The organism is Paenibacillus agricola (genome assembly GCF_011440305.1).
GTDB classification, from domain to species: Bacteria; Bacillota; Bacilli; order Paenibacillales; family NBRC-103111; genus Paenibacillus_S; species Paenibacillus_S agricola.
This window is the reverse complement of the sequence record NZ_JAAOIW010000010.1, coordinates 57118-172460: the sequence shown is the minus strand read 5'-3', so window position 1 is coordinate 172460 and position 115343 is coordinate 57118. Positions and strand designations below refer to the sequence as shown.

91 protein-coding genes, 1 pseudogene and 1 other annotated feature (2 of these 93 only partly in view) are annotated in these 115343 nt (G+C 46.9%); of the genes and pseudogenes, 33 read left to right on the top strand and 59 right to left on the bottom strand.

Annotated elements, in window-relative coordinates:
* The 3 genes from G9U52_RS24695 to G9U52_RS24685 form a co-directional block, all read right to left on the bottom strand.
* On the bottom strand, positions 1 to 208 hold the beginning of the coding sequence (locus tag G9U52_RS24695; RefSeq protein WP_311764923.1) for an NAD-dependent epimerase/dehydratase family protein. It extends 443 nt beyond the left edge of the window; the window shows 208 of its 651 coding nt (coding positions 1-208); it begins with the start codon at positions 206 to 208; the stop codon falls past the left edge of the window.
* Between the two features lie 64 nt (positions 209 to 272).
* A complete protein-coding gene (locus tag G9U52_RS24690) occupies positions 273 to 2906 on the bottom strand; it encodes a PAS domain-containing hybrid sensor histidine kinase/response regulator (RefSeq protein WP_166153316.1) in 2634 nt (877 codons plus the stop codon).
* 236 nt (positions 2907 to 3142) lie between these two features.
* Positions 3143 to 3577, bottom strand: a complete 435-nt coding sequence (locus tag G9U52_RS24685; RefSeq protein ID WP_243767532.1) for a VOC family protein — start codon at positions 3575 to 3577, stop codon at positions 3143 to 3145.
* A gap of 135 nt (positions 3578 to 3712) precedes the next feature.
* On the opposite strand from G9U52_RS24685, the gene G9U52_RS24680 reads away from it, so the two are divergent.
* Positions 3713 to 4483: a sulfite exporter TauE/SafE family protein gene (locus G9U52_RS24680; RefSeq protein ID WP_166153314.1), complete on the top strand. Its 771-nt coding sequence runs from the start codon at positions 3713 to 3715 to the stop codon at positions 4481 to 4483.
* Between the two features lie 91 nt (positions 4484 to 4574).
* Here G9U52_RS24680 and G9U52_RS24675 read toward each other — a convergent pair whose 3' ends face one another.
* From G9U52_RS24675 to G9U52_RS24635, 9 genes are all read right to left on the bottom strand, one after another.
* Entirely contained in the window at positions 4575 to 4871 is a 297-nt protein-coding gene (locus tag G9U52_RS24675) for a hypothetical protein (RefSeq protein ID WP_166153313.1), read from the bottom strand.
* A gap of 250 nt (positions 4872 to 5121) precedes the next feature.
* Positions 5122 to 8019 carry a GAP1-N2 domain-containing protein gene (locus G9U52_RS24670; RefSeq protein WP_166153312.1) on the bottom strand — a complete coding sequence of 966 codons (2898 nt, stop codon included), beginning with the start codon at positions 8017 to 8019 and terminating at the stop codon, positions 5122 to 5124.
* Positions 8016 to 9281: a TRAFAC clade GTPase domain-containing protein gene (locus G9U52_RS24665; protein WP_166153311.1), complete on the bottom strand. Its 1266-nt coding sequence runs from the start codon at positions 9279 to 9281 to the stop codon at positions 8016 to 8018. Before G9U52_RS24665 ends, G9U52_RS24670 begins: the two co-directional genes overlap by 4 nt.
* A 52-nt stretch (positions 9282 to 9333) precedes the next feature.
* The gene (locus G9U52_RS24660) at positions 9334 to 9969 is read right to left on the bottom strand and encodes a hypothetical protein (RefSeq protein ID WP_166153310.1); all 636 of its coding nucleotides are present in this window, start codon (positions 9967 to 9969) and stop codon (positions 9334 to 9336) included.
* A 23-nt stretch (positions 9970 to 9992) separates the two neighbouring features.
* Positions 9993 to 11264, bottom strand: a complete 1272-nt coding sequence (locus G9U52_RS24655) for a vWA domain-containing protein (RefSeq protein WP_166153309.1) — start codon at positions 11262 to 11264, stop codon at positions 9993 to 9995.
* A gap of 386 nt (positions 11265 to 11650) precedes the next feature.
* On the bottom strand, positions 11651 to 14023 hold the full coding sequence (locus tag G9U52_RS24650; protein ID WP_166153308.1) for a hypothetical protein: 2373 nt from the start codon (positions 14021 to 14023) through the stop codon (positions 11651 to 11653).
* Positions 14024 to 14758: 735 nt separating this feature from the next.
* The gene (locus G9U52_RS24645) at positions 14759 to 15307 is read right to left on the bottom strand and encodes an NUDIX hydrolase (protein WP_311764920.1); all 549 of its coding nucleotides are present in this window, start codon (positions 15305 to 15307) and stop codon (positions 14759 to 14761) included.
* A gap of 20 nt (positions 15308 to 15327) precedes the next feature.
* A complete protein-coding gene (locus G9U52_RS24640; RefSeq protein ID WP_166153306.1) occupies positions 15328 to 18717 on the bottom strand; it encodes a tubulin-like doman-containing protein in 3390 nt (1129 codons plus the stop codon).
* A gap of 67 nt (positions 18718 to 18784) precedes the next feature.
* A complete protein-coding gene (locus G9U52_RS24635) occupies positions 18785 to 20551 on the bottom strand; it encodes a VWA domain-containing protein (RefSeq protein WP_166153424.1) in 1767 nt (588 codons plus the stop codon).
* A gap of 178 nt (positions 20552 to 20729) precedes the next feature.
* On the opposite strand from G9U52_RS24635, the gene G9U52_RS24630 reads away from it, so the two are divergent.
* The 4 genes from G9U52_RS24630 (at position 20730) to G9U52_RS24615 (ending at position 24815) form a co-directional block, all read left to right on the top strand.
* Complete coding sequence (locus tag G9U52_RS24630; protein ID WP_166153305.1) at positions 20730 to 20885, top strand: hypothetical protein; 156 nt, start codon at positions 20730 to 20732, stop codon at positions 20883 to 20885.
* Positions 20875 to 21813 carry a hypothetical protein gene (locus G9U52_RS24625; RefSeq protein WP_166153304.1) on the top strand — a complete coding sequence of 313 codons (939 nt, stop codon included), beginning with the start codon at positions 20875 to 20877 and terminating at the stop codon, positions 21811 to 21813. Before G9U52_RS24630 ends, G9U52_RS24625 begins: the two co-directional genes overlap by 11 nt.
* Before the next feature lie 246 nt (positions 21814 to 22059).
* A complete protein-coding gene (locus G9U52_RS24620; protein WP_166153303.1) occupies positions 22060 to 23979 on the top strand; it encodes a hypothetical protein in 1920 nt (639 codons plus the stop codon).
* 248 nt (positions 23980 to 24227) lie between these two features.
* Positions 24228 to 24815 carry a TetR/AcrR family transcriptional regulator gene (locus G9U52_RS24615; RefSeq protein ID WP_166153302.1) on the top strand — a complete coding sequence of 196 codons (588 nt, stop codon included), beginning with the start codon at positions 24228 to 24230 and terminating at the stop codon, positions 24813 to 24815.
* Between the two features lie 13 nt (positions 24816 to 24828).
* Here the strand turns inward: G9U52_RS24615 and G9U52_RS24610 are convergent, their stop codons facing one another.
* On the bottom strand, positions 24829 to 26688 hold the full coding sequence (locus tag G9U52_RS24610) for an ABC transporter ATP-binding protein (protein ID WP_243767544.1): 1860 nt from the start codon (positions 26686 to 26688) through the stop codon (positions 24829 to 24831).
* On the bottom strand, positions 26688 to 27335 hold the full coding sequence (gene yyaC, locus G9U52_RS24605; RefSeq protein WP_166153301.1) for a spore protease YyaC: 648 nt from the start codon (positions 27333 to 27335) through the stop codon (positions 26688 to 26690). The genes G9U52_RS24610 and yyaC overlap by 1 nt, the downstream gene beginning before the upstream one ends.
* Positions 27336 to 27467: 132 nt before the next feature.
* Here yyaC and G9U52_RS24600 point away from each other — a divergent pair, with 132 nt between their 5' ends.
* The 5 genes from G9U52_RS24600 (at position 27468) to G9U52_RS24580 (ending at position 33928) form a co-directional block, all read left to right on the top strand.
* Positions 27468 to 28709: a glycosyltransferase family 2 protein gene (locus G9U52_RS24600; RefSeq protein WP_166153300.1), complete on the top strand. Its 1242-nt coding sequence runs from the start codon at positions 27468 to 27470 to the stop codon at positions 28707 to 28709.
* Between the two features lie 458 nt (positions 28710 to 29167).
* Positions 29168 to 29497, top strand: coding sequence for a hypothetical protein (locus tag G9U52_RS24595; protein WP_166153299.1), 330 nt, complete (start codon positions 29168 to 29170; stop codon positions 29495 to 29497).
* Positions 29498 to 29704: 207 nt separating this feature from the next.
* Positions 29705 to 30400 carry a response regulator transcription factor gene (locus G9U52_RS24590; protein ID WP_166153422.1) on the top strand — a complete coding sequence of 232 codons (696 nt, stop codon included), beginning with the start codon at positions 29705 to 29707 and terminating at the stop codon, positions 30398 to 30400.
* Positions 30393 to 31970 (top strand): sensor histidine kinase, encoded by a 1578-nt coding sequence (locus tag G9U52_RS24585; RefSeq protein WP_166153298.1) that lies wholly within the window; start codon positions 30393 to 30395, stop codon positions 31968 to 31970. Before G9U52_RS24590 ends, G9U52_RS24585 begins: the two co-directional genes overlap by 8 nt.
* A 170-nt stretch (positions 31971 to 32140) precedes the next feature.
* Complete coding sequence (locus G9U52_RS24580; RefSeq protein WP_375790282.1) at positions 32141 to 33928, top strand: 5'-nucleotidase C-terminal domain-containing protein; 1788 nt, start codon at positions 32141 to 32143, stop codon at positions 33926 to 33928.
* A gap of 116 nt (positions 33929 to 34044) precedes the next feature.
* On the opposite strand, the gene G9U52_RS24575 is transcribed toward G9U52_RS24580, so the two are convergent.
* The gene (locus tag G9U52_RS24575) at positions 34045 to 35319 is read right to left on the bottom strand and encodes an LCP family protein (RefSeq protein WP_166153296.1); all 1275 of its coding nucleotides are present in this window, start codon (positions 35317 to 35319) and stop codon (positions 34045 to 34047) included.
* Between the two features lie 139 nt (positions 35320 to 35458).
* Positions 35459 to 36670 carry a chromate transporter gene (locus G9U52_RS24570; RefSeq protein ID WP_166153295.1) on the bottom strand — a complete coding sequence of 404 codons (1212 nt, stop codon included), beginning with the start codon at positions 36668 to 36670 and terminating at the stop codon, positions 35459 to 35461.
* Positions 36671 to 36917: 247 nt separating this feature from the next.
* Between G9U52_RS24570 and G9U52_RS24565 the strand changes: the two genes are divergently transcribed.
* Together G9U52_RS24565 and G9U52_RS24560 are read left to right on the top strand one after the other, a co-directional pair.
* A complete protein-coding gene (locus tag G9U52_RS24565) occupies positions 36918 to 38462 on the top strand; it encodes an FAD-dependent oxidoreductase (RefSeq protein WP_243767531.1) in 1545 nt (514 codons plus the stop codon).
* A 276-nt stretch (positions 38463 to 38738) separates the two neighbouring features.
* On the top strand, positions 38739 to 39374 hold the full coding sequence (locus tag G9U52_RS24560) for a LysE family transporter (RefSeq protein WP_166153294.1): 636 nt from the start codon (positions 38739 to 38741) through the stop codon (positions 39372 to 39374).
* A gap of 54 nt (positions 39375 to 39428) precedes the next feature.
* Here the strand turns inward: G9U52_RS24560 and map are convergent, their stop codons facing one another.
* The 4 genes and pseudogenes from map to G9U52_RS24540 all read right to left on the bottom strand — a co-directional run bounded on the left by map (position 39429) and on the right by G9U52_RS24540 (position 43371).
* The gene (map, locus tag G9U52_RS24555; protein WP_166153293.1) at positions 39429 to 40175 is read right to left on the bottom strand and encodes a type I methionyl aminopeptidase; all 747 of its coding nucleotides are present in this window, start codon (positions 40173 to 40175) and stop codon (positions 39429 to 39431) included.
* A gap of 261 nt (positions 40176 to 40436) precedes the next feature.
* On the bottom strand, positions 40437 to 41903 hold the full coding sequence (locus G9U52_RS24550; RefSeq protein WP_166153292.1) for a phosphodiester glycosidase family protein: 1467 nt from the start codon (positions 41901 to 41903) through the stop codon (positions 40437 to 40439).
* Between the two features lie 162 nt (positions 41904 to 42065).
* A pseudogene (locus tag G9U52_RS24545) lies at positions 42066 to 42563 on the bottom strand (dihydrofolate reductase); the annotation flags it as partial.
* A gap of 13 nt (positions 42564 to 42576) precedes the next feature.
* Positions 42577 to 43371 carry a thymidylate synthase gene (locus G9U52_RS24540; protein WP_166153290.1) on the bottom strand — a complete coding sequence of 265 codons (795 nt, stop codon included), beginning with the start codon at positions 43369 to 43371 and terminating at the stop codon, positions 42577 to 42579.
* A gap of 146 nt (positions 43372 to 43517) precedes the next feature.
* On the opposite strand from G9U52_RS24540, the gene G9U52_RS24535 reads away from it, so the two are divergent.
* Genes G9U52_RS24535 through hisD form a run of 5 tightly spaced genes read left to right on the top strand, consistent with a single transcriptional unit; the run spans position 43518 to position 48557 of the window.
* Positions 43518 to 44864, top strand: coding sequence for a spore germination protein (locus G9U52_RS24535; protein WP_166153289.1), 1347 nt, complete (start codon positions 43518 to 43520; stop codon positions 44862 to 44864).
* The gene (locus G9U52_RS24530; RefSeq protein ID WP_166153288.1) at positions 44861 to 45994 is read left to right on the top strand and encodes a GerAB/ArcD/ProY family transporter; all 1134 of its coding nucleotides are present in this window, start codon (positions 44861 to 44863) and stop codon (positions 45992 to 45994) included. Before G9U52_RS24535 ends, G9U52_RS24530 begins: the two co-directional genes overlap by 4 nt.
* Positions 45975 to 47084, top strand: coding sequence for a Ger(x)C family spore germination protein (locus G9U52_RS24525; protein ID WP_166153287.1), 1110 nt, complete (start codon positions 45975 to 45977; stop codon positions 47082 to 47084). The genes G9U52_RS24530 and G9U52_RS24525 overlap by 20 nt, the downstream gene beginning before the upstream one ends.
* Entirely contained in the window at positions 47081 to 47251 is a 171-nt protein-coding gene (locus tag G9U52_RS39360) for a hypothetical protein (RefSeq protein ID WP_207953176.1), read from the top strand. Before G9U52_RS24525 ends, G9U52_RS39360 begins: the two co-directional genes overlap by 4 nt.
* A 31-nt stretch (positions 47252 to 47282) precedes the next feature.
* On the top strand, positions 47283 to 48557 hold the full coding sequence (gene hisD, locus G9U52_RS24520; RefSeq protein WP_166153286.1) for a histidinol dehydrogenase: 1275 nt from the start codon (positions 47283 to 47285) through the stop codon (positions 48555 to 48557).
* 117 nt (positions 48558 to 48674) lie between these two features.
* Here the strand turns inward: hisD and G9U52_RS24515 are convergent, their stop codons facing one another.
* Entirely contained in the window at positions 48675 to 49478 is an 804-nt protein-coding gene (locus G9U52_RS24515) for an aldo/keto reductase (RefSeq protein WP_166153285.1), read from the bottom strand.
* Positions 49479 to 49677: 199 nt separating this feature from the next.
* Between G9U52_RS24515 and G9U52_RS24510 the strand changes: the two genes are divergently transcribed.
* Entirely contained in the window at positions 49678 to 50478 is an 801-nt protein-coding gene (locus G9U52_RS24510; RefSeq protein WP_166153284.1) for a Cof-type HAD-IIB family hydrolase, read from the top strand.
* 103 nt (positions 50479 to 50581) lie between these two features.
* On the opposite strand, the gene G9U52_RS24505 is transcribed toward G9U52_RS24510, so the two are convergent.
* From G9U52_RS24505 to G9U52_RS24460, 10 genes are all read right to left on the bottom strand, one after another.
* Positions 50582 to 53260 (bottom strand): hypothetical protein, encoded by a 2679-nt coding sequence (locus G9U52_RS24505; protein ID WP_166153283.1) that lies wholly within the window; start codon positions 53258 to 53260, stop codon positions 50582 to 50584.
* A 76-nt stretch (positions 53261 to 53336) separates the two neighbouring features.
* Positions 53337 to 54329 (bottom strand): Gfo/Idh/MocA family protein, encoded by a 993-nt coding sequence (locus G9U52_RS24500; protein ID WP_166153282.1) that lies wholly within the window; start codon positions 54327 to 54329, stop codon positions 53337 to 53339.
* 26 nt (positions 54330 to 54355) lie between these two features.
* Positions 54356 to 57046: a hypothetical protein gene (locus tag G9U52_RS24495; RefSeq protein WP_166153281.1), complete on the bottom strand. Its 2691-nt coding sequence runs from the start codon at positions 57044 to 57046 to the stop codon at positions 54356 to 54358.
* A 25-nt stretch (positions 57047 to 57071) separates the two neighbouring features.
* Positions 57072 to 58160 (bottom strand): lactonase family protein, encoded by a 1089-nt coding sequence (locus tag G9U52_RS24490; RefSeq protein ID WP_166153280.1) that lies wholly within the window; start codon positions 58158 to 58160, stop codon positions 57072 to 57074.
* A gap of 19 nt (positions 58161 to 58179) precedes the next feature.
* Positions 58180 to 58998, bottom strand: coding sequence for an SDR family NAD(P)-dependent oxidoreductase (locus tag G9U52_RS24485; protein ID WP_166153279.1), 819 nt, complete (start codon positions 58996 to 58998; stop codon positions 58180 to 58182).
* 131 nt (positions 58999 to 59129) lie between these two features.
* Entirely contained in the window at positions 59130 to 60659 is a 1530-nt protein-coding gene (locus G9U52_RS24480; RefSeq protein WP_166153278.1) for an extracellular solute-binding protein, read from the bottom strand.
* A gap of 125 nt (positions 60660 to 60784) precedes the next feature.
* Positions 60785 to 61666 (bottom strand): carbohydrate ABC transporter permease, encoded by an 882-nt coding sequence (locus G9U52_RS24475; protein ID WP_166153277.1) that lies wholly within the window; start codon positions 61664 to 61666, stop codon positions 60785 to 60787.
* Positions 61666 to 62676, bottom strand: a complete 1011-nt coding sequence (locus G9U52_RS24470; protein ID WP_166153420.1) for an ABC transporter permease — start codon at positions 62674 to 62676, stop codon at positions 61666 to 61668. The genes G9U52_RS24475 and G9U52_RS24470 overlap by 1 nt, the downstream gene beginning before the upstream one ends.
* Before the next feature lie 313 nt (positions 62677 to 62989).
* On the bottom strand, positions 62990 to 65326 hold the full coding sequence (locus G9U52_RS41450; protein WP_166153276.1) for a helix-turn-helix domain-containing protein: 2337 nt from the start codon (positions 65324 to 65326) through the stop codon (positions 62990 to 62992).
* A gap of 397 nt (positions 65327 to 65723) precedes the next feature.
* Complete coding sequence (locus G9U52_RS24460) at positions 65724 to 66653, bottom strand: TetR/AcrR family transcriptional regulator (protein WP_166153275.1); 930 nt, start codon at positions 66651 to 66653, stop codon at positions 65724 to 65726.
* A gap of 310 nt (positions 66654 to 66963) precedes the next feature.
* Between G9U52_RS24460 and G9U52_RS24455 the strand changes: the two genes are divergently transcribed.
* From G9U52_RS24455 to G9U52_RS24425, 7 genes are all read left to right on the top strand, one after another.
* Positions 66964 to 69210: a helix-turn-helix domain-containing protein gene (locus G9U52_RS24455; RefSeq protein WP_166153274.1), complete on the top strand. Its 2247-nt coding sequence runs from the start codon at positions 66964 to 66966 to the stop codon at positions 69208 to 69210.
* Positions 69211 to 69453: 243 nt separating this feature from the next.
* Entirely contained in the window at positions 69454 to 70383 is a 930-nt protein-coding gene (locus G9U52_RS24450) for an ABC transporter permease (RefSeq protein WP_243767541.1), read from the top strand.
* A gap of 33 nt (positions 70384 to 70416) precedes the next feature.
* The gene (locus tag G9U52_RS24445) at positions 70417 to 71298 is read left to right on the top strand and encodes a carbohydrate ABC transporter permease (RefSeq protein WP_166153272.1); all 882 of its coding nucleotides are present in this window, start codon (positions 70417 to 70419) and stop codon (positions 71296 to 71298) included.
* A 47-nt stretch (positions 71299 to 71345) separates the two neighbouring features.
* Positions 71346 to 72911 carry an extracellular solute-binding protein gene (locus G9U52_RS24440; protein WP_243767530.1) on the top strand — a complete coding sequence of 522 codons (1566 nt, stop codon included), beginning with the start codon at positions 71346 to 71348 and terminating at the stop codon, positions 72909 to 72911.
* Between the two features lie 49 nt (positions 72912 to 72960).
* Positions 72961 to 73575 carry an MBL fold metallo-hydrolase gene (locus G9U52_RS24435; protein ID WP_166153271.1) on the top strand — a complete coding sequence of 205 codons (615 nt, stop codon included), beginning with the start codon at positions 72961 to 72963 and terminating at the stop codon, positions 73573 to 73575.
* A gap of 54 nt (positions 73576 to 73629) precedes the next feature.
* Positions 73630 to 75648, top strand: a complete 2019-nt coding sequence (locus G9U52_RS24430; protein WP_166153270.1) for an alpha-amylase family protein — start codon at positions 73630 to 73632, stop codon at positions 75646 to 75648.
* 294 nt (positions 75649 to 75942) lie between these two features.
* Positions 75943 to 76566, top strand: coding sequence for a hypothetical protein (locus tag G9U52_RS24425; RefSeq protein WP_311764919.1), 624 nt, complete (start codon positions 75943 to 75945; stop codon positions 76564 to 76566).
* A 413-nt stretch (positions 76567 to 76979) separates the two neighbouring features.
* Here the strand turns inward: G9U52_RS24425 and G9U52_RS24420 are convergent, their stop codons facing one another.
* Positions 76980 to 78296 (bottom strand): deoxyguanosinetriphosphate triphosphohydrolase family protein, encoded by a 1317-nt coding sequence (locus G9U52_RS24420; RefSeq protein WP_166153417.1) that lies wholly within the window; start codon positions 78294 to 78296, stop codon positions 76980 to 76982.
* A 260-nt stretch (positions 78297 to 78556) separates the two neighbouring features.
* A complete protein-coding gene (locus tag G9U52_RS24415) occupies positions 78557 to 79594 on the bottom strand; it encodes a LacI family DNA-binding transcriptional regulator (RefSeq protein ID WP_166153269.1) in 1038 nt (345 codons plus the stop codon).
* A gap of 135 nt (positions 79595 to 79729) precedes the next feature.
* Here G9U52_RS24415 and G9U52_RS24410 point away from each other — a divergent pair, with 135 nt between their 5' ends.
* Positions 79730 to 81088 (top strand): FAD-dependent oxidoreductase, encoded by a 1359-nt coding sequence (locus G9U52_RS24410; protein WP_166153268.1) that lies wholly within the window; start codon positions 79730 to 79732, stop codon positions 81086 to 81088.
* A 204-nt stretch (positions 81089 to 81292) separates the two neighbouring features.
* On the opposite strand, the gene G9U52_RS24405 is transcribed toward G9U52_RS24410, so the two are convergent.
* Positions 81293 to 82180: a TerD family protein gene (locus tag G9U52_RS24405; protein WP_166153267.1), complete on the bottom strand. Its 888-nt coding sequence runs from the start codon at positions 82178 to 82180 to the stop codon at positions 81293 to 81295.
* Positions 82181 to 82326: 146 nt separating this feature from the next.
* Positions 82327 to 83304, bottom strand: a complete 978-nt coding sequence (locus G9U52_RS24400) for a Gfo/Idh/MocA family protein (protein WP_166153266.1) — start codon at positions 83302 to 83304, stop codon at positions 82327 to 82329.
* A gap of 119 nt (positions 83305 to 83423) precedes the next feature.
* Here G9U52_RS24400 and G9U52_RS24395 point away from each other — a divergent pair, with 119 nt between their 5' ends.
* Entirely contained in the window at positions 83424 to 84011 is a 588-nt protein-coding gene (locus G9U52_RS24395) for a hypothetical protein (RefSeq protein WP_166153265.1), read from the top strand.
* A gap of 135 nt (positions 84012 to 84146) precedes the next feature.
* On the opposite strand, the gene G9U52_RS24390 is transcribed toward G9U52_RS24395, so the two are convergent.
* The 4 genes from G9U52_RS24390 to G9U52_RS24375 form a co-directional block, all read right to left on the bottom strand.
* Positions 84147 to 85163: an aldo/keto reductase gene (locus G9U52_RS24390; RefSeq protein WP_166153264.1), complete on the bottom strand. Its 1017-nt coding sequence runs from the start codon at positions 85161 to 85163 to the stop codon at positions 84147 to 84149.
* A 189-nt stretch (positions 85164 to 85352) separates the two neighbouring features.
* Complete coding sequence (locus tag G9U52_RS24385) at positions 85353 to 87155, bottom strand: anti-sigma-I factor RsgI family protein (RefSeq protein ID WP_166153263.1); 1803 nt, start codon at positions 87153 to 87155, stop codon at positions 85353 to 85355.
* Complete coding sequence (sigI, locus tag G9U52_RS24380; RefSeq protein ID WP_166153262.1) at positions 87145 to 87954, bottom strand: RNA polymerase sigma factor SigI; 810 nt, start codon at positions 87952 to 87954, stop codon at positions 87145 to 87147. The genes G9U52_RS24385 and sigI overlap by 11 nt, the downstream gene beginning before the upstream one ends.
* A gap of 312 nt (positions 87955 to 88266) precedes the next feature.
* Complete coding sequence (locus G9U52_RS24375; RefSeq protein ID WP_166153261.1) at positions 88267 to 88695, bottom strand: hypothetical protein; 429 nt, start codon at positions 88693 to 88695, stop codon at positions 88267 to 88269.
* Positions 88696 to 88968: 273 nt separating this feature from the next.
* Between G9U52_RS24375 and G9U52_RS24370 the strand changes: the two genes are divergently transcribed.
* Positions 88969 to 89181 (top strand): KTSC domain-containing protein, encoded by a 213-nt coding sequence (locus tag G9U52_RS24370; protein WP_166153260.1) that lies wholly within the window; start codon positions 88969 to 88971, stop codon positions 89179 to 89181.
* Positions 89182 to 89435: 254 nt separating this feature from the next.
* Positions 89436 to 91421, top strand: a complete 1986-nt coding sequence (locus tag G9U52_RS24365; protein WP_166153259.1) for a glycoside hydrolase family 15 protein — start codon at positions 89436 to 89438, stop codon at positions 91419 to 91421.
* Here G9U52_RS24365 and G9U52_RS41000 read toward each other — a convergent pair.
* The 18 genes from G9U52_RS41000 to G9U52_RS24280 form a co-directional block, all read right to left on the bottom strand.
* Positions 91398 to 91520 carry a hypothetical protein gene (locus G9U52_RS41000; RefSeq protein WP_279538730.1) on the bottom strand — a complete coding sequence of 41 codons (123 nt, stop codon included), beginning with the start codon at positions 91518 to 91520 and terminating at the stop codon, positions 91398 to 91400. The two genes, G9U52_RS24365 and G9U52_RS41000, sit on opposite strands and share 24 nt — an antisense overlap.
* A gap of 124 nt (positions 91521 to 91644) precedes the next feature.
* Entirely contained in the window at positions 91645 to 92028 is a 384-nt protein-coding gene (gene gcvH / locus G9U52_RS24360; RefSeq protein ID WP_166153258.1) for a glycine cleavage system protein GcvH, read from the bottom strand.
* Positions 92029 to 92156: 128 nt separating this feature from the next.
* A complete protein-coding gene (locus G9U52_RS24355; RefSeq protein ID WP_166153257.1) occupies positions 92157 to 92705 on the bottom strand; it encodes a peroxiredoxin in 549 nt (182 codons plus the stop codon).
* 115 nt (positions 92706 to 92820) lie between these two features.
* Positions 92821 to 93909, bottom strand: coding sequence for a 3-isopropylmalate dehydrogenase (gene leuB / locus G9U52_RS24350; protein WP_166153256.1), 1089 nt, complete (start codon positions 93907 to 93909; stop codon positions 92821 to 92823).
* A gap of 360 nt (positions 93910 to 94269) precedes the next feature.
* Positions 94270 to 95826 carry a 2-isopropylmalate synthase gene (locus G9U52_RS24345; protein ID WP_166153255.1) on the bottom strand — a complete coding sequence of 519 codons (1557 nt, stop codon included), beginning with the start codon at positions 95824 to 95826 and terminating at the stop codon, positions 94270 to 94272.
* A gap of 240 nt (positions 95827 to 96066) precedes the next feature.
* Positions 96067 to 97059 (bottom strand): ketol-acid reductoisomerase, encoded by a 993-nt coding sequence (gene ilvC, locus G9U52_RS24340; protein ID WP_166153254.1) that lies wholly within the window; start codon positions 97057 to 97059, stop codon positions 96067 to 96069.
* Between the two features lie 203 nt (positions 97060 to 97262).
* On the bottom strand, positions 97263 to 97751 hold the full coding sequence (gene ilvN / locus G9U52_RS24335) for an acetolactate synthase small subunit (protein ID WP_166153416.1): 489 nt from the start codon (positions 97749 to 97751) through the stop codon (positions 97263 to 97265).
* Entirely contained in the window at positions 97751 to 99493 is a 1743-nt protein-coding gene (gene ilvB, locus G9U52_RS24330) for a biosynthetic-type acetolactate synthase large subunit (protein WP_166153253.1), read from the bottom strand. The genes ilvN and ilvB overlap by 1 nt, the downstream gene beginning before the upstream one ends.
* 458 nt (positions 99494 to 99951) lie before the next feature.
* Complete coding sequence (locus G9U52_RS24325) at positions 99952 to 100344, bottom strand: GtrA family protein (RefSeq protein WP_166153252.1); 393 nt, start codon at positions 100342 to 100344, stop codon at positions 99952 to 99954.
* Positions 100341 to 101321 carry a glycosyltransferase gene (locus G9U52_RS24320; RefSeq protein ID WP_166153251.1) on the bottom strand — a complete coding sequence of 327 codons (981 nt, stop codon included), beginning with the start codon at positions 101319 to 101321 and terminating at the stop codon, positions 100341 to 100343. The genes G9U52_RS24325 and G9U52_RS24320 overlap by 4 nt, the downstream gene beginning before the upstream one ends.
* 14 nt (positions 101322 to 101335) lie before the next feature.
* A complete protein-coding gene (locus tag G9U52_RS24315; RefSeq protein WP_166153250.1) occupies positions 101336 to 102910 on the bottom strand; it encodes an ArnT family glycosyltransferase in 1575 nt (524 codons plus the stop codon).
* A 6-nt stretch (positions 102911 to 102916) separates the two neighbouring features.
* The gene (locus G9U52_RS24310) at positions 102917 to 105268 is read right to left on the bottom strand and encodes a cyclic di-GMP-binding domain-containing protein, MshE-related (RefSeq protein ID WP_166153249.1); all 2352 of its coding nucleotides are present in this window, start codon (positions 105266 to 105268) and stop codon (positions 102917 to 102919) included.
* Positions 105247 to 105495 carry a hypothetical protein gene (locus G9U52_RS24305; protein WP_166153248.1) on the bottom strand — a complete coding sequence of 83 codons (249 nt, stop codon included), beginning with the start codon at positions 105493 to 105495 and terminating at the stop codon, positions 105247 to 105249. Before G9U52_RS24305 ends, G9U52_RS24310 begins: the two co-directional genes overlap by 22 nt.
* Before the next feature lie 21 nt (positions 105496 to 105516).
* Complete coding sequence (locus G9U52_RS24300; protein WP_166153247.1) at positions 105517 to 106899, bottom strand: sugar phosphate nucleotidyltransferase; 1383 nt, start codon at positions 106897 to 106899, stop codon at positions 105517 to 105519.
* Positions 106900 to 107302: 403 nt separating this feature from the next.
* On the bottom strand, positions 107303 to 107662 hold the full coding sequence (gene rplT / locus G9U52_RS24295; protein WP_166153246.1) for a 50S ribosomal protein L20: 360 nt from the start codon (positions 107660 to 107662) through the stop codon (positions 107303 to 107305).
* A 45-nt stretch (positions 107663 to 107707) separates the two neighbouring features.
* Positions 107708 to 107911, bottom strand: coding sequence for a 50S ribosomal protein L35 (gene rpmI / locus G9U52_RS24290; RefSeq protein WP_076229692.1), 204 nt, complete (start codon positions 107909 to 107911; stop codon positions 107708 to 107710).
* Positions 107912 to 107935: 24 nt separating this feature from the next.
* Entirely contained in the window at positions 107936 to 108451 is a 516-nt protein-coding gene (gene infC, locus G9U52_RS24285) for a translation initiation factor IF-3 (RefSeq protein WP_166153415.1), read from the bottom strand.
* Between the two features lie 21 nt (positions 108452 to 108472).
* Positions 108473 to 108612: a sequence feature (ribosomal protein L20 leader region), on the bottom strand.
* Positions 108613 to 108655: 43 nt separating this feature from the next.
* Entirely contained in the window at positions 108656 to 109891 is a 1236-nt protein-coding gene (locus G9U52_RS24280) for a glycosyltransferase family 2 protein (protein WP_166153245.1), read from the bottom strand.
* A 534-nt stretch (positions 109892 to 110425) separates the two neighbouring features.
* Here G9U52_RS24280 and G9U52_RS24275 point away from each other — a divergent pair.
* Positions 110426 to 110953 (top strand): phosphatase PAP2 family protein, encoded by a 528-nt coding sequence (locus G9U52_RS24275; protein ID WP_166153244.1) that lies wholly within the window; start codon positions 110426 to 110428, stop codon positions 110951 to 110953.
* Positions 110954 to 111050: 97 nt separating this feature from the next.
* A complete protein-coding gene (locus G9U52_RS24270) occupies positions 111051 to 112181 on the top strand; it encodes an MGDG synthase family glycosyltransferase (RefSeq protein WP_166153243.1) in 1131 nt (376 codons plus the stop codon).
* A 98-nt stretch (positions 112182 to 112279) separates the two neighbouring features.
* On the opposite strand, the gene trmB is transcribed toward G9U52_RS24270, so the two are convergent.
* Both trmB and G9U52_RS24260 read right to left on the bottom strand, forming a co-directional pair.
* Positions 112280 to 112996 carry a tRNA (guanosine(46)-N7)-methyltransferase TrmB gene (gene trmB, locus G9U52_RS24265; RefSeq protein WP_166153242.1) on the bottom strand — a complete coding sequence of 239 codons (717 nt, stop codon included), beginning with the start codon at positions 112994 to 112996 and terminating at the stop codon, positions 112280 to 112282.
* Positions 112997 to 113176: 180 nt separating this feature from the next.
* Positions 113177 to 113734 carry a WGxxGxxG-CTERM domain-containing protein gene (locus G9U52_RS24260; protein WP_166153241.1) on the bottom strand — a complete coding sequence of 186 codons (558 nt, stop codon included), beginning with the start codon at positions 113732 to 113734 and terminating at the stop codon, positions 113177 to 113179.
* A gap of 195 nt (positions 113735 to 113929) precedes the next feature.
* Here G9U52_RS24260 and mnmL point away from each other — a divergent pair, with 195 nt between their 5' ends.
* Positions 113930 to 114892, top strand: a complete 963-nt coding sequence (gene mnmL, locus G9U52_RS24255) for a tRNA modification radical SAM protein MnmL/YtqA (protein WP_166153240.1) — start codon at positions 113930 to 113932, stop codon at positions 114890 to 114892.
* A gap of 192 nt (positions 114893 to 115084) precedes the next feature.
* Positions 115085 to 115343 carry the 5' portion of a c-type cytochrome gene (locus tag G9U52_RS24250; RefSeq protein WP_166153239.1) on the top strand. It continues 530 nt past the right edge of the window, so the window shows 259 of its 789 coding nt (coding positions 1-259); it begins with the start codon at positions 115085 to 115087; the stop codon falls past the right edge of the window.

Sequence of the window (115343 nt, the reverse complement as noted above, 5' to 3'; positions counted from 1 at the left end):
TGCCCAAAGCACAGAAAAGGTCGGAGCCCGCCAAATCCTGTTGAATAGCAGGCTCAAGATCCTCATAGTTCGTTAAGACCTGTATTAATTTAGTATGCTCCAGCGGCAGCTTGCTTCTGGTCAAGGCTATTACCTTCCCGTAATTAGGATTCTCCAGTAAAGACTTGACCAGCTGAATGCCGATCAATCCTGTCGCTCCCGCGACAATCGCTGTTTTACCGATAGCTCTTACCTCCTTTTATCACATGATTATAACCCATAAAGATTACAGGTTATTGCGGAAAATATTTAGTGATCATTTCGGTAATAACCTCTCGCTTGATCGGCTTGCTAATATAATCATCCATCCCTGCCGAGAGGCATTTCTCCCGGTCTCCTTTAAGGGCGTTAGCAGTTACAGCAATAATAATCGGGCAGCCCCCACTCGGAAATGATGCTTTAAGTGACCTCGAAGCATCCAACCCGTTTAATTCAGGCATTTGCACATCCATAAATATCATATCGAAGGCTTCAAAGGTGACAGCTTGCACAGCCTCATGCCCATTTTCAACAATGGTCACGGTATGCCCCAGCTTTTCAAGCATTTTTCTTAATACGAGCTGATTGATTTCGTGGTCTTCGGCTACAAGAATCTTTAATGAGCGCACGGCAAATTTTTTCTCCTTACTGGATATACTTAGCATGGAAGCAGGAAGTGGTATTTCCTCTCTTAAAGCGACCGTGAATATAAAGGTTGAGCCAGGTACATCGGTTTGCTCAATCCAAATATTCCCGCCCATTTTTTCCACAAGCTTCTTGCTGATCGCAAGCCCCAGTCCCGTACCTTCCGATTTGCGGGTCATAAAATGTTCTAATTGGTAGAAGGGCTGGAACAACTGCTTGACCTTGTCATCCGGAATACCAATTCCGGTATCCTTAATGATAAATTTAAGTTGAACGAGGTTAGGGGTTTGCAGGTCTTTTTCTACAGTAATCGCAACTCCGCCAGTATAAGTAAACTTGATTGCATTTCCGATCAAATTCATTAATACCTGCTTCAAGCGCGCAGCATCTCCAATAAGCGCCCGAGGCACGTTGGCATGTACAGAATACTTCATTTCCAAACGTTTTTCGGCAGCTTTGGAGGAGAGGATATCCAGTGTTTCGGCAACACATTCCCTGATGTCTAAGGGCTCTTCCAATAAATCGGTTTTACCGGATTCAATTTTCGAAAAGTCCAGAATATCGTTAATAATCGCCAGAAGGGCATTGCCGCTTTTACGGATAATATCGACATATTCCTCTTGCTGGGCATCCAATTCGGTCGTATCCACCAGCAAATGGGTCATACCTATGACGCCATTCATTGGAGTACGGATTTCATGGCTCATCATAGCGAGAAATTCACTTTTCGCCAGGTTCGTCTTCTCCGCCGCTTCCTTGGCTATCAACAATTTTTTCTGATCTGTAATGTCTTTGGCAATGATATAGTAGCCCACTAATTCCCCATTAATAATAATAGGGGCATTAGTCGTCAATACCTCTATAATTTGTCCATCCTTATTGACAATCTTATCAATCATTTTCTCGGAATTGCCCTCTTTGGCTAAGTCAGGTTTAAAATGTTTAAAATGGCCAGTGCCAATAAATTTCAAGAAATTTGAGCCCGCCATCTCATCGACCGGAAAACCAGTGATTTGTTCGGCCACGACGTTTGCATTAATAATATTACCTTCCAGATCCAGCGAAAATATGGCATCATGGTTATATTTTTTCAGCGAGGTGTAACGCTCAATACTTTCTTGCAGCTTCAGTTCGATATTTTTCCGCTCTGTTACATCTTGGATCGTTCCATTAATTTTTATCGGTTTACCGTTATTATCTTTAGCCGTGATGCCGCGTAAATGAAAATATTTGATGGAGTGCTCCGGTTGAAGATAACGCAACTCCACATTGATCTCCTGCCCATTTTTCGCAAGCTCAAAGCTATCCATTAAACTTTGTTGGTCATGATTGTGTATAAGCTTGACAAAATCAGCTGGGCTATTGCCTATAAAGGCTGTACTCAAATTAAAGATCCGGTATACCTCAGCAGAGAATATTAGATGGTCATGATCAATATCCAGCTCCCAGCTTCCCAGCAAGGCAATCCGTTGGGCCTCTGCCAAATTATCCTCATGCTCCTTACGTTTCGTCACATCTCGTCCTATTCCCACCACTTTTTGGATATTGCCTTGGTTATCCCTAATTATTTTGAAATTGGTCTCGAACCAAAGGTATTTTCCATTTTTATGCATTACCCTACACGTAAAATTATCATTATCGGAGAAAGACTTCTTTTTTAATTCCTCCAAGTCGCCTGGATGATAAAAGTTGAAGGTCGAATTACCCACTATTTCTTCAGGCCGATAACCTAACAGACCGAAGAGGGAAGGCGAGCAATAAATGAGTATCCCTTCAGGATTGGAAAAGGAAATGACGTCTCCGGTATTGTCGGAAATCACCTTATAAATCTTTTCGATTTCCAGCAGCTTATGCTGAGTGGCTTTTTTATCGGTGATGTCGATCAGATGTATGATAAAATATAGGGGAGTACCCTTTATCTCGTCCCTGACCAAGGAAACATGTAACGATGCCCAAATAACATTGCCATTGCTCTGTATATACCGTTTTTCCGTTTCATAAGAGATAGCGGCGCCTTCCAACAGCTGTTGGATTTTAAATTCATCTATGTTTACATCTTCTGGATGTGAAATTTCTTTATAGGTATAACTCAGCAATTCTTCCTTGGAATATCCGAGAATATGGCTTACTGCCGGATTCACTTTTATCCATGCTCCTTCAAGGGACAGGAGTGCAATACCAACGGGCGCAAACGTATATGCATGCTCAAACAATGAATGATGATCCACTTGTGCCTTCGCCACACGAAGCCCTCCATTCCAAACAATGTCTCTCTACTTTCTATTATAAGCCGATCACGGACTCGATTGCGACAAAATCCGACATATTTACTACATCTATATTTTTCTTAGTTATAGGGGTATCTTATACATTATTACACCTTGGATGCTTTCTGAAACATAAATTAAACACTTAACGAAAAGGCCGTTCTGGAGGAAATCCAAACGGCACTTTTTGGTGGGATATGTGTGAAATCCACTTATTGGGAAGCTGGTTGAAAAAACTCCAAACGTTCGCCATCGGGGCCGAAGAAAAAGGCAATCAGGTCACCTTCTAGAATAGTACGAGGAGTTTCATCCATCAATTTGACATTAAATGTTTTTAAACGGTCTATCTCTGCTTGAATATCACTTACGGTAAAAGCAATATGATGCACAAGTCCATTGTCTGGCAATCCGTCATGCCCACGCCCGATCAACTCAATTTCAATCTTGTCCGAATCCGGAAACGACATAAATCCCAGCTCAACCCCGTCTGCCAAGGCTTTGCGCTTAACCAGCTTCATACCTATTACCTCCGTATAAAAACGGATTGAGGCGTCCATATCCTTTACCATAACTCCAATATGCTCCAGCTTGTGAATCAAAGAGAACACACCTTTCATTTTATATAGTTCATCTGGTAGCGTAACCATTGCATGAAGGATACCATGTACAAAACGAATGTGCAATCACTGGCTGTATAAAAAGTATTGTGTCGACCCTTGACTTTACTTATACTATTCGTAGGCTTTGGCCTATCGTCATCTTAGTCTTAAAGGAGCCTCACGATGGAATTTCCTTCAACAGATATGCTGTTATTTTTGCTGGTGGCAGGTTTTTTAGCCGCCTTTATTGATTCGGTTGTCGGCGGAGGCGGGTTAATCGCTGTGCCAGCTCTCCTGCTCACTGGCTTGCCACTCAATATGGTGCTTGGCACCAACAAGCTTGGGGGCACGTTGGCCTCGATGACCAGCACACTGTCTTTCTTATTTTCCGGCAAAATCAACGGAAAGCTAGCGCTTATGCTATTCCCGTTGTCCTTTGTCGGTGCTTTGCTCGGAACCTATACCGTACATTTGGTCCCCTCCTCGTTCCTGAGGCCATTTGTTGTATGTATGCTTGTGCTGCTGCTTATTTATACTTTACTTAAAAAAGACTGGGGCAAGCTTGAAGCTCCCCGCCCCATGACTCCACGCGTCAAACTGGCGACAGCCTTATGTGCGTTGGCGCTTGGATTTTATGACGGCTTCTTCGGTCCTGGAACAGGTTCGTTCCTGCTCTTCCTGTTCTTGCTGCTGGGCTTCGACTTTGTTGGCGCCTCCGGCAATGCCAAGGTATTGAATTTGGCCAGCAATATGGCCAGCCTGGGCGCCTTTCTCCTGCTCGGCTCTGTACATATCGGCTATGGCCTTACGATGGGCGTTGCGATGATAGCCGGGGCGCTGGTAGGCTCCCGCTTAGCCATCCGCCATGGTGTCAGCTATGTGAAGCCACTATTTATAGTCGTTACCTCTATCCTTATTGGCAAGCAGCTATGGGATCTGTTGTTTTCGATGTAGCAGGCTTTGTGCATAAGAAAACCGTCCATATCGGACGGTTCTTTGTTGTCGCTATTGGATTAGACTTGGCTTCATCCTGCTTCATCCTGCTTCAGCCTGCCTCAGCCGCAAGAAAAGCCATGCTGCTCATATTCTCTGAAGGCACGACACGCCTTTGGTTGGAAATAAATTCTTGGAAAGGGTCAACAATGATATGCGGATTATTAACATGTCGCGCATCCTCCCACATACACTCCACACCGCCCCCATTGGCAAAGCCCGCAAACATTTGGCAGCCGTTACAGAAACGCTCCTCCTGCTGTTGGTCAAGCTTTACTAATTTATTGCGGAGACAGCAATATATTTGGCCTTCCGAATCTACAAAATTAACGTGATTAGTAAGTTTCATATAAATCTTCCTTTCAGTCTAAAATAATAATTATAGTATTTATTATATAAACCAATTGTTAAATCTGTGAAACCTATTTGTTAATTGTGTATCCTTTACGGAAAGATTATACGGATAAACCTTGTGCCTAAACATCGCATGGAAAACAGTAAAAAGTCGCCCCCATGCGGGAGCGACTTTTTACTACAAGGTTCCTTACCATCTGGGGAGACTCTTCCCCGCAAAGCGATTAGCTACAAGACCGACTTTCCTACTTTACCGCAGGCTCATACTTGATTTTCTTCAGGATCGGCTCACTGGTTTTTCCGCGCTTATTGGTCGCTTTAATTTCAATCATGTTCTCTCCGGGCTTTAGATCAACCGTCTTCGTCACGCTGCTCTGTCCGGCTGCCTCTCCATTGATATACAAAGTCGGGCTCGGATCATGGACATCCGCGGCACCTACTTTGATTGTGATCGTGCTGTTACGGGTTACCTCAGGCAGCGCCTCGATCGTAACGATCGGTGCTGGCATCGCATAGGTAAGCTCCTTACGAACGACCTCGGAGGCTTTGCCACCACGGTTCACCGCCTTGAACTCAAATACATTATTGCCATCCTGCAATTCTACTGTTTTGCTGCCTTTGCCGTTTCCGATGAACTCGCCGTTGATAAATAGCTGTACGTTAGAATCGGCTTCGTCAGCGGTTGCTTGTAAAGTAACCGTCGACGCATTGTTATCAATGGGCATCGCTTCAACGACAAGTACAGGCGCCGGTCCTATATAAGCAATCAGCATCATTAAGGGGCTGCGAAAGACGACCAGCAGCACAATGAGACCGAGCAGAGATAGTACTGATCGGGTTAGCAGCCGTTTATTTTTCACCAGAAAACGAACCCATTCCTCAGACTGCCGAAGCTTGACCACCTTGTAAAAGGCGATAAAGGAATCGTTCTGGGTGGCCATCAGCTTTTGCTTAATATCCTTATCCCTAAACGCCCTAGGGGCATGGATATCGAAAAATTTGCTCAGCGCCGCCCTATAATTGGCATCGATTCCCTGCTTGGGATTCAAGAAACGTGAATCCTCCGCGGACCAGACAAGAAAGTCATAGACCATGTCCCTGCCCTTCTCCATGAGATACTCCAGTAGCCCGTAATAATCGAATTCCGCTACATAACCGGAGTTGCGCCCCAGGCTTGGTCGGTAAAAGGCATACACAATTTTGCTAAAATGCTCCGGCGCAATCCGCGAAAACAACAGCTTCTTCAGCGCTTCCTGGACGCGCTCCAGATCCAGCGTATCCAGCCTGTCGATCGCTTTGACGAGCTCGGAGTCTTCCTTCTTCGCCATCAGCAATATTTTATAAATCGTGCTGAGCAAATGCATAGTTAGCCTCTGGCGGCTATCCAAATGGCTGTTCAGCTCTTGGTCTGTCTTCTCCAGCATAAAGCCCAGCTGGACAATTTCTTCATACTCCAAGCTTGCCGGCTTTAGCGATTCCAGCAGCTCCAAACGAATTTCAAGCTTTAATTGGCCGCAGAAATCCTCATATTGCGGCTTATTTGCACGTTCAGGCAGCTCGTCAAAATACCGGTACAACGTATTGGCCGCTTCGACCTGCTTAATGACCGTATCGGTCTGCAGCAGTCTTTTCACCTTTTTCAATACTTCATTGGTAAAAAAGCGCTGCTGGACCATACTTTCGCCATGCTGGATCCAGAATCGAATCTCCTCGATTAACGCCTTGACCCCTCCCGCTTTCTCCATCCGGTAGGCGACATAACGCTCGGCTGTACCCGCCTGATGCCCATGAAGCCCGCTCATCACGGCGTCAAACATATGATCCTGCCCTAGCAGCTGATCAAATAAATGGGCCGCTTCGGCCATACCCTCATCATCGGAACGAGAAGCCGCCCGGCTGATGAAAAGTACAAAGCAGGTATTGACCAATTTGCGCACGCCTTCATCCGCAAAGGCATAGTATTGCAGCAAGCTTTTGATATAATCCGCATCCGGAAGAATGGTGGCATCCATCGCATCCTTGCGCAGCAAGGTTATGAATAATTGATTTAGCCTGTTTTTTTGCTGGATGGTTTCTGCGTTCGCATAGGTGGCAATAGCCTGCATAGCTGCAGCACGGTTGGCCTCATAAAGCGCATGGTTGCCTTGCTCGATTTCATACAAGGTGAACAGCTCATCGTAGGACTGCACCCTCAAAGTCGTATTGCTGTGCGTTCCCTGTAAAGCCTCATCACAAAATTCAAATAAAGGGTCAAGCTGGTCCGGAGAATGGCGGTGCTGCCAAATAAAATCCAAGTATTTATGCTCCTGTGCAGGGAGCTCATTATGGATAAATCGGTTATTCGGAAAATCAAACAGATGCTCCCGCTCAATATTACGGTCAGGCTGGCGGATACCACCTTTTTCCACAAAAATAATATGTAAGCCCTGCTTACCCTCCGGCTCACTACTGAAAGTCATAAACCCAAGCTGTCGGCGTGTCGCATAAGGAAGCGAGTTATAAATCAGTTGCAGTAGCTGTTTCGCGAGCTCGGCGCTGTCTACTACATGGGTGTCCAGAACGATGTAAACCTTCTTTTTATTCGTTACCGAAGACATCACGGTATAAACCAGCTGCTGGAAGCGCGTTTGGTCGATCCTTAAACGAGTAAGCAATTGCTCGGTTTGGTCAATTCCTCCGTTGCGTGCTGCTGGATCGTACTCGATATCATCAAGCTCTGGAAGCACCTTGCCAGCACGAATATCATAAGCGCTTTGAAAGGAGCGAATTTGCAGCAACCGCTCGGGATTACGCAAGAATTGCTCCTTGCGCTCTTTCGGCACAATGAATTGGTGGGTGAACGACGCACTACGCTGTCCCGTAAAATCGGCACCGACGAAGCAGCTCCGACCGATCACCATATCGCCATTATCGGCGTGGAACACGACTAGTGATTCGGGGTACAGGGAAACATCCTCTTCCCCACGCCCCAATAGCTCCTTAGGCGCTTTATAGATACAAAAGGGGTTCAACGTCGTTTTTATAAAAGCAACATCCAGCCCCTCCGATTTGGCAACCGTATCGAAGCCTTCGCTGGTGCGGAATACGCCCTCCCGATCCCTTGTAAAATATTGCTGCTGGATCGCTTTACGCTCGTCCATCATGTTGCATCTCTCCTAGCCACGTAATCAAGCTGGTACAGTAGCCATATAAACGGCTCATCCACCCGAATCGGATTGATAACGCCGGTAAGCTGCTTATTCACCGGGTTAGCACCCAATGCAGAAACAGCGAAAAAAGCTGTATTTTTAAAATAAACGTCAATAGCGTCCTTGAACGGGCGGTCGACATTTTCGATAAAACGGCCAATTTCACCATTAATATTGTCGAATTCCGTCTTGTTCAGGAAGCCCTTGTGCACGACATTGCGGAACACATTGCTATTGGGACGTATATATTCACTATCCTCTTCCATCAAATGCACGAGCATATCGCTTTTGGTCAGCACGATGGCCGTAGGGATCTCGGTCTTGCTGTTGTGCTGGTGGGCAATAAAATTCTCGAATAAGCTAATAACCACCTCACGTGGCTCATCGTAACGGTTGGCGAATTCGCCCTCTTCCTCGCCGATATAAAGCCGAGCTTTGTCGCGGATGCTGCGGATCTGCAGCGGATCGACCAGAAACAGGATACCGGATGAATTTTTAATATGCGCGGCATAAATATCCAGATAATCGCGTTCGACCATACCCTCACCAGCCACATCGAAAAACACAAGCGTCAGTGGTGCCTCGCTCTCATCCTTGAAGACGAATTGAAAAATAAACGGCTCCTGCTGTTCATTCGGATTCGTCGATTGCAGCATGCTGCCGCGTTCAAATATCGGCTCATGGTAATTTTGCCGGAATTTGCGGCTGATCTCCGCACTTAGCGGCATACATGCCGCATTGAAATTGGACGCGGTCGTATTTTGCAGCGTATGGATCAACGAGGTCATATAGACCGATTTACCGACTTGAGACGCGCCTACAATCGAGATAATGTTGCTCGGCACCTTGCCCGATGAAATCGGCAGCTCATTGTGGCAGCTTGGGCACAGGCGGCGCCTTGTCTCTTCGCCATAACGGTCGGTGATCGCTACGAGCACGTTTTGGATATAGGTTTTATTTTCATCAGGAATCGTATGTGGCTCAATAATCGCTTCCATGTCGACTTGTGACAGGTTGAACTTCCGGCGCCAATCGGTCAGCTTCCGGTCCTCCTGCAGCATAAAGTCATCGTCATTCTCTTTCACATGGCTTGCTCGAAAGACTACTTCCTCGGGCTCAAACTTACTAAAGCAATGTGGACACACAATGCTGTAATAGGGGGGCCGTTCCTTGACGGGCGGCTTTTTATCAAACATTTTTTTAAAAAAATCCAACATGGCTCTTTCCTCCTAAGAGTTTTGCTTTAGCAAAACTTTCTTCGTAAGCTCATTATTCGGCTATCAATTCGTAAAGCTCTCCAAAGGCCTTGCCATCGGTAAAAAATATACGGATATAATCGTTTTTGCCCACTTCGATCTCTGGCAATGTATGGCTTCCCGATGCAAAATGATTCGGAAAAGGATACGCGATCCCGTCTTCTTTATTTATCGGTGGCGCTCCCTCTTTCTTTACATAACAAAGCGCTTGCTGAGGAACCGAAATTTCACAAAAAAGCTGGATACGCACCGATTTATATTTACTAAACCATTTATTTCCATATTTAATCGCATACCTTAGCTTTGCTTTCCCTCCGCTCACACGCACGTAATTATCAGGGTCCGTCTGGCTGAGCGGCACTGGCTGGCCACTACGGACAAGGCAAGGAAAAATCCGGTAGCCTTGCATCCCAATATGCTCCAAGCGCTCGCGGTAGCCCGATTTGGTCTTATATTCTTCCCGGGTGAACAGCTTCAAGCGCCTCGGCTCCAGAAGCTCAGGCGCTTTCTCCATACCATCAGGAAAACTGTACACATATACAGCCTCCACATGCTTAGGCCAATGCCAGGTGACGATGCTTTCCCCGTCCAGAACCTGGCACGCCGTTTTTACGATTCTATACTGCTGCTCAGGTTCTTCCCATTGCAAAAGAAATCCGCCTCCCGTTACCTTTATCGAAATTGTTTACGAATCACTTCGGTGCTCCGCCGTTCCCCTTGCATCGGACGATCCCGAGCTACACTGCGAAAGCCGCCTGTTCCGCCTCCTTGCCCGCCCACCGCAATGATCAAGGTTGACAGAGACAATACGAATGCCAACGCCGCATCAGCCAAAGCGCGGACGATAAATGGCTCAACAGCCCCTTGAAGTCCGGTTTCCAGTACGATGCCGGCAATAAGCCCGCCGATCGCACCACCAATCGAAAAGCATTTGGCCAAGTAGCGGTTATCAAATACAATACCTAACGATATACCAAGCACTGCGCCAATAAGCACTATTAGTACCACACGCAGCAAGCCGTGATACCCATCTTCCGCCGCTATACCCGCACGCTCGTTCATCAAATGCCAACGTTGCCCATTTTGGTAGATTTGGTCAAATACATCCGTTATGCCTTCTACCCGTTTCACGTCATGGTAGGTGCCGCCCGTTTCCGTTGCGATCCGCTGCAGAAGCAAATTGCCCTCCCGCTGTGTAGAATCGATCCCTACGGTGTGTACTTGGGTTTGCTCCTGCTGATACGGAGCCAAAGTCTTTACCAAATCGACATTGCTATAGCCATCGGAGATCAGGATGACCGCTGCTTTTTGGTTCGGGATTCGTTCCTTCGTCATATGCTCCATAGCCATCGTCAAGGCCCTGCCAATATCAGTTTGCCCGATAGGTGCTTTGATTGCACTCAATTGGGCAGCAAGCTGCTCCCTCGCCCCTGAATTTTTAAGTGGCGTCAGCGGCACGACCAGCTGGGTTTGCTCGTTGAATGTAAATATGGCAACACGTTTGCCATCATCCATCTTGCTGATCAATGAACGCGCCGCTTCGATGCTTTGGTTGTTCGGGTCACTGGTCTTCATGCTCTCCGACATGTCGATCAGCAGCACATAGTCCCGTGGCTTATCACTGTTCCCCAACTGTAGCCCATATATAAACTGACAGATGACTCCAGCTACAAATAAGAGCAGCAAGGTGGCCGGAACGAGGAATTTCCAGCCATCACGCGCATAACGCAGCCTCCAGCTGGGACCGTTTAGCTGAGGCGAGATGATTTCAGCGAGCAAGCAACATATACCCACAACCAATGCAAATTGTCCAAAATAGATGCCCATCAGTAGCGTTTCGTGCATGATCCCCGACCATCTGTCGAGGATCCATTCTCCAATCACAAACCCGATCATCCCGCCAACTAAGCTTAATACGGTTAATAGTCCATTCCATTTGCGCACAGTTTTTTCTCCCTCCCAAACCCTCCCTCTAGGGAGGGCTCCAAGGGCGTTGCCCTCTGGACTCCCTGTCTGTTATCGGTGCTGCGTGTTCTCGGGGCGCTTTCCGTCCCTACGGGACACGCTTGGTTTTTCGTTCATGGGCGCTTTCGTTCCTTCGGAACATCAAGCTGGCTTTGCTTAAACACAAACCTTAATAACCTTGCTTCTCTAACTACAATCCTGTACGCCACAGCCGGTGCTGACTGCCAGAGCGAACATGGAGAGGACATATGCGGTAATACAAAACTGTGAAACGATCAAAAATATCGTTTTAAAATACATGACTTAGAGGATACAATATTAATAGCATCCAACATTTACTAAGTTTAGTATATCATATTGTAAGATTATACTTCTTTGAATCCTTGATTTGTTGAGGTATCCATACTATGAAAGGCAAAACCATTCTCCATATACGTATCATAGTAACGTTTGCCATTTCGGTAATACATCAGGTCCTCGATTCGGAAGCCGCCCATAATGTTCAGTTTTTCAATGCCGCTTTGCTTCATTTCCTGGACGCAGCCCAGCTTGTAGGCACGGCTTCCCTGGTCGACCGCAAACGCATAACGAATAAATTCACTTTCAAAATCGCCAAAAAAGTATTTTTCGATATAACGGTGCTTATGTGTGGAATGGTATACATCAGCACGGATAGCTGCTTCATTTTCCAAAGTGCTGTACAGATCACGGAAAAGATCTTCTTTGGACAACACCTCACGGTTATCGTAGCTTGCCGCCACATTGGCGCGTTCCAGCAGCTCGTCCTCGAATGATTTTTGGAACAGGGGGTTCACAAAAATTTCTCTGCTCGTAACCTCCATCAGCCGCTGCAGTAATGGCTCCTCGCCTTGGACAAGCAGCTGCGAAATATTGCCCATATGCCGCTCATCCCAATAAAATTGAGCTCCCCGCCGGCTTTCCAGCTCAGCAAGTATTTCTCGGACCCCATGCCCGTAGTATTCATTGATATTGCGGTTCAAATAGTCACTGGTGAGCAAAATACTGCCGCGGCTTGCATCCTGCAATGTTTTTTCCAGCTGGTGTAATCTTTGTACAAAAGGCTTCGTCCGCTCATGCAGCTCCTCCAGCTTTTGCAAATATTGCCGCAATAGCCGCAGCTTCATTTCCAATAGCTTCAGATCCAGCTTGATTCCGTAAACGAGGTCGAGCAAGTGGCGGCTGAAGCTTTTTACAGAGATTTTGTTCGTAAGCCGTCCCCAGAGGGAGCTTTTGGCAAAGGCCTGATCTGCCACACGCTCCGCATATAGCTGCTCTAATTCGCCTTGCCCTTGCTCCAGCAGCTTGGTTGCTTCCTTAATCCGTACATGAAGCTCATCGACCAAGCTCCCACTCCCTCCTTCGGAGGAACACAAGTAAGCCGCATAAAACCCAAACAATGGATTATCGATGATCCGGGTATCGAGTTTTTTTTGCAGCCAGCCGCCAAAATCACGTTCTGCAAATTCCTTCTCCAGCAGCCGAGCTGTGTTCATCTCAAAAAAGGCTTGCGCATTCCCCCCGTACAACGCCGACTCTGCCTCATAAAGCGTCATCGATTGCAGCTCGGATAAGGAGATATGGTCGTGCAGCAAGCCAAACATGCCTTCTACAGCTTTCTCAGGATCCTGCAAAAGTGAGCGAATATCATCGTCATAGCGGCTCGGCGCAAGCTCCAGCAAATCCTGCACATATTCCCGGTCAAGCTCGGCATTTTCCTTCATCCGCTGTAATAGATGCTTGTACACATGGTAAAGCACCGTTAGCGCTATCGCTGGATTCGGCCGTTTGATTCTTGAAAGCCCCACGGAAGCATAACAGCGCCCTTCTCCGTCAGGTGGGGTCGCATTTTGCTTAAAATGCTGGTTATTGTACGCCCCATGCTTGGGGTCCAATTCGTTCAAGGTTTTGCGGTTTTTCAACAAGCTTAGGTTGCAAATCGCCTCATAGCTGCCTTGCATCCCATTTTCAGCAAAAATCCCCCTTTCATCCTTATCGCTCACTAAATAAACGACATCAAAAAGCGACGATGCTGTATGCATAGCAGGCAATCGGACGCCTTCACCTGTCACTTGCAGCATGCCTTTAAATGCGTAGTCCCTGCTCTGGTAGCCATCAACCTCCTGCAAAAAGCTGACGCCTAGCGAAGACTGAAAAGCAAATTGTTCGCCTACTCCTTTTTCCTCCAGCAGGCCGTACAAGTCAATGGCCACCGAGCGGAATTGCTCCCCGAAAATGGTTTCCATCAATACCGTGATTTCTGGTAAAAGGATGTTGAACGGGTCGTCCAAGCGCGTAACGATGGCAATATTCAATCGCTGTAGATGCGTGTACATACGGCCAAACTGGGAAATCCGGCTATTCATCTGCCGTAAAGTCACGTTAAGCTCCAGCAGCTTCGCTTGGTCTGTATAAAACTGCTTGTGAATCGCTGGTCGGAGCCTGCGCTTGTCATCTGACGGGGCTGCGAAGCTCCAGCCGTATACATTGTCCAGCGCCGCGGGAGGCTTCGTCCCGATTTGCAGGTAAACGACACCTGCGGAGTTGTTCCACTTCGAGCTGTTTAACGCGTGCATCGTATCCAAGGCTTCCGCCGATAAGTCACCTAGGAACACAAACACGATGGGGTGATTGATACTGCGCATCTCATCCTCATCGGTTCCCGTATGGTCCATTCTGACAGCATAATGATTAGCGAATGTGATTAGTTGGTTTCTCATAGAAATACTTTCTCCCTCCCAAACCCTCCCTCTAGGAAGGGCCCCAAAGGGCTTTGCCCTCTGGACTCCCAGTCTGTTAGCGTTGCGGCGTGTTCTCGGGGCGCTTTCGTCCTTTGGACACGCTTGTTTTGGGGTGCATGGTTGTGATGCATGGCTGCGTGTTCTCGGGGCGCATTGTCCCGCCCTCCGGGACTCGCTTGGATTAGGTGCTAGCATCCCTTTTTATTGAAAGCTCGCTGATGCATACTCAGCTTGGCTGATGACCATTTTACAATTATTATTGCTTACTTCCGATATTCTTCGTTCTAGTGGACAATGGAGCTCTGCATACAGAAGTACTTACTCTTCTTCTAACTCACGAATACGGATGGAGTCATTGCAGGTACTAATATGTTCTGGTTCTTCGCCTGCATTTTATCTACCGAATAATAATCGATTTCCGATTTTTCCATTACTACAGCAAGCTCTTTACTTAGGAACTCAATCGCCCATATAATCCCCTTTTTTATGTGGGCTCGTAGTAAGCCGTGTGAAATTCCTGCCCTTAGGCAGATATCATTGCCGCGATATTTTTATGTTACGGTTTATTTAACAAAGACCAAGTGCGTCAACACTTGGTCTTGACAATTGGCTTGGCTGGTACGCTCTCTTCTTAAGAAACCATCCCTTCCCAAGATTCAATTTCATGCATACTTCACCTTTTATTCCAAATACATACAAATGTTCTTTATTGCATTATATTGCGAAAGACTTACTCATAAGGTACTTATTCATTTCGGCTCGATCTTCTGTTGATGATTCTATTATTTTGGAACAGTGATCCAGCAATTTGCCCTCTTTAAACGTACAGTAATGCTCATAGCAGCTCTGGTCATGCACGATATAATTTAAATAAATCGGTATATTCGCTGCTACTCCCCTATTTTCCGAGTGCATAATCCATTCGATTGACTTCCAGTCCAGTATTCCTTCAACGGTTTTAACAGGAGTCTCATAAGGGATATCCTCACCTAATTCCGCAATATATAGATACATTCCGCCTAAGCCCCCGCCATCAACTGTCCAAGTAACCATCCCTTTATAGGTAAGCTGATATTGGGATTCATGGATGCCGGTTTCTTCGCTAATTTCACGAATCATTGACTGTCTCGGCGTTTCCCCGGGCTCCAGCTTTCCGCCAACACCATTCCAGCAGCCCATCCAGCTTGGGCTTTCTCTATTTAATAGGAGGATATGGTTGCCTTGTTTAAAAAAACAAATATTATATTTTAGCAATGTGGTCACCTGATCTTCCGAATTTCAGCCTATCTCAAGCTCTTCACCATGTCATTCACCCTGCTAGATACCTGCTTATAGAACTGGTACATCGCTTCGCCATCCGCAAGCTCGGCGCGTTCATAATCCAGCGCTGCTTTGGATTCCTGGTAGGACTCGCCCATTTGGCGTAAGGTTTCAACCAGCAGCTTAATATCATCCGATGCGCTTAAGCTTTGGCTGCGTTTGGCTGCCTTGCGCTGCAGCAGGCTTTGCCGTTTCTCATCAAGCTCGCGGAGCTTGCTGTAGATTTCGTAGTCAACGAATTTGTTGACCTTCATCAGGTTCACAAACGGCTCCCAAGGATCTTCCTCCGCGTCGTGGTCGTATACGTAGAGAGCGCCTTTTTTGATAATGGTCGAGGTGTACATCGCTTCAATAAAATTGGATACAAACTTCTCTTCATCCTTAAAAACGTTCAATAGCTTTTCCAGCTCAGCGATCTTCACGACGATCCGATCGTATAAGGCCAGCTCATCCTTGACCCGTTTCAATAGCTCCGGTGAGCGGATCAGGTTTTCTTTGGCCATATCCGCATTAACGCTGCCGAATATATCCTTGGTGCTCTCGACCTCAAGGCCATTCTCCAGCAATTGCTTCATGTCGCCAACGCAACGTTGTAACTCGCCCAAATTAGGTCTCGACGCGTTAAGCTGCAAGGAATAGGCTTCCAGAAAGCGCTCCAGCTCAAAAGGCTTGGCAAACATACATTCATAGCGATTAATCGTACCGCTGTCCGCTCCTTTGGCGCGAATCACGTGGAGACTTAACGCGCGCTCGAAGGAGAAACGCACCTCAGCGTTATAATGCTTGACGCGCCCATTCACATACGTATCGCCCCACGATTTTTCCGGAATCGGGGAAGGCAGATAGGTCCAGTTCACTTTGTCGGTCTGCACGAGGTGGCGTCCAATGCCTTCCGGCTCCAGGATCGTGCGCTCGTAGCTTTCTTCGTAAACCTTCATTGGCGTGTAGAGAAATAACGGGATACCGTTTTGCGTGTTCAGCCAGAAAATGCGGTTTTTTACTTGGCTTTCCTTGATCGTAAAACGCGAATTGGCAATCGCATTATCCTGGAAATTGCGGATCCCCTTAAAAATACTCGGCGATTTAAAAGGCACCGATACGAATCCCCACGAAGGGAAATTAAAGTGGCCGGAGCTGTTGCTCAGGTGAAAGACAGGCTTTGCTTCTTCATAGAGGCGGCTGGCAATCCGCTGCTCTACCAGCTTTTCCATCGAATCCTCGTGCCCGTATTTGATCAGCAGGTAATCCTCCATCGATTTGGTAATCAGGTCGCCGAAGTGGTCGGTCAAAAACTCGGAAATCGAGCTGATTACATCCACTTCCTGCTCCTTAATCCACTGGTTCGATTTATTCAGCAGCTCATTCGTAAAATCACGGATCAGCTCATTCACATTTTTCTCATCGGTCACTTCACCAATCAATTCGGCAATGTCTGGGACGCTGACGACATTCCAATAATAAGTGCGGTTGCCCTTATGGTCGATTTCTTCCTCACCATTCGTCAGGATGCGTCCATTTTTCTCGAATATTTTATTCAGCTCGTTCAACAGCTCGGAAAACACCTGATAAATCCGCGAATTTTCATCGTTGATCAATTTATATAAATCCTCGTAGAACTCGATCATTTGCTCCATCCGCTCACGGTCAGCGTGCAGAAGCACCTCTTGGATTTTGGACTCGATAAAAGCATCCTTTTTGCGGTCCTTGGAAATAAAAGCGCTGCGGGCTTCGGCCATTTTGGATACCGATTGCTCCTCGGCGGACTCCAGGTCACGGGGGATGCGGTAAATACTTTCGCGCAAAGCTTCTATATAAGAAGAAATCAGCTTAAGCAGACAAAAGCCCTTATCCTGCAAAATAATCCGCGACACATAAAACGGACCCTGCTCGGGATTGCTGAAAATTTTCTTCATTTGCTCGGAAAATTCGCTCTTGATTTGGCCAGGAAGCTGTTTGCGGCTTTTAATATATTCCTCACGGGCACGCGAGAGAAAGCTTTGCTCCAGCTCTGTATCAATGTTCACAACCTGCTGCTTGATCACGTTGTTATAGCTCAACCGCTCGCTATTTTGGTAGCCCGGCAGCACCTCAGGGACACGCTTGTTGAATTCACGGTGCACGGAATCGGGGTCAACACCCAGCTTATTCGCCAGCTTTTCGACTTCCTCCTGGGAGGGACCGGCATCGAACATTTTTTCCATCCGCTGGAATACTTTGTAGGCCAGATAAGTGGTCATTTCTTCAATCGGCAGTACCGCAGAGGACGCACCCAAAATATTGTACTGGTAATTGGCCGCATACGTCTTGGGCATTTGGTTAATATTCGTACGGATATTGCTGATATAGTCATGGATTGCAAACTCCTCGCCGGAGCTTTTATCCTCGCTGGCCATAAAGTTGGTAATATTCTCGGCGGTCACGTTCATACAGTAATCGTAGGCATTTTCCAGCAGCTTGCCCTCTAGATTCGTAGCCGAAATAAGATGGGCCAAATTAAATGGCGGCATGGGTGAATTGACGTTCAAGATCGTCGCATATTGCTGCTTAAAGCGCTCGTTGCGCTCATCGACATTCATCCAATAATCCAGCTCTTTCATTGCTGCATAGCCATTTTTCTTAATATATTCACGTGAATGCTCGGTCAGGCTTTTATTCGCCAAATTGACATCGGGCGTGAACAGATAGCCAAGGATATTAACCTTGTCCACCCCGGCGGAGCCATAATCGCGCTCCATAATGCCCCGGACAATGTAGGAAATATCGAGGAAACAGCCACTGCCTGTTCCCCCTGCCAAGCCGGTTAGCACGAAAACCATCAGCTTCTTGTTCGTTCCGACGGACAAGGATTTGATTTTGCGCTCAATTGTTTGTACGACTTGGACAATTTTCGTGAATAACAGCAGCCGTCCAGCTTGCCGAACACCTGATGCACCGTTGATGCCGTCCGTAATCGTCAATTCCGGAGACAGCCACTCGCGGATGTAAGGCTCCAGGATGCTGCGGTTTTGCAGCACGCTGCCGATCTCGGCATTGGACAGCAGCACGAATTCGGTCAACGGATCGAGCCCGATCCCTTTATATTTTTTGTTGCGGTCATGCTCATTCGTTTCCAATGCGAGAAATTCGACATTCGTTGGCTTTTCCTTCTTCTTCTTGGTAAAAGGGTCCTCGGGCAGCTTGAATCTGCGGTTGATCTGGTATTTCAGCCTGAGCAATGCATCGATCCCCGTCCCGCCAAGCCCGATAACAAGCATCGGATTATCAATCGTGTCCACACGAATTTTATCGCTGATAATGCCCCCGCCCAATGACACATCCAGCTGTTGAATATGTTCTCTGACAACTGCTTTCATTTCGCTTGTCCCCCTATGTGTGGTTCTATATCAACTACATACGATTTAATTGCAACTTCGTGCCATGCTATTTCAAATATTCGACCGTGATCGATTTATTTACATTTTGCAATAGAATTTTGATCCGGTCATTGTTGCGAAGCTCCTTGCCCTGTGCGGCATCGAACAAACGTCCACCCTTCTCAATGACACAACCGGATTGGTTGAACATAATGACTGTATCTCCAGGGCCGGGCTTGAACAGGATCTGTTTCGTCTCGGCAAACTCAGGCGCCAGTTGCAGCAGCTGATGAAGCTCGAACTTGCCCCTAAAGGCATTCAGCTTGCGGTATTGCGGGCTTGTCCGCTCTCCCGTATCCTCATCCTTCACTTCAATGACCATCTGCCCAAAAAATCCCTTGTTGGCCTGCTTCCACCGAGAAAAAAGGTATAGCCCTACTGCAGCCAGCAACAGCAGCAAGCCTACGATCCAGGCTATCGGCTTTAGGAGTGTATGGCTGCCCTCCGTGGATTCATTCCCAGAAGCGGCTGGTGCGGGAGCCGGCGTGCTGGCCCCGCCCTTCTTGGCGGAAATCGTGACAGGCTGCGATTCACGAACAAAGCTCGCAGCCTCCACTTTAACCTTCACTTCATAGTCATGGGCTTCGGCAAGCTTCATCGTGCCTTCAATGCCCTGGGCCGAGGAAGCAAGTGGCGTTTCCACCGTTTTTTTTGTATCCAAATCGGTAACGACCAGCGCCGCCTTTAAATTTTTGAACAAATCCGCATCCGTTACCTTAGCTCCATTGGACTCCAGATAGGCTTTAATCGGAACCGTATCGCCAGGCTTATAAGAATTAGACGACAGAACCTCCATCAACACCTGCACATCGTAATTATATATTAAATTGATATCGATTTTTTCTTTGGAAACCCCTTTAATTTGCAGCTTCCAATCTCCCTGTTCCGGATTTAACAGCTTAATTAGTGTATAGGCTGAGGAAGCGGAATAAACGATTTTATCGGAAGGGATCGTTTGCGCCTGGCCCGCAGGGTTAACCAGCTTTACCTCGACTGGCTTGGAGGACATAATCGAAATATTCGCCTCCAGCACGCTTGCATTCGGAATATTAACCGTCACATCCTGAAATTGACCGTTCGCTGTAATGCCTGTCAACGGCACTACTTTAAGCTTCAGGTGGCTCGCATAAATTTCGCTTAAGATTTGCGGCAGGTTATCGGCTGTTGAAGTAATAAACAGCTTACCGCCCGTATCGGTGGAAATCCGTTCCAGTGCGTCCTTGTTTAAGTTACCATCTGCATTCAAGCCAATCGTATAAACCGGGATTCCCTTATCCTTCGCCTTCTTCACCGCCTGCTCCAATAGCTGGTCAGACTGCGCCTGGTTTTTGCCAGCTCCCGTATTCAGTGAATTATTGCCATCGGTCAGCAGTACAATTAGCGGAACATGCCCGGGCGCACTGCCTCCTGACTCCAGCACCTTCACCGCTTCGCCCACCCCTACTGCAACATCGGTATAGGGGCCTCGCGTCAATTGATCGATGAACGTTTTCAGGCTTTGCTTATCTGCCGCGTTGCTGATGGTCAGCAGTGCCTTCTCCCGCAAAATTTGGTCCGTATACGCAACGACACCAATTTTATCACCTTGGACAGACGCCATATCAATGAACATTTTCATCGCTTCAAAGCTTACTTTATTAACATCACTTTCGTTCATGGAGGTACTGACATCGACTGAAAGCACAGCATCGATTTTTGTATCGCTCCCGATTGTAGCTGCTAGCGTTTGAAACGGTAAAACAAGCAGCAGCATTAGCATGGCCGTAGCCATCATGGTAAGGGTTCTATTTTTCTTCACGTTGTTAATCCTCCAAAACACTGAGATACTATATAATAGAATTGACTATCTACTCACCATCTTAATCTTTTCATGCATAAAATTCCACTGCCCCAATTCTTATGATATTCTTAACGTTATTTACTGGCCCTTTTTAAGGGGTCTGGAGGAGGCTATGATGCTAACCTATATTTTGCTGGCACTAGCTGCTATTTTCGTCTTGAACCGTTGGATCCAATTTCATAAAAGCAAACAAAACGAGCTTTCCCTGGATACCCTCGATGCGGAGTTCAAAGTCCAATTAAATAGCGGTGACAACCATGGCCAATAAAATTGCCGCCCATTTCCGTCCCAGCCAACGAACCAACCAATCCTTTCAACGGTTAAAGCAATGCAGAAGTTGCGGCAGCTATTCGGTGCTATGGGATGACGTATGCCTGTGCTGTGGAGCTCAGGGGAAGTTCGCCCCACTGCCAAAGGTGGTCAGCACGATCCTGAAACGCAATGCGCAACGGGACGTATTGATCCTAAGCATAGCTGCCCTAATAGCTTTATTCCTGAGTCACAATCTGATGGAAATGACCATCTCTTTGCTTGGTGGTATTGTTTTTATTGCACTCTACCTGCTGCTGCGCAGACGGTATCTCCCCTATTTGACCAAAAGCATGCTGCACCAGCTGCTTCAACGGGAAAACTCAGCCATTCGTAACGGACTGCTGCTCGATACCGAGGATGCAGCCAATGACCTGAAAGCCTATGATTACAAGCTAGCTTACGAGAAGCTGCGGGAAATCGGATACTTAATTAATGGCAATCAGGTAAAAATATTAAAGGTGATTTGCTTGAACCATTTTAATTTACGCAAAGATATGGATCTGGAATTAAGCACGCTGCTGCCCGAGGCTTTCGATCCGGATTTTGTGCTTTACCTGTTCGAGGTCAGCAAGGTCAACCCCGAGCTTGTAAAACGTGATGCGATCGACTATGCGCTCCGGTACCGCGCAGAAATCGAAGCATTGCCTGGCGGGCGGGCCGTGCTCGCGCTCGTCTTTACCGCGGCGCTGCGCGTGAAGGCTTACGTGCTCCAATATGAGGTTCAGATCGCCGATTTTATAGAGGAGCTTCCCCACGAGCGGCTGGTGCGCTTATGCCGTTTGGTTGCCGAAAGCCCGGCAGCCTTTCCGATCCTCCACCCGAAGCTTGAAGGCTTGATCAAGCGAAGCTATGATGCCGACCCCGAGCTGAAGGGGCTGCTTTAATTCTCCGAAAGCTTAAGGGCATGCTCAAGCGAGGCATGATTCGGCTCCCAGTTCTGGGGGTGCTTTTGCTTTATGCCCATGCCTAGCTAGCGGAGCGGCCAGGGTGTTCTAGAGATAGCGAAGCGGTGCCTTTGTTTCCTGATTTTCACCGCTAAATAGTTTATACAATCAAAAAAATCTGGAAACATCAGCAATCGGAGGAACACCCTGGCCGCGTAGCCTCCGAAAACTCTAAGGAGGCTAACAATGGCGTCTTTCATGTACAAGCGTTCGAAACGGTATCGAAATGCCTCTGCGATTGTGCTGGTAGCTGCGCTCTGCTTAGCTGGCTATAAAGGCTATTTCAGCTGGCAAAAAACAGCACTCTATGCCAAAGCCGCCGAGCTACAAAGCGCAGGCAACGAGCTAGAAGCCCAAGAGGCCTATACCCAAGCGCAGCAAATCCGCATTATTGACTATAAGGAGCAGGAAACGGTAGCTGCACTGAATCTATTAAATCCCGCGGCGGCGCTGAAGCAATTTTTCACCGTGCTGACCGCAGATACGAAGGCAGCCCAAGAGGTCAACGATATCAACCTCCTGCTTACAAGCTATGAGGCTTACCAAGCCAAGGCCAAGGAGACGGCTGCAAAGGATGAGGCATCGCAAAAACGCTTCGCCGAAATGGCCGCCTCTGAGCAATTGGAGGAACGTTTTAACGATGCTTTCACCAATGCCAAGGTATATCTGGTCAAAAGCTTGGAAGCCGATATCAGCACCAAGAAGTTTGACGGCAACCATGAGATCGTCTATTTGACGCAAGTGCCTGCCATTTATTATAAGGATGAAAAAAGGAAATCCGATGAAATCAACAAGCTGCTGGAGCGATACGACCAAGCACGGCTTGATGCGAGCTTTAAAGCCAAGTCGTTCGAGGATGTGTTAAAGGACGTTGTCGCTATCCGCAATTTTTATGCTACCCATAAAATCGAAGCCCCATGGCTGCTGCCAAAGCTTGAAACCTACGCGCAAGCAACCCTTGCCAAGCTGGAAAAAAGCGATTTAAAAAGCTTTATTGCGAGCGCGATGGTGTTCCAATCGACCCAAGAGCTCAGCGAAGGCTCAGCTAAAACAATGGCTTATATTCAAACCACCCTGCGCAAGCAATTAGAACGTGCTGAGCAGCTCGCTTCTACTCAAAAATACGCTGAAGCAATTGCCTTATATAAGGTGCTGGATGCGTATAAAGATACGGATAACGAAGTTGCTGCGGCTGAGCAAGCCTTCCTTGAATCCGATCCGCAGCAGCTGCTGCGTAAAGCGGTAGGCACTGAGCTTGCCTTCACGAATGTTACCAGCATCAAGGACCAAGCTGGAGCGAAGCTTACAGCAGCAGGCATTCTGGATAACAAAACCCTAGTGCTCGCCCGCCTCCTGCCTTCTCAAAAGATTGAAACAACACGAGCAACACTCGACCAAGCGCTCACCGTGAAGTCGATCCAATGGGCAGACCGCCTTGGCGTCAAAAAAGACGTGTCTATCCTCCAGCTTGAAGCAGCCTCCAAAGTACGTAAGGTTCGCTTTCTCGCCTATGAGGTGAGTACACCAGAGATGTTTAAAATACTAGATGTGGAAGCCGACAAAATGGAGCTTGAACGCACAGGCGTGCTGATCTTCGACAATCCCGTCATTGAGGGTACAGGCGCGGGTTCTGGAAATACAGGTGCGGGTGCGGGTGCGGGGACGAATCCAAATACAGGAACAAGTCCAAATACGGGAACAAGTCCAAGTACGGGTACTGGTACAGGTACAGGTATCAATACCAATGCAGGGCTGAAAGCTTATTACGAATATCGCAACGGGCGTTATTCCTTTAGCAGGCTGATCGATTCTAAGGGTATAACTGATCCCAAATCTACTGACGGCATTGTTGAAATTGCAGTGTCTGAGCTGGCCAGCCACCGAAACGAGAAAGTCCGTTTTCAAGCTACAATCAGCTCGGTTGACGATAATAAAGCGACCATCCAGCTTACTAATGGCTCTATTGTATTAACAGGCAATAGCAATCTCCGCTTCAAGCAGGGAACAGCCATGATTACAGGGATTTATACAAGCAGTGAAGATGTAAAACGGGCGAACACTGTTGTGACCGAATATAAGGTGACTGTCTTGGAATTGAAGCAGTGAAGCTCATGCTCCCCAGCCTATCCTATAACCATTGTAAACTCTTATTAACCCTTATATGAAGCTGACTCCAGAAGCCCTTTCGGATTTACCGGAAGGGCTTTAGAGCCTTCCATTTAACCCGTGCTGCAAAGTCAGCGCCCATTGAATTTTTCATACGAATGTTATAAAATAAAGCCACCTAATGAACGTTAGTATTCTAACGCAGCCGTGTGTAATCTCTCATTCCCTATAAGGCGGTGGACAAGCCAATGACAGCGAATAAAATAAAAACAGCCGCACTGCGCTTATTTGCACAGAACGGCTATGATTCGGCACCTTTATCCGAAATCGCTAAAGAGGTTGGGATCAAAACTCCTTCGCTATATGCGCACTTTTCCAGCAAAGAGGATTTATTCCGTGCGGTGTTTGAGGATGTGCTGAAAGAGCATGAGCACCGTGTCGAAGCGTTGATTGAGGAAATTACCGGGCGCAGCATCCATGATAAGCTGTTCAGCATTTGGCAGGATGCTTGCCGAACCTATCTGGTTAGCGAGCTCCACATGACCTTTATTAAAAGAGCGATGCTTTTTCCGCCTGCTGCGATGCAAGAGGAGCTCCGCACCCGTTTTACCGATTCCGAGATTACACTTTCTGCTGCGCTGGTAGACATTTTCACCGAGGGCATGGATGCTGGAATTATTCGCCAGGAAAATACCCGCGATATGCTAGCCTCCTACTATTGCTTGCTGGACGGAGCGTTTATCCAGCAGTTCTACTATACCCACGATGATTTTGAACAGCGGATGCAGGGTGTCTGGCGCATGTATTGGTTTGGCATTACGAGCCTTCATAAATAAAGAATAAATCCTGTCATACCAGCAATGCCTTCTTGAATTGCGTCCGGTACAGCCGCGCATATAAGCCATCCTGCTGAAGCAGTTCAGCATGGCGCCCCGATTCGACCACTCGTCCGCCTTCGAGCACGATAATTCGGTCAGCCGCCAATATGGTCGACAGCCGATGGGCAATCACCAGCGTCGTGCGCCCGAGCATCAATTGGTCCAGCGCTGCTTGTACATAAGCCTCCGACTCCGAGTCCAGATGCGAGGTCGCTTCATCCAGCACCAGAATGCGCGGATTTTTGAGAATAGCCCTTGCGATAGCCAAACGCTGCCGCTCTCCTCCCGATAGCCGATGGCCACGTTCACCGACCATCGTGCGGTAGCCGTCTGGCATAGCGGCAATCGTATCGTGGATATACGCTTGGCGGCATGCCTCCTCCAGATCCCCATCAGTTGCGTCCAGCCTCGCAAACAGCAGGTTATCGCGAACTGAAGCATGGAACAGGAAGGATTCCTGTGTGACATAGGCCATCTGGTCGCGCAAGGAAGCCATGGTTACTTCTTTGGCGTTATAGCCATCAATCATGACGGCTCCACTTGTTGGGTCGTACAGCCGTGCCAGCATACCGATCAGGGTGGACTTACCGGCACCACTTGGTCCGACAATGGCTACAACTTCACCCGGTCGTGCTGAGAACGAAACCTCTTTCAGCGCATATTGGCCGGTCTGGTACGCATAGGAAACCTGCTGGAAAACAACCTGCCCCTGTACAGACGGCAAGACTTTGGCGTTTTCCAAATCCACAACATCGGATATCATATCCTCATATTCGAAGATACGCTGAAAGACGCCAAGCGCTGTCTGCACCTCAACCTGCAAATTAAGCAGGGTGCCCACCGGTCCGTACAAGCGCCCCAAATAAGCGGCAAAGGCTATAATACTACCGATCGTCATTGTCCCCTCGACCACATTCCAGCCGCCATACCAATAAATAAGCGCTGTACCCAGCGGAGCTAGGATACCCAGCACCATGCCATACCAACGCCCAACCAGATTAAGCCGCAGCTCCAAATCCATCACCCGCTGGTTGAGCTTGTCAAAGTCCTGCTCCTGCTTGTGCTCCTGTTGAAAAATCCGCGTTAATAACGCTCCCGAGACGCCGAAGATCTCGCCCAGCTGCGCCGACATCTCTCCTCGTACACCTTGGGTTTCCCTGCGCAATTGCTTGCGAATTTGGGAAACCTTGCGAACAGGCCATATAAATAAAGGCAATATAATAAGAGCCAGAATAGCCAAGCGCCAATCCAGTACAAACAATATCGTAACTGTTGTCAGGACAATCACGCTTTGCGTAATGGCCGAAACTACAATGGTCGTAACCACATTTTGCACAGCCAGCACATCGCCAGTCAGACGCTGGATAATTTCGCCTGACTTGGCATCGGTGAAGAAGCTCATCGACTGCCGCTGTAAATTGGCAAACAAGGAACGGCGCAAATCCCGCATAACCCCTTGGCCGACCTTCGTATTCTGATGGTTTTGCCATACCCCAAGCAGCCCGCTAAAGACAGGCAACAGCACCATAAGGCCAACCATCTCCATCAAAAGCCGTTTATCTTGCTGAGGAATGCCCGTATCAATGATCTCCTTCATGATCAAGGGAGGACCTAAACCGATTATGGCGGCTAATAAAGCCAGTCCAATAATTACCGACAGCTGTAAGCGGTAGCCACGGAACAAGCTATAAATCCGGCTCACGGAAACTTCCTTCAGGGTCGCTTTGCCTCTGCTCTGCAAGGCCTGCCTGCTGCCGCCCTCCCATTGCGAGCCTCCGCCGCCTCCACCGCCGCCTCCATCTTGCCGCATCTTCATCGATGGCTCCTTCATCAAAGCTTTGCCTCCATCTCTAAGGGCGCTTTATCCAGAGGAAAAACAGTGATGATCGCACTTGCAATCTCTTTGGCCATCGTCATCACCCGATAAAGCGGCGTACTTTGCAGCAAGGCATACTGGTTGCCTCCATTTATATTCACAATAGCCGCTATTGAATAATCGCCCACAAGCGGTAGCGCCCGACCTACTGACTTGCCGGGCTCCATCGGTTGGTTGGAAACCTGGTAGCTGGCTACAGAGGAGGGCTGCCCGAGACAAGCATCAATGGCGATTACTTTCCTGCTGGTCAGTGCTGCTTGTGCAGTCTTTGCAGTCTTTGCAGTCTGTGCCTTTCGCGCAGGCTGCACAGTTCGTACATTTTCCAGCCTTTGCAGCAGGTTGCTCGCATCAAGCGGATTTTGCAAGGTGCCCTGCACATGGGGATAACCTGCCTCCTCCAGCATCGAACCGACAAGCGGACCAAGTGCATCACCCGTAGAGCGATCCGTACCGATGCACACAAACATCAGCTGGTCTACGTCCACGCCGCTTTGGCGAATCGAAAGCAGGAATTCGACCAGCTCCTGGCCTTTCACTTTTTTACGTATAGTAGGAGCCCGGAATGAAGCTTCCAAACCATTTTGGGTTTCCCTTATATTCATATGTACTACCTCCTCATTAATAAATCTTTTAATTATTGTAGCACAAATATTCTCCTATCACCTCCAACTATTTGTTGCACAGCCACAGCCAATGTTATAATGCTAAAAAAGCCTGCGCAGGAGGGATCGTCCATGTTCATACTTAAGCTTCTGGCTATCCTGACCTTCTGCTATTGGGCAGCCATGCTTGTAGATACGCTACGGGCACGCAAGCTTATGCCCACACTGCCCAGCCATTCCAAAGCGGATAGCTCCGCTTCCCTATTGCCCTCCTCGCCGAACCGTTTAACGAAAATGCGTGAAGCGGCTGAAGCAAACCAGCTTCCCTTGGTATCCGTAATTATTGCGGCCAAGGAGGAGGAAGCTTCCATCACGGAGACCGTTAAGAATTTGCTCCATCAAACGTACCCACGGCTCGAAATTATAGCCGTTAATGACCGTTCCCAGGATGGAACCGGACGAAAGCTTGAGGAGCTTCGCAAATGGTCGGAGGGCAAGCAGCAGGTACCTGTCCCCTTGACCGTTATTCATGTGACAACACTGCCTGATGGCTGGCTTGGCAAAAACCACGCCCTCTACCAAGGCTTTCTACAAGCGCGTGGCCAATATTTATTATTTACGGATGCGGATGTGCTGTTCCAGCCCCATGCGATCGCTGATGCCGTGCATTATATGAAGGCAGCCGAAGCCGACCATTTGACATTGACACCACAAATTGTGGTCAACAGCTTTTGGTTGAGCGCATTTGTGCAATACTTTTTCTTCACCTTTTCGTTGTATATCCGCCCTTGGCGTGCCAATATTGACAGCCAGCACAAGCATGGGATGGGCGTTGGCGCCTTTAATCTAATAACGCGGCAAGGCTACGAGCGGATAGGCACGCATAAGGCTTTTGCTTTTCGCCCTGATGATGATTTGCAGCTTGGCATGCGGGTGAAGCAAGCGGGACTCAGGCAGCGGTTAGCCTCAGGCCGGACACATCTCGCGGTAGAATGGTATACAAGTCTGAAGGAAGCCGTCCATGGCTTGGAAAAAAATATTTTTTCCGGCTTTCAATATCGGGTTAGCCTCGCGGCTGGCGCGGTATTGGGACAGCTTCTGCTCTTTTTCTTTCCTTTTATTGCGATTTTTGTTGCAGGCGGCTGGGCGTCTTGGGTATTTGGCATTTCCATCCTCACCATGCTCGCTGTCTACGTGCTGTTGATCCAAGCCTTGATCGGTAAAGTAGGCAAAGAGCTGCTAGTATTCCCCGCCACGGTATGCCTCCTCAGCTATATCGTCGCCCGCTCCGTCTGGTTAACCCTCCGACAAGGTGGCATTCATTGGCGCGGCACGTTTTACGTATTGGAGCAGCTGAAAAAAATGAAGCGTTGATAAGAAGCAGGCTAGGTTCAGGTTTCCAACGCGCGCGGACGCTGGACATGCTTTGTTACGCTGCCACTCGAAATAACTTCATCATATTTTAATACTTTAAGTAAGTATGATATTATACAATATAAGCAGGCGTCTTTGTGGCAGCTGGCCGGATCGGCGCTAAATTTTGTAAAGGAGGGGGCTCCTATTATGAATTCATTTTGTAATCGTCATTTCACTTATACGACAGGCGTCACGTTACTTACATTGGTTCTCATCGTTACGTACGAGCTTGTGAAAACCTTGTAATAGATTAAACAACTAACGAAGTGAACGTAAGGCTTCGAATTTAAGGATGCGGCGCAGGTTGCTGTATCCTTTTTGCTTTGCTTCTTGGAACTTATTCGCTTTAATGGTACATTGGAAGCAGTGGTTCAGAGTTCTTCAATAGTTTATATAGAGAAAGTTGGCGATCAGTAATGGCAGTAATGGACAATATACAGGCCGCAAGCCTTATCGAGGCATGGATTAAATATTATGAGATGGACGAGCCAAAGGCATGGGAACCGGACGAATACCCATCCGTGAAGGATGCCTGTAAGTCGATGCGTTATGCCATCCAAATCCTCCGTGGCAAGCCATCAGGTACAGCGGCGCAGCTGAAGGAAGCCATTGTGAATTTGGATGAGTTCCCGGAGGAGCATAGTATGGACGAACCTGAGGAATGGGAAAAAGAGAATGCTGCCTTTGTAAAGCAAGCGCTGGAAGCGATTCGTTATACGGTGGATGTGCTCAAAAAACAAAAGTAAGTCGTCATGCAGATATCCTGCCATTTTGCGATGTATCCTCCCTACAGATAGCCAGATAGCCCGCCTGAGAAATCTCAGCGGGCTTTCTTCTTTTTCATTATTTTAAGAAATCCTTAAGATCTATCCAACAAATTAATTAAGAACTACCGTCTATAATAAAGCCATACACCAGTTGTACACACGAATTACCTGAAGGAGGAAGCCTGTATCGCAGACCCCAAAACCATACTTCTTGTCGACGATGAGAAGGATATTATCGATCTGCTGGAAATTTATTTGCGAAATGAAGGGTATTTGCTGCTGCGCGCAACTGACGGGATAGCCGCACTGCATATTTTGGAAAAGGAGGATGTGGATTTAATTGTGCTGGATATTATGATGCCCCGAATGGATGGGATCGAAGCCTGCCTCAAAATCCGCGAAAAGAAAAACATGCCGATTATTATGCTTTCCGCCAAAGGAGAGGACATGGACAAAATTATTGGGCTTAGCAGCGGTGCCGACGACTATTTGGCCAAACCTTTCAATCCACTCGAGCTGATCGCCCGCATTAAATCGCAGCTGCGCCGTTACACCCGGCTGAACGTCCCGCTCGCTAACAAGGAGCATGAAATCGAGGTTGATGAGCTGCTTATCAATACGAAGACACATGAGGTAAAGCTGGAGGGTCGGACCATTAAGCTAACTCCGCGGGAATTTGCCATCCTTGAACTGCTCGCCCGCCATCGCGGTACCGTCTGGAGTATTGAGAAAATTTACGAAGCGGTTTGGCAGGAGGCTTATATGGATTCGGACAATACGGTTATGGTCCATATCCGCAAAATTCGTGAGAAAATGGAAGCCAATCCACGTAAGCCCAAATATATCAAAACTATATGGGGGGTTGGCTACAAAGTTGAATAAACATGCTACGCTCGATTCGGCATCCCGATTAAATCGCTTTCCTTTTACCTGGTTTCCTTTTAACCTGCTGCGCGGTTTGATTTTGTTCGTTCTCGATTTAATTACGATACTGAAAACGCAGGTTGGACGAAGCATTCGCCTCCAGCTGATGGCCGCTTTCACGATATGCCTGTTATCTGCGTTCCTCTTTTACTCATTAAGCTCCGCCATTTTTGGGGAAATCAAGCAGTCGCCTGTCATTGATTACGAATCCGGCATTCAGCGCATCGATAACGAAGCGCAGAGCATGGCTTTTCTATTGAATGAATCTAGCGGGAGTTTCGATGCAAAGGAGCTTAATCCCGATATTGTTGCCGAGCATGAAGCTCAGCGGAACAGCGAATTCGCTGAACGATTAAAGAGGGCTACCGAAAATCGCTATAAGGTGATTATCACGGACCTGACCGGCAAAGTGATCCTGCAAGGAAGTAATGCCGCTGAAACGAATGTGGATATACATAAATTAATCCGCAGCTCCATGGACACTCGCCGGGAGCATAATCTGTCGAGGCGGCAGGAGGCGTCGAGCCTGTACCCCGTTACGTATAAGGGGCAGCCCTCCTACCTGGTCCTGAGCGGCATCCCTGAGCCAAATATTAGCTATGAACGGGGCACAAGCCCATTTCCGCTGATTAGCTCGATTGTGCTGTTCATTGTGTTGTTTTATTTTTTGTCGCAAAGGAAAATGCGTTATATCGAAGAGCTGGCGAGCGGCTTGCTGACCATTGCCACTGGCAAGCTCGATACAAGAGTTATTGAACGCAGTGATGATGAGCTGGGCTCCTTAGCCAAAAATATGAACCTGATGGCGGAGAAGCTGCAGCTAAAAATCGAGGAGGAGCGGCGTGCGGAACGGTTAAAAAATGAGTTGGTTACCAATGTCTCACATGATTTGCGTACACCGCTTACGCTGATTATGGGCTACCTCCGGCTGTTGAATGACAAAAATTATGAAACCGAGCAGCAGGCCCAGACCTATCTCAGCATTGCTTACAATAAGTCGGAAAAGCTGAATTCGCTTATCGATGATTTGTTCATCTACACGAAGCTCGCCCATCAGGACATCCCCTTAAACAAAGAAGGGATCGCGTTAAATGATTTGCTGGAGCAGCTGCTGGAGGAGTTCGTCACACCCGCTGAGGAGCAGCAGGTTATCCTCTCGCGCCAGCTGCCCAAGGAGAAAATATTCGTGAACATCGATGTGGACCAAATGATCCGTGTGTTCGAAAACCTATTGGGCAATGCGCTGAAGTACAGCCCGAAGCCTGGCGTCATTGACGTCAGCATGTCCAGGGAGCTCCGCTCTGTAGTCGTCAGAATCCGCAACAATGCCGACGAGCTGTCGCAAGAGGAGCTGGAGCAGCTGTTCGAACGCTTTTTCCGGGTGGACGCGTCGCGCTCCTCGCATACAGGCGGCTCCGGACTGGGGCTGGCGATCGCCAAGAGCATCGTTGAAGCCCATGATGGCTCGATAGGCGTTGAGCAGCAGGATGGCGAGATTGTGTTTTTTATTAAGCTGAAGCTGGCTTGAAGCGTGTAAAGGGGTGCTTTGTAATAGAGCACCTTTTTTGCATTACTTCCTTTACAATTCCTTAATATCTAGTTGTTACCAAATTTACACAGGAATGGTACAATAGAATAGATTTCGGGTTCTGAATGTTCTGAATACTTATTCTAAGGAGGCAAGCAAGTATGAGAAAAATGAACAAATGGGCATTCTCGACTCTGGTATCGCTTCTGGTCTTATCCTCAGTTACACCGGTTTTTGCAGCTGAAGGCGGCGGTCCTGCGGGTACAGCAAATGCGCCTACAGGCACACAAGCGAGCCAAACGATCACCATCCTCCACACCAACGATATACATAGCAGGGTGGAAGAAAGTGCAGACAGCATTGGTTATGCGAAATTGTCTACCCTTCTAAAGCAGCAAAAAGCGTCCAACCCAAACACGCTCATGATTGATGCCGGAGACACCTTCCATGGACAAACCATCGCCAACCTCGTACGTGGAGAGAGCATTGTGAAGATCATGAACACCGTTGGTTATGACGCCATGGCTGCCGGCAACCACGACTTCAACTACGGCAGTGCCCACTTGGTTGAGCTAGCGAAGCAGACCAAATTCCCTGTACTTGGCGCTAATGTTAAAAAAGCGGATGGAAGCCGATTAATCGGCACTAATCTAATTAAAGAAATGAATGGTGTAAAAATCGGCATCTTCGGTTTATCCACACCGGAAACAGCATACAAAACCCATCCCAAAAACGTCGAAGGCATTACGTTTGCCGATCCCGTCCAAGAAGCCAAGCTACAGGTGGCCGAGCTTAAAGGCAAGGTTGACGTGATTATTGCTGTCACGCATCTGGGCGTAGACACTACCAGTATCGATACAAGCAAGAAGCTGGCCGAGCAAGTACCCGAAATCGATTTGATTATCGACGGACATAGCCATACGGTGATGGAAAAAGGAACGATGGTCGGTAATGTGTTGATCGCACAGACCGGTGAATATAGCAAAAATATCGGAAAGATCCAGCTGACCTTCGAAGCCGGGAAGCTGACTAGTAAAACAGCAAGCTTGATCACTCGCAAGGATGCCGAGCAGATTCAAGCAGACCCAGCCATATTGGATATCATCAATGATGTTAAAAAAAGTCAGGAAGACGTGCTTTCCCAAGTCGTTGGCTCTACTAGCGAGAAGCTGATTGGTGAACGCACGGTTGTCCGTAAGGGCGAGTCCAACCTCGGCAACCTGATTACTGACGCAATGCTTAAGGAGACGGGTGCCGATGTAGCCATAACGAATGGTGGAGGCATCCGGGCATCCATCGAGGCTGGCCAAGTGACGAAAGGGCAGATCATTACAGTGCTCCCCTTCGGCAACTACATTCAAACCAAAAATGTCAAGGGCTCGGATATTAAAGCTGCACTTGAGCTTGGCGTAGCTGGTTATCCTGGTGAACTAGGAGGCTTCCCTCATGTAGCTGGTGTTGTATTCGAATTCGACGCTTCCCAGCCTGGTGGCAGCCGTGTAACCTCAGTAGCAATCAAAGGCAAACCGCTCGACTTGAACCAAACTTATCTGCTGGCCACGAATGATTTTATGGCTGCAGGCGGCGACCAATATACAATGTTCAAGGAATACCCTATTGCGAATGATTTCTCTTCACTTGAAGAAGCGGTGATTTCGTATATGCAGAGCGTTGGAAGTAAGCTTCCGAAGGTTGAGGGCCGTATTGTGGCGAAGATGGCTTCCCCTGCCCCGACAACACCTGCTGTTCCAGCAGCTCCGGTAGCTCCAACAGTTCCAAAGGTTCCGACAACTCCAGCTATGCAGCAAGACCAGTTGAAGGTATATATCGTCAAGCCTGGCGACTCGCTCTCCAAAATCGCTAATCTTTATGCAACTACTTGGCGCAAGCTGCAAGAATTGAACAAAATTCTTAATCCTAACCGCATTTATCCTGGCGACGAAATTATACTTCCCTAAAATCGGGAGCGATTGTCTGGGCTTCCTGCGATGAAAAGCAACTGGACAGTGGCCAGCACGAACAAAAGGCAACCTCTCTTAGCAGGTTGCCTTTTGCTTGTTGTTGGAGCCAATCCTTATTCCACTACTCGATTACCATAAGTCGAATTGCCAACGCTTGGATTGTTATTGCTCGCAGGTGGCTTAGGAGTGGCTGAATCGGTCGTTTTAGGAGTGCCCGTTCCGGCGCTTTCGCCGCTTGCTCCCGCTCCTGGCTTCGCGCTGCTTCCTTCACTAGCTCCGGAACTTCCCGTCCCTGTTCCTGGCTTCGCACCACTTCCGCTGCTGCCTGCTACGCCGCTTCCGCTGCTGCCTGCTGCACCACTTCCGCTACTGCCTGCTGTGCCGCTCCCTGCGCTCGTGTCTGTGCTGTTGCCCGCTCCAGCCATGCCGCTCGTTCCGGTGCCCGGCAACGCGCTGCCGCCCTGCTGCGCCTGCAAAGCATCGCGCGCTTTTGCAAGCTCCTCCTGCGATACCACGATGTACGGGCTTACCCACGCACCATCTAACGGAATGTAAGCTACATTCGCTGGTGAGATATCAAAATAAGTGCGAATCAAATCACGAAGCTGCAAGGAAGGTACATCCGTGGAGATTTGGTTCCCCACCGTTTCAATGATGGAGCCCAGCTTTGTCACTCCGTCTACGCTTTTCAGCGAGCTTAATAGCTCATTGAGCACCTGCTGCTGCCTCTCGTTACGCTCTAAATCGCTTGATTCCTCCGTATTGCGATTCGATTTGCGGTACCGGACGAAGTCGAGCACCTCTTTGCCATTTAATGTGGCAACACCCTGCTTCAAATCGATATTCGTCCCGTCTTCATTGTCCACATATCGCATATCCATATCCACGTTAAGCGTTAGACCGCCTATTAGATCCACTACATTACGAAAGCCTTCAAAATTCACTGTAACTGCATAATCAATGGGAACACCTAAAAAGTTGCTAAATACGTCTTTGGTAAGCGCCAATGCGTTTTCTTTATCTTTTATCATAAAATGAGGATAATAATAGTTGGCTTTTCTCGCTTCCAGCCCTTCAGGCTCCAACTGCAAATCGCGTGGTAGCGATACTACGGTTGCTGCTTTATTTTCCGGGTTCAAGGTTACGACCATAATCACGTCCGAATTCAAGCTCCCTGTTTCGGGGCGATGATCGACACCCAGCAACAATAACGTAATCGGCTTCACCTTCGCTGACTCTTGAACCGGCACTACAACAGGAGTACCTATCTTTTCAATGGCCACCTCGGCCTGGCTGTAAATGGAGTATGTATAAAAGCTCGTAATCCCCGCAATGCCTGCAAGCACCACCAAACAAATGCCTACGGTAATCCATATTTTCTTCTTCATATATAATCCCCGTCCCATATAATTGTACTGTTACCTCTATATACCCTTTAATGGGTGTAAAGGTTGCATTAACCAGCACGAATTTATTAATTTTATCAAAAAAGGGACGGGTTTGTCGATTTTTGCGGAAAATGCTCCCTTACAAGGCTCCAAGCAGCATCCCACCAACAATGGACAACGCAACTACACACCATGAAGGAAGCTTCCAGAACAGCAGAGCTCCATACAAAAAGAGTGCCAGTACAAAGTCAGCGGGTGTTTTCACCGTGCTAGTCCAAACCGGATCATACAACGCGGCTAACAGAATACCAACAACAGCAGCATTAATTGCGGTTAGCGCCCCTCTGGTGTGAGGGTGGCTGCGTAGCTGGTTCCAGAAGGGCAATGCTCCCATTACCAATAGAAACGCAGGCAGGAAAATGGACAGCGTTGCCACTACAGCCCCCGTCCAGCCGTGGATCATGAAGCCCAAATACGAAGCGAACGTAAATAAAGGACCCGGAATCGCTTGTGCGGCACCATAACCGGCAAGAAATTGCTCCTTGCCCAGCCAGCCTGTGGGAACCATCTCCTGCTCCAGTAAAGGCAGTACGACATGCCCACCACCGAATACCAGTGCCCCTGTCCGGTAAAAGCTATCGAACATCGCCAGCCAAATATTCGGATAGATCGACCGCAGCAAGGGCAGCGCAAACAGTAAAACAAAAAAGGCAATCAGGCAGCAGATCGCCAGCTTTTTATACAAGGGTGAGGATAGCGCCGAAGTGGTGCCAAGGAGAGCTTGTTCACTATCTGGTTTACTGCTTGGTCCACTGCTATTAGGCTTATACAATAATAAACCAACGATGCCTGCCGATATTAGAAGCAGCACTTGCGTATACGTTGATGGAACCAGCAGGGAAATAGCTGCTGTAAGAATTGCGATCGTCGCCCTGCCCTTGTCGGGTGCAAGGCTTTTGCCCATTCCCCATACAGCCTGCACCACAATGGCTACTGCCGCCAGCTTAAGCCCATGAAGCCAGCCTGCGCTGCCACTATCCATCCCTTGGGATAAATAGGCAAACACAGCAAGCACTGCCGCTGAGGGAAGCGTAAAGCCGATCCAGGCCATAATCGCCCCAAGCACCCCGCCGCACATAAAGCCGATCCCAATGCCAACCTTGCTGCTAGCGGGACCCGGCAGGAACTGGCATAGGGCAACCAGATCAGCATAGCTGTGTTCATCGATCCACTGCTTGCGCTTGACATATTTTTCATGAAAATAACCTAAATGCGCTACGGGACCACCGAATGAGGTCAATCCTAATTGAAAAGAAACGATAAGAATTTGAAGCCATGTTACCTGTTTCATTCTTTACCACTCGCCTTTACCCGCTGTTTGTTCTTGCTTATTAGCTTATCACTGCTTAGTCCTATAGGTAAACTCCAGAATGAAATTTATTCTCAGAAAGCGGTTATACTATTGACTTGTAAATTTAACGCTAGCAGTTTATAGCTGTTCTATTGAACTTAGTAGTTTACCTCAAGTGAATCATGGTAATCATGGACATGAGAGCCTAAACAATCGCAATAGAAATTGCGTAGAAGGAGTGAACACCTTGACTACGAACCGACCGACCACTGCAAGCTTGCTTCCCGACTACACAGAGTCCCTTTGGTTAGCTTCATCCCCTCCCCGCTCCTTCCCAACACTTGATAAGGATATTGAGGTCGATTATGCGATAGTCGGAGCCGGAATCACTGGCGTGACGCTTGCTTATCTCCTTGCTGAAGAGGGCCATCGCGTTGCCCTGCTCGAAGCCAACCAAATTATTCATGGAACCACAGGCAACACGACAGCCAAGGTAACCGTCCAGCATGACCTGATTTATAAGGAACTTATCGACCATTTTGGCGTGGACAAAGCCGGTCTTTATTATGAGGCTAACAAGGAGGCCTTGCATTTTATGAGGCGGACGGCATCCGAGCTCGATATTGAATGTGAGTGGACGGAGCAGGATGCTTATCTGTATGCGCAAACTGCGGAATCCGCGGAAAAGCTGCGGCAGGAATATGAAGCGTATATGGAACTGGGCATACCCGGTAAGCTGTTGGATGCGATTCCGGTGCCGATCGAAGTGCAGGCCGCCCTTCGGCTATCTAGGCAAGCGCAGTTCCATCCTGTGAAATATATGAATGGCCTGATTGACCGTTTTGAAAAAGCGGGAGGCCTCATATACGAGAATACGCGTATTGATGAAAAGCTAGAGCAAGGCGAGCTTCCCACCCTAATCACCATGGGCGGAAGGCGGATTACGTGCCGCCATGTAGTTGCCAGCTCGCATTTTCCATTCTATGACGGGGGCGGGCTTTATTTCACCCGCATTCATCCCGAGCGCTCCTACCTGATGGCGATCAAACCAACCAAGGCTTATCCTGGCGGGATGTACCTAAGCGTAGATGATCCGAAACGCTCCATAAGATCGGTTCAGCTCGGCGGTGAGTCACTAGTCATCATCGGTGGTGATTCCCATAAAACCGGGCAAAGCGAAGATACACTTGCCCATTATCGCAATCTGGAGCAATTCGGTGAGCAAACCTTTGGCATTCAAGCGATTCGCTACCATTGGTCTGCGCAGGACTGGATGACATTGGACAAGGTCCCCTATATCGGACAAATCACGTCAAGCCATCCTAATATCTGGGTAGCGACCGGATACAGAAAGTGGGGCATGACCAATGGGACAGCCGCAGCACTGCTGCTCAAAGACCAGCTCACAGACAAAGAATCCAAATACACCGAATTGTTCACCCCTTCCCGTTTCGTAGCGGATCCGAGTGTCAAAAATTTGCTCATCCAAAATTTTGACGTTGCCAAACACCTTATAGCAGGTAAGCTAGAGTCCGTTAGCCTAGAAGTTGACATACTGGACCTTGACGAAGGAGCTGTCGTCCAGATCGACGGAAAACGGGCAGGCGCCTACAAGGACGCGCAAGGAAAGCTGCATCTGGTTGATACCACCTGTACCCATATGGGCTGTGAGCTCGAATGGAACAATGGGGAACGATCCTGGGACTGCCCCTGCCATGGTTCACGTTTTGACCCGAGTGGTGCGGTTATTGAAGGACCGGCCGTGCAGCCGCTACAGCAAATCGAGCTTTAAGCGTGAGCCGGCCCCGCTGTCTGAAGGCTTATCTGTAACAGACGTTATGAGCAAATAGCGTCTTCTGTGTCCGCTATTCTTACTCGTCAACAAAATCGGAGTCCCAGCCTCATCCAAGGCAGGGACTCTTTTTGCGCTTGCAGTTATACAGGGCAATTAGTACGAATAGGATGAACAAGAAGGAATGGAACAAGCCTATTGGGTAACGATGGGTCATAGCTAGCTAACGGTCATAACGATGGGTCATTCGTGAGGCGAAACGGGAGGGAGGGCCAGATGAGCTCTGTGCTTGGTTTTTTTGTTTTGGGACTATCGTTGGCAGCACCCATTGGCCCAGTTAATGCGGCACAATTGGACAAGGGGATCAAGAAGGGCTTTTTGCAGGCTTGGTTATTGGGAATGGGCGCTATGATCGCCGATGCCGTATTTTTAATATTGATTTATTTGGGCGTTGTCCATTTTCTGACTACACCTTTTATGAAAACGTTTCTGTGGTTATTCGGCAGTTTTATTCTGTTCTATTCGGGAACGGAAAGCTTGCTTGGTGCATTCAAGCTCCACACGACAGCTACGAGATCCAGAAGCGAGGATCATGCCCTCGCCTCCTTTACCTCGGGCTTCCTGTTAGCCATTTCAAGCCCCTTGACTATTCTTTTTTGGCTCGGTATTTACGGCTCGGTATTGGTGGAAAGCGTAACCACCTCCAGCACAGCCCACCTGATGTTAAATACCGCGGCGCTTTTTGCCGGGATTCTACTATGGGACATCATTATGGCTGGGTTGGCCAGCACATTCAGGGCTTATTTAACTCCCCGCTCGCTATCCGTCATCTCCATTGTATCCGGCTTGTCGCTTCTTGGATTTGGCTTCTATTTTGGCAAGGAGGCGTTTGAGGCTTTATTCCTTCTATAAGTAAAAAGCGGGCAAACACCCATCTTTAGGTGTTTGCCCGCTTTTTCATAGCTATTACAGCTGGGTAAGAATCAAGGGTCCGTCACTGGTTATGGCAATCGTATGCTCATATTGAGCGGACAATCCCCCATCCAAGGTTCTCGCCGTCCATCCATCTCCATCCAGCTTGGTTTGGTAGGCATGCTCGTTAATCATCGGCTCGATCGTAATGACCATGCCTTCTGTGAAGCGGATCCCCCTATTAGGCAATCCATAGTGGGGAACCTGGGGCTCTTCATGCATATCCTGTCCGATGCCGTGGCCGACAAAATCGCGTACAGCCGAGAAGCCCTCAGACTCAACATACGATTGAATCGCATAACCTATATCGCCCATACGGTTACCAATCTTGGCTTGCGCAATGCCGCGCATCAAGCTCTCCTCGGTTACCCTCAGTAGCTTATCGGCTACCTCGGAAACCGTGCCTACTCGATAGCTCCAGGCGGAGTCCGCTAACCAACCGTTTAAATTGACGACCATATCAATCGTTACAATATCTCCATTTAGCAACGGCTCTTTTTTCGGAAAGCCATGGCAAATTACATCATTAACCGATGCACAGGTTGCATATTGATAGCCATTAAACCCTTTTTGTTCAGGTGTGGCACCATGCTCTTGCAGAAATTTCTCGACAAACAGATCAATTTCCCAGCTGGTTATACCAGGGCGGATCATTTTGGCAATTTCTTGGTGACAAAGCGCTAGTATCGTTCCCGCTTCTTTCATTTGTGCAATTTCTGATTTGCTTTTCACAATTATCATTGTTCCACCCCATCATATCCTTGTTCTTGCTGTCTCTTGGAATAAACTAATCGTAGCATATAATTTTGTCCACAATCAAGCCAAAGTTCCTGGCATCTGTAAAAACCGTTCTTAATACTAGCTACAAACAGCAGCCAGACAAGGAGAATAACGGAATGCAAATCGGCAGCAACCTGATCGCGCATTGTGGCGCTAGATGGTGGTTACGGAAAAAAGAAGAACCTTCACATCCACTATGGAAGCGGACAGGAAGGTTATAGTTTATTTCAATTCCAGCGTCGCGCGATAAAGCCCCGAATCCCAACCAACCGTAGCTCCTAATGTTTCCGCTACAAACCGCAACGGAATGTAGATATGCCCGTCTATAATAACAGGCGATTGGTCGAGCTGTACAGGCTTGCCGTTGACCTTTGCTTCCAGCATATCAGGTCGAAGCTCCAGCTCGGTTGTACCACGTTTGGCGGTCAGTACCCGCTCCTGCTCATTCCACTTAAAGTCCGCATGAATTCGTTCGAAGATGCCGCGAAAGGGCACCATCGTCACATCCTGCTGGATAAAACCCCGGTATTCATGGACGAAGCCTCCATTCACCGTTACTTGCACCTGCGGTGCGTCAAACCGTTTCACGACCAAGGCATTGCTCAGCAGCCGTCCAGGTGGCCGTTTCATCGCCCCCTCCACATACAGGGCTGAGCTAGCTCCCCCATCCATATTCATTGCTTCGCTCAAGCCGAGCTCCACTAGTGCATACGCCATATCTTCAACCGTTGCGGCGGATAACGTTCCAAGCACAAGCCTGCCGCTACCATCGACGCCAACAAAGCTGCGGGCGTTGGCTGCGCTCGTAATTTTTGGGTCATCGAACCCATCCCGCGCAAAGTCAATATCAACCTGCCCATTGCTCAGGAGCTTCGGACCCACGCCAATCGCAGTTTCCCATGCCTGCGCCAGCGTTTCCGTAGCCGAGCTGCTGCCGTCTACCATAAGTGCTTCCACCTCCACCTCATCGCCTTCATGTAGATGAGGAAGCAAATTGCGGTCATTGTTGGTGGAATGCCCTACATAAATGACATAGCCATTCTCCGGCACAGCAGCCGCTTCTTCCGTCATGCTGGTGATCCGTCCGCCGTCAATGACGACCTTCACTCCGCCCTGCCGATCAATCTGCTCGGCATAATGATGCGTGTAAGCAACCACCTCGTCCAGGTCCGTATCGCCATAGTAGGTGTTGGTTCCCCATGGCGTTACCGTATAAACACTTTGGTTGTGCTTGACCTTGAATGCCAGCTGGGTCTCCAGCCGATGGACCAGCACGGACTTATCGGTTCTAATACCTAGCGATACGTTATCTCCCGAGCGTACAAATCCGCCCGATTCTACGATAAGGCCGTTAGGATGCCGCAGGCTTTCGTCCTGCTCGTACGCATCGAAGAACGTCCCGTTCACCGCAGCTACCGCGCTGCTTCGCTCAACCATATCTGCGAAGCTTTCCACGTGGCCGGTACCCCCTGCCGCTGTGACTGGCATAACCCGAAGATACGGATCCAACAGATCGATCGCTGTCCATTGAACCGTAAAGCTTTTGCCGTTGGCCTGGACGGTGGCCATGTCAAAGGTAACCGAATCACTGGCCGCTGCCACCGGAGCACTCTCCCAAGACAGCCCCAGCATGATGGCAGCTACCACGGCCATGCCAACAGCAATCCGCTTTATTCGTAGCTTACCCATCCGTTCAGCTCCATTTCTCTGTTTTGCCTTTGTACCTGTTCGCTCACAAGCCATTCACTCCACGATTTGCTTACTCATGATCTGCTCACTCTGGGTCTCCTCACCCATGATGGGATCTAGAGTGATAAGCCCGTCAACAATGTGCTCCTCAGCTACTCGAACCCGCTCATAGATCACATAATCGTGGTCATACGCATTTTTCTCGTCCTTCACTCCAGCTTCCCGCGCAACCTCCCGCCAATCCATTTCGAGTATAGCCGGGAAATACGTATCGACCTCAAACGTATGGGCGATCTCCGTCACATACATCCGGTCCGCATACGGCATAAACCTGCGAAAGACATCCACACCGCCGATGACGAACAGCTCCTTGCCTTCCCAGCTCCCGCCGCTGCCAAAGCGCTCCAACGCCTCCTCCACAGAGTGGACGATATCGCAGCCTTCCGCGGAGAAGCTCTCATCCCTCGTCATAATAACATTATGCCGTTTTGGTAAAGGCTTGCGCCCCAGCGAATCGAACGTTTTGCGCCCCATTAGTATCGTGTGCTCCAGTGTCATTCTTTTGAAATAAGCAAAATCCGCCGGCAAATACCAAGGCATCCTATTATCCTTGCCAAAACCTCTAGCTTCGTCCATAGCAAAAATAAATGATATTGTCATCAGGAAGCTCCTTTCATATCGCGATCTCTGCTTTAATACCGGGATGGCTTTGGTAACCTATGAATTCAAAATCTTCAAAAGTATAGTCAAGAATGGATGCGGGCTTTTGGTTAATCTGTAAGCGGGGCAATGGCATGGGCTCTCTTGTAAGCTGCAGCCTGACCTGCTCCAGATGGTTTAAGTAAATATGCACGTCGCCGCCGGTCCATATTAAATCGCCTACCTCCAAATCACATTGCTGGGCAACCATATGAGTCAACAGTGCATACGATGCCAGGTTGAAGGGCAGCCCCAGGAAGGTGTCGATCGAGCGCATTTGGAACATGCAGGACAACCGGCCCTCCGCTACATAAAACTGAAAGGCATAGTGGCAAGGCGGTAAAGCCATTGTATCAATCTCCGCTACATTCCATGCGCTAACCAAATGTCTGCGGGAATCGGGGTTCGTACGGATTTGCTGGATCAGGTTTGTAATCTGGTCGATCGTTTGTCCATTTGGCGCCAGCCAAGTACGCCATTGCGAGCCGTAGACCCGACCCAAATTGCCTTCCTCGTCTGCCCATTCATTCCATATCCTCACACCATTTTCACGTAAATACGTAATATTGGTGCTGCCGCTCAGAAACCATAGCAGCTCATGAACAATCGATTTAATATGAAGCTTCTTCGTTGTTAACAAAGGGAAACCTTGCTGTAGATCGAATCGTAATTGTCTGCCAAACACAGAGATCGTTCCTGTTCCGGTTCTATCCTCTTTACGCACGCCATGCTCTATAACATCCTGTAGTAAATCCAAATAAGCCTTCATTTTTTCCTCCAATGGCCGATACTCATCCTGCCACAATCATTTAAGCTGCAGCATGGTATTTTGGGTTAATTATAACAGAGACAAGCCAAATTCGGAAAGCTGGGAATCCAAGAATATTTACGAACCCATAAGGAAAATATAAACATATGGACATTAACGAAAAATCCCTTTTGATTTCCCAACAACTGCAAAGCACCTTCTCCAAAACGGTTGATTTTGTGCATCAAGAATTATATAACCCTTCTAAAAATGGCTATTTGATGTACATGACCAACCTATGCGATCCTGAGATTATTAAAACGCAAATCATCGCCCCTTTTTACCAAATAGAACAGCTTAACGAGTACACCGATTTTCTGAGTTCCTTTTCGGCTTGTACGCAATTTCATACGGTGGACGACGCTATACAAGCGATTTGGGACGGTAAGGTCGTTATCTTTCTAGGGCATGAGCTTTTGGTATACCATGCCAAAAAATTCGAAGGCACCCAAATATTCGAATCCAGTATAGAGCCGACCATTCTAGGACCCAACGACTCCTTAACCGGGAGCCTGGAAACCAATATCCGTATGATCCGCCAACGGTATTTGAAGGATACGTTCCAGTCGGAGTATAAGCAATTGGCAGGGCATAATAAGCTTTCTGTGACTCTTGCATTTGACCTGGAGGCAGTCGACACCGCGATATTAAATGAATTGAGAAAAAAGCTCCAGCAAATGGACATCCAGCGGATCGACCAAATGCAACAACTGCTTACCACACAGAAAGGAGCTATTTTCCCTACGGTACTTATGACAGGTAGACCCGATCGCATCGTCAAAAATATGCAGGAGGGAAGGATTGTTGTCCTCGTAGAAGGGTCATCGCTTGCCTATATTTTACCTACGATCTTTTTGGATTTTTTTCACTCCATGGATGAATTCTATCACTTACGGATCATTGGCAATTTCTTGTTGGCGATTCGACTTATCGCGCTTGCTCTGGCATTATTCCTGCCGGGAGCCTTTATTGTGGTGACTTCCTTTATCCCCGAATTTTTCCGAGTCGAGCTGGCACTCTCTATTGCAGGCAGCCGTTTAATGATACCCTATCCCGCATTTGTTGAAATGTTTTTTCTACTATTCATGATCGAGCTGCTTACAGAAGCAAGCATTCGATTACCTAAAGCTGTCGGCTCCGCCGGAACAACGGTGGGAGGGCTTATTCTAGGGCAAGCCGCTATTGAAGCCGGTATTGTGAGCAATACGGTCGTTATCATCGTAGCGGCTGTCGCTCTTTCCAATTTCGTTATACCTATACAAAATATGTCCTACGGCGTTCGGATTATGAAGTATGTTTTTCTGATGCTTTCTCTTTTGTTTGGATTGCTTGGACTCCTTATAGGATTTATCGGACTTGTTTTTTATATAACTAATTTACCGAACTACGGTGTCCCTTTTTTACAGCTATTCACACATACCAAGGGCACGGGAGAAAGAAGCGGATTGCAATGAGTCGATATTATTACCAGCTCATCTTTATTAATACCATATCGAACAGTATCATCTTCTTGCCCAAGATGCTGATTCAAGATCGATTTGATGGCGCTGCGATGTCGATTGTATGGGCCATTCCTTTTGGGACTCTGCTGCTCTATCTGTTTACGAAATCGCTTATGAAATTTGAGAGCCTCTCCATGCCCGAAATATTGAAAAATCATTTCCCTCGCTGGCTCCAGCTACTCATTATGTGCACGTATGCTCCTCTGTGGTACGTTTCCGGTATCAGCCTGCTTTCTCCCGCAGTGGATATTAGCAAATTATTAATAAATCCAGAGATGCCGCTTTTTTTGGTACTCGTATTACTCATAGGACTCACCACCTTTGTCATCCGTTATCAAGCAAGAACGATACTTTTTGGATTGGAAATATTTTCTGTTGGGATTCTGGGTGGGATGCTCTTTATTTACATACGCTCTTTAACCAATTTGGATTTCAACTGGGATTCGGTGATGGAGGTTGGTATGCATTCTTTAAGCTTACCCTCCTTATTTTCTTTTGCTGCGGCCACTTATTCGTTCACCGGTTACTTAGACATGGTCTCGTTTAATCAAGCCTTTACCCATAGGATCAAAATTAAATATTTTTGGCTGATCCCTGTATCCATGCTAATCATCACTATTTTATCCTTTATTATCCCCATTGGACTTCTCGGAGCAGAAGCAGTGGGCAAATATCAATACCCATTAATTACCGCAACAGATTCACTTAGCTTAGAAACAGGTATAATTGAACGCGTTTTTATTATTTTTCTAGTTATGTATATGCTCATCAACATCATTAACATTATCGTACACTGGAAAGTGTCGCTTGATCTGATAACTGGATTATGGCAGCACCAATTTGGAAAAGCTCACATTCCAATTTGGCCGATCCTTCTTATTTTTGCCGGAATTCCGTTCTTCCTAAAATTTATTTTTAATGATTATGAATTGTTTTTTGTCGGCAAGTACTGGATTACGCTTCGTATCGTTTTTGAAGTCTTATTAGTTGGGATCTATATGATTGCGGCCCGTCGCAAGGATACCCTGGCATCCAACCTAATAGCAAAGGAGTCACAGAGCATTGAGCACCCTCAAATATAGTCTAATTCTGTTTGTATTTCTCGGTATGCTTCTGCTCTGCGGATGCGAATTCCAAGACATTGATAAACGTTATTTCGTTATGTCTATTGGGATTGATAGCGTTCCCGATAAGGAAAAGCTTATATCCGTTTCATTAAAGCTGGCGATTCCATCACCGAATTCCAAACAGAAACAGGATGAATTTGAAGTTAGTAGTGCGGAAGGCAGCACCATATCTGAGGCGATTGAAAAAATTAAAACGAAAGTAAGCATGGAATTAGAATTTGGGCAAACGAAGGTCATTATATTGGGGGAGGAGCTTGCCAAAAAAGACTTGTTTCCCACCGTAGATTGGTTAGCACGGAATAGGGCTATTCAAAAAATTGCCTTGGTAGCCATCGGTAAACCCAATGCAAAAGCCATATTGGATATTCGCCCCAAATCAGCGCGCCTTCCTGGCTACAATTTATACTTATCATTAAGTAAAAGCGGAACCGAAAGCAATTTTATTACCCAAGTTAGGTTATTCGACTTTTACCGCAAAATATATGAGAAAGGTTGGGATCCCGTTCTTCCAATCGTTACGCTCCAGGGTAATGGCTTTGATATTAATCAAACAGCTGTTTTCGCAAAAAAAAATATCTTGCATACGAGCCTTGTACTTAATCCCAAAAATACAGAAATCAACAATATGATCAGCAAAAATCAGCCTCATATCGTCTTTCCCATTCAACGTGAGGATTTGAATTTCTCAGTTGATCTCCTAAGTACAAGATCTAGATATTCCATAAAGAACGTAAGTGCAAAACCAGCTACGCTCCATATTACCATCAGTGGGAACGGAAACATTATAGAATCAAAAAGTCCCTTGGAGAACAAGGAATTACGTCGTTATGAAAAACTTGCACAAGAAGTTATAAAGGAAAGGATCGAGTCCTATTTGCAAGTTATCCAAAAAGCGAATATGGACCCTGTTGGCTTTGGGCTAAAGTACCGTTCCACAAGCTGGCGCAATGATACGAAATGGGAGGACTGGAGCCAAGCCTATCCAACGATACCTGCTCTTGTAGAAGTGAAGTTGCAGCTCAAAAATACGGAAATGATCCAATGAACTTATTTCAAGATCCGATTATCATCCCAAGGCATTGGAGGAAGCGTCCTTTATTGACGGAGCCAATCCTTGGCGCCTTGCCCATTCTGCTGGTATTCTGCTGGTATACCCGTTTCCGCAAAAATATTTTGTCAAAGGGCATGGTTTTAGGTTCAGTCAAAGTATAATTACATATATGAACATAAGGGGTGAAATTAGATGGCAATCTATTATAAAACGGGCAAAAATCAAGAAGAAATTCGGCAGGCTCAGGAACAGGTCTCGGAAACGGTAAGCCGTATTATTGCAGATGTGGAGCTACATGGAGACCGTGCTATACAAGAGTGGTCTGACAAATTGGATCATTGGTCCCCTGCAAGCTTTAAGCTTTCACAGGAGCATTTACAGGAAATTGTCCAAAGCGTGCCTGAGGCTGTAATTAATGACATTAAATTTGCTCAAGCCCAGGTAAGACGATTTGCTGAAGCGCAAAGATCAGCGCTGAAGGATATCGAAGTCGAAACAATTCCCGGTGTCATTCTCGGACACAAAAACATTCCGGTTAGTCGCGTTGGCTGCTATATTCCCGGCGGTCGATACCCTATGGTCGCATCTGCCCATATGAGTATTGTAACAGCGAAGGTGGCCGGCGTAACGAGTATTGCAGCGTGTACGCCTCCCATAAACGGTGAAATACCGGCAGCGACAATCTGCGCTATGGTACTGGCCGGAGCCGACGAAATTTACCTGCTGGGTGGCGTGCAGGCTTTAGCAGCTATGGCGCTTGGAACGGAGACGATTAAGCCAGTGGATATGCTGGTTGGTCCAGGTAATGCCTATGTGGCCGAGGCCAAGAGACAGCTGTTTGGGCGTGTGGGTATTGACCTGTTAGCCGGGCCTACGGAAACACTGATTATAGCGGATGAGACCGCAGATGCCGAAATGATTGCTTGCGATATTCTTGGGCAAGCAGAGCATGGGCCTACTTCTCCAGGCGCATTAATAACAACCTCCCAACGATTAGCAGATGAAACCATCAAGGAAATCGAGCGCCAATTGAAAACTCTCCCCACAGCGGATATTGCTTCCGTCGCGTGGCGTGACAATGGGATCATTATTATTGTGGAGAATGAAGCTGAGGCCGTTGTTGAAGCGGATAAGCTTGCTTTCGAGCATGTGGAGGTCTTAACTCAGAATCCTGATTATTTCCTCGACAGATTACGTAATTATGGCGCCCTTTTCTTGGGTCCGCAAACCAATGTCGCATATGGAGATAAGGTAATCGGCACGAATCATACACTGCCAACCAAAGGAGCAGCTCGTTATACGGGCGGTTTATGGGTAGGGAAATTCTTAAAAACATGCACCTATCAGAGGTGCACAGATGAGGCAAGTGTCGTTGTCGGACAATATGCTGCCCGTTTATGTGAATTGGAAAACTTTATGGGACACCGTGAGCAAGCTTTGCTGCGTGTAAGGCGTTATAGCAAGTAGTTTCTTCTATCTATGAATTTGTTTTCAACTTGTTGCACAGTAACCCCCTATTTATCTCCTGCAGATACATGGGGGGTTACTGTGCAACATTTGCCTACTACCTTAGGGGGTACTCTTCTATTTACCGCCGAGGCGCTCTACCCAGCCTTCTACTTGTAAAGCTTCCTCGTCGCTTAAAGCTCCACGTTGCACCGTAGCCAGGTTGGTCGCCACCCATTCACTTTTGCGCATCGACACAATGACGAGGTCAACCAGCTCGCTGCCCACCGCCCAGCGCAGAAGGATATCGGCCACCTTCGCCTTGTCCTCGCCAATCTCATCCAGCTTCCAGCCGCGGACGAATGGGGATAAAGCTATAACCTCGTAGCCTCTGGCCTTGGCGTCTATGAAGATAGCCTCCGCTTCCCGAGTAAACGCGTTATAAGGTGCCAGTACGCAAGAAATGGGAGCGCTCGCATCCAACTGCAAAAGATCGTCACCCTTCACCATACCTAGCGCCACACGTTTGATTTTGCCGCTCGCCAGCCACTGCCTCACAAGCTCAAACTCCTGCAGCAGCCGTTCCTTATTATCATGCCTATGGATCACCAACGTATCAATCCTGTTCGTGCTAAGCTCCTCCAGCATGATATCAATATGGTGCGCTTCATATCTTGTGGAGCTGACCAAAATATCCGTCTGACCCGCATGCTGGAAAAAATTCCAGGCAATAATATGCGCCTCATCGCGCCTTCCAAGCTCTTGGAGGACGCGTCCCAGCGCTACCCGCTCCTGATAAAAGGTCGTATCTATGACATGAATGCCATTGTCCAAGCAGGCGGCAACAATTTGGCACTGCTCCTCGAAGGAGGCCTCGGGGTCATTGCCCAATGCTTCAATAAATGAATGCCCGCCCAAACCCAGCTTTTGTTGATTGCTCATCGTTAATCTTCCTCTCTCTATCGATTGATCAAGCTATTCTTTAGTATACACGTTACTAGGCAATGGAAGCATCACTTTAACCGGCAGTCTGCTCATAAAAGCCGCTGCGGCTGATTGCGGCTACTCAAGATATAGTGCCTTCACCCAATCTCATGTATAATAGGAGCCGTAAACAGACTAACGGGAGTAGGTATAAACGATGTACAAAATGCTGGCAATCGATATTGACGACACATTAATCAATGATAAAAAGGAAATTACCGAAGGCACCAAGCAAGCTTTGGAGCAAGCGTTGGCGCAAGGTGTCACCGTGACATTGGCGACAGGCCGCATGTATGCTTCTGCCAAGCAAATGGCTACCCAATTAGGGTTAAACGTACCGCTTATTACTTATCAAGGCTCGCTCGTGAAAAATTCCGTAGATGGCGAAACGCTCTATGAGCGTTCCGTGCCCTCCGAGGCGGCGCACCATATTTTTGAATACTGCGAGCTTCATGGCCTGCATCTGCAAACGTACTTGAACGATATATTATATGTGCAGGAGGATAATGAGAAAAGCCGAAATTACGCGGCGCTTTCCAAAATCCCTTTCACTGTATATCCCGAGTTCCGCGAGCTTGCCGATAAACCGTCCACCAAGCTGCTCATCATCGATGATCCCGGCAAGCTGGATGAGGTTGCAGTCGAGCTACGCGACCAAATCGGCCATCTTGTCCACATTACGAAATCGAAGCCGCATTTTCTGGAAATCGTTAACCGTGAAGGCACGAAGGGCCATGCCATCCGCTTTTTGGCGGAGCGTTTCGGCTATGACATGTCGGAGGTGATCGCGATTGGCGACAGCTGGAATGACCATGAAATGCTGGAGGCCGCGGGTTTTGGTGTCGCTATGGGCAATGCGGTCGAATCACTCAAGGAAATTGCTGACTATGTAACCTTGAGCAACAACGAGGATGGCGTGAAGCATGTGGTGGAGAAATTCGTGCTACAGAAGATCTAATGTGCTTCTTCTATTCAAAGAGCGGGGTAGCTGCTGCAGCAGCCCCGGTTTCTTTGTATTTCTCTGAGATCTATGCAGTCTAGCTACAATGAATACTTGAATACTATGAGCCGGAAACATCAACCAGATAATAAGGCTGATTGGATAGCTCATCATTCAAGCCTGGGTACATCCATGCGTTGCCTTCACGATCATGTACCTCGAAGAAATAGATCAAATCAAAAGGTGACGCCGTATAGCTAGCAGGCACACTAGCATTGAACCGACCGTCTTGCCCTGACATCTCAGCAATAACATAGTGCTCACCCTGATTTGCATGACGATAGTGCAGGTCAATTCTAAGCCCGTCAGGGGCATCCTGAACTGAGATTTGCAAATCCAATACTTCCCCTTTGTGCACAAGCTCTGGAGGTTCATGACTGTAGCTCATCCGCTGTTTTTGGTTGTTGGTTTGGATGAATTTGGATATAAACTCCATTTTGTCTGTAGATACCGTTTTTGCTGCTGCCTTACGTGCCTCAACGGCCTCAAGGTCAATCGCAGCAATGTCCGCTTCAATGGCTTGGAGGCGATCAGACCAATGCCCTCTCATCGGAGGCGTAAAGCCAAAGGTGATATCGGATTTATATATACCCTGAGAGATCGAGACTAAATGCTTCCATGCATTTCTGGCAGAGCGGTATGTCTCCAAGGCTTGATCCAACTGAGCCAGATCCTGAGTTCGCTTGTATAGGGCATAAGCTAGGGCTGCACGGAACTTATTGGCGAAAAAACGTCCCAAATCAATCAGCATGGCCACATCGGTGGCAAAACGGCGAAACGAAGGGGATTCCGTGTCCAATGCTTCGCTGGTCGCCAGCACCAAGTGTTGCTCTGCCTTATCGGCCAATTGCTCCAGACGCTCTGCCGTTTCCAAAGGAGAGTATTTCCCGCTGCGAAAGCCTTGAGTGATATCGTCGGCAAAATCGTCAACTCGGTAAAACAGCGCTGTATCCAGCGGGCTTGCAGCACCAAACGTTCCGGGGCTTGGGCTGTCATGTGTATAGATGTTATGCTCTCCGTTGTTGGCAATCCGCATATTGGTGTACATCTCTGGCCAATACCAATTATTGGCGGCAGATGGAAGATGTGCAACAGTGACAAGCGGCAGTATTCTGCTCGCATGGGCAAGCGCTTGCTCGTAGGAATGAGCGGCTTTGCCAAACTCGGCATGCAGGTAACGCTGCCATGAATTCGGGTCTGCATCGGGGTTATATAACAGACGCCCCCATAGACGATAGGCATACTTATACTTGAGCCATTCCCGATTCGGCAGCTGTAGCGCTTGGTCTTCGTAAGGCTCACGCCCCCCGGGTGCTCCCGACCCTTTACGCGATTTGAACGACAGCGGCTCGCACCATTCCACGCCCTGAGTGCCGCTAATGCTCGCAAGGCGGCCATATCCCGAAGCAATGGCCGGATCACCCCACAACAAAATCCTTTGTGTGCCTGGCCAAATTCGGAATAAAATGCCTACCGGACGGTCGTCCCGCAAGTAATCCGCGTAGCCGTATCGTGTAAATCTGCGCGATAGAGCTGTGATCGCTTGCATTTTCATCGTAGGATTCACCGGAGGCGAAAATTCATTGTCCCGAATAGCAGCTTGATGGTAGGAGGGGCCCATATGCTCCGCCCAATATTTGGGAGACAAATAAATAGGCTGTTGTGTGCTTAGGGCAACCTCCAGCAATTCATCATTGACTCCTTTGGCATGCATGTCAATCTCGACCCGCCGTCCAGCGTCCTTCGTTCCTTCCAACACTACACGCCAAAATTCGTAGGCAGGCTCAGGGATGCCCCCCTCGTAATGGACACGAACCGTAAGGCCATCAATGGTTGGAAAATCCTTCAGCAGCATCCGAATGGCATCACGGCAGTATTCGGCATGATTGTCCGGTGTGATCCCTTCAACCGTGTAGTTCTGATTAGGGCTTTCCGTATACTCATAAGCATGATTCCATAAGCCTAGTTGAAAATGCAGCCCTCTTCGTTTGGCAGCTTCTCCTATATAACGAAGCATATCCCAGTTTCTTTGCCTTTCATCATCCGAAAGCCCGGCTACCTGTACCTCATATCCAGGTACCTTGAACAGAAAGGGATAAGTAAAGCAAAAGTAATTATCATGGACATTCAGATCATGGCCGTAGTCATAGCCCATGCCAAGTGCCAGATTGAAGCGATTAAACCGCTGCATCGCCAATTCAGTCAAGTATTCATCCCAGAACGATTTATCGTAAAACCATGGCTTGTCTTCCGGCTCGCTGGCAAACAAGCGGGTAACGCTCCGTATAGCGTTCGCCGGCTTATCGGCGAACGCTGGAGTGGCAAGCAGCTCTTCTATGACGTTGGTGCCTCCGCCAAAGCGTATACGATCGGCTAATTCAAGCACGGCATAGATCAAGCCGCGTGCATCTGGAGCCGATAATACCATCAGGCCATTAGACACCGCAACGGCGAACGATTCTGCCTGAGTAGGCAAGCTTAGCTTAGCCGTGTCTAACACCGATTGGACAAGTGGCGAGTCGGTCCCGGCAAGGACAATTTGCAGGACGGCAGAGGCATCGGATTTAGCGACGGGCTTCTCTTTCTCTGATCGGCTTACAGAAATTCGGCAGTTTGTTAAGGCATCAAATAAGATTTCTTCCGCCCAGGCTACCGAATGGTGCGAAGCGAGCAGGTCCTGCGGATCACGTACAAGAATTACTTCTGGCAAAGTTGCTGGATTTGTTGATTCGTCTGCCAATGAAATCGCTCCTTAGGTGTAGGTATGCTTAGCGCTTTCGCGGACCTACTGGATTTGATGCTTGCATAATGCTGGATTACTCTTTTTGAATCAGCGTATTGATTTGCTCCAGCAGCTCTATCGTGTGAATCGTATCCTGCATGTTAGGTGTGGGAACCGCATGATTTAGAATGCTGGTGATAAAATGATGCATCTGATGTTCAAAGCCATAGTAAGAAAAATTGGACATATTGCCGTGATTGGGATTCCATAGGAGCGTATCACCGCCATCTACTAATTTTTCTAATTGAAAACCGTCTCTTTTGGGAGCCGGCCGATTGTACTCAAGATGACGGATATTGTCCACGATCACATTGCTGCCGATTCCGGTAATTTCAACTCGTTCCATGGGATATTCGATTTTTTGCAGGGAGCCCGACTGAATAACACCTATTGCACTGGAATCCGTAATGAATGAAATGTTAAATCCTACCATATGGTCGTTAACCTTCACTTTATCAACATGTACAGATTTAATTTCCCCCAGCAAATACCTCGCGAGATCGATATGATGGCTGACATGATTGAAGAGGAAGGCTTCATCCGAAGCACTCTCGGAGCCTTGGAACTTGGACATGTACATGGTTATGGAACCAAACTCGTCCCTCTCAATGATTTCTTTAGCCATCATATAAGCGGTTGTGAATCTTTTATTAAACCGGGTCATTACATATTTCTGCGTGTGGTTTTGTAAGTCCAATAGATCTCTTGCTTGCTCCATAGTCAAACAAGGAGGTCTTTCCATAAAAACATGAGTATGAGCCAGCAAACAATCTTTGGCGATGGTATAGTGGGAATGAACATCCGTCGGAAAACAAATAACGGCGTCCAACTGCTCGTGTTTCAGCATGTCATTATGGTCCCTGTAAACCTTCGGAACCACATAGCGGTCTGTAAATCTGTTTAATTCAGCTTCGTTAGTGTGGCTTACTGCGGCAAGCCTGAAGGGCATCCGCTTCATGCAGTCATACACGAAATGATACATCAAATTGCCGCATCCAATTATAGCTATGTTCAGTAATTTTTCCATGTCGAATGACCCTTCCATTCCTCGATTTATGAGATGGAAACCAAATAGTAAGGCTGATTGGAGATCTGTTCATTTAATCCAGGGTACATCCAGGCATCGCCTTCACTGTCGTGAATTTCGAAAAAATAAATCAAGTCATACGGTGAGTCTATATAGGCCGCAGGTACGCTTGCTAAGAACAAGCTATCGTCTTGACGAGCCATCTCAACCACTACATAATGCTCTCCTTGATTAGCGTGGCGATAGTGCAGCTTGACTTTAAGTCCGGCTGTAGCAGCTGCAAATCGAGTATTGGCACTGGAGTCTGGGATGGATACGGAAAGCAGCAGATCCAAAGCTTCACCTGTACGAAGCTTACCCGGGGATTGATGGCTGCAAACCACACGGCTTGACTGGCTTCTAACCTGCAGAAACTTTGCTGCAGCTGCCTGCTTTTCAGTAACCAACGGTTTTTCTACTGCCTCATGAGCCGCAATGGCTACATTCTCCATAACAGCAAGGTCGTCCTCCATGGCTTGCAAACGATCCGACCAATGCCCCCTAACATGATGAGTAAAGCCAAAAGTAATATCGGACTTATAAATATCCTTCGAAATGGAAACAAGATGCCTCCATGTATCTGTGGAGGATCGGGTGAAAGCCAAAGCTTGCTCCAGCTGGGCCCTATCCTGGGTTCTTTCATATAATGCATAAGCCAGAGCCGCTCTGAATTTATTGGCAAAGAAATGTCCAAGATCGACCAACATCGCCGTATCAATCGCAAAACGGCGAAACGTTGGCTTCTCCTGGTCCGGAGCTTGGCTGATCGCCTGAGACAGGTGCTGTTCAGCCGTGTTGGCGAATTGCTCCAGACGTTCGGCTGTCTCCAAGGGTGAGTATTTCCCTTTGCGGAAGCCTTGTGTAATGTCATCGGCAAACTCGTCAACCCGATAAAACAGCGCGGTGTCCAAGGGGCTTGCAGCACCAAAGGTTCCAGGCTTGGGCGTATCGAAAGCATAAAGGTTGCTAGCTGCGGTATTCACAATTGGCAGGTTCGTGTACATTTCCGGCCAATAGATAACATTGGCAGCAGACGGTAGATGCGCTACAGTGACAAGCGGCAAAATTCGGCTGGCATGCGCAAGCGCCTGCTCATAGGAAGAGGCGGCATTGCCGAACTCGCTATGCAGGTAACGCTGCCAGGAGACCGGATTGGCATCCGGGTTATACAATAAGCGTCCCCACAAGCGGTACGTGTATTTATGTTTGAGCCAATCGCGATTAGGCAGCTGCAAAGCCTGCTCCAAATACGGCTCGCGTCCACCCATGGAGCCGGAGCCCTTGCGACCCTTGAACGTTAAGGGCTCGCATAACTCGACGCCTTGGCTACCGCTAAAGCTGGAATAACGACCGTAGCCGGAAGCGATAGCCGGATCACCCCAGAGCAGCAGCTTCTGTGTTCCAGGCCATAGCCTAAACAAAATGCCAACCTGGCGATCCTGCTGCAAGTAATCTGCATATCCATACCGTGTAAATCTGCGCGATAATTGCGTGATAGATGACATCCCCATCGTCGGATTAACCGGCTGGAAAAATTCAGCATCGCGGATCGCAGCTTGGTGGTAGGATGGTCCCATATGCTCAGCCCAATATTTGGGAGATAAGTAGATCGGCTGCTCTGTTGCTAAAGCCACCTTTAGCAGCTCGTCGTTAACACCTTTGGCGTGCATATCGATTTCGACCCGCCGTCCGGCGTCCTTCGTTCCTTCCATGACGACACGCCAAAATTCATAAGCAGGCTCTGGAATGCCTCCCTCATAATGGACACGGAACGTAAGTCCGTCGATAGCCGGGAAGTCCTTGAGTAGAACCCGAATCGCCTCACGGCAGTATTCCGCATGGTTTTCCGGCGTTATCCCTTCAATCGTGTAGTTCTGATTGGGGCTTTCAGTGAAGATATAAGAATGATTCCATAAGCCCAGCTGAAAATGCAGCCCTCTGCGCTTGGCTTCATCCCCGATATAGCGGAGCATCTCCCAATTCTGCTGTCTTTCAGCGTTAGGAAGCTCTGTAACCTTGACATCATAACCGGGAACATCGAACAGGAATGGATAACTGAAGCAAAAGTAATTGTCATGCACGTCCGGATCATGTCCGTAATCATAACCCATGCCCAGTGCAAGACTAAATCGATTAAACCTTTGCGTGATCAATTCGGTCAAATATTCATCCCAGAACGATTTGTCGTAAAACCATGGCTTATCCTCGGGCTCGCATGAAAATAAACGTGTTATGCTCCTAATGGCATTGGCTGGCTTATCGACAAACGATTCTATGGATAGCAGCTCTTCGATAATGCTGGAACCGTGCTGAACACGGTCTGCCAGTTCAAGTACAGCATAAATCAAGCCTCGAGTGTCCGAGGCTGATAGAACAAGCATGCCCTCTGATACGGCAATGGCAAAGGATTCTGCTTCCGTGGGCAAGCTCAGGTTGGCCGTTGTAAGCGCAGAATGCACAAACGACGAGTCTGGACCGGCAATGACGATCTTCAAGGCAGTATCTGAAACATTTGTGGATTTCTCTGTGAAGGCTACGCGAATTTGGCGGCTTTCTAACGCTTCCGACAAGCGCCCTACTGCCCAAATGACCGAAGTATGCGCAGTGAACGAGTCCTGAAGGTCGTGCACAATGATAGCTTTTGATAAAGGCTCTATATTAGAAATTTCATTTGACAAAGTAATTCTCTCCTTTATGGGGTATTTACGGCAACGAGATCATTTTGATGCAAACCGGCATCGGCACCTCGATGCTATGCCCTGTAGGATGCAGCAAGCCAGTTTGACGGTCTATTGCAAATGCGACAATATTGTCGGTATCCTGATGGGCAACGTATAAATAGCCGCCTGTCGGGTCGATGACGAAGCTCCTCGGAGCTTTTCCTTGAGTTGGTTCATGACCTACAAGCTGGATCTCACCCGTATCGGGATGGACAGCGTAAATTACAATGCTGTTATGCCCGCGATTGGAGCCGTACACAAAGCTACCCGCAGCATTAACATGCACATCTGCACAGTTGCTGCGGCCTGTAAAGTCATCCGGCAACGTAGAACACGTTTCTTTAAGCTTAAGAATACCTTCAGCTGAATCATAGTCATAGCTTATCAATGTATTGCTCAGCTCATTGATTACATAGCCCCAGCGTTCATTGGGATGAAAGGCAAAATGACGTGGGCCTGAGCCAGCTTCTATCGGCACCGATGGAACGATACCGGACACTAATTTCCCGTTAATCGCATCCAACCGGTAGACCCGTAATTGATCGGCTCCATATTCGGCGGCTACTGCAAAGCGACTGGCAGGGTCCAGCGTTATGGAATGGACACGAGGCCCTTGTTGGCGGGTTGGATGAATACTAGAGCCTACATGCTGGATGAAATCCGTCATTTCTCCGAGACGGCCATCTTCTTGTATAGGCAGTACGCATACGCTGCCGTCCCCAAAATTACCAGTCAACACAAATTTACCCGTGTGGTCTACAATCAAATGGACGGGCTTAGAGCCGCCCGAGGGCTGTTGATTGAGATAAGTTAGCTGCCCCGTGTGGGGGTTAATAGCGAAAGAGCTAATCAGGCCTTCACCTTCAATGGTATTCGCTGCATACAGATATTGCTGTGTGGGATCAATAGCCAAATAAGTTGGGTTGATACCGGCCGTAGTCGTGCTGGAATACTCCAAATCACCTGTGGCAGGATTCATTCGATAGACATAGATGCCTTCGCTCTTACCCTCAGTTTGCGTTCCGATATAAGCAAAAATCGTTGGATTTGCTTCCGTTGAATTTGGTTTCATAGTCGGTTACCCTCGTTTATTAGGATTTGAGAATGCCTAAGCCTTCTTCTAGGGATTCAGATACACTATCTGCCAATTGGGCGGTCAGACCCCCGTCAACCACAAGTGCATGACCCGTAACGAATGAAGCATCGTCTGAGGCAAGGAATAGAGCAGCCAATCCGGCTTCTCGCATTGTTCCAGGTCTTCCTAATGGATAAACGGCTTTTTGACGGCGGACTTCCTCGGGGTACTTTTCCAGGAAATCAATTTTTCCTTCTGTAACGATTCTACCTGGGCAAATGGAGTTTACCCGAATGCCATACTTCCCGTAATCTAAAGCCATTTGGCGAGTCAAGTTAATGATCGCGGCTTTGGCGGCATCATAGGAAGCATGCCTTCTTCCACCGAGAAGTCCATGTACCGAAGCTGTATTAATGATCGAGCCTCCGCCCGCTTTGATCATACCCGGCAACGCGTATTTACTGCCGAGAAATACGGCTTTGACGGAAGAAGCGAATACTTGGTCCCAATCTTCTTCTTCTTGTTCAAGAACGGAAGCCGTGTGTCCTTTATAGGCATTGTTCATCAAAATATCCAGACGACCGTATGTTTCATAAGCATGTTCAATCAGCTGCTTCAAATCAGTGCTTTTGAATACGTTCGCTTGGTAATAGCTAGCCGAACCGCCATTAGCAATAATCTGGTCGACAACCTGCTGACCTAGACCTTCACGACCGCCATCATCATTGACGATGACGTGAGCGCCTTCCTCAGCAAATACCTCTGCGCTTGCTCTTCCTATACCTGATGATGATCCGGTAATAATAGCTACTTTGTCCTTTAATCTTGTTCCCATGTTTTTTCCTCCTATAAGTATGATAATGAGATAACCCTTATATTTATCTATTGCACGCAAAGCCGCAGGGCACAGTTGGTTAACTGCACCCTATGAACCTGGCTAATGCTGCCATTGCTTGGATATTCGTGCTAGCTTTTAATCTTTTCTTTATACAAATCGTTTAATTCTTTCAGGTGCTTTTGATACGTAGGGTCATCCTTGAAGCTCTTAACGAACTTATCCCAATCGTCCAAGCTGTTTTTACCAATAATCACGTTGGTTTCCATGTCATTGATCTTTTTATTCCAATCCGCGCTTTTTTCCAAAGCAGTTGGAGTTACTAGACCAAGGCCCGGATTCGGAATCGATACCGTTGCAATCGTATCAACAAGCTTATGGTTATAGGCTTTCGTTTCTGGTGTCATTCCCGGCAAATCCGCTTTTACATATTTATCAAAATAGCTGGAAACCCATTGAGCAGATGTATCAAACGCGTAACCTTTTTTCTTGCCTTCTTCGGTTTGGGTAATGTCGCCGGATGCACTCTCGTTATAATCCGTGCCTTTAATACCGTAGGCCACTAAGTTATACACTTCTCTAGTTGCCGTATAATCATAAATTTCAAGAATTTTCTTTAATTTTTCCTCGTTGACCTTCTTATTAACCAAAAAGATTCCGAATGAGCCCGGTGCTGCTTCCATATAAACCTTGCCATCCGGTGCTGCTGGAAACAGATAAGGCACGATCACGGCTTTAGGATTAACCTTCTTAATATCGTCGGTGTACAAGTGGCCGTCATAAGTGTTGGAGAAGCCCATGCCTGCTTTGTCCTGGGTCATGAAATCGCGGATTTGGCTCGTTTGCAAAAGCGGCAAATCGGGAACCATTACGCCCGCTTTATTCGCTTTGTTCCAGAACGCCAGCGCATCCTTCATTTTCGGATTAAAGAAGCTTGGTTGTAGCTGTCCGCTGTCATCCACATAATGCTGCAAGCCATTGCCGAACATCGAGATAAAATAACTCGATATGTTAGGGGCGCCTTGGCCAACAAAACCGAACGTATCATTTTTCCCATTACCGTCAGGATCATTCTTGGTGAACGCTTCCATGACATTATAAAATTCATCCATCGTCGTTGGGGCTTTAAGGCCCAGCTTGTCTAACCAATCCTGGCGAACCAGCAACGCTTGCTGTCCATCAATAGGTCGAACGCGGGGAATGCCCATCGTTTTTCCTTTGAAAGCAACGTTCTTGTAAATTTGCGGAGGATAAGCGGCCAAATTGGGATAGTTATTAATGTACGGGGTTAAATCCCAAAAGGCTCCCTGATTGGTTGCATTCGCAAACGTTTGTGTGTTGATATCCCAGACCAACGTTACATCGGGAAGATCACCTGCTGCCAGCATGACATTCAATTTGTCTGGATAATTGTTGGCAGGAACGTAGGTAACATTGATTTTGACATTAAATTTCTCATTTATTTGTTTAAGGCTATCCAGGTCATTGCTAGGCGCCGAATTGTAGGTTGTAGTTAATATATTAATTTCCATTGGCTTCGAGCTTTTATCTGCTGCAGACGTGCCCGCAGTAGTTGGAGTGGTTGTTGAAGAGCTACAGCCTGCCAGTAAAACTACTGCTGCCATCGCACTCATATTCGTATTCTTTAGCCACTTTTTCATCTTATAGACCTCCCTTAAATGTTGAAGCACTTTTCCTATTGCCTAATCAAACTTCCGGAATCTTTCAGCCAGCAGCTTTAGCCTGGGTTCCCTCGATATTCCTCACTCCCTTCAATGTGCATGCGCTAGCCTTTAACGGAACCAACCATCATCCCTTTTACAAAATACTTTTGCAGGAATGGATAGACGATAATGATCGGTAAGGAAGCTACGACGACAGCAGACATCTTAATCGTTTCGGGCGGGAGCATCTGCTCACTTTGCAGCATTTGCGCTACTGCGGGGTCTCCAACCTGGGTGGATGCTTGAATGAGCAGCATTTGCAGCACCACCTGCATCGGGCGAAGCGTATCTTTATTGATATAAAGCACGGCATTAAAATACGTATTCCAATAAGCCACAGCGAAAAACAAGCCAAATGCAGCTATCGCCGATAAAGAAACAGGCAGTATAATTCGGAAAAACACACCAATATCCGTGCAACCGTCCATTTTCGCGGATTCTTCCAGCTCCTCGGGAATTTCCTGGTAAAAGCTTTTCATCAGGATGACATACCACGCACTGGTCAGCACAGGGAGAATAAGCGCCCATACGGTATTAATAAGCCCAAGCTCCTTAACTAGCAAATAGTTGGGGATCATGCCTGGGTTAAACAGCATCGTAAACAAAATGCCCATCATAATCATTTTCTTCAGCCTGAACTTTTTGCGGGATAAAGCATAAGCAAGTCCACTCGTCAGGATAAGGCTGCAAGCAGTTCCGATGATTGCGAGAAAAGCGCTGATGCTAAGTGAATTGAGAAAGGTTCGGGTCGATAAAATAAATTTATAGGAAGCCAGGCTCCAATGCTCGGGAATAATGACTAGCGCCCTTGTTTGAAACTCGATGGGATCGGTAAAAGAAACGAGTATGACATAAAGAAAGGGCAATAATGTTGACAAAGAGATGATGGCAAGGATGATGTAATTGAAGGTGTCAAACACCCGCGACCCAAGCTGCTGCTTCATTAGTAGACACCCTCCTCTCCGAACTTTTTGGCTAGACGGTTGGCGGATACGACGAGAATTAAGCCAACAACGGACTTGAATATTCCAACTGCTGTCGCAAAGCTGAATCGGCCATTCTGAATACCAACACGGTAGGCATAGGTGTCGAACACATCGGCTACTTCCGTCACGGCTGAGCTCGACATCAAATAAATATGCTCAAAGCCAATATCCAAAACCTGGCCCAATCGCAGAATTAACAAAATAATAATCGTCCCTTTAATTCCGGGTACGGTTACAAATAGCGTTTGCTTCCAACGATTCGCACCGTCCATCCGTGCTGCTTCATATAGCTCGGGGTTGATTCCAGCCAAGGCAGCGAGGAAAATGATCGTTCCCCAGCCTGTTTCCTTCCAAATGGTTTGTGCCGTCAGCATCCCCCAAAAGGTGTCGGCATTGGTTAGAAAATTAATCGTAGAGCCTCCAGATTCCACGACCAGCTTGTTGACAATCCCACTTCCACTTAAGGTAAGGAAGCAAATCCCCACGATAACGACCCAGGAAAGGAAATGCGGCAAATAAATCGCGGTTTGCACCCATTTTTTAAACGTTAGGTTTTTTAATTCATTCAATAGCAACGAAATAATGATCGGCATGGGGAAGAAAAAAGCAATATTCAGAAAACTGATCCCTATGGTATTGCGGAACAGCAGCCAAAAATCAGGATTCGTGAAAAAGCTTTGAAAGTGTTTAAGTCCAACCCATTCGCTTTTTAACAAGCCCAAGTACGGGGAGTATTCTGTAAAAGCCAGCGTCAATCCCCACAATGGGACGTATTTAAAAATAATGAAAAACAAAAGGCCGGGCAATGCGAGAAGGTACAAGTATTTCTCTTGCTTAAACGTCTTTTTCCAACCCTTTAACCAAAGCAGAAATAAGTTATTCGATGCAGTATCCTTTTTCGGCTTCGGTAAATTTGTTAACTTGTTTGGTACTAAAGCAGCTCTTTGCTGATTAGGCAATACGCTCATCCTTTCTTTACATGTTTCATTCGTGTTTTCCATACTGACAAACTGTATTGTAAGGGAGTCTTATTTACTTCACAATAAGCCAATTGTGAATGCTCATTATGTGCCATGTAGATGGCTAATCACAAAAAGAGTATTACAAAAGCCCTTCAAACCCACTATAGAAGTGGAACTGAAGGGCCTTTGTAGGAAATTACATACTCTTTAATCCGGGTATTGGTAAGCTCCGAGTATGGAGCACCTGAGTGCAGGACGACTCCCACTTTGTTCTCATAAGAAGGGAATTTATTAATAATATCCATTTTCGGAGGTTCCGCTACTTCCCTTCTTCACGAAACTGACCAGGCGTGATTCCTTCATTTTTTTTGAAAACACGGATAAAGTTTTGGGTATGGAGGTAGCCCACCTTCTCGGAAATATCAGCCACCGGAATATTCGTTTCCCGCAGCATTTTCTTTGCCTGCTCGATCCGGACCTGTGTTACATAATCGCTAAACGAGATTTGCTGAAACTTTTTGAAGAGCTTACTGAGATGAGTCCGGCTAATTCCAAAGCTGCGTGCACACTGGTCTTGAGAAATATCCAGATGATAATTCTCTTGGATGAAGGCGATAACCCTATCGATAATATGCTCGTGCTCAACAAAGGTTTTATTTTGCACAAACATCACGATCGGGGTAATCAGCTTTTGCAAAAACCAACGGTTTAAATCGTCCATATTTTGAAATTTGCGCAAGTATTCGTAAGGTTCCTCCCCCTTGAATAACGTATCCAGATCGATCCCCAGCAAATACATGGTGCGAATCGTTGTACCGAGAAGCTGCGTATACGACATTTGAATGACCTTGGCCACATTCGTTGCGCTTAACACATATTTTGAAAACTCATTCAGCATCCGCTCTGACTCTTCGAGATCCCCTTGCTTCAAGGATTCCTCATAATGCTGCTCCAGCTCAATCGGATACCGATAGCTTTCACTTTTTTTCAAGAAGTTATTGTCGGGGTCGATGACTTGCTCTCCTCCTACAACAAGCCGGGAATAAAGCGCAGAAACCGCCTGATGGTAGGCTTGAGGCAGCTCGCGGATTTCCCTTGTTGTAGCTCCGAGTCCCGCCGTTACCGGTAGACGCAAGTAATTGGCCAGTACGTTTCTGACTTCTTCCACAAATGCTTTCACGGAAACGCTCCATTCCACAGTGGGTTCACTGCATGCCTCTACGTTGTTCCCTACATCCTTCGCTAAGTTGTTCCAGATGAGCACGGCGACTTGGTCATTCAACAGATTGATCGCAATTCCGAGAAATGTATGCGCATTGGCATGGACTAAGTCAGTAATAATATTTTTCATCGCAAATATAACAAGGTCACGATCCTGATCGGAAAATTTCCCTTTTCCAGGGGTACTTGGATCATAGGTGAGAATAAAGATGCCAAACTGGGCTTGCTGCGGCAGGTCATAACGCTCGAACAAGCTTTCCAGCTCGCTCTGTGTATAATGCATAAAATGGCCCTGCAGCATCTGCATCACGAAGGATTCCTGGATGATGGGCAGTTGATGGGATAATTGATCGTGCAGCTGCCTCGTTTCATCCTTTAACGCAAGCCAAGTCTGGCGCACATAGCCAATCTCATCCTCATCGGCTTCATTGCCTATAGAATCCCGCTTCATATGGGTCATTAGGTTGGCTAACGGTCGATACACCCATGTCGTACCCAGAAAAGTGAAGATGAGCGCAAGCAGCAAGACAACGGCCAGCACTGCCGCCGTAATGACTCCGATCCCAGCTGATTTGGCATTTAACTCATTAACTGGAATCAGATCGATATATTGCCAGCCAGTATAAGCGGAAGTAAGCGTTGTCACTAGATAGTCACGGTCATTCCAGTTGTAGTGAAGTTTATGCTCGGAGCCATTTTTTAGCTTAAGCATATCAAGTAGCTGTGGAGGAAGCATAGACACGGAGGACGAAGCGACCGATTTCCCTTCTTTATCCACTATCGCAATCGTCTGTCCTGGATAAACTACAGAATGCTTAAGTGCATCCTGGAACAGCTTCTCATCAATGCGAACCAGCACCAGACCAACTGGATTGAGCGATTGCAAAGGCAGCCTGCTAATAAACGTAGCTCCTTTAGCCACGTCATTTGCCCTGATGTGAAACACCGTATTTTTCCACTGAAATTCCTTTGGCGATACCATTGCCTCGTTCAATTTGTTGCGGTCATAAATGGGTGTTATTTTAAATAGGCCGAAGGAGGATGAGAGCAGATAGTTGTCTTTGACGTACATCGAAATATCCAAAATAAGCTTATGGTTGTATTGAAAGGTTGAGAAAAATTGGGAAACCTGCATATTAAATTCAAATTCATTATCCTTAATACCTCGCTGCAGGGCTTCATTGCCAAAAAGGGGGTGAAACAGAAGCTGTAGCGTACTATCTTGAATGTTCTGCAAATCACGGTCAATGGTCGCGGAAGTATTTTCCAATAACTGGACATGTGCACGGTTTACTTCATTTTGCAAAGTTGAAGCGGAGAACAGATAGCTGCTGATGCCTACAATTAAGGTGGGTACAACAGCGACAGCCAAGGTTAACATAATCATTCTGTTAAGCAAGGTCGTTCTTCTCCCAAAGATCCGTTTGATGTTCACGTTCCCCCTCCTTAAGCAGGTCTTATTCCTTCAATGAAATCAATTCTAACATAGATAAAGCTTATATACACTACAATTGTCCATTAAGCTTATGCTTACTTTAGGGTAAGTAATCCACCTTTTTCCGAGAGCAAATCACCGAGTACATACTGGGAATAAGACTGTACACATAAGGTTTTTGGGCGGTTTGGTGCAAAAATGCTCCTTTTGTGCCCTGCTCAGACAGCGGCACAAAAGGAGCATCACATTTAGCTTATTGTACCACTGCCCAAATCCTATTTATCATACATTCATCGGGGTATGATAATGCGTTAGCCCACCTATTGGTAGTGGTTGGGCTGCGCACTTAGTGGTTGGAACTATGCTTGGAAATCCGCACGATCCATTATTTCCCCTCCTACTTCTTCGACTTTTTATCCTTATTTTTTTTATTTTGCTTCTTTTCTTTGCGCGCCTCTTTATTTGGATCTGTAACCTTTGGCATATCGTGCTCCGCTTCTGGTTGTTCTTTTATTTTTTTCTCCTTCGATTTCTCTTTTTTTACTTTCGGCTGCATCTCAGATTTAACGTCAGTAACTGCTTCTGTCGGTTGCCTATCTAACTTTGAATCTGGGATGGTGACAAGCTTTTCAGTTCGCTCATCTGGCTTTTCAACAGATTCGGCAGCAGCTTTTCTTCCTCGCTCGATGCCTTGCCCCTTCGGTTGCATACCCGCCAGAATCACATCAACGCCATCATCAAGTACAGGCTGGATTCTTTCCAGCAGCGCTTCAAGTGGCTCCTCACTATTCATATAAGTGTGGATCAGGCCATACAGCATAAAGAAATAAATCCGCGAATGATTAATGCCCGCATCCTTACCGGGATTAGGAATGATTGAACCGATTCCATCTGTCAAATGGGCGAATATGCGTGCCCGTACCTGGTTGACATCAGCCTCCGAATTGAGGGTATCCCCCCTCACCGATTGCGCTTCAAGAATGATGGACACCATGCTTTTGTGCGACAAGCAGAAGCGGACAAACACACGGCTCTTTTCCTTCAACTTCTGGGCGATCGACCCTTCCTTCTGATTCTTGATCGAAAGAATCGCCAACTCTAGCTGCTCCAAAGGTTGGATCGCCAATTGCTCCAGCAAAGCCTCTTTGTCCTTAAAATATAAATAAATGGTTGTATGCGAGCAGCCCGCTTCCTTGGCGATTTCACGTATCGTAACTGCATCATAGCCCCGTGCAGTGAACAGCCTACTTGCGGATTCAGCAATACTGCGTTTGGTTTCTTCCGCTCTTTCATCTTGCTTACGGATTTTCTTATCCTCGTTGTCCATGTCTTACACCAGCCTTTTTATAAGATATACGTAAATTATACCAACGGTTTCCAGCTTATGTTAAAATTATAACCATCGGTTATGTTTTAATCAAGCTCTTAAAAAAAATATTAAATATAGTTAATAACCAGCTAACGCCTAAGGGCATTAACCGAAGCCAATGAATTGACAAGCAGGCGCTTTATACGGTTATAATGAGACACCTACTAATAATTAGGATGTGGCTCCTATTCAAACCAATAAACCTGTAAATAAAAGTAAAGGAAGTATTTTTTGGCGATACCTCGGTATCGTATTACTGATTACTTGTATGCCTATGGCCCTCATCGGGGTTCTGCTCTATTATGTAGGAACAGACCGGGTCGGAACCGAGGTTAATAAATCGCACCAAGCCCAGCTCCAGCAATCGATCCAACAAATGGATGACTATTTATCCAATCTGGAGAAGTTTGTTGTCCGGGTCGCATTTGATCCTGTGTTCGATGAGTCTTTAAACCATTTTGACTTCACGGATCAATTTCAGAAAACCAAGGATTTGATGAAATCGCTTACATTAATGACGGAATCCAATGCTTTGTTGAGCAGCGTTTGCTTATACCTGCGCGATGCCGACAAGCTGGTCTGTGACGACGCGGGCATCAGGCAAATCCAAACCGACGAGGATCGCAAGCTATTCGCTGCCCTGCTCGACGAGGAAAAGCCGATTTATTGGAATTATGGTATAAAGCAGATCCACAAGCCCGATTTGTCGTATAAAGCGGTCGTGATCAAGCTGCCGGGCGGGCAACTGCAAAATGCGTTTGGCGCCTTCCTCGTCTATCTGGATCCCGTTAAACTAAATGCGATGGTGCAAAAGCTAGTCTCGGGTGAGGGCATTTCCTTTCTAATTAATGAACACGGTGATTATTTAACCGACCTTCGAAGCAGCCCCACACTGCCAACCGAAGAACTGCTGGAAAATAAGCTGAGGGCACGCATTATGGAAGAAAATCTTAAAGAAAATACGTTTATTTATGATTGGAAGAATGAAAGCTATTCGGTCTCCTATGGAAAAATAGCCAAGCTCGGTGGCAAATGGACAGTAGTTTCCGCAACTCCATTATCGCAAATTACAGCACCTGTCACTTCCATATCCAGAATGATCATCGGAATCAGCTTATTTGCTCTGTTAACGGGATTGCTGTTGGCATGGTTTGCCTCCAATCGGATTTATGACCCGATCTCCCGCTTAAAAAGCATGTTTGAAACCGGCATAACGAAAGCTGATGACAACAATGAAATTTCCTATATTGAAAATCAGTGGAAGGAGCACCTCCAAGAGCAACAGGCGCTACGTACCCGTGTCCAGCAATCGATACCAACGCTGCGTGAAAGCTTTCTGCTGCAATTTCTCCAAGGCAATTTGTATACCCATACAGAACTGGAAATTAACGAAAAGATGAACCAGCTCGAATGGGATATCGAGAACAAAAAGTTCGCTTTCTGGGTTGCCCAGCTGCAAGGGCTTTCTGATTTGGCAGGAACCTATTCAGAGCGGGACGCCCAACTGATCACCTTTGCCGCTTCGAACATTATGCTGGAACTGAGCTCCCAGAAGCTGCCGATGGTCCATATTATGAACTTCCAGGATTTATCGGTCGGAGCCTTCTTTGTTTTGGACAGCGAAGGAACAAACGAGCAACTGAAGGCGGAATTAAACAGGTCTGCTGAGGATTATATCGCCGCACTCAACAATGTACTGCGGATCAAGGCCACCATGGTGATCAGCACCATAACCAATTCGGTATTGGAAGCACCCAATGTGCTAGAGCAAACCCGCAGAGCCTTACGCTTCCGTGAGCTCCATTCGTCCAACCAGCTCCTGGATATGGGCCATTTTATATTGGAAAATAATGAGCGGGTGCCTTTTCCCTTTGAGCTGGAACGAGAAATTGTCCAGGCGATCGGCATGGGGCTGGAAGAAGAAGCAGTGCGGCTGGTCGAAGCGTTTCTCGTCGCTCTGCAACAAAATAACAACACCGAGCTGATGGTCCATCAGGGAATGATGAAGCTGCTAGGTACCATCCATGACACGATAATGAAATATGATGTCAATATGTATGCCTTGTATGAAGGCGCCCATCTCTATGAGGAGCTCGTACAAATTACCGAAACCAATGCCATGGTTCATTGGTTTCAATATAAGCTGATCCAGCCTTTTATCCGCACCTTGTCGATTGCTTATGACTCCGGCTTACGCAGAAGCATTGAGCAGCTAATTGGGCAAATCGGTCGTGATTTTCTGTCCGATATATCGCTTGAGGCTTATGCCGAGCAGCTGCAGATGAGCTCATCCAAGCTGAGCAAAGTGTTTAAACAAATTACTGGCGTCAATTATATTGATTATATTACCCGATTACGGATCGAGAAGTGCAAGGAGCTGCTGTACACAACCGATCTGAAAATCAATGACATTGCCGAGCTGCTTCGTTACCAGCCCTCCTACCTGATACGTATTTTCAAGAAGAGTGAGGGCATGACACCTGGGCAATACCGCGAAAAGCACAGCCACGAATAGAACGAACATGAATAGCAATATTTGTCTGTCAGGTCCGGAAATGTTTGATACTTCGGGCTTTTTTGCCATTTCAAAAAAGTGTTATCGGCGGAAATTGCCTTAAAAACCTCAGGAAAAATGTTATTATTGCCCGAAACTGGCAGGCTGGTTACAGTTAGGTCATCAACGACGCAGACAGAGGAGGCGCGAACCATGCTTACAAAAACAGATGTACAGCCAAACCAAAATTCTACATGGAATGACATGAACGAGATGAAGAAAAAAAAATCGACCCTTATCTGGCAAGGGATCAAGCGGGACAAAATTCTATATCTGCTGATGCTCCCCGGGCTGCTATTCTTTTTAATATTCAAATATATTCCGATGTGGGGCATTATTATCTCCTTCCAGGATTACTCGCCTTATATGGGAATTATGGCAAGCCATTGGGTAGGCTTCGAGCATTTCACACGCTTTTTCGCGAATCCGGATTTTCTCATCCTGTTTCGAAATACGATGATGATCAGCTTGCTGAGCCTTGTATTTTTCTTTCCGATCCCGATTTTTCTGGCTCTGCTCTTAAGTGAAGTGAACAATAAGGTGTTCAAAAGAATCGTGCAATCGATCGTTTATTTACCCCATTTCCTTTCTTGGGTTGTGGTTGTCGGAATTACCTTCCTGCTGTTCTCGCAATCCTCGGGTATGATTAACCTGGCTCTGGAGTACTTCGGCTTTGCCAAAATTGATTTCTTGTCGAACGTCAATTTGTTCTGGGGCATGCTTACCTTGCAAAATATTTGGAAGGATACAGGCTGGGGCACGATCATCTTCCTGGCAGCGATTGCCGGAATTGATCCCCAGCAATACGAGGCCGCCCGCATAGATGGAGCCAACCGGCTGCGCCAAACCTGGCATATTACGCTGCCGGCCATCCGTAGCGTGATCGTCGTCCTGTTCATTTTGCGTATCGGGCAAATTATGGATGTGGGCTTTGAGCAAGTATTTCTAATGATGAACGGTGCTGTTTCCGAGGTCGCCGATGTTTTTGAAACCTATGTATACCGCATTGGTATTCAAGGTGGACAGCTTAGCTATAGTACAGCGGTAGGGCTGTTTAAATCTGTTGTTGGTTTAATTCTGGTTATTGCCGCTAATCGGATCGCCAAGCGGTTTGGCGAAGAGGGTATTTATTAGCTTTCACGCTTATACGGAAAGGGAGTGCTTCCTATGAAGGAAAATTCAGCAGACCGTTTATTTAACGGCTTTAATTTAACCATCCTGGCTATGATCAGCCTCGTCACGTTGTTTCCACTGTATTACGTATTTGTCGTCTCGTTTACTACTCCTTTCGAATACATTTCCAAGCAGGGCTTTGTGCTTTTCCCCCAAGAGTGGACGCTGAAATCTTATCGTTACCTGCTATCTACCTCCTCCTTCAAGGATGCGACATTAGTAAGCGTATTCTTGGCGACAGTCGGAACTGCTTTAAGCCTGATCGTCACCTCGGCGTTAGCTTATGGCTTATCCAGAAGGCGGCTGCAGGGGCGTAAAATATTTCTGATGCTGATCTTAATTACGATCCTGTTCAGTCCGGGTATCATTCCCCCTTATTTGTTAGTTCGTGATTTGGGGTTGATTAATAGCATCTGGTCTTTAATTTTGCCCGTCTTAAGCAGCGGCTGGTACGTAATTCTGATGAAAAGCTTTTTTGACAGCATTCCTGTGGAGCTTGAGGAAGCCGGGATGATTGATGGGTGTAATGACGCCGGGATCTTTTTTCGGATCATCCTGCCCCTGTCCTTGCCAGCCCTCGCCGCCTTCGGCCTTTTCTACGCCGTTGCTTATTGGAACACCTTCTTTAGTGCCGTGCTCTACATTAACGATCATACCAAATGGCCGCTGCAGCTCGTGCTGCGTAATATGCTGATCGAATCATCTACAGCGATGGGCGGTGCGGTTGCATCCGAGATGAGCTCGGAGGAGCAGATGCCTGCACAGACGTTAAAAATGGCAGCGGTAGTTATTGCCACCTTGCCCATCGTCATTGTTTATCCCTTCCTGCAAAAGCATTTCGATAAGGGGGTGATGCTGGGTTCCGTCAAAGGATGAAGCTTTCTGTAGTTCTTATCACTGTCCATTAAAGGGAGGTCTTTTATTTGAAAACCGCAACGACAACCACAACCAAAGCCACAAACAAAGTTAAAGCTGCACACAAAATGAAATACCAAGCAAGTGTTTACGCGGCGCTCTCCAGCCTGCTGCTTCTATCCGCCTGCTCCGGTGGAGGGGCTGCCCAAACGGGAACCGGGACGGCGGGTAATACGGCCAACCAAGGCAAGCCTACGGAAATCAGCATTATTACCGAGTTCCATACAACCGAACCTCCGGGAGCGGACAATCCGGTGCTGAAGGAATTTGAGAAGCGCACGAATACGAAGCTCAATATTATTTGGGTGTCGCCCAACAGCTGGACCGAAAAACAAAATGTCGTGCTCGCTTCCGGCGATATTCCCGATTTGATGAAAATATCCGATATTCGTAACCCACTGATGCAGCAAATGGTCAAGCAGGGCGCATTTTGGGATTTGACTCCTTTTCTTAAGGATTATAAAAATTTGATGGAATATCCCAAGACAGTGCTGGACAATACACGAATCAATGGCAAAAATTATATCCTCCCCTCTGTCCGGCCCTTGGAAGGCTCGTTTGTTCTCGGTGTGCGCAAGGATTGGCTGGAAAAACTGAATCTGAAAGCACCAACGACCACAGATGAAATGTTTGAGGTGATGAAAGCTTTTGTCAATAATGATCCCGACGGCAATGGCAAAAAAGACACAATTGGATACAATATGCGCGACCCAGGACTGTTTTTTGAAAATGTATTTAATAAAAGCAATGGAAAATGGAAGCTTGCCGATGGCAAGTTAGTGGATACCGTATTGGAGCCAGGGACGCGGGAGATGCTCGTTTGGTTAAACAAAGCGTATAAGGAAGGCTTAATTCCGCAGGATTTTATGGTGATGAAAACAACCCAGCTGGAGGAATTGGCAACCTCGAATAAAGCAGGCATTACTTCAGACGGTATGCTCGGCCTATGGCGGCAAATTGAAAATCCGATGAAAATTGATCCTAAAGCCGATTTTCTGGCGCTTACCTCTTTGAATGGCGTCACTACACAGTCTACAGGCTTTAATGGCTTATACCTGATTCCCAAATCGGTTCCTGAAGCCAAAGTGAAGAGAATTCTGGAGCTTATGGATTATGGAGCAACTGAAGAAGGCTTTAGCCTTGCTATTAATGGCATTAAGGATGTGCACTATAAGGAAGTTGATGGCTTTAAGGTTGGCACCAAGCAAGCAGATACCGACAGCATTTCCGTTAGCTCCTTTGGCAAAATCTTCGAGCGCAACGAGAAATATCTGTACGCTTATGCACCGGGCATGACGAAGGAAGTATTCGAGCGGAACAAAAAGATTCTCGATGAAAAATCCAAAATCAGCATTGCTGATGTTTCCGTAGGCCTGATCTCCGAAACCGATACGAAGGTCGGCGGCGAATATAAAAAGAAAGTCGACGATCTGAAGGTTAAGGTTATTATGGGCAAAGAGCCTATCGAAGCCTGGGATACGTATATCGCCACCCTAAAAGCAGAACCGGATTACCAAAAAATCATCACCGAAATGAACAAAGCTTACCAGGATCGAATTGCTGCTGCTAAATAAACAAGAGCAGAAAGCCAGCCTTTATAGGGCAGTTTGGAGGAGAAGCAACTTGCAAGCATACAACTACAAAGTATTAATCCAGGGTCAATTAAGCACCAATAAATACCGCTACCCCAATGAGAAAAAAGAGATCATTTGCTCAACTACGCTGATCGAAGGCAATGGCATTCGGATCATTGTGGATCCGGGCTGGCGCGATGAACCCCTGCTAGAGCAATTGAAGCAGGAGAATCTTACAACCGATCAAATCGATATTCTGTATTTGACCCATATGCATGCTGACCATATCCGTTCCTCGCGGCTGTTTCCCAATGCCAGGCTGCTGGCTCCTGCCAAGGAATTAGAAAATTGGAAGCATAAAATTTCCGAGGCAGACCGCGACATCTTGGAGCGTGCGGAGCCCGTCCAAGGCCAAATCTATGAAGATATCGCTATTATCGAAACACCTGGCCATACGATGGGGCACACGTCGGTCTTGTTTCAAAGCGATGGCAGAAGAATCCTGGTCGCTGCGGATGCCGTCTTGTGCATTGAATATTATGAGCACCGGGAGGTCCATGTCATATCGGAGGATATGGAGCTGGCCAAGCAAACGATTGACAGGATTAAAACGCTTGCAGATTTTATTATTCCCGGTCATGATGCGCCTTTTGAGGCATTTTAGCGATCCTAGGCGTACGTCGTTACCTATTCCTAATAGATTGGAGGAGCATCATTTATGGCATGGTGGGAACATAACAACCTGCGCTTGATTCAGAATAATCTTCGGGAAACCGATGCAAACCTTGATGTCGACCTTTTGATCGAGGAGCTAAATAAGCTCTCCACTAATGTGCTAATGATGAATGCTGGAGGCATCGTCGCATTTTATCCGACAGAGCTTGAATATCATTACAGGGCAGCCGGCCAAACCAAGGATTTACTCAAGGAAGCCATCACCAAGGCTCATGCGAACGGCATGAAATTTATTGCCCGCTTCGATTTCAGTAAAGCGCATGAAACTATTTTTGCCAAGCACCCGGAATGGTTTTACCGCACTAGAAAAGGCAAGGAGGTTAACTATCACGGCATCGTCCATACCTGCATTAACGGCTATTACCAAAGGGAATATTCGCTCCAAATGATTGACGAAGTGATTTCCAATTATGATGTGGACGGTATTTTCTTCAATATGTTCGGCTACCAAACACGCGATTATAGCGGGCATCATTATGGCATATGCTTTTGCGACAGCTGTAAAGCTGCCTTCCTTGAGTACTCCGGCTCGGAGTTACCTCTTACCGAGCAGTTAAACGACGCGGTGTTCCGCACCTACAAGCAATTCCAGGATGCTACAACCAAAACAATGCTGGATCGTATTCACACTCTAGTGCGTAGCAAAGGCAAGGATATTGCGATCTCCACCTATAATGAGCATAAGGTTGATATTGTACGCAAAGAATCGAACACAGATAAGGAGCGACCGCAGCCGGTCTGGCTATATTCGGCCTCTGAAAATGTCAAATCCTTGGAGGATTCCTGGGATGACAGGCTGATCAGCAACTGCTGCATCAATGCGATTGATTTGATCCACCGCTTTACTGGGGTATCCAAGTATGAGATGGGCATCCGCTTGAACGAAAGCCTGGCCAGCGGATCGGGGCTGGACTTCTGCATTATTGGCGTATTTGAGGACTACCCGGACAATGAGAATTTGACGACGGTCGCCGACATCTTCAAATACCATAAGGATAACGAAGCTTACTACGGCAAGTTCCTGTCGATGGCCGATGTCGCATTGATCAAGCCGGGCGGTCCTGCTGCCGGAAGCTCGAAGGAATACCATGGAATCTTCAAAATGCTCAAGGAGCAGCATATTCAATTTGATGTGCTCCATCAAAACAATTTGGTCCGTGCGTTGGCGAATCATGGCTTGACGCGCTACAAGGCTATCCTCATACCAAACACGGCCAGCTTGTCTGAGGAAGGGCTGCAAGTCCTAGAGGATGCTTATGCACAGGGCGTAAGCCTGATCAGCACCGGGTTATCCTTCACCGACAATGAAGCCGGACAATCATTCCTGCAGCGCGTATTTGATGTCAAAATCAACAATTCAAGCGTGCTTTCACGCGAGGCTGCTTATTTGAAAACAGAGGACAAGGCGCTTTTTCGCAGCTTTGCTGAGCGGGATTGGGTCTTTCTGGATGGCGCTTTTCCTGAGGTTACCTTTGGTACACAAACCATCAAGAAGCTCCCTTATGTAATCCCATCGACATTTGGCCCTCCCGAGCGTGCTTCCGGACATCGTATCAGCGACCATCGCTTTGGAGCTGGCATTCGCTCAGCGGCTGGTTCTTCCCATAAAGCCATATACCTGCCTTGGCTGCCTGGGGAACTCTATTACCAGCATGGCTTTGCTGACCATAAGCATATAATACTAGACCTGCTGGAGCATACGATCGGACAGCCGCAATTATTGACGAACGCCCCGCAAAATGTGGAAATCTTCCTGAATAAGCTGGATGAGTACACATATATTTTGCATTTGCTAAATGTGTCAGGCTTTAACGGTGTCACCTATTTTGAACCTCTTCCAGTCTATGACCTGAAAGTAACCATAAATGGAATTGGCTCGGCTACTGAATTAATAGCCTTAACCAACCGGACAGAGGCCGCTTTATCAGCAGAAAGCAGCAATAGCCTAACCATTGAGCTGCAGAAGCTCAGCGACTTCGCCGCTATCGTTATTAAAGTGTAACGGTAAAATAATAAGCAAAAGAGCCTTCTTATCCACTATTAATGTGGGGCGAAGGTTCTTTTATTTGTATGTCTATCCGTTCAAAATGGGAACCAAAATCATGAATTTGACTGTTGGGGCAGCCCTCCTTGCGTATAGCCGAGTAAACAGTTTTCGGAGTTTCGCTTATGGAACAGGCTTTGCTTGCAAATATTATAAGCCAGCATTGGGCATTCGCCCATAGCATATAGGCATCTGTTACATATATATAAGGCAGGATGGCATTAAGAAAGCGACTAAGGAGGATGCTGAACAATGGGTAAAAAACAATCAACTGGCAATAAACAGACGGCTTCGAGGGGTTTAAATCAAATGATACCAGGTGGCACTCCCCCTGGTTCCGGGCCTGGCAGCAATTTTCCGCCTGCCCCATTTCCTGGTGGTGCGGGCGGCTTTCCTGGTGGTGCGGGTGGCTTTCCTGGCGGTGGGGGCGGCTTTCCTGGTGGTGCGGGCGGCTTTCCGGGCGGCGGGGGCGGCTTTCCTGGTGGTGCGGGCGGCTTTCCGGGCGGCGGGGGCGGCTTTCCGCCAATGCCGTTTCCCGGGGGCGGGGGTGGCTTCCCCTCGGGTCCCCCACAAGGCGGTCCCGGTGGCGGTCCCGGTGGCCCCGGCGGTCCCCAATCGCCACCGCCCTCGTTTACGCCTCAGAAACCTGGCGGCGGTGGGGTTTCTGCCCTAGCGGTAGATCCGGGCAGCATCCGCCGCTGCATCAACCGCTATGTGTATATATGGCAAAATAATGGTGATTCCTACTGGATGTTTTTAACCCAGGTTGGTCGAAACTCCATCTCCGGCTTCCGTTGGTACGGCTATGGATCTCTTGGCTTTTGGCTATTTTTCGGCTTGGATATTCGCCGAGTAGAGCAGTTTACTTGCTTCTAGGCTCATTTGCGCCTTAATGGACGTAACATGCCACTCCATTACCTAATACGATGTAAAACATCGTATTAGGCGTACATATTCACCCCGACCTTGATTCGCCATCCCTTCTGATGCCACTCCTTCATTTGTTTACATGCGCTTGGCAATATTATAAGTATTAGTATTGGTACCCACTGGATGACTCCCCCCATTCCTTCATGAATCGATCTGTTTCTACTAAGCAAACAAAATTAAAAGAGCTGCTTCAATGCAGTATTCCAACGTAAATTTCACTACTTCCTTCTACTCCAACCAGGTTCCCTATTTTCTTTTTCGCTCAACGCCGACAAAAAAAAACACCGAACCCATATTCTTGGATTCGGTGCCGTATTATCTATTTTTGTTGTTAACAATTTTGCAGCAACAGGCAGGCGTTAATCCATTTCATAGATCGAGCCTGAGCGGCTGGCAAACAGCTCTGTGTACACTTTCTCGGCATAAGCATCCGTCATGCCTGATATATAGTCGGCCACCATCCGTGGCCAGCTCCATTTATGTTTATGCTGCTCATAGCTCTGCGTCCAGTCAGGCGGGATGATCATCCTCCCGGTTTCATACACCTTGAAGCTGTTCCACAGGCTTTGGATCATAATTTCACTGCGCTTTTGCAGCCGTTGGACGCGAAAATCCTTAATCAACGTTACCCAAGCTACCTTTTTCAAAATTTCCATCGTCCGCAGCAATTGCAAGTCCTCCTGGCCATCACGGACAAAGGTAACACGCTTCCAGCCTTTTTTGGGATCATCGATGATCCCTACCTGCTGGGCGAACCGGCTTACCCATCTCGCCTTCATTTCGCGCCGCGTACGCGACGATTCATGATTGCATTCGGCGTATATTTGCTCCCACTGGGTCAAATAGTCAGCTAATACCTGCTTGACCATCGCGTGCATATCCACCTGCTCCCAGCCCACCTCCACATTGCCTTGGTCGTCGACAATTTCCTGGATTAAGTTGTCCAGCAGCCTTTGATCCTCGAAAAAGGTTGGGTTCATCAATATTTTACCCGCCCGAATGCCATCTTCAATATCATGGGTGGAATAGGCGATATCATCACATAAGTCCATCAGCTGTGCTTCCAGCGTAGCGCAGCCCTTAGGCATCTCCCATGCCTCACGCAGGTAATTAATGCTTTCCCATTCCATCGCATATACACCTTTGATGCGTCCTGGGTCCTCTAAAGAATAAGGATATTTGTTGATGCCCAGCAGCACGGCCGCAGATAAATCCAAGCCGCTGCCACTGCCAGCCCGCTTCTCCAGAAACATCAAAATCCGGAAATTTTGGGCGTTGCCCTCATATGCCAACCCATGCTCCTCGGCTAGCAGCCGATTCAGTACTTCTTCTCCCTTATGGCCAAAGGGTGGATGCCCCAGATCGTGGGCGAGCGCTGCACACTCAACAACCGCTGGATCCAGCATCAGCCCCGGATGCACCTTATGGGCCAAAAACGCATACTCCTTCTGCATCCGCCGTGCCACTTCCCGTGCAATTTGTGATACCTCCAAGGAATGGGTCAATCTCGTCCTATAATAATCACCCGTGCCTGCACCAAATACTTGCGATTTGCCCTGCAAGCGCCGGAAAGCCGGGGATTGAATCAGACGTGCGTAGTCCTTTTCATATTCATCCCGTTCTTCACTGGACTGGATATGCTCGGTGTCAAATATCCGCATTTTACGTAAATCCATGCTCATCGCTCCAATCCGTCCCCACTCTATGTTTGGCACGAAAACGACGTTCCTCCAGGGAACGCCGTATCGATTTATGTCTATTCGAATCATAACGTAGTTTATGCAAAATGTCATCCAGATGTCAGCTTAGCTCTTGAAAATATCGATTTTGATCTGCAATCCCTCAGCCATAAGTGCTAAAACTAAAGCCGATGCACCTGCCAGCAGCTTGGCCAATCCTTAACATTCTCACCCATAAAAAAAAAGAGACCTGTGCTTTAGCGAGCTTGCTTTATCATCGTTTTCCCCCTTACAAAATCCCCCTTCAGCCGAATATGCTCATACGGCTGCTGCGGATTCGCGGCACGCCAGAGCATCCGGTCCGCAGCACGGTAACCCGTTTCCCTTATGAGCAGCGCAGGCCGATCCACAAGCGGCAGATGATCGATCGGCTCGTTCAGAAAACCAACTAAAGAGCAGCCCTCAGGAACCTTTGTCCACGATTGCAGCCGATAATAAACGGGGGCTACTTCCTCATCGATGCCACAAATTACTGCTGTTGGCTTATACTGCTCATATTTAACTGCAAAATCGTCCAGCCACGGCTCCCCAGCGTCTCTTCGCGCAACCGCATGCTCCTCCTCCGTCACCTGCACGCCAATTTCCTTCATCGCCTCACGAAATGCCTGCCACCGCAATATAAAGCCGCGCTGCAAATGAATATCACCCACATACATAATCCGCCGATGGCCTGCCCGGATAAGTGTACGCACCGCAATATACATCGCTTCGTACACATCCCAGACGACGCTGTCCACTTTAGCCTCAGGGGGCGGATAATTCAGCAAAATCCGCGGCAGCGGCAGCTCCAGCAGGCTCTCTTCCATAAAGCCGGGCAAGATCCGCGGCGCAATAAAGATACCGTCAGCGAAGCCTACGTCATGCAGCTCCAGCCAGCGGTGAAACACCGCAGGTGATGATGGCTCGGGCAGCAGCAGCGTGTCGATGCGGTGCCCGAATTCGGCGAACCGCTCATGCAGCCCGCGCAGCAGCAGCCGAAGGAAACCAAGCGATTGCTCGCTTTGCACGAGAATAAAGCGGCGTGTGAATACCGGATACGGCGCAATCCGCTCCTGTTCCAGCTGGCGAAGCTGGTCCTTCGTGCGGTAGCCGAGGCTTGCCGCTGTTTTGACGACGAGCCCCCTCGTTTCCTCCGACATTCCGGGATGCCCGCGCAGCGCTTTGGAGACCGTCTGGATCGTCAGTCCCAGCTCCTTTGCAATATGCAATAAGGTAATACTCTTTTTACGCGCCATCTATCTTTCGCCCTGCTTTCGGTTATCATTTTTTAAACTAAAGTTAAACTTAAATGAAAGCTAATATTTCTTTATAATAAAGCTTATCGTATTGATAGGAAAGCTATTTCATACCAAACAGGGAGATAACCAATCATGACTAACACCATCCAAAATAACCGCCTAGAGGCGGATATTGTTGTATGCGGAGGCGGACCTGCCGGCGTTTGTGCTGCGATTGCTGCAGGTAGAAGCGGCAAAAAAACCGTGCTGATTGAACGTTATGGTTTTGTCGGTGGCATGTCCACAGCAGCACTCGTTTATCCATGGATGACCTTCCATACCGTGGAAGGCAAGCAAGTGATTAAAGGAATCGGGCAAGAAATTATTGACCGTTTAATGGCACAAAATGCTTCCCCCGGACATTTGCGGGACACTGTTGGTTTCGTAAATACGATTACCCCTTACCATCCTGAGGTTTACAAAATTTTGGCGGTAGATATGCTGGAGGAGGCTGGAGTCAAGCTGCTGCTTCACAGCTTTGTCGACCATGTGCAGGTGAATGGCGACCAAATTGAAGCCGTTCATATTACGACGAAATCCGGCAAAATTGAAGTTGCGGCTAAAGTTTTCATTGATACGACCGGCGATGCCGATATTGCACATTTATCCGGCGCCCCGTGCCTAACCGGTCGTGACGAGGATGGTAAAACCCAACCGATGACGATGAAATTTCGGATGCGAGGCGTTAACCTGCCTAAGGTCAAGCAATATATGCTGGACCATCCAGACGAATTTTACAAAAAAACACCGTTCAGCGAGCTTGCCGATTTGCCCCTTTCCGGTGTTTGTGGCTTCTATAAGCATTGGAAGGAAGCCGACCTTCCCATCAACCGCGACCAGGTTTTGTTTTTCACAGGGCCTAATGATGATGAAGTCCTCGTCAATACGACACGGGTGCAAGGCTACAATGGCACCAATGTGGAGGATCTGACAGAAGCCGAAACCCTAGGCCGCAAGCAGGTGATGATGGTAGCCAACTTTATGATTGCCAACCTGCCAGGCTTCGAAAAAGCCTCCCTGTCCCAGGTCGGCGCACAAATCGGGGTTCGTGAATCCCGAAGAATAGATGGACAATATGCCTTGCAGGTAGACGATGTCATTGAAGGGCGTAAATTTTCCGATTGCATTGCCAGAAGCGGCTATCCAATTGATATTCATGACCCAGCTAATAAAACAGTTACAGCCGCTTGGGTACAAGGTGATGGTGCTTATGACATTCCGTATCGCTGCCTCCTGGCGAAGAAAATCACCAACCTGCTGACAGCTGGTCGTTGTATTTCCACGACACATGAAGCTTTGGCGACCACTAGATTGACACCAAGCTGTATGGCAACCGGCCAAGCGGCAGGCACTGCAGCAGGCATAGCAGTCCAGTATGGAGTTAACCCAGGTGATATCGACGTGCTAGAGCTGCAAAACAAGCTTCGGGCTGGTCATGCTGTATTGGATTAAATCGCTTTTATCTTCTTCAAACGCGTTATTAGTTAACAAAAGAAAATGGTTGGACTAAGGATATGGTATCCTAGGTCCAACCATTTTTTATTCCGGCTTTCTTGCTTACTTCCTCAACTATGGGCTGGAAGAGCGTGTACATATTCGAATCAGAGCATTGCAGCCCACCCAAGTTATTGGTCATGGGCCAGATCGGACTGCTGATTAAGCCCGTTTTGGTTGTGATGCAAACACCGAAGCTGCTGATTGCTGTGACGCAAATATAGAAGCAGTCGCAGGTTGCTTGGCAAATACAGAGTCCGACGGTTGCTGCGACGCAAACACAGAGGCTGTTGCTTGCTGCTTGGCAAACACCGAAGCGGGCTTCACACCTGCAGAAGCCGCCGCTGGTGCAGCGTTGCTAGCTGGTGCATTAGCGCTTGCAGGCGTGGCGGGCCTTGACGCCGCAGGACTGCTGGCTGGCGATGCAGCACCACCAGCGCTAGCCGCAGGCACGCCGCTTGCCGCTGCAGCAGGCCTTGGCGCTGGCGCAGCAGCGCTGGCTGCGGGCTCTGCGGGCTCTGCCTCCTCCTCGGCCACGCTGACTCCGTGAGCCTCGGCTAACGGCTGTAAGCCCCCGTTAAAGCCCTTGCCAATCGCGCGTACCTTCAGCCACGCTTGATGGCGGTACAATTCCAAGAAGACTAGTGACGTTTCGTCACCGGCTTCCTTAATTTCATAGACCACATCCGCTTGCGAGGTACGCGCCGTTATTTTGCAGCCTTTAATAGTCTTAAAGGTTCCGGGGCCATCCAAGGTTGCGGCAAATACGCATTTATTAATTTCCGTCGCCAGCAGCCCTTCCAGATTGATCGAAAATACCGCGCGATTGCCTGTTGTCCCTTTATATTCTACAAGAAAGCCAGGATCAGCTGGCTGGTTATAAAAAATAAAATATTCATCCGATGGCACCTTGCCACTCTCTCCAATTAAAAAACAGCTTACATCCAGATCCGCCGGGGAGTCTGTCCATTCTATCGTTACTTCCAGCATTTTTTCTTTGGCCAGTGGTGCGTTAGCTCCTGTAAGAAGAGTCGTTATGGGATTTGCCATGGGATCATTCCTCCATTTACGTCCGATTTTAGAAGCTTTACTCATCTATCATACAACAAAAGCTGGCTGACTCTCTACTTATGCCAAATGAAAAGCCACTTTTCCAACGGCAAAAGTGGCTCGACACCATGATCAGCGCTTAACTATTATGGCCGACTCAATCGCTCAACAAGTTCATGCGAAGGAAGCACCCGATCCGCACGAACAGAGCATAGCTCAGGTTGTTCCAAGCAGCTTAGGAAATGCTGGACGATTCCAGCAAAGCCACGGCGATCGAGAATGGTGTCCCAGCTGCCGAAGCCTATGGATTGTGGAGCAGCGGACTTTTGCGAGAGCACGGCTGCTTCCATATTGACCACTTCAGCAGAGCGGTAGGCACCATGAAGCTCCAGCTTTTCCAGATCAGCCCCTGCACGGCGTACCATGCTGAACTGGCCCATAGAACCTCCAGTTTTAGCTTCCACTCCGTCTTCTGTACGGCCTTCCAGTCTGTTATCCGCTTTAAAAACCAAGCTTCCAGCACCAACCAGCAATTTTCCAGCCTCATCTGAACGCTCGAAGTAATTCCCTACCTCATAATCCTCCCCACCTAGCCACAGCAATAAATCCAGCATATGGATCATATCGTCATAAAGAGTGTGCTTCGCGCTATGCGCCTGAAGCTTGGTTCGATGCTTATGCACGATACACATCTCGAAGCCTCCGGCTTCATCCAGCCATGCCCGGGCTTGGCTGTACATCGGCGCAAAGCGGCGGTTAAAGCCAACGGCTAGCAGCACTCCTTGCGCTTGCGCATAACGTGCCATGGCTTCCGATTCGCCAAGCTCATAAGAGAGTGGCTTGTCCACGTAAACAGCAATTCCTTTGTTCAAGCAAGCCATGACGACATCATAGTGGGTCTCTGTCGGACTGTGGATAAATACGGCATCCAGCTTCTTTTCAAGCAGCGCTTCGACCGTTTCAAAACGTCCGCTAATCCGATACTGGTCGGCAATCCGATTCACTGTAGCCGCTGTGCGGCTAGTAATTCCTGCAATTTCCACCTGCGGGTCGGCTGCTAACAATGGCAAATAAACCTTTTGTGCAATATCTCCTAGACCAATCAATCCAATCTTCTTTTTCATCAGGTGGCCTCCAGGTATTTTATAAATGTTTGCTTAACTTGTTGCCTCTCTTATGCTAAAATAGAAACACCCCGAAGAATATACACATTATACAATTCACATGGAGGAATGCTTGTCAGATGACAAATAAACAAAAATGGAGTTTAACAGGTGCTGTGTTTTTATTCGTAGCCCTACTTGGTTTGGCGTTGTTGTTCGAATCCGAGCTTTTTATATATGCAGCAAGTGCGATCCCGATTCTTATTGTAATAACATTGCCTGATATTCGGCAGAACCAATATTTGTATAGCGGAAAAAAAGCCAACAAAGCCAGCAATGTTCAATTCATTAAAGTTGCCAATGGTGGGGAACCGTTGCTTGTGATTTCCTTCCAGCCTGGTTTTGTTCGTTGGCACTGCAGGAAGCTGTACTTTGATTTAAATGATTTACAATTAGATTCCGTAGAAGTTTTGCCCTTGGCAGGGGATTCAGCTTCCTTATCGCTTCTCGCATTCGATTTGTGTCCCCACCCTCGCAAAGCAGGCTGGTTCGGAATCGATCTTGCCCAAATAGCAATGCGGACGACCAATCTTTCTTATACTACAGAGGAAGTCAGTCGTTTCGTCATTCAAATGAAGGACCTCGAAGAGATCTCCTTAATTATGGCGGTTGCTTCAAGCTCTCTCATTACTAATACTAGCAATAGCAGCAGCAGTATTTCCGCGTAATCTTTATGGATATCATCTACATGACAGAGAACCTAATCCATCACCATCTGAAATGCTGCCCGCCCATCTGTGGAGCGAGGCAGCATTTTTGTTGTTTATACATCTATAGTTTAGCAACATACGGTTACTCGACGTTTAGGCAAAATAAGAAGCAGACTCCATAACGACCTTCCGCATTGGCAGATGGTATGGACATTTCTCCTCGCATAGAGGCCGCTCCTTACAGGGCTCATAATCCGCACAGGACAGGATGTTACTTTTCTGCTTTTCATAAAATCCATCGCCTTTAGGCAGCAGGCCTAAGGTATTGCGGATTTGGCTGGAAATCATAATATCCGGTATCGTTACACCGATCGGACAAGAGCAATAATTACAGCGGCGGCAGTTGTGGCTTCCAAGCTCAACGGATAGCTGCTCCATTTCGAGTCGTTCCACATCGCCCACCTCTTGCTCGAAAGCGGCCAAATTTTGCTTCACCTCATCGACGCTGACCATCCCAGATATGGTTACATGTACATCCTGGCTGTAAGGATAACGGAGCGCTTTTTCCACCGGTTGAATAAAGCCGCCGGATAATGGCTTCATCGCTACCTTGGCCATGCCCAGCTTAGTTGCCATAGGGATCAGCTCTTTCAAGGCAAATGGCTGTGCCAAATTTAAGTGAAACAGGATTTGGTCAAATTGCCCTTTGCTGATCCACTTTGCCAGCAGCTCAGGTCTATGGCCAGTTATCCCAATATGGCGCACCTTGCCTTGGGCCTGCATCTCCAAAGCGGCCTCATAGGCGCCCCCATCCTGCATAGCTAGCTTATATTCACTCACATAATTCACATAGTGAATTTGCAATAGATCGATAACATCAGTGCGCAGCCTGACTAGGCTTCGTTCGATCTCTTCCTTGGCTTCCTGATAGCTTCTTTTATTCGTTTTCGTAGCCAAAAAGTATTCACCGCGGCGATGCGATATCGTTTCTCCGATAATCTCTTCACTATTGCGGTATGCCGCTGCTGTATCGATATAATTGATCCCATGGTCAAGTGCGTAGTTAAGCGTTTCTCTTGCCTGCTCAAGGGGAACCCCTGGCAAATTCATGGCACCGAAGCCTAGTGCGGATACCTCAAACCCCGTTTGGCCAAATAAGCTGTATCTCATTCCTGCGTTCCTCCGCTCCCATTTTGCTAACTACTTCAACTCTCCTAGTCTATCAAGCCTTAGTCCCCCTGATATTATAAAACAATGGCTCAAAAAAAAATAGCCTGTGCATGATATCGCACAAGCTACTTGCCTGGTCTCTTGCCAGCATTTCTTGCAGCATTTCTTGATCTCCAACCCCTATTTTCTTTATCTCTTACTGGTATCATCCTTTTTAGATTCCTCAGTCTTGGATGTGTCCCAGTCCTTCTTGCTATCGCTGTCTTTGCTGCGGTCATCTATTTTTTTGGAATCGGCTTTTTTCTTTTCTTCCTCAGCCAGCTTCTTTTTTTCTTCAAGCTTTTTTAATTCCTCTTGTTTCTTTACTTCTTCCTGTTTCTTTACTTCTTCCTGCTTCTTTACTTCTTCCAGTCTTTTCTGTTCAGCCAGCCGTTTGAATTCTTCAAGTCTTGATTCCACATCAGTCAGCTTTTTCTGGTCTTCTGGTTTTTTAATACCTTCTTGCTGCTTATCTGTTAACTTTTTATCATCATCTTTTTTCATATCTTCTGTCTTTTTGTCTTCTGTCTTCTTATCCTCTGCCTTCTTATCCTCTACTTTTTTATCTTCGTTTTTTTTATCATCATCCTTTTTTCTGTCATCGTCCTTATCGTCGTCCTTTTTAGTGTCAATTTGCTTGTTATCATTTTGTTTGCTATCGGTCTGGCGACCCGCGCCTGAATTTATAGTTGCTGGTTTTGTTGCGGACTGGATGGTAGAAGCTGAATTTATCGGTTTGTTGCTGGTTGTTGGAGAGGCTGTTTTCTTATCGTCTTTACGGTCATCCGTTTTTTCGTCTTTCTTGCTGCTATTCGAATTATTCGAGTTATTATTTGAGTTGTTAGAGCTATTATTTGAGTTGTTAGAGCTATTATTAGATTTGTTAGTAAGGTTATTGGAAGTGTCATTGCTTGAGCCAGAGGTTTTTTTCGGATCTTTATTACTGCTATTGTTGTTATTCGTATTGTTATTGTCATTTTTCTCATTGTTTTTAGCTAATTGTTCTTTTTTCTTCTCGTCCAGCCTCTTATCCAATTCTCCCGATTTTTCATCCTGAATCAATTGTCTAATCGATTCTTTGGTGGGAGCTTGTTTAGGCATGCGAACTACGGATTTATTATCTGCGTTTTCCTTCGTATTTTCTTTGGAGCTATCCTTAGTGACTTCTTTGCCGCTTTCCTTGGCGTTTACTTTTTCGTTTTCCATGGCCGTCTCTTTTACGAACTGGTGGATCGACTCTTTTTTCAAATCTTCAACGGTTATCGCGATCCCATTACTTTTGGCATTCAAATACACCGAGTATTTTCCCATTGAAACACCGCTCTTATTAGCTTCCTCCCTAATTTCCTGTGGAGCGGCAAAAGATTCTACTTGATAAGCATGAACTTGCTCGGGATGTGCCTGTTTAATATGCTCGGTTACCTGTTGAAGCATCTTTTCGGCAATTTTCGTATCGTTTACAGCACTTTTCTCTGTCACGACAGAGCTTGCGATGACAATATCGCCTTCGCCTTTAGCCAATGATTTTTCTTCCGCTTTGTTTAAGAGGGAAGCCGTGACATTCTCCAAAGATTTTCCTTTAAAAGCCAATTGATCAATAAGCTCGTTTCCATCATTATTTAAGCCGCGGAGCTCTAGAACCTGTTCATTCTCATCGATCCCCATTTCAATAGAAGGATTAATGTCGAGCGATATATAAGCAACGACTTCGGAGTGCCCGATCTTGCCTGCAAAGCTAGCCATCACTACAAGGCAGAAAACAACTGCCGCCACCAAAGCGGAGCGGGCAGCTATCGACGGACCCGTCCATTTCATTCTGGTATCGGCGTAAATAATTTCTTCACCTATTTGGCAAGAACGCTTTTGGCGAGAGATTTTATCAAACCTGCCATCTTCCCGCATAACGATAATATTCTTGTCCGTCAACTCCATCACGATGCCTTTATTCATCATGCTCTCCCCCTTCATTAGATTCCTCTTTGATATGCAAGTAATCACGGAGGTATGGATACGAGCCACTATATATTAATGCCACAGCAATAATGAATTTGCGGTTTCTTTCCAAGGTTTTGCGCGAAACTTTTACTACATCCAGCAATTCTTTGATGGGCAGCATCCGCTTTGAAACCATCGTTTGCATAAACCCCTCATTCTCTGACAACAGCTTGCTAATCGCAAACAAAGCTTGTCTTGAGTCATCATGCTTAGGTGACGCCTCCACCAAATCCGAAAAACGAATCCCATAATCGGCCAAATACCGATTTAAATCCATAATTTCACTGGCCCGCTCCTCCATGCCTTTTTGTTTTTCGTATTGCTCAATTGCCTGATGGATTTCTACCGGGTTGATAACATTATCTTCCTCGTCCTCTACATCAAACATACTATAGGGCAATTGCTGCGAAAACCGCTGTTCCTTACGAACATAGTCAATGAGCCGTCGTCGAATAACCTGCTCAGAGAAGCCTAGAAAGGAGCGGCCCGATTCTGCTGAAAATTGGTTAATAGCTTCATTAAATGCTGCCAATGCAATGCTAAACTCATCATCTCTGGCAGGATCTACATAACGCTTGCAAAAACGGCTCGTTACCTTTGCCACATAAGGCTGGTAATCGGTAATAAATTGGTTTCGTAGCTTTAAATTACCCTTTTGAATTTGAATGACCAATGTTTCAGGAGGTATCGTTTCTGTGGAACCCGGGTGGGAAGTCTGACGTTTTCCAAGAAATTTCTTAAATAAAACGAGCAGCAATCTGTTCCACCTCACACGCTATATATTTTCGTTAATGGGACGTTGGTTAGGGGGGTCGATCTAGGACTTATTTCACATGTAAGCAAAAAAATAAACGCCTTCTTGTAGGCGTTTTTTTACCCTCCCAAACCCTCTTAGAAGGAGGGCTCCAAAGGGCGTTGCCCTCTGGACTCCCTTGTTCGGATTCGAGACTTATGATGTTCTTGGGACGCTTTTCATCCCTGCGGGATACACTTGGATGCGTGCTTGCGCTCATTAACCGTACGACTAATTTACAAGGCTATTTATTGACGAAGCTACTTATTAATAAGCTTAAACAGCACCATTGGAAGTCTTTTTGCTGTTCAGCTTGCTTTGGCGTTTACTTAAGGTATTGAGCCGCTTCTTTAGCTGCTCTTCCCATTCGGTATCTTCAAACTTCTTGGCCACGACTAACAAATCCAGCGACATATCGATCTGGCAACGGACGACATCCATCGGATCCTCATCTTCATTGTTGACACTGTTCTCATATAATTCCGCTTGGCTGCGGTTATCTACATATTCATGAAAATCAACCTCGGACGCGCCATCTCCATGGGCGTATTCAGCCAAAATTCCATACTCGCTTTCAACCAGGTGATGCACTTCGACACGATGACAAACCGGGCAAAACAATAACGGTACGTTATGTATTTGCGTTCGGATATGCTTTAAGGTTCCCTTGGTTCCAATCATACTGGCGCCACAGCAAAAACTCATAAATTCACGCCTCCTTATTTAACCTGCAAAAGCGGTACTCTATAATCTTATTCGACGATGAGGTCTAAAAATCCTCTTTTTTTGCAGGACAAATAACAAACCAATCCTTTCCTATATCCCTATTAGGCTAATTCTAAACCTATATCACCACGCATAAACTGAACCATGACGATAAAAAAATAGGGAACAAAGCATCTGGCAACAGCTACCTCCATTCCATTCGCATTTTTTTCTATTTCCACTTATATCATTTCAATTTAAAGGGGGAGTACTATGCAAGTGATTCCAGTAAGCTCCAAACAAATCGCCTTTGTCAGCTATGACGGCAAAGCTTCGCAAATATATGTCCATTTTCACGCGGGAGCTATAACCGTTTGCAAAGACATTGGGCAAGAGCAAATTCAAAAGCTTCTTTTATCAGATAAGCCTTATGACTTCATCATGGAATTAACTTGCGAAGCAGGCCAAACAGCGAAGCAAGCATAGCTGGTTACAAAAAAGTAGTATGGCAGGATACTTCTTCCTCCATAACTACTTTTTTTTCAATTTGTTAATCCCTACTTTATGGATAGGATTTTTTTTCACATCAACTTTCGCGAAATTTAGCGACTAAACGCGAAAATATACGTAAAAACACCCGGTATCCGCTTTCATTAGCTCTACGGGATTGACCGTCTAGGAAGAAAAAGGTACTCTAGAAAAAGAAGTTAACTCTAGGTAAGTCGGAAGGGTGTGGGCGGATGCCTCGGCAATTAGTCATCGGGAACGGAAAGTTTTTGATCAACCTGGATAATCATACATACATGCGAGACTTATACTATCCCTACGTTGGGCAATTAAACCATGTAGGCGGGTATCAATGCAGAGTGGGCATATGGGTTGATGGCGACTTTGCATGGCTTAGCGACCCCGACTGGGATTTTAAGCTGTCTTATGTCGAAGAATCACTAATAACAGAAGTTACAGCCACACACCCTCATTTGGGCATTACCTTGTTAATCAATGACGGCGTACATCAACGTGAAGATATTTATTTAAAACGGATTAAAATCCATAACAGTCGTGACACTGTACGTGAAGTTCGCGTCTTTTTCAATCAGGATCTTGTCATTAATGAAACGGAAGTCGGCGATACAGCTGCTTACTATCCTGCCAACAATACGGTGTTCCATTATAAAAAAGACAAGTATTTCATGTTCAGCGGCAGCACAGGTCCAGATGGCGTTTATCAATACACAACAGGCGTTAAACGTTTCTATAATGCCGAAGGCACATGGAGAGACGCTGAAGACGGCCATTTGATGGGCAATGCGATTGCTCAAGGCTCTGTTGACAGTACAATCAGCTTCCGCCTGCATGTCCCTCCACAATCGGATGAAACGATGTATTACTGGATGAGTGTAGGTAAAAACCTTGAGGAAGTCAAAAAGCTTAATTCGTACGTCCAAGACAGTCATCCCGGCAAGCTATTGGACCGCATTAAAATATACTGGCAGCGTTGGGTTAACAAATCGGAGCAGGATTACGGCGATTTGCCTTCCGAAGTCATCCGTATGTACAAGCATAGCTTGCTAATTGTTCGCACACAAACGGATGTTAACGGCGCTATTATCGCTGCTAACGATTCCGACATCATGCATAGTAACCGCGACCACTACAGCTATATGTGGCCAAGAGACGGTGCTTTAATCGCTTATGCCATGTCCATGGCCGGCTACCAAGGGATGATTACACCTTTTTTCCATTTTTGCGCTAATGTGCTTTCCCCGGAAGGCTACTTGCACCATAAGTACAATCCCGATGGAACGGTTGGTTCTAGCTGGCATCCCTATATCCATGCAGGACAAGAACAGCTTCCGATCCAAGAGGATGAAACCGCACTGGTCATTTTCGCGCTTTGGAAAGACTTTGAGAAGCATGGCGTGCTTGAGCTTCCTCAATCGTTATACCGCACATTGATTCGCCGCGCAGCCCGGTTTATGTCAAGCTATATCGACCAGGATTTGAGCTTACCTAAACCAAGCTACGATCTATGGGAGGAACGCTACGGCATTTTCACGTTTACCACCTCAGCGGTTTATGGCGGGTTGATTGCCGCTGCTAACTTCTGTAGCTTGTTCGGTGATGAAGAGCGCAGCAGCCGCTACCGGCATACTGCCGAGCGGATTAAAGCAGGAATCTTGAAGCATCTATGGGACGAGGATGAGCAACGTTTCGTCCGCGGCTTGCATCAAGAAGATGGCAAATGGGTCAAAGACCTTACCTATGAAAGCAGTGTTTACGGTATCTTTGAATTTGGCGTGCTGCCAGCTGATGATGAGCGTGTTGTCAAAACGATGGAAGCCAACAAGGAAAAGCTGACCATTAAAACCGAAATTGGCGGCGTGGCGCGTTATTATCATGATTACTATTTCCAACGGTCCTCCGATATTGAGAAGGTTCCAGGCAATCCATGGATTATCTGCACCTTGTGGATCGCTGAGTGGGAAATTGAATGCGCCAAAACGGTTGCCGATTTGGCGAAACCTCGCCAGACGCTGGAATGGGTTGTCAAGCACGCGATCGAGAGCGGCATCCTGCCTGAGCAGCTAGATCCATTCGATGGAGGTCCGGTTTCCGTAGCCCCATTAACATGGTCGCATGCAACTTATGTGTTGGCCGTTGTTAAATATCGTGAAAAGTTCAAGCAGCTAGCCGATAAGCTAAAACTCGCTAACGATAAATAAGTTGATAGCCAATTGCATATGAATAACAAAAGGCTGCGCTGCCTCCCGATGGAGATAGCGCAGCCTTTTGTTACTGGCATCATCTGGCCATTTATTCATATAGCTGCTCCTAGTGCATATGCCAAAAAAGCCCTGCGTCATCTCAACGTGAGCAACGCTTTATCTGGGCTTTGCCATTAAGTTAGCTTTCAGCACGAGCGGATTATGGGAGCGTATGGTTACGCTACGCCCTTATATACGTATCCTGATACTTGTCATAATCCCAAAGCTGCTCAATCTCCGCTGTATCCGCAACCTCTAGCACGATCATCCAGCCGCCTTCATACGGTGCTGTGTTGATCGCTCCAGGATCTTTTTGCAGCTTGTAATTAATATCGACCACTTTACCCGAGATCGGTGCGTACATCTCCGATACTGTCTTGATCGATTCCATACTGCCGAAGGGCTCGCCGGCTTTCAATATATCGCCGATCTTGGGAAGCTCAACGAATACTATGATGCCTAGCTCTTCTTGGGCAAATTCCGTCATGCCAATCACGGCGAGGTTGCTTTCGACACGAACCCACTCATGATTTTCACTGTATTTCAAGCTTTGTTCAATCTCCAATGTTAATCCTCCTAAGAGCTTTGCTTTAGCAAAACTTTCTTCGTAAGCATAATAAAAATCCCTCTAGCTGCAGTATAGCAGGCCAAAGGGATTTTTTGAAATACCAATCCTTGCGTTACATGTCGCTATTAGTTAGCAACTAGGTGCTTGTCGCCTTTTTTCCAGTTCATTGGGCACAAACCGCCAGATTGCAAAGCTTCCAATACACGGAAAGTTTCATCTACGCTGCGACCTACATCGTTATGGTTAACTACAGCATATTTCAATTCGCCTTCAGGGTTGATGATGAACAAGCCGCGAAGTGCGATACCTTCTTCTTCGATCAACACGCCGTAATCGCGTGCTACGGATTTCGTAATATCTGCAGCCAATGGGAAGTTCAGCTTACCCAAGCCATTGCTGTCTACTGGAGTATTGATCCAAGCACGGTGGGAATGGATACTATCAATGGATACGCCTAGTACTTCGGTATCCAGCTTCTTAAATTGATTATAAGCTTCGCTCAAAGCAGTAATTTCTGTCGGACATACAAATGTGAAATCTAGTGGATAGAAGAACAATACCAACCACTTGCCTTTATAGTCGGACAAAGAAGCTTTACCGAATTCTGCGCCGTTCCCAGTTACGGTTTCCATTGTAAAATCAGGGGCTTGCTTACCTACCAAACGTTCTGCCATCTACTTATTACCTCCCGGAATTGTATGATTTCTTCACTAAAATCGTACCATTTGCCTTCGGCAAAGTCAAGATTAAAGTAATTATTATTTTATAATGATTATAATCTGAATCCGATTATTTCGGATTTTTTCTGATTGCTGCTACGATCAAATCACCCATTGCCGTCGTACCGATTGCTTTGCTTTTATCGACAGCAATATCGCCTGTGCGGTGGCCAGCGTCAAGCACTTCTTTAACTGCGCGTTCAATCGCTTCGGCAGCATCGTGGTAGCCAAACGTCAAGCGGAACATCAGGGCTACAGAAAGCACGGTAGCGATTGGGTTCGAGATGCCTTGACCTGCAATATCAGGAGCGGAGCCATGTACGGGCTCGTACAATCCGAATGCGCCTTCGCCTAAGGAAGCGGAGGAAAGCATACCAATGGAGCCAGTCAGCATGGCGGCTTCGTCGCTTAGAATATCGCCGAACATATTTTCAGTAACGATTACATCAAAGCTGGACGGGCGGCGCAGCAACTGCATCGCACAGTTATCAACCAGAATATGCTCAAGCTCTACATCTGGGTAATCAGCAGATATGCGGATAACCGTTTCTCTCCACAGGCGTGAAGTTTCCAGCACGTTAGCTTTATCAACTGATGCCAACCTTTTGCTGCGGGTTTGTGCGATTTCGAACGCTTGACGGGCAATACGCTCAATTTCCATGACATTGTACACACAAGTGTCAACTGCTTCTAGACCATTCGCGCCCTCGCGACGGAATTTCTCACCAAAATAAATCCCCCCGGTTAATTCACGAACTACGATAAGGTCCGTTCCTTCAAGAACTTCGGGCTTTAGAGTCGAAGCATCCTTTAGACAGTCAAAAATAACAGCAGGGCGAATATTCGAGAACAAGCCAAGCTCCTTACGGATAGCCAGCAAGCCCGTTTCTGGACGAAGCTCCTTGGAGTTGTTGTCCCATTTCGGACCGCCTACAGCACCTAATAACACGGCATCGGATTTTTTGCACATTTCTAAGGTTTCTTGTGGAAGCGGCGTTCCCTTTTCATCAATAGCAATACCGCCAAACAAGCCATGTTCAGTTTCAAAACGATAACCAAATATTTCCTCAGTTTTCTTCATTACCTTTAACGCTTCGGCCACAACCTCTGGTCCGATTCCATCTCCATCAATTACTGCGATCTTTTTTACGTCAGCCATTCGATTCACTCCTAGATTTCATGTAGTATACTCTACTTTTACCACATTCCGCTCCCTAATACAAAGATATAAAAGCTATGATCTTCATAGGTAAAAGCAATTAGCATGCCAAGCATGATGAACTATCATTTTCACCCAGCGTATAAGCCGCCTTAAACACGGCTCCAGCTTTGTATCGTTTCCCTGCATAGGGAAAGCCCTCGGATGCCGGGGGCTTTTTGCTATTACATAATCAATTCGTTTAGAAACAACTGCGAGTAATGATGACCAATAGAATGAACAATACTAGAATCGCATCATTACTCATAAAAAACACTCCAGATTTAGAGCCGGAAGGCACTTAATCTGGAGCGTTTTAGGTTAAATCAAAGTCACATTGTCACGGCTATTGCGCGTGCGAGCCGGTGATTTGCGCTTCTCAATCAATCGGTTGATCGCATCGATATATGCCTTGGCGCTTGCTTCTAAGATATCGGTGCTTACGCCGCGGCCTTGGACGGAATAGTCGCCTTGGCGCATTAAAACATGAACCTCGCCTAGCGCATCCTTGCCCTGGGTAACCGATTTAATGGAGTAATCCTCCAACTCCACCTCTTCTTTGGTTACCTTGTCGATGGCCTTATAGATCGCATCTACCGATCCATTTCCTTCGGCTGCTTCTTCAACCGCTCCGCCTTCAAGCGTATTAACGCGAATCGTAGCTGTAGGAATCGATTGGTTGCCATACGAAAGCTGCATCTTATCGAGCGTAAAGACCTCTGGCGTTTCAATCAGCTTTTCTTCGATCAGTGCACGGATGTCCTCGTCGGTTACATCCTTTTTCTTGTCGGCTACATCTTTGAATTTCCCAAAAGCTATATTCACCTGTTCGTCGGATAGCTCATAACCTAAATCAATCAGCTTTTCACGGAAAGCATGGCGACCGGAATGCTTGCCCAGCACGAGCGTGCTTTCTTTCAATCCGATCATTTCCGGCGACATGATTTCGTAGGTTGTTTTTTCCTTGAGCATTCCATCCTGATGAATACCGGATTCGTGGGCGAACGCATTGGCACCTACAATCGCTTTGTTGCCTGGCACGACCATACCTGTCAGTTTGCTGACCAAACGGCTTGTACGGGCAATCTCGCCCAGCACCAGTGAAGTCTTGGCCCCAAAGAAGTCCTGCCTTGTCTCAAGAGCCATGGCAACCTCCTCTAGCGACGTGTTACCAGCACGTTCACCGATTCCATTGATCGTACCTTCGATTTGGTCGGCACCATTCAATACCGCAGCCAAAGCATTGGCTGTAGCCATCCCGAGATCATCGTGGCAATGTGCGCTCAATTGGATTTTTTCGATGCCGACCACATTTTCTTTCAATACTTTGAAAATATTACCGAATTCGCTCGGATTTAAATAGCCCACTGTATCCGGGATATTGACGACCGTAGCACCAGCACGAATCGCCATAGCGGTGACTTCGCACAGGAAATCCAGCTCTGTCCGCCCTGCATCCTCTGGAGAAAATTCAACTTTATCAAAATATTTTTTCGCATAGCGAATCGCCTTCTCCGCGGTTTCCAATACCTGCTGCTTTTCCATCTTCAGCTTGTATTTACGGTGAATGGGCGATGTAGCCAGGAATAAGTGCAGACATGGATCCTGCGCCCCTTTTAGCGCCTCAACAACCGCATCGATGTCCTGCTCACGCGAACGCGCTAGGCCAATGACCGAAGCGTTCTTGATCGCACGGGCTACTGCGTTAACACCAGCAAGATCGCCTGGAGATGCTGCTGGGAAGCCAGCCTCAATCCGGTCAACACCAAGCCGTTCTAGCTGAAGGGCAATTTCCAGCTTTTCCTGCATGTTGAGGTTTACGCCTGGTGATTGCTCCCCGTCTCTCAGTGTCGTATCAAATATATATATTTTTCTCATGGGTGGGTCACCTCCTGAAAGTTTTCGAAGAAAACTAGCTTCGTAAGCATCACTTAATTTTCGAAGAAAATTTACATCGTCTTTAAGCAGAAAAAGGTACGGCCCGAAGGTGAGAAACCGGAGGACTTACCGCCGTAAACATTCCCATTACCTTCAAGCCGACCTCAGTTATCTGTATAGCCCCTTTTATCAAACAACAGAATGTTTAGTTACCATTCGGTTGCTCATAATGGGAGATGCTTACTTTTTGATCCAGTGCATCAATTCACGCAATTCTTTACCGACTTTTTCAATAGGGTGCTCGGATTCAATGCGGCGAGTTGCTGTCAAGAATGAACGGCCGGATTGGTTTTCCAAGATGAAGTCGCGAGCAAATTTACCTTGTTGAATATCGGTAAGCACACGTTTCATTTCTTTCTTGGTTTCGTCAGTAACAATGCGAGGACCCGATACATAATCGCCGTACTCGGCTGTATTGGAGATCGAGCTTCTCATTGTGGACATTCCACCTTCATACATCAGGTCAACGATTAGCTTCAATTCGTGCAAGCACTCAAAGTAAGCAATCTCAGGCTCATAACCAGCTTCCACCAGTGTTTCAAAGCCTGCTTTAACCAATGCAGTCGTACCACCGCAAAGAACAACCTGCTCACCGAACAAGTCGGTTTCGGTTTCTTCACGGAAAGAAGTTTCGATCAAACCTGCGCGTGTGCAGCCGATCCCTTTAGCATAAGCAAGACCCAGGTCTTTCGCTTTACCAGAAGCATCTTGGTAGACAGCGATTAATCCAGGAACGCCAAAGCCTTCCACGTATACACGGCGAACCATGTGTCCAGGGGATTTAGGAGCAACCATGAATACATCTTTATCAGCCGAAGGGTTGATTTGTCCGAAATGTATGTTGAAGCCATGAGAGAACACAAGCGCTGCGCCTTGCTTCAGGTTGGGCTCAATTTCATTGTGGTATGCGCTTGCTTGTGTTTCATCAGGCAAAAGAATTTGTACAACATCAGCCAACTTTGTAGCTTCAGCAACTGTGAATACTTCGAAGCCGTCATTTTTCGCTTGGTCAAACGATTTGCCCGGACGAAGTCCGATAACGACTTTAAGACCGCTGTCGCGTAAGTTTTGCGCTTGCGCGTGGCCTTGGCTTCCGTAACCGATGATTGCGATTGTTTTACCTTTTAGTGCGTTAAGATCTGCGTCTTTTTCATAATACATTGTAACTGCCATGGATATGATTGCCTCCTTTAATTTTAAAACCCTGTAAGTGGGCGATACAACGAACAACTTTCCTTTATTCGCTCTATCGCCCACTTACAAAGTCGCTTTCATTAATAATAATCGATTGAAAAATGGAACGGCTTGACTTACTCGAAAATACTGTGGCTCAGCTTAATTATTCGCAACCTTGATTGAAGCTTTGCTCCAATCCCTTACTTGCTTATACCGCGTACCATAGCCGTGATGCCTGTTCTGGACAGCTCACGGATTCCGTAAGGCTTCAATAATTCAGCCATCGCTTCAATCTTCAAGGCATCACCCACCACTTGGATAATTAGTGAGTTGGGACTAATATCGACTACCGAGGCACGGAACGTTTCCACCAAGCCAAAAATCTCTGGGCGCACGCTCGGCTCCGCATGTACTTTAATTAAAGCCAGCTCACGGGCAACCATCGGGTTCGAGCTTAAATCGATAACCTTAATGACATCAATTAATTTATATAATTGTTTGGATACCTGCTCCAAGGTTTTATCGTCCCCTGTCGTTACGATAACCATCCGGGACAAGCCTTGCTCTTCGGCTTCGCCCACCGAAATACTTTCAATGTTAAAGCCTCGGCGGCCGAACAGGCCGGAAACCCGTTGCAGCACGCCGGGCTGGTTATTAACTAGTACGGAAATCGTATGTTTATGAATCATCATTCCGAATCCCCCATTATCATTTGATCGATCGTTGTACCAGCTATAACCATCGGGTACACATTCTCGTCCCTGCGGACGAAAAATTCGACGAGCACCGGACCTGGGGTATCCAATGCTTCCTGCCACATACGGCGGGCTTCTTCTTTGTTAGTCGCCCTCAAGCCTTTTACACCGTAAGCTTCCGCAAGCTTAACAAAATCGGGGCTGCCAGCCAAATCAATATGGCTGAAGCGATTCTCATGGATAATTTCTTGCCATTGGCGTACCATGCCAAGCACCTGATTATTAATAACTACTATTTTAACAGGAATCTTGTTAATCGCACAAATCGCCAGCTCCTGCGAGCACATTTGCATGCCACCATCACCATTGATTGATACAACCAAACGATCTGGGTTAGCTACTTGTGCGCCGATTGCGGATGGGAAGCCAAAGCCCATCGTGCCCAAGCCACCTGATGTAATCCATGAACGCGGTTTGTTGAATTTGTAATATTGTGCCGCCCACATTTGATGCTGCCCAACATCTGTTGTAACAATAGCATCACCATTCGTGGTTTCGTGGATCATTTCAATAACAAATTGCGGCTTCAGCTCCGTGTCCGAATCCTTATAGCGCAGTGGGTGGTTCCTCTTGTCTTCTTGAATATGCTGGATCCAATCCTCTGATTGCGACTTCTTCGCCTTCAGGTTGGCAAGCTGTAGCACCGCTTTAATATCGCCAACAACGGGAATCGTAGCTTCAACAATTTTGCCGATTTCTGCCGGATCCACATCAATATGGACAATCTTTAATGCCTTTGGAGCAAATCCATTGACTTTCATCGTTACCCGATCATCGAAGCGGGCTCCGATTGCAATGAGTAGGTCACAATCCTGCAAGGCATGGTTTGCCGTGTAGGTTCCATGCATACCCGGCATGCCCATCCATAATGGATGCGCGCTAGGGAAACCGCCTAATCCAAGTAACGTGGTCGTCACGGGAATTTGTGTCTTTTCAACAAACTCCAATAGTTCTTTGGATGCATCCGCGTATACAGCGCCGCCACCAGCCAAAATAACAGGGCGTTTCGCCTCGGTAATCGCCTCAAGCATTTTATCGACTTGCAGCTTATTAGGCTGAACCGTAGGATGGTAACCACGAATCTCTACCTTCTCAGGGTAATAGAATGCCGCTGCTGCATTGGAAACGTCTTTAGGAATATCGATCAATACCGGTCCTCTACGACCTGTAGAAGCAATATGGAAAGCTTCTTTAATCACACGCGGCAAATCCTTAACATCCCTTACCAAATAGCTGTGCTTCGTGATGGGCAACGTAATCCCGGTAATGTCTGCTTCCTGAAAAGCATCCGTTCCGATCACAGTAGTCGCAACATTACCCGTAATGACTACGAGCGGTACCGAGTCCATGTAAGCTGTAGCAATCCCCGTAACCAGGTTGGTAGCTCCAGGTCCCGAGGTCGCAATACAGACCCCAACTTTTCCGGTAGAACGCGCATAGCCGTCAGCTGCATGTATAGCACCTTGCTCATGGCGGGTCAACAGATGTTTGAAGTCTGGATTGCCATGCATCGCATCATAAATATATAATACCGCTCCGCCGGGGTAACCAAAGACGCAATCCACTTCCTCCAACAGTAGGCTGCGAAGCAGCATTTCCGATCCTGTAATTACATCCGGTTGAAGCAGTTCCTTGTGCAACTGTTCTTTAGATTTCTTGGTAGTTTGAACGATCATGATTTGTCCTCCTCTCGTAAACTGGAAACGCGAAAAACCCCTCTCATCCCAAACGCAAAATAAGCGTCTGAAGGGACGAAAGGGGTTCTAATCTTCCGTGGTACCACCCAGAATTTGTTACCTGCCTCACAGCAAATAACCTTGACAGGTACGCAGCAGATCTATCCAGCTGTTATACCTTAGCACGATAACGTGTGCGATTCCGTTTTTCCCTAATAGCTATATTCTAGAAGAATATACTTTTCAGGAAAACAGCTCCGAGGTGAGCTCGTATATAAGGGATTAATGGCATTGGTTTCAGCAAATCCGCTGCTCTCTGGATCATAAGGGCCCTTACAACTTCGTCCTCATCATTGCAGTTACATCTGTTGTACTTTTTTAATATTATAAGCCGAATCCATGGAAGAGTCAAGGACGACTTGTTTTCCATATGCTTCCCATAAACTTCACCTTTACGCTCATGCTTGCGAATGTCTGTCCTCCGGGCGGAAGGTCCAGTAATAATTAAAAAGGAAATTGGACGCAGGTACCGCCACAACGACGAAGCATTGCGCGATCAAATAATTGAAATGCAGCCAATCCACCGCAGTATACATAATTCCACTGTTAAGTAACAAACCAGCCATCGAGACGACTGTATATTTCAGGAATGGCTTCCAGCCTGAGGGTGAGTCCTGAAAAGTCCAAAGTTTGTTGATCAAATAAGAAATAAGCAAAACCAGTACAAACCCCAACGTGGAGGCTAGTACCGGATTGAACCCGAACGCTTCCACCAATACATACAAAGCAGCAAAATGAAGTAAGGTTCCTAATAAACCGACGGCTCCATATCTGAACAAAAGCCGCTTCATAACGCTTTACTTACTTGATAAGCCACTTCTGTCACTGCCGTTTTACTGGTGATTTTTTGGCTGACCAAATATCGTGGCCTTCCCTTTACTTCATTATAAATCGAGGCAATATATTCACCAATGATGCCAAGCGAAATCATAATGACACTGCCCACAACAAGCAGCAGCAGGATGACTGTCGTAAACCCGGTCACAGCATCGCCAATAAATTTCTGGTACAACGTTTGGATACCCAGAATAATAGCACCAAGCAAAAAAGCAAATCCAAATAAGCTGACAAACCGCAAAGGAATGGACGAAAACGAAACCACTGCATGAACTGCCAGCTTCAGCAAGCTGCTAAATGGCCATTGGGTTTTTCCGCCTGCACGCTCAGCTACCTCAAAGGGAATCTGTACTCGATTATAGCCAAGCCATGTCGTCATGCCACGAAAAAACATATTCCTCTCCGGCATCTCCCTCCAAGCCTGAATGACCTTTTGGTCTAGCAGCTTAAAATCGGAAGCGCCGCGCAGATCGAATCCAGATAAGGTGTTAAGCACACTGTAAAAAATCGCCGAGCTGAACGATTTGTTCAAAGACTCCTTGCCTCGGTCAAACTTTACACATTCCACAATTTCAGCACCATCCTCTCGCCACAGATGAATCATTCGTGACAATAGGGCTGGGGGATGCTGCAGGTCGGAGTCCATAACAATGACGGCTTGTCCACGTGCATGCTCCAAACCCGCACACAAAGCCAATTCCTTACCAAAATTACGACTAAGGCGTATTCCGGTGAAATGCGCCGACCGGTCGCCAGCTAGCACCAACTGCTGCCAAGTATCATCCTTCGAACCGTCATCAATGACAATAATCTCATATGAAAAGGTAATACGCTTAAGCTCTTCTTCAATTAATAGCAGGGAATGACCGATATGAACGGCTTCATTATATACCGGAATCACCATAGAAATTTCTGGAATAGGCTGATTCATTTTCCTCACCTCGATTACCGAATAATTTTATACAACCTCCACTTACCGCCAAATTCCTTATATAAGGAAGTCCATGAAGTACCTTTTTCATAAAAATTGAGATAAGTCGAATTGTCAGCGCTTGAAGCCGAGCTTGCATTAGGCTTGGGACTCAATATAAAATCAACCCCGGTTCCAACCGGATCCAGAAGAGATTCCTTAAACGTTGAATCACTGGTAATTAAAAATTTACTTGGAGCCCGGCTATTCAAAATAACCGCATAGGCCGAGTACGAATCCATCAATATATTATAGCCGTCAAGCTCTGTATCCAGAAAAGCAGCTACTTCCTTCTCAACCTGCTGGCCCGTAGCATGTTCGTAAGCATGCAGGTATTTGTTCTCATCGGGGGCAATTTCGGGATTCATCAAAGCATTGGTCAGGATGTAGCCGCTAATTACCATCCCTACCAGTACAATGCTGTAATTGACCCAAGATTTTTTCACCCGCGAAAGCTCATAGGGCAACCAAGCTACTGTGATTGGCAATACGTACAAGAAGTAACGGAACCAGCCATAGGAGGTGCCCTTCATCAGCATATAAAATTGCAGTGCCAAAATCGAAGCAAACAGACAGAGCAGCACCAGAAAATCCCAGACCAGCCACCGCCTATTCCATATCCTTAGCAAGATGACACTCGCCAGCGGAACGGAATAATACATCGTTTTCTTAGCTACGAACAAGATGCCCAAAAACGGATTGCCCTTCATATCAACGAACGTCTGGTCCGTTCCCAACCCTTGAGCCTGTGCTACATTGGAGTATTCCGAATTCAGAAAATAAAGTGCGTTGCCCATAATTAAATAGTTCAGCCCTATCCAGATCAAGCCTGAATAAACAACAGGGGCAAGCATCATCGCCCAGGTTCCCTCAATGTGATACAGCTTGAACCTCAAATTGCGCTCAATGGGAGGCTCCAATCTGGGATCGCTTGCCGGTACCCGGAACACAATGATAATAATCACTAATGCCAAGGCAGCGCCTAGGGGGACAGCCTCATAGCGGGTCCAGAAGGCTAATGCCAGCATAAAGCTTACTCTAATCAAGCTTCCCACTCTGCGCCCTTGCATCCAGTGGCATAGATGGATAACAGCCGACATGATAAAGTAAATAAAGGGGGCATCGCTCAAGCCGTTAGCGCCGAATAGAAAGATAAAAGGATTGCAGCTAAAGCTCAGGCTGAACAGGACAGCAAACCAGCGTGATTGCCCAAACTCAATCGCAGCACGAGCCAGAATGACCGCTGTCATCCCTGCGAAGACACTGCTCATGATCACACCCGCTATTGCCGAGGAGGCAAGAGCAGGGAACCAAGGGTACGGCAGCAGCAGGACCAGTTCAATAATACTGGGCAAAGGATTCCAGACAAAGCCAATCGCACCCAGATGCGGATCGCGGCTATATAAAACGTAAAATGCATTGGCCACACGGCTCATCGAGTCGGAGTGGACATAGCCTATAACATGGCTCACATAGTAGCCTGCAGAAAATTCTAAAGCAAACAGACAAAGAAAAAGCGCCCAGTATACGCTGCGATGCATGACCGGCATGACGTACTACCCCCCATCCTGAGTAGCACTATTGGAAAACGTATTTGGCGCATTTTTCGATAAACCATGGGTAGTTTTCTCCCAATAAAACGGCTTGGTGATAAGCTGCCATGCCGCCTTAACAGCAGCCAGGCTCATGAGCACCCAATAAATTGGCGTAAGTAGCGCATGCTTAACAAGACCGTAGGAGAAAATATTTTCCTTGCGTTTTTCCAAATCGTGGATGACCCAATAAATGCCTGCCACATTGCTGAAAACGAATAAGAAATTACCGATTAAAAACTCCATAGCTGCTAAATAATAAATAGGACCTGGGAAAAATTGCGGAATCCATTGTACCTTCCAACCGTACCATAAGATGATCATGACCCAATAAAACGGATTTAACAACGGCAGCATCGGGGTTGCCAGCACCATAACCTGGAATCCCATAAAGCCCTTCAAGCCTAATTCCCTGTACAAGCGGAAGGGATTACGCATATGGACAAGCCAAGTCTGCATATAGCCTTTAATCCAGCGTGAACGCTGCCTGATCCAGTTACCTACACGACTGTTCGCTTCCTCCCATGTACGGGAATCCACAATAGCTGTTGAGTAGCCGGATTTATAAAGGCGGATCCCCAGATCAGCATCCTCTGTAACGTTATAAGGATCCCATGCGTTGATTTCCTTCAAGATTTTCATTTTAAAATGATTCGATGTGCCGCCAAGTGGGATCGGGATATCCAATTGCATAACTCCTGGTAGCAGCAGCTCGAACCACATGCTGTATTCATGGGTAAACCAGCGTGTCAGCATATTCTGCTCACTGTTAAAATAATTCAGCTTGGCTTGGATACATGCGCAATTATCAGCATTTTTGACGAAGGCTGCGTGAACCTTTTTGAGCTGGTCTGAATCTGGACGGTCCTCAGCATCGAAGATGACGACATATTCGCCGCGTGCCCGAATCAAGCCATAATTACACGCTTTGGGCTTCGTCTTGGGTAAGCTATGCGGTACCACGATCGTCGTATAATAAGGCGGCAGGTTCATTTCCTTGAGCAGCTCTTGCGCCTCTATATCATCCTGCTCAATTAACAGCCTTACATCCAGCTTCGATTTAGGATAATCAATCTGTTCGATATTGCCGAGTAAATGCGGGATGACCTCGCTTTCCTTATACATCGGAACCAGAATCGTGTAGATGGGCAGCGATCGTTCATCTATGGCATCGATTTCTTCTTTGGTAAATCGCATTTGTGCATTTTCACGCGTACCAAACATAACAATTAAAAATTTAAAGATCGTCATCGAAAAGTAAAAGATTTGTACCATGACATTCAAAATAATTAAAGTATGGAACCAATCAATAATCATACATAATACGAATAACCCTACAAAAATGCCGGTTGTTACTAATTGGGAAGTAGTAAACGTAATATGGGCCGAGTTCTGCGGCTGTTCGTTTACGAGCTTTTGGGTACTCTCTACCATCAATTCGGATTGGTAGACTTCTTTCCAGAAATACTCCATCTCATCGCGAGTTGCCAGTACCTGTTCTATAGGCATGCCCAATCGTTCCTCAATCGAGGCAGCCGTTTCATTCGACAAAGGCTGGCCTACGGCAACCAAGAAGCGATTCAAATCCTTATTGATCACTACCGCATCATATTCTCTGGCCAAGGTCTCCGGCAGTTTATTAATAATATCCTCAAATGCAAAATCGGTACCAATTCGACCGAGGTTATTTTGGGTGGCAATTTGCCGGTATAACTTCTCCGGATCAATAGAACGCAGGGACATCAGAATATCGCCTAACATACCGCCGCTTTTACGTTGATTGTCCAAAGCCTCATTAAGCTGAAGCTGGGTGATGGCACCTGTGTCCACCAACATATCGCCCAATCGGCCCTTTTGCGCTTGCTGGTTGATTAAAGCTGCAACCCGAGCCTTGTCGGTGAAGCCCATCTCAACAACAAGGTCGCCCAGCCGTCCGCCAAATGTCTTTTGGCGGTCCATGGCTTCGTTCAATTGCCACTGTGTGATCAAGCCTTCTACCACCATTAAATCGCCTAAACGAAGCTTCTGCTTGACCCTTTCATCAAATGAAGGCTCAAAGCCCTTCCGGTCCATAATGTTCAGTTTTTGCGTAATCAATTGCTCTATATATCGTTCCTTGCCTTCAATATCCTCTTTTAAATAGTCGACCTGCCTACCCAATTCTTCTGAACGTCGCTTCCTTCGCTTCTGGTCTGCCTCATGATGCTTCGTTTGCTTTTTCAGCTGCTCTTCTAGCTCTAGGATACGTTCATGAGTCCAGCTTTTGCGAAGCCCGAGCCATGCAATGCCAAATGTTACTGGTTTCTTTGAATCCATTGTTTTAATCCCTTTTCCATCTGGTCAAGCTCATGGACCTTCTCTTTCATTTTTTCAATTTCTTGGGATAGCTCCGCAGTTTCGGCCATATAGATTTGATGCTCTTTCCGCCTTTGCTTTTCCAGAGCCTTGATTTCCATTTGGAGCAGATTAAAATGAGCCTGCACCTTATCAGCATCATATCCGATTAGCGATCTTTTCTCCCTTACGGCCGCTCTTTCTCTCACGTCAATTCTCCTCCTGCCGAGTTAACCAGCCAAATATCCATCTATATGTTCATTCGTGTTTACAAATACAGGATCGCCGGTCACGGTTATGATTTCCATAAGATCTACGGTATCCAATGCCTGAAGCGTTGCATGGTCACTATCCTCAAGCACAATATTCCAGCCTGCCGAGGCAAACTTCGTCTCTTTTTTCTTGACTAAGCGTGAATTTCCATGAATAATCGTCCAAGAAACAATTTGCTTTCTTCCATCCTCCAAGGGGATGAATGATTTTTCCATACCGGCCTTAAGCTGAATTCTTCGAGTAGTAACTATCGTTCCATCCGCAAACACAGAACGGTCTATCGTCCGGACTTGCGGTTCTGTGTGATCGATAAGCGCCAAGCTATCTTCCTTTAGCAAGGATTTCTCTTTCATTTGCAGCAAAGCATCTTTGAGATGAACGCTAGCTTCTTTATTACTGATGAGAATGCCCTCGTTATTCGCTGCTATGATGATATCAGACAGGCCTATGGCAACAATAGGAATGTCCAGCTCGTTCATAATATGTACATTCTTGTTGCCCTTCCCGATAAAGCCTTTACCCGATACCGGATCGTCCAACTCCTCTGTCAGTGTGCACCAGGTCCCCAAATCCTTCCAGGTTCCATCGTACACAATGGCAGCAATTCGTTCTTCTTTCTCTGTGACTACACGGTCAAAGCTATCGCTTTCTAAATGGGAGTAGGCCAGCAGCAGCTCCTCGTACGTATTCGGAAGTCCCATCTTGGCAAGCAAATCAAGCACGTACCCCACCTTAAAGCAAAAAACGCCACAGTTCCATAATGCACCACGTTCTATATATTGGGCAGCCTCTTTAGCACTAGGCTTTTCATAAAACATCTCTATAGAAGCTACCGATGAAACCTCGGAAATAGCTTTGGGTACTATATATCCGTATTTCTCAGAAGGAAATGTGGGCTTAACCCCCATTAAAGCGATATTCGCGCCAGTACTTTCCAAGGCCTGTGGTAGCTTAAGCAAGGAATCGTAAAATGATCCCCCCACTTGGCTATCTACGGGCATAATGGCTACTGGCTCATCACGCGAGACTCCTCTATGTGAATATAAATAGGCAACGGAAAGTAGGATGGCTGGAAACGTATCTCGCTTAGCTGGCTCAAGCACCAGATCAATACCGCGCCCTAATTGCTCTCGGATTAGCTCCTGCTGTCCCACTGCGGTAGCAATAACCGCAGACTTGTGAAGGCCACGCTCGCTAAGCTGACTCCACACATTTTGAAGCATGGATGCAGGATGTCCATTTTCGTCTTTAAAAAAAGGTACAAACTGCTTAGAGCGCTGTTCATTAGAAAGGGGCCAAAGCCTTAGTCCTGAACCACCAGAAAGTAAAACAATATTCATGCTCGCTCACCCATTTCCTCAAAGTTGCCAAGGCATATCCAAGTACACAAACTTCCATTAAACAGATCATTCTATACAAAAATGGAAGCTTGTAGTTTTAGGGACTAAAGACCCACGAATTCACCTTATGTTTATGATACCATTCAAAGTTTTGAAAACAATTAAAGCTTTATTAGATTATAGTTAAGTTTAATTCAATTTGTCGCTTATTTGTTAGGATTATTAACAGATGCCCTTTCATTATCAAATGGAGCCTATCATCCTTAATTATAACATGAGATTATAGACAAATTCCGACCAGGCTCCTACCATCTTCTGGGTACTCCAGAAGCCTGATATAAAGCAAAAACCGCTAACCTCTGCAAAGCTGCAAAGGATAGCGGTATTCTTATTTATTATTTATTTAAGCATTTGCACTTTGTTTAGCTGCATTCGCCAAATCATTAAATGCATTCAGATCGTTGACAGCAAGATCAGCTAACATTTTACGGTTAACTTCGATACCCGAAAGCTTAAGACCATACATGAATTTGCTGTAAGACAAGCCATTGATACGAGCGGCTGCATTAATACGTGTAATCCACAATCTGCGGAAGTCACGTTTTTTTGCACGACGGTCACGGTATGCATACAGTAAGGATTTCATTACTTGTTGATTTGCTGTTTTAAATAAGCGATGCTTGGAACCAAAATAACCCTTTGCCAGCTTCAAAATCTTTTTATGACGACGACGAGTCACGAACCCGCCCTTTACTCTTGCCATGATTCATTACCTCCAAATATTTAAGTGGGATACAAACGTTAGAAATTAACCTTTAATGTTGCCTAATTGCTGCTTCAATCGTTTTACATCGCCAGCAGCCATAACGGGATTAGTTCCCAAAACGCGTTTTTGACGATTGGATTTAGCGGATAGTAAATGGTTCTTGTGAGCTTTATATCTCATAACTTTACCTGTACCCGTGATCTTAAAGCGGCCTTTAAGGCTGCTGTGTGTTTTCATTTTCGGCATGATGTATAGAATCCTCCTTAATATTTATGCTTGCTGCTTAGGTGCCAAAATCAGAATCATGCTGCGGCCTTCCAGCTTAGCCCTGCGTTCAATGACAGAAATTTCTTCAACATCGGCAGCCATCCGCTCCAGAACCTTTTGCCCAATACTTGCATGGGCAATTTCACGGCCACGGAAACGAACACTTAGCTTCACTTTATCGCCTTCATTCAAAAATTTCACAACATTACGTTGCTTCGTTTGAAAGTCATGCTCATCAATAGTTGCACTTAAGCGGATTTCTTTAAGTTCCACAATCTTTTGGTTTTTACGGGCTTCTTTTTCTTTCTTCTGTGTTTCATAGCGGAATTTCCCGTAATCCATAATCCGGCATACCGGCGGTTTAGCCGTCGGAGCAACATTAACTAAATCCAAATTGGCATCAAGTGCAATCTGAAGTGCTTCGCGAATCGGCTTGATTCCTAGCTGTTCTCCATCTCCACCGATCAAGCGTACTTCCTTCACTCGAATCTCATCGTTAATTAAATGCTCTGTACTAATAACTTGCCACCTCCATGGATTGAAATAAAAAAAACGCGGGCAGCGAACGCCCACGTCTGTTAAAGTTTAAGTGATCAAACCCATATTCACACTCACTCTAGCTTTATAACCAGCCAACACAAGGTTAGTCAGGTGAGAAGCGGGCGCCTCTTCTTTTTCAACTAGAACATCATAGCATACACTACGTAGATAAGTCAACCATGATTAACTAACCTGTTTGCTCTGCACTTCTTCCAACCGAATCACACGAGTATGCTCGGTGTGGCTCCATTGCTTGTTGTTTTGTGTGAAGAAGGCATACACGGTGATTGGCCACCATGAAAGCATGAATAACGGAAAAGGTATCAGGTACAGCCAGGTTCTCCAATTGGCCTTCTCAATAATCAAGGCTAGCGGGAATTGGATAAAGCTTAAAATCCCGATTGTCATAAACAATGCTGGAGCGTAATCAAACAATGATCTTAAAGCTGGCGCTCCTGGCATGATCATATCGCCCCACAGCACGATATAAAGCACAGAACCGATTAACACATTATATACGTTTAACGCATACACCGCTGTATCAATCTTAGACCAGCTTCTTTCCTTCAGCCCCTGCCAAAACAAAGGGAAGAAGTATCTGCGGGCTACATCGAAATGCCCTTGCATCCAACGAAGGCGCTGCTTGGCAGAAGCCCTGAATGTAATTGGTTTTTCATCAAATACTTTGGCATCATAATTAAATGTGGGATTAATTCCACGTTGTACACACCGCATGGTAAATTCCAAATCCTCAACAAGGCTGGTTGCACCCCAACCAATTTCCTTGATCAGTTTGGTCTCGAAGCACATGCCCGTGCCACCGAGAAAGTTAGCAAGACCGAGGTTTTGCCGCGGAAGCTGCCATAAGCGGTTACAGTACCAGTACGTTACAGCATAAGCGGCTGTAATCCAAGAATCGTTCGGATTCTTAGTGTCCAGATAAGCCTGAATAACGCGTGAACCATTGCAAAGGTCATTATTCATATGCATTAAATAATCAGGATTAACCAAGTTATCTGCATCAAACATGACGATTGAATCATAATTGCGCGGCTTTTTCCAAAGCTCTTTGAGCATCCATTCAATCGCGTAACCTTTACCTCGAAGCTTCGGATTCTGCCGCTCGCAAGCATATACCCCCATACTCCGTGCAATGTGGGCTGTACGATCTGTACAATTGTCACATATCACGAAAATATCGTATAATTCTTTTGGATAATCCAGGTTTTTCAGATTATCGATCAAGGCTCCAACCACCTGCTCCTCGTTATGGGCAGCGACCAGAATAGCAAAAGATTTTTGTGGTGCAAATTGTGCCTTGGGCTTCAGTCTGTACCAGCCGAAAAACGTCAAAAAAAGCTGATAAACTCCGATCAGCGCCAAGACAACTTGAACACCCAAAATAATATTGTCCAGCATTTATAATCCCCCTTTTTTTATGTACCCCAAAGTTTTCTCTATCTATTATGCATATGCATCTATGAGCTTCGATGGTTTATTTTCATTGTGTGGGTAACCGAGTATGATTTTCCTCTCTTTCCCCCCTTTTGTCAAAAGGCGCTTATAGCCTGCATACGCCAGATAATGTGAATTAGCGGAGATTTCATGATGATTAACGACCGGGTTCTTTGCCATCCAGCATTTCTTCCATGTTTTCATCGATTCTCACGGCTTTTCAAATAAATCAATCAAGTAGAGTCCGCTTCCTTTGATGATAACAAAGCTGAATTTGGCATAAGCTATGCCATACCCATTATTATGATACAATAATTGCAGGGCTTGCACAAATTCTATGGGCGGATGCTACAGGCTCCTTTTGTTTAATAGGTATTTATATAAGGTTAATACTCCATTAACAAAAGAAGTATATACTCAAGTTGAATAGGATGATTACCTATCGATTACAACATGGATCTCGTGTAGCTTATCTACTCTAATTGGGAGGCGATTGGTATGAATCGGATCGTGTCCTGGCTGCAGCAGCGCGAGAACCGAATATTTTATTGGATTAATCAAAGAATGCGGAATCCCTTCCTAGACTACTTCTTTAATACTATTACCCATCTTGGCGGCGCAACCTTCACCATTGCCGCAGCATTATGCTTAAGCCTGTTCGGTCAAGGAAATTGGAGGCTCGCAGGTCTGCAAAGCTGTATTGCATTAGTTATTAGCCATATCCCTGTTGCTCTAATCAAAAAAAATTATCCGCGGCTCCGACCTTATCTTGTTCTGAAGGATACGAATACATACAAAAAACCTTTAACCGACCATTCGTTTCCTTCCGGACACACTACGGCTATATTTTCCATCACGGTTCCACTTTTTTATACTTATTCTTGGCTGGGTCCGTTTCTAATCCCTCTGGCATCTTTAGTTGGTATTTCGCGTATGTATCTAGGACTGCACTATCCATCAGATTGCCTGGTAGGATGTATTATTGGAACTGCTGCGGCGTTCGGGGCTGTTTTATTATTCACTTAGCGGATCTTTGGGTATATAATGGTTAGTGTGTTAATTTTTTTTTGATAAATCAGTCCCATTTGTTATCATTTGTTTAAGAGGTATGGTGAAAAAGCTAATGCGTAAAAAAAGGGTCTTGTTACTATCCGAAGGGTTTGGAGCGGGACACACGCAAGCCGCCCAAGCACTTTCTGTCGGTCTTCGTATGCTTTCGCCGAATATTCAAACACGTGTGCTAGAGCTTGGCTCGTTTCTACACCCAACTTTGGCTCCATTGATCCTTAATGCTTATCGTAGAACCGTAACTACACAACCGAAGCTATACGGTCTGATGTACCGTTCCCAGTATAAAAAATCATTGAACCGATTTGCCCAATTGGCACTGCATCGCATTTTTTATGCACAGACGGCAGCTGTGATCCACCAGCTTCGACCGGACACTATTGTATGCACACATCCACTTCCTAATGCAGTCATCTCCCGTTTAAAGCGTGCTGGACTCAACATTCCTTTGTGTACAGTCATAACCGATTATGATGTACATGGGACTTGGGTAAGCTCAGAGGTTAACAAATATTTAGTGTCCACCTCCAATGTCCGCGACAAGCTGCTAACCCGCGGCGTCCAGTCCGATGCGATTGAAGTGACAGGAATTCCAGTCCATCCGAACTTTTGGGAGCCCCATAACCGGGAGGACTTGCGTGCACAGTTTGGGTTGAAGACCATGCCTACCGTGCTTGTCATGGGTGGTGGCTGGGGTTTGATGAACAGCAAGGAATCGTTGGATTACTTCACTCGCTGGCGAGAAAAGGTGCAGTTAATCATATGCGTTGGCAGCAATGATAAAACGCTTGCTGAATTATCTCAGGATGAACGGTTTCGGCATGAAAATATCCGGTTAATGGGATTCACGAATGAAGTTGATAAATGGATGGAAGTCTCCGACTTGCTTATCACCAAGCCTGGTGGAATGACCTGTACGGAGGGGTTATCCAAAGGCATACCGATGCTTTTCTACCAGCCGATCCCTGGGCAAGAGGAAGAAAATATGCACTATTTCACCCAACGCGGATATGGAGAGCCCATCAAGTCTGAAGCTACGATTGACCATTGGTTCCAGCTACTTATTGACCGTTATTCGGAGGTATCGCAAACATCCTTTGATATCCACCCTTACATAAATACCTATAATCCTACAGATTGCTCCCAGGCTATTATGGAAATGTTAAAGGTTAATGTGTTGCATTAATAGTGTTCAAACACGAATAAGAAGCATGCTTGCCTACTCTTGAAGGCATTGCATGCTTCTTATTTGTTTACAGCTTTGTTTGGCAAAATAGCCTCTGCTTACTCTTCAGATCGTTCCATTTCCTCAAGCCTTTGTAGATGGGCGTCCATCGCCTGTTTGCCTATGACAACCTCCATACGGTGAATATTTACGCCTTGCTCGAAAAACTTCGTTTCATATTCAGTCATCACCAAATCAGTGCGTGCACCTTCGGCATGCAGATCCAATGAAATATTACGCATCCGCAGGTTCATGTCGGCAAAGGAATTCAGCGAAAATTCGAATAATGAGCGTGAATCAGTTTTAAAATGAATCTCCCCACGGTCATTCAAAATATCCGTATATTTGCGAACAAAGCCGGCATGGGTCAAGCGGCGGCGGGCATGGCGTTTTTTTGGCCAAGGATCACTGAAATTTAAATAAATGCGCTCCAGTTCATGAGTATCAAAAATATCTTCAATCTTCTCAATATTAAAAAGAGCCAACTTTAAATTAGCAATATTCCCGCCGTCTGCGCCTCTCGCCAGCTCAGCTTTTTCACCAGCCCTGCGCAGCAGCTCATCATACATATCTACCCCTATGTAATTAATATCTGGATTTAGATAACTAAGCTCACTAATGAACTTGCCCTTACCCATCCCCAGCTCTACATGAATCGGGTTATCGTTGCCGAATTGTGTACTCCATTTCCCTTTATAAACGGCTGGCTCCAAAATAATGAGCTCCGGCTGTGCGATCAAAGCTTCTCTTATTCCTTTTCTTCCACGTAAACGCATAATCATCCTCCGGCTGTATACTTAAGAGTTAACCTCTTTGTGAACTTATAAACGGTTCAAAAATGATTATACTCTATACAAGCAAGGTATGAAAAGACGGCTACCACCTGCATGCTGTGATAACCGTGCTTTATGGTCACTATTTGCTTCAAGCGTTACTAAATCAGAACCATAGCTTTGTTATTTCATGCCCTCGTGGGATTCATCACGACCTCTGCTGCGCATTCCTGCAAGACCCAGCAGACCAAGCAAGCCTAACCATCCCCAATTGGTGCCTTTAGTAGTCGTATCTGCATTGGCTCTATAGCTGTACGTATCATAATTTCCACCGTATCCATTACCTGTGTTTTTGGTTCCTTTAGTGGTCATCCGATCAAGCAAATGATGGTCGGTATTATTCGTGACGTTCGTTCCATAGCCTGATGTATTAGTTCCTGTACCCGTGGTATTTGTACCATTTATCCCTGTGCCTGTTGTGCCTGTTGTACCGGTTGTGCCTGTTGTGCCTGTTGTGCCTGTTGTGCCCATTGTTCCTGTGCCATCCGTGCCTGAAGTGCCCATCAATCCTGTACCATCTGTTGTCCCTGTCCCATCCATCGGGCTCGTCCCATAAATTCCGCTCGTCCCTGTACCTGTACCTGTTGCCCCACTAGTGCCCGTCTCGGCAAAAGCCTGCGTACCAACACCTAACGAAGCTGCAAGAGCCAAAACAAAAACCGTTTTTCGAAAATGTTTCATATGAATTCATGCTCCCTTCAAATGTTTTCTGTGCCCACTTAGGATGGTCGGCAGGATAATAAATTATCCTTTCTATATAGAGGGGGATTCTGCTAAGGAAAAAGTTCGCAAACCCATCAGGTTTACGTTAAAATAATAGGAATCAGACCCTAGTGACAAAGGAAAAATATTTGCACCAAGAAGGAGCCTTACCTTATGAAGCAAGCTCAAAATGCTGCCGTCCCTCTATTGTGGGGAGACAAGCGTTTCCATACATGGAACACAGAAATGCGCCGCCAGTTCGGTACGAAAGTGTTTAAAGTTATGCTCGATGCTGGTTTTACTTGCCCTAATCGGGACGGCTCGATGGCAGCCGGAGGCTGTACATTTTGCAGTGCACGGGGCTCAGGGGACTTTGCGGGTAGCCGCCGCGATGATCTGGTCACACAATTCAATAACATCCGCGATCTCCAGCATAAAAAGTGGCCTGACGCCCAATATGTTGGTTATTTCCAAGCCTATACCAACACTTATGCTCCTGTAGCGGAGCTGCGGGAATATTATGAAGTGATTTTGAAGCAGCCTGGGGTTGTCGGCTTATCTATTGCCACAAGACCTGATTGTTTGCCTGATGACGTAGTCGAATACTTGGCTGAGCTAAATGAAAGGACGTATCTCTGGGTAGAGATGGGCCTGCAAACGATACACGAATCCACCTCGCAGCTGATCAACCGTGCCCACGATACCTTGTGCTATACCGATGCGGTTGCCAAGCTCAAAAAGCATAATATTCGCACCTGTGCCCATATTATTCACGGGCTCCCCGGCGAAACCCATGAGATGATGCTCGACACCGGCAGAGCAGTTGCTGCGATGGGCGTGGAGGGAATCAAGATTCACCTGCTGCACCTCATGCGTAAAACACCGATGGTTAAACAATATGAAGCTGGATTGCTGCGCTTTTTGGAGATGGATGAATATGTAAAGCTCGTTGTAGATACACTTGAGCTGCTCCCTCCGGAAATGATCGTCCATCGGCTTACAGGGGATGCTCCCCGCGATTTGCTGATCGGCCCCTTATGGAGCCTTAAGAAATGGGAAGTGCTTAATGCCATTGATGCCGAGCTGCGCGTACGGGATACTTACCAAGGCAAGAGGTTCGAAAATTTGAGCGTCTGATTGGATCACTAAAGGCTGGATGGACTGTGGAGCAAGTGCACAAGAAGAGGACTAACTTACTGCGCTTCAATTTATAACTAAATTTCATCATGGCTTGAACCGTTTAACGCCATTTGCACGTTTATTAGGAAGTAGGCGTTTTAATTTCGGGATCTACCTTGCTTGAATACGTTATAATGAGGAGCGATGGGTATGAAGAAACAGACAGCGTTATTTTCCTGCATGCTGGCAATTATGGTGATCGCGGGCTGCAGCAGCGATAAGCCTGCTGCACAGCCTGCAAGCCCTGCCCCAAGTGCAGGCGCGGCAGTAATACCGCCTAAGGTGGCGGAGACCAAGGTAGCGGAGCAGGCTACGCCGGAACCGGCGAAGAACGAGCCGGTTAAGGTTGAGCCGGTAACAGCGCCGCCCGTCGCTGACGCGCCCAAGGCGGCGGCTCCCGAGGCTGCGA

Bases quoted from the DNA above. Each gene is read 5' to 3' on its own strand.
- G9U52_RS24665 (WP_166153311.1), bottom strand. From the start codon at position 9,281: ATGTTGGATTTTTTTAAAAAAATGTTTGATAAAAAGCCGCCCGTCAAG.
- G9U52_RS24650 (WP_166153308.1), bottom strand. From the start codon at position 14,023: ATGAGAAACCAACTAATCACATTCGCTAATCATTATGCTGTCAGAATG.
- ilvN (WP_166153416.1), bottom strand. From the start codon at position 97,751: ATGATTCATAAACATACGATTTCCGTACTAGTTAATAACCAGCCCGGC.
- G9U52_RS24325 (WP_166153252.1), bottom strand. From the start codon at position 100,344: ATGAAGCGGCTTTTGTTCAGATATGGAGCCGTCGGTTTATTAGGAACC.
- G9U52_RS24500 (WP_166153282.1), bottom strand. From the start codon at position 54,329: ATGGAAAAATTACTGAACATAGCTATAATTGGATGCGGCAATTTGATG.
- G9U52_RS24365 (WP_166153259.1), top strand. From the start codon at position 89,436: ATGCCTCGGCAATTAGTCATCGGGAACGGAAAGTTTTTGATCAACCTG.
- G9U52_RS24620 (WP_166153303.1), top strand. From the start codon at position 22,060: ATGGCGTCTTTCATGTACAAGCGTTCGAAACGGTATCGAAATGCCTCT.
- G9U52_RS24625 (WP_166153304.1), top strand. From the start codon at position 20,875: ATGGCCAATAAAATTGCCGCCCATTTCCGTCCCAGCCAACGAACCAAC.
- map (WP_166153293.1), bottom strand. From the start codon at position 40,175: ATGATAATTGTGAAAAGCAAATCAGAAATTGCACAAATGAAAGAAGCG.
- G9U52_RS41000 (WP_279538730.1), bottom strand. From the start codon at position 91,520: ATGAATAAATGGCCAGATGATGCCAGTAACAAAAGGCTGCGCTATCTC.
- G9U52_RS24515 (WP_166153285.1), bottom strand. From the start codon at position 49,478: ATGAGCAATCAACAAAAGCTGGGTTTGGGCGGGCATTCATTTATTGAA.
- trmB (WP_166153242.1), bottom strand. From the start codon at position 112,996: ATGCGTTTACGTGGAAGAAAAGGAATAAGAGAAGCTTTGATCGCACAG.
- G9U52_RS24600 (WP_166153300.1), top strand. From the start codon at position 27,468: ATGTTCATACTTAAGCTTCTGGCTATCCTGACCTTCTGCTATTGGGCA.
- G9U52_RS24270 (WP_166153243.1), top strand. From the start codon at position 111,051: ATGCGTAAAAAAAGGGTCTTGTTACTATCCGAAGGGTTTGGAGCGGGA.
- G9U52_RS24615 (WP_166153302.1), top strand. From the start codon at position 24,228: ATGACAGCGAATAAAATAAAAACAGCCGCACTGCGCTTATTTGCACAG.
- G9U52_RS24580 (WP_375790282.1), top strand. From the start codon at position 32,141: ATGAACAAATGGGCATTCTCGACTCTGGTATCGCTTCTGGTCTTATCC.
- G9U52_RS24415 (WP_166153269.1), bottom strand. From the start codon at position 79,594: ATGGCGCGTAAAAAGAGTATTACCTTATTGCATATTGCAAAGGAGCTG.
- G9U52_RS24455 (WP_166153274.1), top strand. From the start codon at position 66,964: ATGCCTATGGCCCTCATCGGGGTTCTGCTCTATTATGTAGGAACAGAC.
- G9U52_RS24430 (WP_166153270.1), top strand. From the start codon at position 73,630: ATGGCATGGTGGGAACATAACAACCTGCGCTTGATTCAGAATAATCTT.
- hisD (WP_166153286.1), top strand. From the start codon at position 47,283: ATGGCAATCTATTATAAAACGGGCAAAAATCAAGAAGAAATTCGGCAG.
- rplT (WP_166153246.1), bottom strand. From the start codon at position 107,662: ATGGCAAGAGTAAAGGGCGGGTTCGTGACTCGTCGTCGTCATAAAAAG.
- G9U52_RS24260 (WP_166153241.1), bottom strand. From the start codon at position 113,734: ATGAAACATTTTCGAAAAACGGTTTTTGTTTTGGCTCTTGCAGCTTCG.
- G9U52_RS24480 (WP_166153278.1), bottom strand. From the start codon at position 60,659: ATGAAAAAGTGGCTAAAGAATACGAATATGAGTGCGATGGCAGCAGTA.
- G9U52_RS24475 (WP_166153277.1), bottom strand. From the start codon at position 61,666: ATGAAGCAGCAGCTTGGGTCGCGGGTGTTTGACACCTTCAATTACATC.
- G9U52_RS24450 (WP_243767541.1), top strand. From the start codon at position 69,454: ATGAACGAGATGAAGAAAAAAAAATCGACCCTTATCTGGCAAGGGATC.
- G9U52_RS24410 (WP_166153268.1), top strand. From the start codon at position 79,730: ATGACTAACACCATCCAAAATAACCGCCTAGAGGCGGATATTGTTGTA.
- G9U52_RS24675 (WP_166153313.1), bottom strand. From the start codon at position 4,871: ATGAAACTTACTAATCACGTTAATTTTGTAGATTCGGAAGGCCAAATA.
- G9U52_RS24685 (WP_243767532.1), bottom strand. From the start codon at position 3,577: ATGGTTACGCTACCAGATGAACTATATAAAATGAAAGGTGTGTTCTCT.
- ilvB (WP_166153253.1), bottom strand. From the start codon at position 99,493: ATGATCGTTCAAACTACCAAGAAATCTAAAGAACAGTTGCACAAGGAA.
- G9U52_RS24535 (WP_166153289.1), top strand. From the start codon at position 43,518: ATGGACATTAACGAAAAATCCCTTTTGATTTCCCAACAACTGCAAAGC.
- G9U52_RS24375 (WP_166153261.1), bottom strand. From the start codon at position 88,695: ATGAGTTTTTGCTGTGGCGCCAGTATGATTGGAACCAAGGGAACCTTA.
- G9U52_RS24395 (WP_166153265.1), top strand. From the start codon at position 83,424: ATGACAAATAAACAAAAATGGAGTTTAACAGGTGCTGTGTTTTTATTC.
- G9U52_RS24445 (WP_166153272.1), top strand. From the start codon at position 70,417: ATGAAGGAAAATTCAGCAGACCGTTTATTTAACGGCTTTAATTTAACC.
- yyaC (WP_166153301.1), bottom strand. From the start codon at position 27,335: ATGAATATAAGGGAAACCCAAAATGGTTTGGAAGCTTCATTCCGGGCT.
- rpmI (WP_076229692.1), bottom strand. From the start codon at position 107,911: ATGCCGAAAATGAAAACACACAGCAGCCTTAAAGGCCGCTTTAAGATC.
- G9U52_RS24310 (WP_166153249.1), bottom strand. From the start codon at position 105,268: ATGGATTCAAAGAAACCAGTAACATTTGGCATTGCATGGCTCGGGCTT.
- G9U52_RS24550 (WP_166153292.1), bottom strand. From the start codon at position 41,903: ATGGGTAAGCTACGAATAAAGCGGATTGCTGTTGGCATGGCCGTGGTA.
- G9U52_RS24630 (WP_166153305.1), top strand. From the start codon at position 20,730: ATGATGCTAACCTATATTTTGCTGGCACTAGCTGCTATTTTCGTCTTG.
- G9U52_RS24680 (WP_166153314.1), top strand. From the start codon at position 3,713: ATGGAATTTCCTTCAACAGATATGCTGTTATTTTTGCTGGTGGCAGGT.
- leuB (WP_166153256.1), bottom strand. From the start codon at position 93,909: ATGGCTGACGTAAAAAAGATCGCAGTAATTGATGGAGATGGAATCGGA.
- G9U52_RS24635 (WP_166153424.1), bottom strand. From the start codon at position 20,551: ATGATGGCTACGGCCATGCTAATGCTGCTGCTTGTTTTACCGTTTCAA.
- G9U52_RS24390 (WP_166153264.1), bottom strand. From the start codon at position 85,163: ATGAGATACAGCTTATTTGGCCAAACGGGGTTTGAGGTATCCGCACTA.
- G9U52_RS24345 (WP_166153255.1), bottom strand. From the start codon at position 95,826: ATGAGAAAAATATATATATTTGATACGACACTGAGAGACGGGGAGCAA.
- G9U52_RS24670 (WP_166153312.1), bottom strand. From the start codon at position 8,019: ATGATGGACGAGCGTAAAGCGATCCAGCAGCAATATTTTACAAGGGAT.
- G9U52_RS24315 (WP_166153250.1), bottom strand. From the start codon at position 102,910: ATGCCGGTCATGCATCGCAGCGTATACTGGGCGCTTTTTCTTTGTCTG.
- mnmL (WP_166153240.1), top strand. From the start codon at position 113,930: ATGAAGCAAGCTCAAAATGCTGCCGTCCCTCTATTGTGGGGAGACAAG.
- G9U52_RS24370 (WP_166153260.1), top strand. From the start codon at position 88,969: ATGCAAGTGATTCCAGTAAGCTCCAAACAAATCGCCTTTGTCAGCTAT.
- G9U52_RS24460 (WP_166153275.1), bottom strand. From the start codon at position 66,653: ATGGACAACGAGGATAAGAAAATCCGTAAGCAAGATGAAAGAGCGGAA.
- ilvC (WP_166153254.1), bottom strand. From the start codon at position 97,059: ATGGCAGTTACAATGTATTATGAAAAAGACGCAGATCTTAACGCACTA.
- G9U52_RS24355 (WP_166153257.1), bottom strand. From the start codon at position 92,705: ATGGCAGAACGTTTGGTAGGTAAGCAAGCCCCTGATTTTACAATGGAA.
- G9U52_RS24300 (WP_166153247.1), bottom strand. From the start codon at position 106,899: ATGAATATTGTTTTACTTTCTGGTGGTTCAGGACTAAGGCTTTGGCCC.
- G9U52_RS24560 (WP_166153294.1), top strand. From the start codon at position 38,739: ATGAGCTCTGTGCTTGGTTTTTTTGTTTTGGGACTATCGTTGGCAGCA.
- G9U52_RS24595 (WP_166153299.1), top strand. From the start codon at position 29,168: ATGGCAGTAATGGACAATATACAGGCCGCAAGCCTTATCGAGGCATGG.
- G9U52_RS24425 (WP_311764919.1), top strand. From the start codon at position 75,943: ATGGGTAAAAAACAATCAACTGGCAATAAACAGACGGCTTCGAGGGGT.
- G9U52_RS24490 (WP_166153280.1), bottom strand. From the start codon at position 58,160: ATGAAACCAAATTCAACGGAAGCAAATCCAACGATTTTTGCTTATATC.
- G9U52_RS24510 (WP_166153284.1), top strand. From the start codon at position 49,678: ATGTACAAAATGCTGGCAATCGATATTGACGACACATTAATCAATGAT.
- G9U52_RS24610 (WP_243767544.1), bottom strand. From the start codon at position 26,688: ATGAAGGAGCCATCGATGAAGATGCGGCAAGATGGAGGCGGCGGTGGA.
- G9U52_RS24320 (WP_166153251.1), bottom strand. From the start codon at position 101,321: ATGAATCAGCCTATTCCAGAAATTTCTATGGTGATTCCGGTATATAAT.
- G9U52_RS24485 (WP_166153279.1), bottom strand. From the start codon at position 58,998: ATGGGAACAAGATTAAAGGACAAAGTAGCTATTATTACCGGATCATCA.
- G9U52_RS24540 (WP_166153290.1), bottom strand. From the start codon at position 43,371: ATGAAGGCTTATTTGGATTTACTACAGGATGTTATAGAGCATGGCGTG.
- G9U52_RS24280 (WP_166153245.1), bottom strand. From the start codon at position 109,891: ATGCTGGACAATATTATTTTGGGTGTTCAAGTTGTCTTGGCGCTGATC.
- G9U52_RS24640 (WP_166153306.1), bottom strand. From the start codon at position 18,717: ATGAAAGCAGTTGTCAGAGAACATATTCAACAGCTGGATGTGTCATTG.
- G9U52_RS24420 (WP_166153417.1), bottom strand. From the start codon at position 78,296: ATGGATTTACGTAAAATGCGGATATTTGACACCGAGCATATCCAGTCC.
- G9U52_RS24530 (WP_166153288.1), top strand. From the start codon at position 44,861: ATGAGTCGATATTATTACCAGCTCATCTTTATTAATACCATATCGAAC.
- G9U52_RS24570 (WP_166153295.1), bottom strand. From the start codon at position 36,670: ATGAAACAGGTAACATGGCTTCAAATTCTTATCGTTTCTTTTCAATTA.
- G9U52_RS24400 (WP_166153266.1), bottom strand. From the start codon at position 83,304: ATGAAAAAGAAGATTGGATTGATTGGTCTAGGAGATATTGCACAAAAG.
- G9U52_RS39360 (WP_207953176.1), top strand. From the start codon at position 47,081: ATGAACTTATTTCAAGATCCGATTATCATCCCAAGGCATTGGAGGAAG.
- G9U52_RS24275 (WP_166153244.1), top strand. From the start codon at position 110,426: ATGAATCGGATCGTGTCCTGGCTGCAGCAGCGCGAGAACCGAATATTT.
- G9U52_RS24405 (WP_166153267.1), bottom strand. From the start codon at position 82,180: ATGGCAAATCCCATAACGACTCTTCTTACAGGAGCTAACGCACCACTG.
- G9U52_RS24575 (WP_166153296.1), bottom strand. From the start codon at position 35,319: ATGAAGAAGAAAATATGGATTACCGTAGGCATTTGTTTGGTGGTGCTT.
- G9U52_RS24385 (WP_166153263.1), bottom strand. From the start codon at position 87,155: ATGATGAATAAAGGCATCGTGATGGAGTTGACGGACAAGAATATTATC.
- G9U52_RS24470 (WP_166153420.1), bottom strand. From the start codon at position 62,676: ATGAGCGTATTGCCTAATCAGCAAAGAGCTGCTTTAGTACCAAACAAG.